Origin of the sequence: Psychrobacter sp. CCUG 69069, from assembly GCF_021023115.1 — a bacterium.
In the GTDB taxonomy this organism is placed as follows: Bacteria; Pseudomonadota; Gammaproteobacteria; order Pseudomonadales; family Moraxellaceae; genus Psychrobacter; species Psychrobacter namhaensis.
Map to the genome: position 1 here is coordinate 1 of NZ_QQAI01000002.1, position 115343 is coordinate 115343.

Here is a 115343-nt window from a genome sequence, read left to right on the forward strand (position 1 = left end):
TGTGTTTGCTCGCGCTATTGTGGGCTGGAAAGTATCTAATCGTATGAACACAGATATGGTGATGGCGGCGTTAAATCAAGCAATAGCAGATAGAAACTATCCCAAAGATGTGATTCATCACAGTGATCGAGGGGTTCAGTATTTATCCATTCGCTATACTGATAAAATGGCTACATGCGGTGTTATAGCTTCTGTCGGTACGACAGGCGATTCATACGATAATGCATTAGCTGAAACGGTCAACGGGCTTTATAAGTCTGAGGTGATTCATTATTTAAAACAGAACTGGACTGGTGTGAACGATGTTGAACTAGCAACCCTTGAATGGGTGGATTGGTTTAATAGAACACGATTGCATAGCACGATTGGATATGTGTCACCCTTTGAGTTTGAAAAGCGGTATTATGATAATTTAACCCTGTCAGGCATCGCTGCCTGACTCAAGTAAATCACTCTCCGATAAAGTCGGGGCGGTTCACTACCTTAACGTTAGGGGCTGTTGTTGTACCCATCATATAAGCACCTGACTCTGCCAAAGCATGAGCTGTTGGCGTTCCACCAGTCGCTTGTAAAGCCTGAACTTGCTTGATCAACTTCACACGCTGCTCAGCAGTTAGTTCCATTGTCGGTACTAAAACGACTCCTGTTCTACCATCTCCGTTATAGCTATAATTACCTAGACCTATCGCGTAATCATCAGGTAAAGAACCTGTGTCTTTTTCATTTGTATTATTGTCATAAACTTTATCTGCTAATAACTCGATGAGAGCGATCTGTAATCGAGTTAGTCTAGAATAACGGACTGCTTTAGAAGCTGTACACCCTTTAGGAGTGAAACTTATTGTTTCTTTAACATTATTAAGATCTAAAACTTTAACTGTCTTGCCATCGTTATCTTTGAAAACTTCTCCTGAAGGCGTCATCTTAAGCTTGCGTTCATAGACCACTGCACTAATCTTTTCTGAATTTATTGAGTTTTCAGTGCAAGTAGCACTAAAAGACGTTCCGTAATCATTTCTAATACTTCTCCTATCCATACTCCCTGAAGTATCCAGCATCATAAAGATAGATGCAGTTCCTGGCTTAGCTGCTTTATAAATTTCTAAGTCACCTATAGCTTTTCTACCAAGAGTGTTTGTAGCACTGTTTGCAGTCGTTAAACTTCCCATTATTCCTATTGCTATAGATGCTGTTAGTACTCTCATAGGCCATGACTGTTTGTTAGACCCTTTGCTATATAAACGTTTCATGACCTATTCCTTGTATGGTTCAATTAGATTTGCCAACCACATTTCAACTTAAGTTAAATCGTCATTTACACAGATTTTGCTGTCTATAAAATGATCAATAGTTTCAGCATTAGTTAGAAGGAAGCGTACAACGTAACCCACTACCTTTACCAAAGTCCACACATTGAGTACGCTGGGATTTATTTTCTACATTAGCTTTTTCATACAGTACCGTACTGGGAACACCAGCTTTTGCCATACAACCGCCAATAGTATCTTCTTTATTGCTAACGCTATCTACTTTACTGGTTTTTTCGAAGCAATCCTTTGTATCGGCATAAGCAGGCAATACAGCTGTACTATTAATATCAAACATAAACGCTTGACTAGCAATTGTGCCAGTGTCTTGACCAATAGTATAACTACCAAATGCTTCATTACTTGCACTTGGCGGTGTCAATGAGATATTTACTTGTGTCATACTGGCATTGCGTTCGCTGATATAGTCAGCAGACTTAGCAGGGTTGCAATAACCACTACTTGCTCCTAAAACAGTGCCGCCGCCAGGTACTGTAATCGTCGTTTTATTTATGTCAAAAAATTGGTTACGAGGGCGAAAGCAAAAAATATATTCGTGATTGGTGCTACTGGTGTCTAAAATAAAGTGTCCAAACGGACCACTACGCGATATCATGTCATTGTAGATAGTAGAACTACTGCTACCATTGATGCTTTGTTCAATATTCTGATTGGCATTATCTGCTGACTGCAACAGCAACGCATTGATTTGATCGCCCGTTGCTAATCGTAAGTCGGTAGTGCTTTGTCTAACAGCGATAGCACCAGCCAATATAATCAAAACTAAAAACAGTAATACCACAATCAGTACCGCGCCTTGCTGACTAGACACTGGCATTCTTGAATAATAAGATTGCTGAGTATTTGACATATTGTTCTCTTCTTATGATGTTACTGAAACGCCTGTCAAAGCCATTATACGAGCATTACGTAACAAGACGGTTGACTCATAACTGCGACGATAATATTTCTTACCTGTGCTGTCAGTCTTTAATATCTGCTCTTTACCAAAAATATTAAATTTCTCTTTATCCCCATCCGTTATTAAGGGTGTGTTACTGCGGACGATGATACCTATTTTTACAGTAGTAATAGGTGGCTTATCGGTCAACTCTAAATACGTCTTGGCTGGTAGATAAGTTAACTCATTTACACCAGTCTGAGTGCCTAATAACACATTAAACTGATCAACTGCAGGTACAATAACTTCACCATCCCCATTGAAAGCTGATGTAACAAGACCACTGGCATCGACTCGACCAGCATCACATGCTAGCGCAAGCTCCGTAGTTGTACTGCTAGATAAACGTATAAAATAACGCTCAACAACCCAGTCGCTGCTATTGGCATCAATTTTGCCACCCTTACAATCATACAACGTATTTGGAGTAATATTTTTATATTGAATGGTCAATTGATCACTGCTAATATCTTTAATATTTGACAGTCCACTCCAACCTGTACTACCAGTACTAGCAGTAAAATATTTAGCTTCAGTATTATTACTACTTCCTAGGTTGCTTTTAGTCAATACCACACCACCGTGGTTGGTTTTATCATTTATACTAACTATAGGATTACCTAAATTAGCAATACGGATATGTTCTTCTAACGCTTGCATCGCAAAAATGGTGCTATCTTGTACTTCTGAAGCGCTTTGCTGTACAGTAATCGTACGCGTGTTGATTAAATATACTTGCATTATTGCGGCTGAAATGAGCAAACCTAGTACTAATGAAATCATAAGCTCAATAAGTGTGAAGCCTGTAACAGTCGAAGGGTAGTGCATAAACTGAGGCCGCTTTTCACTGTTCTTAATCATTAATAAGCCTCCGATATCAAGCAGTGGCTACCTGTTTTATAGACTCCATTACTTGTCGTGCAAGCTTTTGCGTCACTATCACTCATAATCGGACTTGTATCGTTCCATGCAGTAATAATACACATCTGCTGCTGGATAGCGTGCGTTGATGTACCTGGACAGGTTGTAATTCCAAGTTTTATATCTTCGTCGGCTGCTATTTTTTTAACCATCAATGTATCTCTAGCAGCTAATTGATCCATGCTACAAGGTTGTTTTGGTATCTTCTTACCATCCACAGTTTCAACCTCAGTAGATAAACAGTTGGCACCCGTGGCAAGAATACTGATTGTTTTACCAGAAACGGTAACAGTTTCAATAGCTGAACTACTTATCACGGCCTGTATAGTTGGTACCGCATTCAGGGTACTCGCAGCAGCACTAGTGAAAGCTGTACCACTACCAGTCACATATGCCTCGGGATAAGCACGCATTATCTCAGCTAGATTTCGGACTATAGTCAAGGACTTTGTTCGTACTAGACTTTCATCCGTTGCACTGATCGCGCGTACTTGCAACGCACTAAAACCTAATACGGCAATGGATAATAATAACAATGCAACTAATACCTCTATTAGACCAACGCCGTGCTGATGATTAAATCTGTTCATTAGCATGATCCTCCCGTCCGAATATCTATGTTAGCAAGTTTACTGACGTTAACTTGTTTAGGTACAATCGATGTATTGGTATCACATATAGTATAAATAGCTATAGCGTCAACGCGTTTACTAGGTTCAAAAACAATACTCGTTTTAGAAGATTTGATAACGCTCTTACTATCGTAAGAGTAGCTTGCTATAGTACTTGTATCCGCCTTTACTATTTTTATTATTTTGGGTTTGCTACTATCATCATAACTCAAAGTAATATTCTGACGGCGGATAATACTTTCACTTTTGGCTTCTTTTAACGCATTAGCAAGCGTAGCAGCCGTCGACTTGACCCGTTGATCGGCCAATTGCGTACTAATATTAGGCGCGGCAATACTGACAATAATAGCCATTACAGCAATCGTTACCATTAGCTCTATGAGGGTAAACCCTGAGCTGGTCATGTGTCGCTTGGGTGGTAAGTTATTCACAGATGCGTTCACATCAGATTCCTATTTATAACGAGCTATAACGGCACTTGCTCACCTAAGACCAATATCGCTTTAAAACATAACGGTGAACAAAAATTTCTATTGTTTTTTTGCAACTTATCTTTGTCTATTCAATATTTATGATGCAATTTTTATTCCATAATATTTATAATGACATTTATATAAAATTGATATTTATTTTAGTGAGACAAACTAACTAATACGTGTCTTTTCCACACCTAGTTTTCGGTATAACCGTTAATAGGTTGTTGAAATATAAAGAAATAATATATTTTCTTTTTATAATATAGCGTCTAGACCGTACATTAGCAACAAAATAGTATTCATATAAAATCTAAATGAGTTATTAAGACTGACTACCATGTGCTAAAGCATATGCATAGATATGATAGGAATTGGGGATCGAAGGATCATCGACGGTTAATGGCTGATTTTGTGAAGGCCGTTTTTGTGAAGGATTGGTTTGATCATATATGGCTCGTCCCAGTGCCTGTAGGCTTGCACCTGTGGTCGCCACATCATCAAACAATAAAAGACGCTTAACTGGCGGCTTTTCAATCAAAGCAAAAGCATTGTCTACATTGCTCAAGCGTTCAGCGCGGGTTAACCCCTGCTGGCTAACTGTATTATCGACACGCTCTACACCTTGCCATAGCGGTATTTGCCAATGCTTGGATAACTGCGCAGCCAAGATCATAACAGGATCGAACCCACGCTTGACCAATCGCTGCTCAGTCGTTGGCATAGCGACGATTACGCTATTGCTTTGATGACAACCATGAGGACGTGGTAGTTGACGTAAGGTATGTAGCAGCAAGGGCAGCTTGATCATATCTTCATGGTGTTTGAATGATCTGATGGCTTGACGTATTGGGTAGTCGTAATAAGTAGCGGCTTGGATAGGTAGCGTAGCAGCAGCCGCAATGTCCAAATCAAACGGCTTTGGCAGCCAAGCAATACTATGATGACACTGCTCGCAAAGTAGCCCGCTATGAAAACGTTGTGCTATTCTTTGGCGACATTTAGCCATTAAGGAGTGATGGCTTGATAAAAATTTGTCATCCTTAGCGCTGTTATCGCTACTAGATCCTACCTCACCTTGAGATAAATCAGCGCGTAAAAGCTGAGCTTGCGGGGTGCTACGATAGACACGGCATAGCTGGCAGCGTATATCAACATACTCTGCCAGCCATAATCCGGTTTGATAAGGAGCTAAGCGGTGCATTATTTACTCTATGGGCTGGGACTGTAGTCGATCCATTTTAAAAAGAGTACGGTTCTACTGGGGTGACTGTTGCAAACTATCTGTCACGCTTGCGCATAGCCAGTGAGGAACATTTGTACCAATAGAACCCAGTAGAACATTGTGACTGTATGTACCACTTTTATTTTGATTGGCTATGTTAAAAACCTTTCCAGTCATTTAGTACAATACCGAAGCCAATAGAGGTGTTTTCGTAGTTATAATCCACGATGGACTCACCATAACCTTGGAATAGCTGCACATAACCGTTGATATTTTCTGTTAACGGATACACATAATCGATTTGCGCGGCGCCTTTATTGGTACTAGGATTATAGCGCAACGTACCGCTCAGGCTCTTCTGATCAGGCAAGTCGTACAAGAACTTGATATCACCGTAGCCCATATAGTCTTCAATATCTGGATTATCGTCATCACTAGCGCTCTCATTATTTACTCGCACCCACAACCGCGGTATCACCGACAGCTTGCCCCACTCTGCGCCTGCCATCAGATAAGCGCGATTCCATGAGCGGGATAACGGGTCATCTTGACCGTTAGAGTGATGAATAGCCCCCGCTCCCAACATGCGCAAGCGACCCCCAAAAGGCAAGTCGGCTGTCACAGGCTGCGTCAAAAATATCTCGGGCTGATAGTCGGTGGCACGAAATGGACGTGAGGTGTCTTCATTATAGACCTGCCAGTGCGACTCTTGCGTATAACCAAACCACAAATCAGCATTGGTATCGAACAAATCTTCAGCGACTTTACTCTTTAAAGACAACTGAAATTTTAACTCAGTATTACGTGTGTCATTAGAGGTAAAAGGCTCTACAGGCTGAGAGGGAGTATTAGGCCCTAAGTTCGGATCAAAGGTATAAAACAACGGTAATATATAAGTCGGGCGGTATGGCCGTACTGTCCACGTACCACGCTCACTGTTTTTATCAAGATCATAAGACAAACTGAGCGGCGTATACTTCTCAATGTCTGTCTGAGTAACCCCTATCTCTTCCAACGTCTGCGCTTCTTTTTGCGTCAAACCAGCCGTTTCTAAACTGTCGGTGGCAGCTGCCTCATTAGCGACTGCATCAGCCGCTGTATTATCAGCACCAACAATAGTGGTATTTTCTTCTACAAAGACAACTTGCGGATTGCCTGTGATAGTTGTTTTAAATGTTTTTGCCAGATCGACCGACTGCTTGGTCGAGGTGTAACTTGGTGTCTTGCCTTCCTCAGCGACTTTGTCGAAGCAAGCCAAGCGCGCGGCACTAATCTGAACTTGCGTACACTCAAAAAACAACTTTGCTTGTTGGCCAATAAACTCTTTACTGACTATTTTGCGCTCTTGGGCAGTGCTATTCGCACTTGTTGACGGCGCATCAGTGCCCTCGGGCAACTCATAATCTTCATACTCAAACGCCGCCTCTGGTGCGGGCAACTCATTGTAAGTTTGCGTACTATCAGCAGCCTGTACTTGTACCGTAAGACAGGTCAGCGCCATGCCAACGGCTATATTTAAATAATGCTTATTCATTTTCGGTAAGGGGGTTTTGTGTGCTTTGATAAGATCCATAGACTGACGCTGTGACGTAATATGGGAAAACATAAGTGTCCTTTATCTAACTGACATGATCGTCAGCAGAGTACATGAGATAACGAATATGACCGTCAAAACCTTATTAGGGTAGAGTCAATGAATTCGGCCATAAACAGAAGCCATTACCGTTGGTAACGCTCCTGCAGCATTGTTGCTTTATTGTAGTGAAAAGAGGGGCACTATACTAGCGTTATCGCTACTGAGTATTAGTGTAAACTAATAGAATTACTGTTAAAACAAATACTTATAAAAATACCATAAGTAGAATTTAACAAAAATAAAAAGGCCAACCCACTGTCACCACAGTATGTTGGCCTTTTTTAAATTATTAAGCACTAAGCAACAACCTTATCATTGCATTAAGTATTAGTTAAGTCTAGTCAGCGTCTGCTCGAACTCCAAGCGGCCAATTTCCCCCACTTGTTGATTGACCAATTGACCCTCTTGGTAATACAGCAAGGCTGGCGGCCCAAACAACTGATAGCGGGCTAAGATGGCTTTGGAGTCAGCACTGGTCTCTGTGATATCCAGCCTCACCAGTTGCCAATCTTGCATTTGTGCCGGACGATTGTGAAATAAGTTTTTATCCATAATTCGGCATTCAACGCACCAATCCGCTGTCAAATCCACGAGCACTTTAGGGTTGGCCGCGATAATGGTGTCTAATTCTGCAAGTGTCGTGATGGTTTCATCTGTTGTGTTACTATTGGTTGTTGCCTGACCAGTAGCCGACTGCACCATCGGTGCTGCGCTCAATGACGCGAGCGGATGCAGACTGTCGTCATTACCCAATGCCGCCCCCACTATCAAACAAGCCGCCCAAATACCGGCAATTAATCCTAGCGCTTGGGTGAGCATACGACCTTTGCCCAGCCAGCTCCACGCCCAAGTTGCTACGACCATAAACCATAGGGCCCATACCATCAGCATCACGGGTGAGATAAAGACCCGTTCAATCAATAATAACGCCACAGCAAAGAGCAATAAGGCAAAACCTTGCTTGACCCAATTCATCCACTCGCCCGCTTTTGGCATGATTTTACCTTGGGTAGCGCCAATTAGGATCAGCGGCGCTGATAAACCAAAACCAAGCATAAATAAGGCGGCAAAACCCAATAGCGGACTACCAATCGTCGACACTGCCAGTAGCGCCCCAAACAATGGCGCAGAGACACAAGGCGACACCACCAACGCTGACAAGAAACCAGCCAGTAAGCTCCCGCCTGTACTACCAAGCTTGCTATCGCCCGCTTGGCTTAACCCCTGCATTTTACTACTAATGGCTCTTGGTAAACGGACACTAAACACACCCAGCATGTATAACGCCAATAGGACAAAAACAATGGCAAAGCTAATAAGAATAATGGGATTTTGCAACCAGCCAATAATCCCTAACGACTCACCAAACACGGCAATGACAGCGCCCAAAATACCGTAAGCGGTTGCCACACCGATGGCGTAGCTAGTGGTTAAGATAACGCCGCGTTTTACCGTTGGGTTTTTCTCACGAGCGACGATATTGGCAACGATCGGCAGCATCGGTAGTACGCATGGTGTCAACGCCAAGCCCAAACCAGCTAAAAACAACAACACCAGTGCCAGCCATGGATGAGACGCCAAGCCAAACGGGTCGCTATCAACCCCATTACTAGTAGCAGCCGTATCTTCATTGGGCGCAGCACTACTCATGACCTCGCCATCTGCCCCAGAGATTGTGTTGGTAGCCGTGAGCTCATCATCTACTAACGCATAATCAATCACGTCGTCATCTGACTCTACTTGTCCTGCTTCAGCATTGGAGCTACTGCCGTCAGTGATAGTAGACGCTGTTGCTGTTGAGGTCGTTACCGCACTAGCAGACAGCTGATCATTCTCCCCCAGAGTATCGTTGTTTATGGAATCATTGGCCGCACGACTGGCGTTACCGCTTGCCGACTGCTGTGAGGTTGCAGCGATATCGACCGTGGTTTTAATCTTTTCGGGCGGATAACAAAGCCCTGCTTTGGCACAGCCTTGCCAACCAATCACCACAGCGGCATTGTCCAAGCGTTTGCCACTATTATTGGACAAAGTGGTGGTGGCGACCATATTCGCTTGGTCAAACACCGGTACTTGCCCAAAGGTTGGATCTTCTACTGAGACCGGTGACTGGCTAAAGGTAAAAGGGGCGGCAGTCACGCCAGCAGGCAAAGTCAGCTTAATTTGGTCTTTATAAACATAGTGCTTAGGGGTGATGTCAAAGTTAATGGCCAAGCGCGTACCAGACTTGGTAGGTGTACTGCTACTACTGACTTGAAACGCTTCATCAACAGGCAAAAACTTCGATGGCGCGGCACTTTGATTGTTACCAAAGAGATCGCCCAACCCTGCCGCTTGCGTGGTCATTGGCATGGCTGACACGCCCGCCAACAACGTGCTACTGGTTAAAGCAATTGCCAATAGATAAGACTGTTTAGAAGTACGTTTGACCGTTCGCGATGAGGGGGTTTCTATTGGCTGAATGGACATGAAGGGCTACCTATTTATTGCTAACATTCTTGTATGACTATCATCTGAGACGACCTGCTCGCTATCTATTTGCGTGCCACGCCGATGTTGACCGTGGTTTTGATCTTCTCTGGCGGATAGCATAAACCCGCTTTGGCGCAGCCTTGCCAACCGATCACAATCGGTGCATTCCTTGCCCCTTTACCATTTGTAGTCATCAGCGTGGTGGTTGCGACCACGCTTTTTTGCGTAAATACAGGCACTTGCCCAAAGGTGGGATCGTTAATGGAGACTGGCGACTGACTAAAAGTAAATGGGGTGGCACTCAACCCTTTTGGGAAACGTAAAGTGAGCTGGTCTTTGTAAACGTAATGACCTGGCGTGATGTCAAAAACGATCGATAAACGCGTACCCTTAGCCGTCGCTTTGGTGATGGGGCTGACTTGAAAGGCTTTATCGACTGGCAAAAACTTCGATTGCCCAGCACTGTTACTCCCAAATAACTCACCCAATCCTGCCGCCTGAGCACTCATAGACAGCCCCGTCATTACAGAAGTACTCATCACGGCAACAGCAAGCACATAAGACTTTTTAGCAGTGCGATTATTGACAGCAGCTGATTTTGCGATTGGCATTTTAATTAACATAAATAATGACCTTTAATAACCTTTAATGACGGCTTGTGATGACTGATGGTTAAGTCTCAACGCTTCTAGTAACAGTATGCGTATCAATATGGACAACATTATAATTGGGCTGTTTGATCATGTGAGCACCTATTCGGTAGGGCACACGTTTTATCTACTGATAAAAAATATCAACCAATAACACATTATTGGTTGATAGGCAGTATTCGCTAGCGATGCTTTTATCCTAAATAAGCTATGGACTAGGGCGTATCTTATTACCCATTTTTAACAACTCATCAGGCTAACGCTTATAGCTGGGCGTAAATATCGGCATCTTGCCCTTCGCCGCCTTGCTGCCCATCTGCACCCAATGAAAATAAATCATAGGGTCGCCCTTCACTGCCAGGAGAGACATATTGCATCTCATTCTCCCAGCCATCCGTTGGATACCCACCTTTAATATAACCACCGTCAGGATAGTTTTTGGCATCCGCAGGCGGCGTTGTCAGTGCTTCGAGACCTTGCGCTGTGGTCGGATAGCGCGAATTGTCCACCTTATACATATCAAGTGCATTTGACACAGTCGCAAGCGCTGTTTCCGTGGTTTTTACGCGAGCTTTATCGCTTTGTCCCACCACTTTTGGCACCACTAAGCCCGCCAGAATAGCCAAAATGACAATGACCACCATAATTTCAATGAGGGTAAAGCCTGACTGACTGGACTGGCCTATCCGTCTGTGTTGCATAAAAACTGCCTTGCCACTGCTCACGTTATTTGCCTGAGCTTTGGCATGATTAATGGCGTTTTTTGGCATCGTATTTACTTGAGTTGTATCAATCATAGTCATCGCTTTTGTCATCACGGTTATGTAAATAGTAAAAGTGGCGTTTATGTCGCATTTATAAGCGACGTATTAATAAGCATTGAAACAATTGTCACTATAAACCATGGTTTTATTTTTATCCAGCGATGCCAATAGATTGTTAGCAATGTCCATAATAAGTAGTAGCTAACGTTTGTAAATACAGAGTTTGACGAGCGCTTACTATAGCGTGACGATTGTTTTTAACATAGGAAAAAGGCTATGCAGTCAAAAATCTACTACAGTAAGCAAGTCTTAAGAAAGCTAGCGCAAGGTTTAGCAAGTTGACACACTCCCCCCACTTTCGCCAAGCTCAAGTAGGGGATTCTAAAAGCCTAAGCTCTTAGGCGACTTTCTCACGACCGTCGCAAGTTTTCTGTTTCAACGGGCGACCTTTACTGCATCCTCCCTCCGCAGACAACACGGCATGTCCTGCCGATAAAATATTACGAGCTGCATTAATATCAGCGTTGGCTTTATACCCACATTGGACGCACTCGAATTTTGCTTGAGTTTGTCTATTTTCCTTGGCGATATGCTGACAGTTAAAACAGGTTTGGCTGGTGTAGCGTGGGTTTACCTTAATCAGTAGCCCGCCGCGCCACTGCTGCTTGTACTCAAGCATATTGACCATCATACCCCAGCCTTGATCTAAAATGGATTTGTTTAACCCTGACTTGGCTTTGACCTGACGGCCTTTGTTCTCCATCGACCCACTTGCTGATGTCGACATATTGGCGACTTTTAAATCCTCACAAGCAATCATGGCGTGGTTTTTGCTGATGCTGGTGGTGAGTTTGTGCAAGTAGTCCTGTCTGACATTGGCGATATGATGGTGTAGTTTTTGAATCTTACGGTTGTGCTTTTTCCAGTTTTCACTGAATGTTACTTTTTTTGCCAACCCACGCTGTAATTTGGCCAGTTTAACCTGATTGGCTTTAAAGCTGTTCTTGGGTTTGAGGGTTTCACCGTTTGAGGTGGTGAGTAGTTTTGTGATACCCATGTCCAAGCCAATGGCGCTTTTAGAGGGGTGACGAGGATTCTGTGCCAGTTCGCGCTCACACCCAAACGACACGTACCAGTGCCCCGATTTCTTGCTAATGGTGACATTCTTGATGGTGCCGATGATGTCTTGGGATTTTCTGAATTTCACTAGACCAATGCCATTTGGTAGTTTAACGCGGTTGCCCTCAACACGGCAGTATTTAGCAAACTGAACCAGTCTGATTGAGTCACAACCATCGGATTTGCGCTTAAATTGTGGCATCAGTGGGCGTCGTTGAATCTCTGTGCCGTCAGCCAGTTTAAAGAACTTGGGCTTTTTGGGTTTCTTTTTGTTTTCTTTGAGTCTGGCGTGTACTTTTGGGTCAAAGAATCGTGACCAAGCCAAGGCAAGATCGCGTACCTTTTGTTGTAAGGTGACGGCATTAGAGCTTGTTTTTAAGAACTCAAAATCAGGGTTGTTCTTTAAGCCAATGATTTTATTAACGAGGTTGGTGGCATTGATAAACTCATTTTTAGCAAACATCTCAAACGATATTGCCAGCATGTGATTCCAAACAAAACGCGCTGAGCCGACAAGATTATTTAGAATAATCTCCTGCTCTATAGTAGGCTCAAGCCTAAATTTGTACGCTTTGTTGATTTTCATAAATGCTTTCTTTATTAATGAGTATGTACTTGATATTATGCTTATAATACTAGCATTTAAGGATATTTGTTGCAATGAGTGAGATATATAAAAATCGCCATGCCGCCTTTAACCTTCACGTTCACTTGGTTTTTATTACTAAGTACCGAAAAAAGGTTTTAGGTGAGCTGCATCATGAGTGTTTTAGTGAGTGTGTGGCTGAGGTCTGTAAAAGTTTTGATGCTGAGCTAAAGGAATGTAACGGTGAGGCGGATCACATTCACATGCTTATCCAGTATCCACCAACAGTGCAATTAAGCAAATTGGTTAATAACTTGAAGTCAGTCACAAGTAGGCGAATGAGGGGAGGTTTTATTGATTTAAGAGCAGCTTATTCCAAGCCTGTGCTTTGGTCACGTTCCTACTTTGCAAGCTCTTGTGGCGGTGCGCCATTAGATATTATTAAACAATATATTCAGAATCAGCGAGGCTAGCCAGTGATGCGAAATTCACCTCTACCCCAATGTCGGGTGGAGTCCTCTTTCGCTTTTTTGATAGGCCGTGCCGCTAGCCTGCCAAGTCATTCATATTTACAATCGGGAGCATCACTGCCATCACAATAATCATTACTACTACGCCCATCAGCACTAACATCAAAGGTTCGAGCAACGACAGCAAGGTACTGATAAAATTGGTGGCTTCCGCTTCTTGCATGGCAGCCGCGCGGCTAAGCATATTTTCAAGCTCCCCTGAGTTCTCACCACTTTTAATCATTTGTACCATCATTGGCGGAAAATAGGTCGATTTTTCAAGTTGACTGGACAAACTAGCGCCTTCAGTCACCCTATCAGCGGCGGTAATGATGGTTTGCTTAATGTGCAAATTGGTCGTCACCGCAGCACCTATATGCAAAGCTTCAATCAAGGGCACGCCTGAGCGTACCAATATGGCAAGCGTACTGGCAAAACGCGCCGCATTTAGACCTTTAGACAAGCGCGCCAATATGGGTAACTTAAGTACCATACTGTCTATGGCTAGTTTACCCGCTTTGGTCTGAGCAAAACGATAGAATAAAAACGCCGCCCCTGCTAACACCAATAGCATCAGCCACCACCACTGGGTAATGATGTTTGATAAGGTCAGGACAACTTGGGTAATCAGCGGTAGCGCTTGCTCAGACTGCTCGAAAACCTTGACGATTTTGGGCACCACAAAGCTCATCAAACCCATAATCACCCCGACTGCCATCACCATCAATACAATGGGATAAACCATCGCGCCTTGTATTTTCTTTTGTAAGGCAAAGCGGTTTTCGGTGTAATCTGCTAACTGATTGAGGATTAGATCTAAATGACCTGACTTCTCCCCTGCCGCGATAGTAGCGATATAAAGGGGCGGGAAGCTTGCGGCTTGCTGTAAAGCACGGGCGAGGCTTAGCCCCTCTAAGACGTGTGAGCGCACGGCCAGCATTAAGGACTTAATATGGGTTTTTGGGGATTGTTTAGCGACAGCTGCCAACGTTTCTTCAAGTGGAATACCCGCCGCGAGTAAGACAGATAACTGGCGTGTAAGGAGCGCCAACTCATACGCCGACGGTTTTTTATAGCGGCTTTTACTTTGACTTTGTCGATCATTAACGGCGCTGACTTCTACCGGTGTCCAGTGCTTATCACGCAGCTGCTGACGAACTTGCCGCGCAGAATCGCCTTCGAGCAAGCCTTTTTGGACACCGCCGCGATCGTCGAGCGCTTTAAAATGATAAGCGGGCATAGCAGCAGATATCCCAAGGTGATCAAAGATAGAGAGTTAAAAACCAGTGCTTAAAAAAGCGGCGTAGAATCACTACTATCAGGCATTAAACCGTTTAATAACAAAACATCGAGATGCTGCTGCTGTAGTTTTTTATCAAAATCGTTCACCTCGGCGATCAGCATTCTCTCGATACGTTTATCGCTGGCAAAGACACTCAAGCGGGCACAGATAACCGCCAGTTGATAAACACGTTTTTTGCAGTAGCTGTCCAAGCCTTGTAGTAACCTCACCATATGCGGGGTTTCAAGACTGGCGTACTCATAATCAGCAACGGTCTGTTGCCCAAGGGCCGTGACGCCATAGCTGATAGACAGGTGCGCGCAAAAATAACAACTGAATAAATAACCAACCACATGACCGATGTAATAGCCACGATCATAGGTAAAGCTGCTCACCCCAAAATGCCCTAAGACATAGCTATTGAGACTGCCTTGGTCACGAATGAGTTTGCCATGTTTTAGCTTACCAACAGTGGCAAAGCAGAGTGGGTTTCGTCCATCCTGAGTGGTTAGTTGCCACCCTGCTGGCTGCTGCGCTGGCATATGACGCACGATATCTGCGATGATATCATCGACCACATGCAACTGCTGCCAGAGGCGTTCTAGTCCATCCGTGTCCATCAGGCCGCGTTTATCGAGCTGCTGTGCAAGTTGATATTGCTGATACTCTGCAAACTGAGATTTGAGCGTTTGTACCAAATAAGTGGGACGGGTCTCGGCAGAGGCGACGTACAACAGCCGAGTACGCTCATGCTGAGCATGATAAACTGCCACACGCTGCTCGGCAATACTAGGCTCGCTATCAGTAGTCGCCACACTGTCATCAGTTGCAGCAGCAGACGGCGTGTCAGCTGCAACTTTCGACGCCCCCTCTTCATCTGCAGGATCTTCAGAAGCTAACGTAAATAGGGCCAACAACGCCGCCTTGTCCAGTGTCTCAGGCACCTTCTTTTGCTCGTTTTCTACAAGGCGAGGGCTATCTTTGGCGTTGCCTTTAGCACTATTTCCCTTGCTCTTACTTTGTTTTTTAACAGACGCAGCAGGGCCTTTTTGGCTATTGGCTTGTGCGCTTGGCTTTGCAGTCGGTTCAGTCATAACATACCATCAGCAGCAAAAATAAACATCTTCTAGGCCATACTATATGGCTAGCATACCGTGAAAAACAATGCGCTATAAATAAGCGTTTGCGCCTAGACGACTCATTATTCCATAGTACCTGAACACAAGCACATTGTCAGCTGTGCATCGCCAAATTACCGTCATCAAGATCAGTCAGCAACTCGCTATCGAAGTGCCATGTTTCCGAGTTAAAAAACAAAAAAGCGTTAAGGATACGATGGTAACCTTAACGCTTTCGACAAAAAGAGTGCCACAACCGTAAGCTAAGCGAGGTTGTCTTTTTGATACTGTTGGCGGTACGCTTTTGGTGATACGCCATAAACGCGCTTGAACGCCTGACTGAAGGTGGAGTCCGAAGCATAGCCCACCAGCTCACTGATTCGGCTGATACTGTTTTGTTGCAGGCGTAAATACCGCGCTGCCAAACGCAAGCGGTAATCAATAAGATAGGTCAATGGCGGCATACCCACCGTATCTTTAAAGCGCTGCGCAAAGCTCGAGCGCGACATTCCTGCTGTCTCAGCGAGCTTATGAATGGTCCAATGTTGGCTTGGTGCTTCGTGCATCGCGGCTAGTGCTTTGGTCAAAAACGGATCTTTCATGGCTTTTAGCCAATTTTCTGTGGCCTCGGGCAAGCTTTCAATATAAACCCGCAAGCATTCAATCATCATAATACTGGCCCAATGATTGATGACCGCTGTTTTGCCCATGCGCTCACGCTCCGCTTCTAACGTCAGCAGCTTAATCTCAACGTCAATAACCTCAAACCTACCATCATCTTCATCGTTGATTTCAGGCAGTATTGATGGCAGCACAGACAACAGAGGACGAATCATCTCTTTGTCATACTTGCACTCGATCAATATTAAAGACGAATTAGGATCACCATTACCATCAATATCCAGCGTATGCTCTTTGCATGTCGTCAGCATCTCATCGAGCGGTCTGGCGTCCTCGCCATTATGATCCAGCGCGTAGCTGACATGCCTATACGCATTGGGAATCATAATCATATCGCCAGCGTGTGCCTGTCGCAGACCATCACCAACATCAATACAAAAACTACCAGACATCACTAAGTAAAATAAAATGGTGTCTTTTCGAGTGATTGAATAAGACCAATTTCCAGCACCATTTAAACGATAATACTTGGTTTCAAACAAATAAACGTTTTGTAACAATACGCTTAGTGCGTCCATCAAACACTTCCTCAATAGGCAAAGTCAGTAGCAGCAAATTCCTTCGAAAACACACACACATCCCTATTACAGCCTTAGACTGACTGAATATATTCAATCATTATTTTGACTAACTTAAGCGTTACCTATCTTCTATTTATAGCTGATGGCTTAAGTGTCAGATAACATCCATAAACTGGTGTTACACGGTACATACTATAGAACAAAAACCCAAAAAGGCTAGCCGTAGGGCAAAAAATAAATGTCCAACACGTTCAAATGGATGGACACAAACTAGCGCGCTTTTAAGCGTTTAAGCGTTTAAGCGTTTAAGCGTTTAAGCGTTTAAGCGTTTAAGCGTTTAAGCGTTTAAGCGTTTAAGCGTTTAAGCGTTTAAGCGTTTAAGCGTTTAAGCGTTTAACTATAGTCAACAATTAATAAAATGGAGACACGATACGATGCTACGTGACTGGTACAAATTTTTCTTGCTTGCCATGGCTACGCCGACAAGGCGACAAAAACTTATCTCAGCCCCGCTGTATCTCTTTTACATTGACCTGACTATATCAAAATAAGATCATACAACTAAACAGACAGGCACAAAAAAATGCCAAAATCGGCAAGTATATTATTTAGATATAATTTTTTATAACAAATAGGATGTATAAATACTAAAGGAAGAGAATGCAGAATAAAATGGGGCGACTGATGGGACTCGAACCCACGACAACCGAGATCACAACCCGGGGCTCTACCAACTGAGCTACAACCGCCATAACTGCTGCCAAGGACTGGCAAAATATGCAGGCTAAATGGTGCGCCTGGCAGGGTTCGAACCTGCGACCACCTACTTAGAAGGCAGGTGCTCTATCCAACTGAGCTACAGGCGCTCTTAGGGGCTTTTTATATATTCAGTCTCGTTTAAAATATAAATATATCAGAAACTAAACCATTATACATAAAAAAAAGCCTGTAAGGCTCTTAAAAAATAGATGGTCGGAGTGATAGGATTCGAACCTACGACCCTCTGGTCCCAAACCAGATGCGCTACCAAACTGCGCCACACTCCGAAATTCTCTATTATCACGATAGCTTGTTAACTACTTCGTTAGTGGCGATGCCGCTAACTTGTTAATGTTCCTCGCTATCGAGGTGCACATATTAAGGGGTAAAGCCGATTCTGTCAACACCTATTTTTGATTAATTTAAAATAATTGCTAACTTATTTCAAAAAGCCCGTATTTCTTATAAAAACAACGGTGACAAAATCTCTTACCAACCTTGATACTACGTAATCACTAGCGGGGTCATTATACTACATTCACTGCTGGAAGCAAGCCACTGTTTATCGTACCGGTAAGGACGTTAAATGGCATCAGCCATAGCGGTGCATGACCTGCTTGATTGTCGGCACGCTCATTATCGTAGCCTTGTTGCTTGAGTGCCACAGGCTGCCTGTCACTGCCTTGTACCGGATAGACCAACCAGACCTGCTCTGCTTGGTAAGCCTGCGCATAACTGACCAATTGATAAGCGTCACTTGCACTGATGGCCGCCGTTTGGGATAAATGCTTCCATTTCATATCGATGACATGACTATAACTTCCTGAAGCGCTCACTTGCGAGGTTTCTTTCGTATTATCCTGACCATGGTGACAATTTTTGTCAGTAGTCACTTTATATATGAGTAAATCAGGGCGTATCGACAAACACGCCTGCCCTTCTATATCACTTAGCCAAACACGCTGCGTTTGATACAAGGGACGATAGCTTTCGCTCATTTGGGTAAACATTGATGCGATGCGCTGACTTGCCCATTGCTCAAAAGCTTGATTCATATCAATCAACAGACACAAACGCAGTTGGGGGAGGTTTTGTTTCAATGAGCGGTGTGAGTCAATGCCATTACCCGTTGCTACGTTTGACTGCTGCAATAGCCAATAAGCGAGATCGACTAATTGCTGGCCAGCTTGTAATTGCTGCGCTCGAAGCGGCTGCACCGCTAGATGACGTTTGGCTTGACCATATATCAACTCTAGCTGAGTCATTTCATGCCGAGTCAGCGTAGACACTGGCTGCCATGCTTGGAGGGTGTGACAGATACTTGACTTAGAGACTAGCGGGGTCAGCAAAACCAGAGCACTCTTAATCAAGCGATTGACCAGCATATCCTGACTTAACACGCTGCTCTCACAGACAAATTTATGCGGCTGCATGCGGTTGTGGCGCAGCTGCTCTTTGATGAGTAGGCGACCTTGTAGCGAGGCTTGGTTTTGAGTTTGCGCCTGATAGTGCTTGGTCGGCTGATAATGAACCAGCCGCTGCAAAAACTGCGCAATCAGCCAATCTGACAATGGTAGTGTGGGCAGTGCGGCTGGGGGTAGTGATGCCAGTTGATGACTGAATTGACCTAAGTTTTTTGTATGCGGCAGTTTATGACGGGTACGGCCACCGCTGTTGGTCAAGTCGGACAGCATCTGTTGCACCCATTGACGGGTTTGGCTGACGTCATTGTTTTGAGCGGTTTTATAGGATTGCTGTTGCCGCTGAGAGCGTGGATTTTCAGGACTTGCACCCAGCTTTGGTAGTATCTCAAGCGTCATGCCACTCGGCAGTAAAATGATCCCAACATAATGTCCGACCTTTAGCTGCCACTGGCCCTGCTTGCGTTTAATGGTAAACACCGAAAACTCTTGCGCCAGCAGCCAGTGAAAATCAGCGACGTGCACAAAGTCTTGCGCCGTTAAGCGTTGATGCTCAAACACAGTGATAACGTTCGCATCACGCGCGGCAACATGGCTGCTATCCGTATGACTCAAGACATTACTCTGATTTTTCTCTGGGTTATTTATCACCGCTTAGCGACCTTACTCATATAAACGTTGATAAACAAAGGGTTTGATAAACTCGCCCGTCTTAGCGATAAGATCCGTGTTAATCCTATAACTGCCTGCGGTCATAGCCTGCCCGAGAAACGCGCCATGCCCTGAGAACATTTGATTTTGGCCTGCGGTGTTATTTTGATTATCCATCTGACTGCTTGGATTATTATTTATCAGCGCTTGGCTATCGTGGATAAATTGAGCACTCATTGGCTGCGGCTCATCGTTAAAAATATACTGCAAGACTGCCACTTGTCCGCCAGCCGCTTGCGCTAATTGGGGAATGATTTGTTCAACCAGCACAGACTGCAATTGCTCAAGATTATTAACTGACCAGAAAAACGCATGGCCCAATTGCACATCCGCCCCTAGCGCTTGCATAATACGGTTGTTTAATCCTATCAATAGTTTGGCCAAATCTATCGTTGCTGCTGCGTCTGCTGCATTGCCAGTGTCTGACGCTTTGCTAAGACTGATAGTCGGCAACAACTCAGGCTGTGGCGGACAGTCGACAAAGCGAAAACGCCGACGTAATGCCATATCCAGTGGTGCTAACGAATGATCTTGGGTGTTCATGGTCGCATAAATATCGACATTAGCAGGCACACTAAAAGGCCGCCCAGAATACGCCAAATTTACTGTCATCGCGTTTGCCATACCAGCACGTTTGTCTGGCTCAATCAAACTCAACAACTCACCAAACACGCGTGAGACATTAGCGCGATTGATCTCATCAATCAGCATTGCATAACGCTGTTCAGGGTTATTGGCTGCGCGCTGACACAAGGTCAAAAATGCACCGTCTTGAACGGCGTAACTCATCTGAGACGGACTGTTATTGATGTGGCTATTATTGGTTTGCGCATGGTTGGTTTGGTCACGATTGGCATGAGTAGAGGCTGCCAGCACAGGGCGAATCCCTTCAACAAATTCTTCATAGCCATAGGCTTGATGAAAGCTAACCATACTAAAGCGCTGCTGGCTTACGCCTTGGCCAAGGCTAGCATTGTTATCACGCTGTGCCTGCTGAAACTCTACTAGCTGCTGTGATAGCTCATTCAATAGCGATATGCTCTGGGGCAATAGATACCATGCCCCACTAGGATCTTTATCAAAATAGGCTTGGCTGGCACGATTTTTATACGAAACGGTTGTTGAGCTGGCAGGGCTGTGTATTTGTAGCACAGACCATGCCGTATTGCTTAAATTACTGTCACGCGCGTTTTGCGCCGCTTTTGCGAGAAAAAACGCATGATTGACCACTTCAGGCACTTTTACCAAGTCTTGCTTGTTGGCTTGAAAGTCTAAAAATATCAAACACACGACTTCGCGCCAGCTCAAATCGTATAGCAACTGGCCCAGCAAATCTTCATCATTCGCTTTAGGCAGATAATCGGTATACTCTTGCGCAATTTGTAGCAAACGGTAGGTTTTACCCGTACCAACAACACCCGTATAGATGATATTGATCGGCTTGTGAGGAGACATATCCAGCATAGCGTTATCCAGCAGTAAACAGTCGCGTAAAAAATAAATAAATCACGCTACACTCTTATTATAGCGTGGTTCACTCCATAGCATCCAGTAAGGCCATCACCTAACCTACAGGCCATTAGACCATGCTTGGTGATCTGTCTCCATCACATCATTACGTTACTGTTATTTTATAAGCGCAGCAGTTCATGGTAATAATAGTAGGGACACGGCAGTTAATGTACCATAGGTAAAACAATGACTAGGGTAAAATAACAGCTAGGATACAGTGGGGGTGTTACTCACGCTTGGAATGATTGTTAGTGGGCAATCACTTGCCAATACCGCTTCTCAATCCTTCATCCTCATGTCATTATCACTGTAAAAACCATCCAACTTAAGGAATTTTGTATGTCAGGATTATTAAAAAAATTGCCTATCAAACTGACCAGCAAATTGCCAGCCAACGTATCTGACAATACCAGACCACCAGTTGAAAAACCGAACAGCACCCTTAAGCCCATCAGCAATCATTTTACCAAGCTTTTGTCAGTCACCAAGTACTTGCCTGCCAGTGCCCGCTCAAGTATTTTATCTAAAGCGTTTGGTAAAGTGGTGCCATACGTGGGCACGACAGGTGTCTATTATGAAACGGTCGAACCCAATCAAGTGGTGGTCAGTTTAAACAACCATAAATCCGTGCAAAACCATATCGGCACTATCCATGCCGTGGCCATTACCTTGCTTGCTGAGACCGCTACGGGCTTTATTTTGGGTTTAAACCTGCCGTCTGATCGTGTGCTACTGATTAAATCTTATTCGGTGAACTTTCATCGTCCGATTAAAAAAGGACAAGTGGCCGCCATAGCGAGCTTAACGGACGAACAGCGCTTAGACATTTTAAACACCCCAAAAGGCGAAATGGTGATTCCTTGTGTCATTCATGACCGTGAGTCTGACAGCGAGCGCGCCCCTATCGTGGTTGAGATGACGTGGGCGTGGATACCCAAATCTGAATTAGAAGCGCGTCGTCAAGGCAAAACCAGCGAAACCACAACAACAACCGAAGCGGCCACTGACCTCAGTGCTGACACTGAATCTAAGCCACACACTGAAACTGAGTCGGACCAGCAAGCAGTGGCTAAAGCTGATACAGTAGAAACCAAATAGCCAGTTGAAAGCTCGTAAGAATCCATGGGCAGTCTACTTTGAAGGCTCGTACGTGTTTGGTCAGATTGGGGTTAGAGACGGAAAATCGATCAAAAATGCCATGAAATCGGATAGACACGTACCATTAGCTAACAATAGCGTCATCAGTCAGGGCGCTTTCTTTGGTCACCCGCAGCACCTCCTCTAACGTCGTCCGCCCCTCTATGACCTTGCGTAGACCATCAGCACGAATTGAGGGTGTCTGCTGGCGGGCGTACTCTTCTAGCTCGTACTCAGCGGTATTACTGTGAATCATGCGGCGTAAGGCGTCATCAATGGGCACTACTTCGTATATCGCTGTACGTCCTTTAAAACCTGATTGATTACACTTATCACAGCCGATAGGTTTGGGCAATTGAATAGATGTTCCTGCCCCCTTCTCCTGAGCCTCAGACCCTGCTTCAATACCAATTTCGGTGAACAGTTTGGCTTGTTGGGTATCCGCTGTCTGCCAGCCATGACAGTGTGAGCAAAGCGTGCGAACCAAACGCTGCGCCACCACGCCAATGAGCGAAGACGATAACAAAAATGGCTCCACACCCATGTCTTGTAAACGAGTGACTGCACCAATGGCCGTATTGGTATGCAGCGTGGATAATACCAAATGTCCTGTCAAAGACGCTTGTACAGCAATCTCGGCCGTCTCTAAATCCCGAATCTCACCAACCATCACCACGTCTGGGTCTTGTCGCAACATCGCGCGCAAGCTCTTGGCAAAGGTCATATCCACTTTGTTATTGACCTGCGTTTGTCCAATACCATCTAGCTGAAACTCAATCGGGTCTTCCGCTGTTAAGATGTTACGGGTTTGATCGTTTAAGTCTGTCAATGCCGAATACAGCGTGGTGGTTTTGCCTGAACCTGTCGGTCCTGTCACCAAAATGATGCCATGAGGACGATGAATCAAACGCTTAAGCTCACTATAGTCATTATCAGAGAGCCCAAGGTAGGTCATATTCAGACGACCTGCTTGTTTGTCCAATAAGCGCATGACGACTCGTTCACCAAAGCTCGATGGTAACGTAGATACCCGCACATCGACCTCACGCCCTGCCAATCTTAAGCTGATACGACCATCTTGCGGCACGCGCTTTTCAGCGATATCCAATTTGGCCATGACTTTAATACGTGATACCAATAATGGCGCCAATTGGCGTTTGGGCGTGATGATTTCTTTTAACTCTCCATCGACACGAAAGCGCACCACCAGTCGCTTCTCAAAAGTTTCAATATGTATATCTGAGGCATTTAAGCGTATCGCTTCAGACAACAGCGCATTGATCAGACGGATAATCGGCGCATCGTCTTGCTGATCCATCAAATCCTCAGTTTCAGGGACACTGTCCGCCAAACTATCAAGGTCGGGATGGTCTTCAAGCCCAGCAGCAATATGCTGCGACTCTCCTGTATTACCAGCGTAAGCCGCGTTCATACGTTTTTCAAAATCATCTGAGCTGATACTTTCATAAGTCGGTATAGCGCGCACGCCTTGCTGCTGTAAAAAACGCACCGCCTCATTAATGGCCGATAACGGAGTGGCCTTGGTCAATACCAAAGTCGGTGGCAGCTCAGGATCGATAGCAAGTATGATCAAGATTTGATGGCGTTTCGCAAAACTGTACGGCAGTTGCAGCATATAGACGGCCTGATAAATAGAGATAACGTCAGAAATAAAATCATGCGAAAAGGTAGCAAACGCACTGTGCCGAGCGGGCTAACCCAAAAAGAGTGCAAGTAAGATTGCATGAGTTTGTTATAATAACATTTTGTTTTAAACGCGTATGATTTTATGTGGGCGACGTTGTAGGTCACTGTCACTATCACTGTCACTCCCATACTTTTTATCGTGTTCATAGTAAAGCGATAGTCAGTTCACTGTAAAAAACACCGTGCTGCTAGGTTAGTTTCTATCGCCTTTGTCGGCACAAGTTGTGAGCAGAATGACAGACTGTAATGTCATTGAGACTGCCAACGTAACAGATTTATAATGAATCGACTGTGTCATGCGATTCTTATTTTACTGACAGTGCGTTACTATGACTTACTGCACGCGTTTTTATACCACTTGGACTGTTTATTACTATTTGTCTTTCACCTTGCCCGCTCGCTATTAGGATTTGCCGTTATGTCAGAGAACGCTAACACTACTACTCCCCCCACTCCACTGTTGCAAGATACGTTTACCGTTGGTAGTCGCACCTTTTCCTCTCGGCTGTTGGTGGGTACAGGCAAGTATAAAGACATGACTGAAACGGGTGACGCTATTGCCGCATCCGCCGCAGAGATTGTGACGGTCGCCATTCGTCGTACCAATATTGGACAAAACAGCAATGAGCCCAATCTGCTTGATGTGATTTCTCCTGACAAATACACCATCTTGCCCAACACAGCAGGCTGCTTTGATGCAGACACCGCGATTCGGACCTGCAAGCTTGCGCGTGAGCTGTTGGGTGGGCACAATTTGGTCAAGCTTGAAGTGCTAGGTGACGAAAAAACCCTTTATCCCAATGTCACCGAAACCTTAAAAGCTGCCAAAGTATTGATTGATGATGGTTTTGAAGTCATGGTTTATACGTCAGATGATCCCATCGTCGCCCAAGAATTAGAGAGCATGGGCTGCGTGGCAATCATGCCGCTTGGCAGTTTGATTGGTTCAGGTCTGGGGCTGCTCAATCGTCACACGCTTAGCTTAATTATCGAAAACGCCAAGGTGCCCGTATTGGTTGATGCCGGCGTTGGCACAGCCTCGGATGCAGCGCTGGCCATGGAGCTTGGTTGTGATGGCGTGCTGATGAACTCAGCGATTGCCAATGCCCAAGACCCAGTCATGATGGCACACGCCATGAAGCATGGCATTTGGGCAGGCCGTGCAGCATTTTTGGCAGGTCGTATGCCTATGCGCAAGATGGCCACGGCCAGCTCACCGCAAACTGGCTACTTTTTTCAGTAGGTTTACGATGCCACGGCCCTAAATGAAGAACCCGTTATAAAATAATCAGAAAAATATGATTTTTTATCCAATGTATCGTCATAAAAGGATTTATTATGCGACTTCTCACAGCTGTCGACCAGTTGTTTCTACTTCTTGAGACGCGTAAACAACCCATGCACGTGGGAGGACTGTTTTTATTTGAGTTGCCCGAGGCGGCGGAGAGCGATTTTGTCTATCAGTTGGTCAAGCAAATGCAAGACTCTGATGTGGCGCCAAGCTTCCCTTTTAATCAGGTTCTAGAGCATTTGGTGTTTTGGAAAAAAGACAAAAACTTTGATGTCGAACACCATCTTCACCATGTCGCTCTGCCAAAACCTGCCCGTATTCGCGAGCTGTTGATGTACGTCTCAAGAGAGCATGGCCGTCTGTTAGATCGCGCCATGCCGTTATGGGAATGCCACGTGATTGAAGGGATTCAGCCAGAAAATGAAGGTGGGCCGGAACGGTTTGCGTTGTATTTTAAGATTCATCATTCTTTGGTTGATGGCATTGCTGCCATGCGCCTTGTACAAAAATCTCTATCACAGTCACCAAATGAGCCCGTCACTCTGCCCATCTGGTCATTAATGACGCGTCATCGTAATCATGTCAATGCGTTACTGCCGGCTGAAAGGTCGGTCAGACGCATCATCAAAGAGCAAGTGTCTACCATCAAACCTGTCTTTACAGAGCTGCTAGATAATTTTAAAAATTATGGCGATGATGGGTATGTCGGTACGTTTGATGCGCCCATGAGTATTTTGAATAAACGCATTTCCGCCTCCCGGCGAATAGCGGCGCAGTCTTATGATATAAAACGGTTTAACGATATCGCTGAAAGACTAAAAATCAGCAGAAACGACGTCGTACTAGCCGTTTGTGCGGGCGCCATTCGTCAGTACTTAATATCGATGGACGCCCTGCCCAGCAAACCATTAATAGCATTTGTGCCCATGTCACTGCGTACCGACAACAGTATATCGGGCAATCAGTTGTCATTTGTGCTGGCCAATCTAGGCACGCATTTAGATGATCCACTGCGTAGGCTTGAGCTGATTCATCGTAGTATGAATAATGGCAAACGCCGGTTTCGCCGGATGAATCAAGCGCAAGTCATCAACTATAGCGTGATCGCTTATGCGTGGGAAGGCATCAACTTGGCCACCGGCTTATTCCCTAAAAAGCAAGCCTTTAACCTCATCATCTCTAACGTTCCTGGGTCTGAAAAGCCCCTGTATTGGAATGGCGCACGGCTGCAATCCTTATACCCCGCCTCTATCGTGTTCAACGGTCAAGCGATGAATATAACCTTAGCCAGTTATTTGGACCGGATTGAGTTTTGTATCACTGCCTGTAGTAAAGCCCTACCCCACGTCCAAGACATGCTGATGCTCATAGAAGATGAGTTAACGTTGTTAGAAACGATGAGTAAAGAGCTTGAATTTAAAGGGATAACGGTCAAAGATAAAAATGTGCAAACCAAAAAAAAGCTGGCTCCATAATGGAACCAGCTTTTGTTATTTAATGGTCTAAATGCAACTGCTTAAAAAACATCGCCCCAAGTTGGCACCACAACCTGCATCAACGGTTTTAACAGTTTGACATTACAAGCAAAGATAGAACCTGAGGTCATAGAGTTATGAGCGCCCGTGTGATCCACCACCACACCGCGTGCTTCGGTCACGATAAGCTCACCCGCTGCGATATCCCAAGGCTTAATAGACATCTCAAAGTAGCCATCAAAACGTCCAGCCGCCACATAGCATAAATCAAGGGCCGCTGAACCCAAACGACGAACCTGACCGCCTGCCTCAGATATTTTCTGTAAGCTTTCAAAGTGCTGTTTAGCGTAAGAGATGACTTCACCATTGCGCTTGCGCTCAAGCGGATGACCTGTGGTAAATAAACCGCCATCCAGCGTTTTGCGTTCGCTCACATTGATACGGCGCTGATTGAGACGAGCACCTTTACCGCGGCTGGCAGAGAACATCTCATCACGGACGGGATCATAGATAACGCCGTGTTGCGTGACCCCTTTATGCTGTACCGCGATAGAAACACAAAACTGCGGCACACCATGTACGAAGTTTTTGGTGCCATCTAGCGGATCGATAATCCAGCACCAGTCAGCGTCTTCGCCGCGGCCTTCTTGCATACCAAACTCTTCACCCAAGTAGGAGTGATCTGGATAGCTGGCTTTTAGCGTTTCAATGGTGAGCTCTTCACTAAAACGATCAATACGGGTGACCAGTCCATCAAGTCCTTTAGATTCAATATCTAACTCGATTTTGTGGCGGTTTTGATGCGCATATAAAATCTCTTTACCAACTTTTTCAGCAGTACGCGCTGCGATGACGACCATGGGTTCCATAAATAACCTATTTGCTTGATGAATGAATATAAAAAATAGTAAGACCAAATCTGTGCCCACAACCTGCCAATCAGCCGCTGCATCACATCGTACCTACCACACACTATTGCTATGCGATTTAAAAAACGCGCCTATTAAAACGTTCTTCATAAAATAAGAATTGCATTATACTAAAATTGTTCGAGAAAAACGCAAACCATTACGTACGCCAAATCCGCCATGGTTAAACCAACCGCTGTTTTGGTGGTCATCACAAACTGCCCAAGTTGTAAAAAAGTCAGCACCTACGGCTAGCAGGCGTTCGCTCTCGTTATCGAGCTTTATTTGTTCAAACCAATGCTCGATTTGAACGAGTATTATAACGCTTAAAATATTAAAAGTATGGCTTACGACAACAGCTGCTGAAGCTGCATGACCACACCATCAATATCTAGACCACAGTCAGCCATTTGCTCTGCTTGCGAACCATGGGCGATAAATCGATCAGGGATACCAATATTACAGACAGCTGGGCGATTACGTTTAAAGGCAGTCGACTCATTGAGCAAATACTCATTCACCGCGCTACCCGCGCCGCCCATGATCATATGCTCCTCTAACGTCGCGATATGAGTGATGCCTTGCGCCAATAATGTTTCTAACAATGCCGTGTCTAAAGGCTTTACCCAGCGCATATTGACAACATGCACCTGACAACCTACCGCGTCATCATGAGTAAGACTCTCTGCCGCTTGCTGAGCCGTGGCCACCATTGTACCAAACGCCAACAATGCAAGTTTTTTGGGAGCCGCATCACTACCTAAAATGGATTCTACGGCTGCCTCACCGATTTTATAAGTGTGGGCAGGCTGCTCAATCACTGCTCCTGTACCAACACCGCGCGGATACCGGACCGCTGTGCAACCTTGATATTCATAGCAAGTATTGAGCAGATGGTAGCACTCGTTCTCATCTTTTGGCGCCGCAATCAGCATGTTGGGCACACAGCGCAAAAATGCAAAATCAAATACGCCAGCGTGGGTGGCGCCGTCTTCACCGACCAAACCTGCGCGATCAATCGCAAACATCACGTCAAGATTTTGTAGTGCCACATCGTGGATTAGTTGGTCGTACCCCCGCTGCAAAAACGTCGAATAAATCGCTACAATCGGCTTAACACCTTGCGTTGCCATGCCAGCTGCCAGCGTGACCGCATGTTGCTCAGCGATGGCCACATCAAAAAAGCGCTCTGGAAAATGACGCGCAAAGTCGGTCATCCCTGAGCCTTCTTCCATGGCAGGAGTAATCGCCAGTAGCTTCTCGTCGTGAGCTGCTTTATCGCATAAAAACTGCCCGAACACTTGTGAGTACTTTAAGGCAGGCTTGCTGCTTGACTGTGACGTTTCTTTGTTCGTACTTTGAGTGTCACACTTAATGTCTACTGGTAACTTGCTGATCGCATGATAGCCGACTGGATCTAACTCTGCGGGCGCAAAGCCTTTGCCTTTTGTGGTATAAATATGGACCAAAACAGGGCCTTTTAGACGCTTAGCAAGGGATAGTACACGCAGTAACTCAGGGATATTATGACCGTCAAATGGACCGAAATAGGTAAAGCCAATCGCTTTGAATAAATTGTCTTCTAGCTGCGGGACATCACGCATCTCTTTATGACGTTTACGGCGATCAAAAGCTTGCATATCTGGGCGATGACACAGAATAGGTTCCCCTTTATCAGAGATATCCACCTGATAACCTGATTCCCAAAGCATGGCTAAATGACGGGAGAAACCACCAATAGAACACGATATCGACATATCATTGTCATTTAAAATGACCAGCAGATCAGCATCTTGCTGCACTGCGTCATTCATGGCTTCAAATGCCATGCCGCCTGTCATCGCACCATCACCAATGATACAAGCAACGGTTTGCGCGCGACCCTGATAACGCAGCGCGAGACTCATGCCTAAACCAGCTGAGATTGAGGTCGATGAGTGGCCAACACCAAACGTATCGTAAACCGACTCTGCCCGCTCAGGAAACGCGGTCAAACCATCCTTAGAGCGGATAGTGCCTAACTGCTCGCGGCGACCTGTCAACACTTTATGCGCATACGCTTGATGTCCAACGTCCCAAACGATCTGGTCGTGCGGCGCCTCCAACAAGTAATGGAGCACAATGGTCAATTCCACCACGCCCAAGTTGGCACCAAAATGACCGCCACTTTGGCCTGCTGAATACAACAAAAAAAGCCGTAGCTCATCAGCCAACACAATCAGCTGAGCTGTTGTAAAGGTATTCAAATCCGCTGGTGCAGCAATACTATCAAGTAAAGGCGTCTGCGGACGCACGCGCGGGATCACAGTATAAGTCTGCTGTAAATTTGACAGCTGGGCAGCAGAATCAAAGGCTGACGCAGATACGGACTGAGGCTGTGGGGAATGAATTGACTGCTGCATAAACCGTACGATACCTACTATTCTGCTGACAAGACGTTGCCGGAGCGCGTAACGCTAACTAAGCCACGTCAATAATATCTACATCGTTATGGATGTAATGGATTATATAATAATTATTTAGACAACTTGTATACACATAGCTGCTATCTGCGCTGCGCCTAAAAGCAAATGTGCCGCCGTAATGGACAGCGAGGCTACAGTGCTCAGACGCTTTAATGCCAAGGGCTGATATTATGCCTTATTATCTTGCATCATTATCAGATGTTAGTGACGACATAGTAATGTAAGGACAAAGACTTGTCACTGTATCCGTCAAAATAGTATGGCATAATAGCATTTTTTTTTAATTATCGCTTCAATCATCGTGCGTCGTTTGTGAACTTTGTGTGTTTTTATCATAAAGACAATCAGCACGCTTGGTTTACGAACCGGTTATACTGACATCACCCTAACTCTAATAATATGGCTAGGATGACATGGCTGCTTTATCACAGCCATAACAGACTCTCTACCGCCACCATTATCGGCTTATGCAGGACATTAATGTCATATCAATTTATCACTAGCGCCAAATTACCGACTCGTCACGGCGAGTTTGATATTCATATCTTTGAAAACGATGCGGGTCAAGAGCATGTGATGCTGACCGTTGGTTTGTCTGTGGCTGAGCAAAATACAGATGCCGCGGCTATATCGAGCCAAAATGCGCCGCCGCTCCAAAAGGACGAGACGCTAGTGGAGCAACCAATCCCCTTGGTTCGTATTCACTCCGAGTGTCTCACTGGCGATGCGTTTAGCTCATTAAAATGCGATTGTGGGCCGCAGCTCAATACAGCGATGCAAGCGATACAAGAGACGGGCTATGGTGCTATTTTGTATTTGCGTCAAGAAGGTCGCGGTATTGGCCTGACCAATAAGATTCGCGCTTATGCCCTGCAAGATCAAGGTCATGATACCTTAGACGCCAACCTCATGTTAGGCTTGCCCGCTGATGCGCGCATTTATGATATGTGCGGGCCCATGCTCGCCCATGTTGGTGTTAAGGCGGTAAAGCTCATTACCAATAATCCTGATAAAGTGGCCTATCTGGCTGAAAATGGTATTGAGGTTGTCGAACGCGTGCCATTATTGGTTGGGGTAAACGATATGAATGCTGAGTATCTCGCAACCAAACGCGACCGTATGGGACATCTCTTGGACAAAAACATCAATACCGCCATACACCTTAATAAATAGATGAATATCTTATGAGTATTCCAAATATGGACAACAAACAAGATTTGCCAGCGGCAGATTCAGTAGCGACACCGACCAATACTGACATCACGCGTGTGCGTGAATTTTTAGTCGATTTGCAGGCGCGTATCTGCCAAGCTCTAGAAGCACAAGAGCGTGACGGTGGCGGTGATGCCAAATTTGTTCCTGATGACTGGGAACGCCCTGAAGGTGGCGGTGGCCGCTCCTGCGTGTTAGCAGATGGTAAAGTGGTGGAAAAAGCGGGCGTGATGTTCAGTCACATTCATGTCCACAACTTGCCTGCGTCAGCCACGGCGCGCCATCCCGATATCGCTGGCCGTAAAGCGCAAGCCATGGGGGTCTCACTGGTTGTCCATCCCAAAAACCCAAACGTTCCTACCAGCCATGCGAATGTGCGTTTGTTCGTAGCAGAAGCTGAGGGCGAAGACCCTATCTGGTGGTTTGGCGGTGGTTTTGATTTGACCCCGTTTTATCCGGTGCTCGAAGACTGTGTTCACTGGCATCAAGTCTGCCATGACCTTTGCGCGCCTTTTGGGGACACTGTTTATCCTGACTTTAAGCAATGGTGTGATGAGTATTTCTACCTGCGTCATCGCGATGAGCAGCGCGGTATTGGCGGCTTGTTTTATGATGATGTCAATACTGACAGTCGCGGCTGGGATTTTGAGACGTGCTTTGACTTTATGCAGGCGGTTGGTAACGGTTACCTTGACGGTATCATGCCAATTTTCGAGCAGCGTAAAGACACGCCTTATACCGAAGAGCAACGTGAATTTCAGCTGTATCGCCGTGGCCGCTATGTTGAATACAACCTTGTCTACGACCGTGGCACTTTATTTGGACTCCAAAGCAATGGCCGTATTGAGTCTATCCTCGTCAGTATGCCGCCGCTTGCCAGCTGGCACTATCGCTTTGAGCCTGCTGAAGGGACACCTGAGTTTGAATTGACTGCTTATTATCTAAAACCCCGTGATTGGTTAGCCCTATAGTTTTTTATACACCATAAAATCTATCATTTTTAGAGCATGCCCGTTTAGAGCGTACCTATTTAGAGAATGCCTTTTTAGAGAATGCTCATAAGGTCAGCCATCGTAGCTGGCCTTATTTATGTCAGCTTTTTAATCTAAAATAGAGAGATCTGAAACGATACACCTTATCGTTACCTTAAATATTACGATGATATAACAACTATACTAACTACCTTGATGTAGATAACCGTTACAATAGAATTTATTTTTAGCAAAACCCTTTAGAAGCGAGTGCGCTTCCAAATGTTTGTTAGGCAGCGTTTTTTATAATAAGACTTTACCATTAGGCCAGCGTCTGCAAACGCCCCTACTATTAGCCAAATTTAAAGGAGTAATTCATATGGCACAGATCCACACCAACAAATCATTGAAATCTATCTTCGGCATCACCTTGATGGCCGCCGCCTTAGGGATGACAGCTTGTAGCAGCCCCACCGACCCTGACGTAAAAGCCCGTCAAGACAGCATGAAAAGCTGGGGTGATGCGATGGGCGTCATGGGCGATATGGCTAAAGCACCTGATACCTTTGATGCCGAAGTGTTTCAAGAGCAAGCTGCATTCTTAGCAGAAGATGCCGCCACTCCTTGGAGTCATTTTGCCAACCAAGAAGCAGCCGGTAACGCCACTGAAGCGGTTTGGTCTAATGTCGATGGTTTCCGTGCTGAAGCAGAAAACTTCGAAAAAGTAACCGCTGAACTAAACGCCGCTGCACAAACGGCCACTAGTATTGAGGACGTCATGCCTGCCTTCAGTCAAGTTGGTGAAAGCTGCAAATCCTGTCACACAGAATTTAGAGTAAAAAATGACTAAGTAGCCTTGTTTTTACTTTATAAAAAACCGCCACGTCACTTGATATGGCGGTTTTTTAATCTTTGAGAAACGCTAAAGAACGAAAAGCCGCTTACTCTAGAAGCACTGCATGCGCTAAAGTATGATATCCCGTGACATGCGCAGCCTAGGTTTCATCCACGGCAAATAGGACATTGCGTACCACCGAGCGGGAATCTGCCGATCCGCCAAGCGAGCCTGACAGTATCCCAACGGACGCTAGAAAGGCGGCCAGCCGCATATGGGCCGCGAAAGAGGCGCCATCCTTATCAGAGGTCCAGGTACTCATCAACGGATCTGGAAACACGAACACCACCACCCCGTACATCAGCACACCAAACATCAGAAACAGACAAATCAAGGTCAGCACCAGTGCTAGGTAAGTGGCCCCAGCCGTGACCACCGAGCTCTCCGATGTATGTCCTCGCCGCGTCGAGATCAGCCGGAAGGAAAAAGTGCGGTAGAGCACAAAGGTGGCCGTCAGAAAACTGGCAAATACGAAGACTGCCAATTGGCCATAGGACACCGATGCCGCAAAATCCCAAGTCTCCCCGCCAAAGATAAGCACAATGATCACTGAGAGCGCCGTGGCAATCATGGTTGGCAGCTTGGTAGCAATGCGTGCCGGATTGGCCCGGATGGCACCGCGAAGAATACGGGGAAGGTTACCTAGGGTGTGTCGTCCAATAAAAGCGAGTTTGCTGCTCTCAGAATAGCGATCATTGGCTTCTCTCGGCAAGTTTTCAACCATTTTCTGATGTTGCGACTCGGTGAAATGCTGCATGGTGTCGAGGTCATCAGGCACCTGTACGCGGGCGAGATAGTTGGTCGAACCTTGCACGTAGTCTAGGTTCAGTAAGCGCCCGAAGCAATGTAGCATCAGGGTCGTCAGGCGCTTAGTACGGATTTCCTGTTGCGGGAGCTCGTCTTCTCCGTAGGCGATCAATCGGCGCGTGGAGATCACGGCCACATTCGTGAGCTGGGATGGCAGCGCGAGAAGATAAGACACCGACGCGGCGGCAATCTCCACGTCCGTAATGATGAGCAAAAAGGCCAGTTTGCGTTCGGTTTTCTCGTTGATGCCGATTTGTATAAAATCGAGAGCCTGATAGCCGTTCTCCTCGGCGGTCAGGCTGGGTCCTGCGAACGAAAACGACTCCACCTGAATGTCGAGCTTCTGCTGGATGATCTGATTGAATTCGACCGTAGCAGCCTTGGTCAGAGCTTCCAAGGCACCATCACTTTTTTTTCCGGCTACGTCGAGTTGCATAATGCCAAGGGCAATATTTCTTTCGGACATGGTCAAAGTGGCCTTAACGTAAGCAAACTATTCTGCTGATTTATTGACATCGACAGCGTGCTGTTCATTCAATTTTTTGACGATGGATTTTACCGAAGGATCACCAAGATCCAAAGTGCGTATAGGAAAGGGAATGTTAATGCCCGCCTCATCTAGCGCGTTTTTAATTTGTACCATCACTTCATGAATAGAAGCGACTTTGTGCGCCTGCGTGCCATCATCAATAAACCAGCGCACCATCAAATCAATAGAAGAGTCACCAAACCCTGTGGCAATCACGCTGGGGGCTTGATGCGTAGACACCGTGTCGGCTTTGCCAAGCGCTGCGAGAATCTTCGATTTCGCTGTCTCAATATCATCTTCGTAGCCAATGCCTACTGCCACTTGCAGACGGCGCTGCTTATACGCCGTGTTGACAGTCAAGGCCGAGGTGTACAAGTCGGAGTTTGGAATGACCACTTGCCTGCCATCATAGGTTCTGATGGTGGTCGCGCGAATCTTGATGTCTTCAACTGTCCCTTCGTAGTCGCCTGAAATGATCTGATCGCCAATACGAAACGGCTCTGACAACAGGAGCAAAATACCAGAGAGCAAGTTTTGAAAAATGTCTTTGAAAGCAAAACCAATGGCAACAGAACCAATGCCTAGCGCCCCAATCAGCTTGGCTGGCGTAAAACCCGGTATGGCAACCACCATCGCAATCATAAAGCCGATGAATAAGATCAGGGCACCGCCGACCCGCTGAAAGACCTTGACCAGATTTTGATGACGCACACGCGCGCCTAAAAATTTGTGCACGACTTTTTTAAATAAAAGGGACAACAGCCAAAAAATACCCAGCACAATGAGGGCTGCCACAAAATAAGGAATACGCTCGATAAAGCCACTCGCCAGATCCCGGGTGGTGTAGACCACTTGTTGATAAATGGTCATACCATCGGCTACCGTATTCGATAAGCGGCTCACATCAGGGGTGGGCATAAACGAGGTACTCCTACAGCTAGGTTAGCGCGTGTTTATAAACAAAGGGCGTGATGGCTGAACAGCTGAGTGCTGAGCAGTTCATGACTAACCCGCCATTTAGCCCATCAAATCGGCTTGTACAATCTCAATCCAATAGCCATCAACGTCTTTGATGAATGCAATATTTTTCATACTGCCATCTTCTGGACGTTTTTTAAACTCGACCTCGTTTTTGTCAAACCAAGCAACAGCCTCATCTAGGCTCGGCACACTAAAACAGATGTGACCAAAACCTTGGGGTTCTTGGTTGCCATCATGATAGCTAAAGTCCGCTTTTGTTTCGGTACCATAGTTATGCGTCAACTCCAAGATACCGCGCTGACGAAACGCAAAAATTTCCAAGTCATCACCAGCAGGCAGACTTTCCCGCTCACTCTCGGTAAGCTTGGCTAAAAAGTATAAATCAAACCCCATATCAGGGAATTTTTTTACCGCCAGCAAAGTCATGCCAAGAACACCCGTATAAAACGCCAATGATTTGGCCGGATCTTTTACCCGTAGCATGGTGTGATTAAACGTAAAGCCTGTCGTCTGAGCTGAGATGGGCTGTACGCCATCTGTGTTTACGCTGCTCGCAGGCTGAGCTATATTTGAGTCATTATTGTTATGGTTAGATGATAAGTTAGACATAATTATCCTAATGTGTTTCAGAAAATAAAGTGGTAAACAGACGCCCCGCAGTGGTAGTGACGCGACTGCCCCTCTCATCATAATAAAAATTTGTGAAAGGATTGAGAGGTTTTTGTAAGAGCGTATGCGCCATTTAAAATACGAATTAGCTGTCTAAAAACCTTACTTTTCCTGTCTCTAGATCATACTCTGCCCCAACGACGAGCAATTGACCACTATTGGTTAAGTCCTCTAACGCCCGTGAGCCATGCTTGAGCTGGCTCACTGACATGCGCACGTTGGCACGGATAGCGCGATCGACCAACTCGTCGGCATCGACGTCTTGACCATTGGCGGTCGCCAGCTCGTGCAAGTTATAAACGCTTGGGCGAATGCGGTCAACGATTGACTGCAAATTGGGAGAATAGTTTTGCTCAGGATTGATCAGTGTTTCGACGCAAGCCGTTACCGCACCGCAATGTGAATGTCCAAGCACGACCACCAGCTTGGTACCAAATGTTTCGGCGGCAAACTCAACTGAGCCAATCTGTGATGGCGCAACCACATTACCTGCCACCCGAATGACGAACAAGTCGCCCAACCCTTGGTCGAAGACAATCTCAACGGGGACCCGAGCATCTGAGCAGCCTAAAATAATGGCGAGTGGGTCTTGCTTACTGACCAATTCAGGGCGTTTTTGCATGAGCGGATCAGCATTGGTCAAGCTATCCACATATCGCTCATTGCCTTCTTTTAGCATGGCTAGGGCTTCTTGACCTGTTTTTGGGCGTTTATCATTGGGCATAGGGCATCCTTTATCATCAATAATGTTAGAGTTATAAGCTGCTTTACATCTGTTTATTCAAATACAGGTTGGCTGCACGATTTGTAAGCCACTATTCAGCGAGCCATTGTTCAGCCAGCAGACTCATTATCTTTGTCTGCCATAAAGGGATTGTATAGGAATAAAGGCGAAAAAATGATAAAAAATTTTGTTTTAATGTCGTTACACCCAGGCAATTATGACCAGCCGCACAAGTTTATAAAACGGCAAGCCATCATTAAAAATAGGTCTGTGCGCCCACAACATGCATAGGCCACCAAAAATCACAAGCTAAGACTCATAGATAAATAGACCTTAGCAACTTAATGGAGCTGGACGCATAACATTAACGAAGTTGCACTGATTTGTAGCAAGGGTTTGTTATAATACGCGGCGACCAGACTAGGTTTACATTCAGAGCTTATACCCATACCAAGCCACCTTGATGACAGTGCCCCAGATAAATAACTGTACTGAGATGTTGGATGCTGAGGAACACATACTATGACCAATTCACCTCCAACTGCGCATAGAAACTCTGTGTCGCCTGACGATGACAAGGTGCTACTGCAACTGACTGGTCTAAAAAAAACCTATGATCAAACTGAAGTACTAAAAGACATCAACCTTGATATCAAGCATGGTGAATTTTTGACCCTGCTTGGCCCATCAGGCTGCGGTAAAACCACCTTACTGCGCTTAATCGCTGGCTTTGAGCAACCAAACGCGGGCGCCATATATTTAGATGGTGTGCAGATGGCAGGCTTGCCAGCCGATAAGCGTCCGGTCAATACGGTGTTTCAGCAGTATGCCCTGTTTCCACACATGACTGTCGCGCAAAACGTCGCTTACGGGTTGAAACTCAAAAAAGTGCCTAAAGACGAGATTAACACTCGCGTGCGCGAGATGCTCGCCATGGTGCAATTAGAGCATTTGGCCAATCGTAAGCCGCAAGATTTATCGGGTGGGCAGCAGCAGCGCGTGGCGATTGCACGCGCGGTGATTAATCGTCCTAAATTGTTATTGCTTGATGAGCCGCTATCGGCACTCGATCACAAACTGCGTTTGCAAATGCAATCAGAGCTTAAACGCCTGCAACGTGAGCTGGGCATTACTTTTGTCTTTGTCACTCATGACCAAGAAGAAGCGCTCTCCATGTCAGATCGCATTGCCGTGATGAAAGACGGCACGTTTCAACAAATCGGTACGCCGATTGAAATCTATGAAACCCCTGCCAATTTGTTTACCGCTAAATTCATCGGTGAGACAAACCTCTTTAAAGCAGAGGTTCAAGGTGTCTACCCTGAGCAGCCAGACCGTGATGGCAATGTAACCAATGGTCGTATCGAGGTTGAAGTCTGTGAAGCGCAAGCACAAGATGGCCCAACGGCCTTACGTAATTTGCGTCGCCCTAATTTTGCGAACGATGTGCAAGTTGGCGATATCGTCAATTTACTCCTCCGCCCTGAAGATTTGCGGATTTATGATCCCAAAGACACGGCTCATAGTGGCCTACTAGGCCGTGTCATCGAAAGCAACTATAAAGGCAGCACCTTAGATTCGATCATTGAGCTGGCCAACGGTCATGTGATCAAAGCCTCTGAATTCTTTGATGAGGATGATCCAAGCTTTGATTATAAATTGTATGAGGCGGTTAAAGTCGCTTGGGTTGATGGCTGGGAGTGGGTATTGCCAGAAGAAGACGGGGCGATAAAAAGTAGAACGGCGCAAAAGGATGGCAGCTGATGGCACGTAATAGCTTAGGCAGTAAAAGCCCTTTTCGTACTGCCACCCTTTGGCTGATTTGGGGCTGGTTGCTGATATTTGCGCTGTTGCCCAATATTTTGGTGATCGCTGTCAGTTTTTTGACCCGTGATAGCAGTGCTTTTATTAGCTTGCCTATCAGCATCGATAGCTACGTGCGCATGCTTGACCCGCTGTATTTTGAGGTGTTTGTCCATTCGTTATGGATGGCAAGTATCACGACGGTTATTTGCTTGTTGCTTGGTTACCCTTTTGCTTGGCTAGTTTCCAAGGCAAAAGTGCGCTGGCAACCGCTGCTCATGATGCTTTTGATCCTACCATTTTGGACCAATTCTTTGGTACGGACTTATGCGCTCAAACTGCTGTTTGCCAATAATGGTTTGATCAATAAATCTTTGTTAGCGATCGGGGTAATCGATGCGCCTATAGATATTTTATATACTCAAGGGGCAGTGATTGCCGGACTCACCTATTTACTGTTTCCTTTTATGGTATTGCCGTTGTACGCGGTGTTTACGGACTTGCGTAACGACATGCTGCTGGCCTCACAAGATTTGGGCGCTTCAAAGACGCAGACCTTTTGGCATGTGGTACTACCATTAACGACGCCTGGTATCATTTCAGGCGTACTTTTAGTGTTATTGCCAGCGATGGGCATGTTCTATGTGGCCGATATTTTAGGCGGTTCACGCAATCTGTTGGTGGGTAATATTATCAAAAACCAATTTTTGGATGCGCGCGATTGGCCGTTTGGGGCCGCCGCCAGCGTGTTACTGACACTGGCGATGGCCGTATTGTTACTCGCCTACCGTGCCAGTAGTCGCCGTATTGGCAAAACTGATTTTAACGAGGTGGCCTAATGTCCAATAATCCACTGAACCATTCCTTAAGTAGCGCCCCGACCAAACCTAAACGCACTATCAAGATTGGCAGTATCGCGGCTAAAGGCTATCTTGGCCTGATTTACGCCTTGCTCTACCTGCCCATCCTTGTCTTGGTGGTCATGTCATTTAATCAGTCAAAAATCGGCTACAACTGGGGCGGTTTTAGCTTAAAGTGGTATGAGTCGCTGTTTAACAACCAAGCCATGCTCGATGCGTTTTGGCATTCGATTGTATTGGGACTGGTCGCTGCGACCGTCTCGACCTTGATTGGAACGCTTACTGCGCTTGCTCTACATCGCTATAAGTTTCGCGGCAAAGGACTATTGAACGGATTGCTCTTTGTGTTGATGATGTCACCTGAGATCGTCCTTGCCATCTCATTGTTGGCGTTATTTTTATTGATTGGTCTGCAACTAGGCTTTGTCTCGCTGCTATTGGCCCATATCACCTTTTGCCTCCCTTTTGTGGTTATCACGGTCTTTGCGCGCTTGAGTAGCCTAGATGAACATCTTTTGGAGGCCGCACGTGACTTGGGCGCCAATGAATCAACGATGGTACGTACGGTACTTATTCCCGTTATTTTGCCTGCGGTAATGGCAGGTTGGTTGCTCGCCTTTACCTTGTCGCTGGATGATGTGGTGGTTTCAACCTTTGTTACTGGTCCCAGTTATGAGATTTTGCCACTGCGTATTTACTCTATGGTCAGGGTCGGACTCAAACCCGAGGTCAACGCCATCGGTACGCTGCTGCTCGTGGCTTCCTTGGTATTGGTCATCATCTCACAGCTCCTGTTACGTCGGCGCTAACTGTCTTTTGTTTATTAACCATAAGTTATTAATCATAAGCTTTGAGTGAAAGTCAGCGATATATTTATTATAATGAATTTTTCTCACTTTAGCGGTCAGGTAATACTATGCTCGAGCTCCGCCACCTCAATACTTTAACCGCGCTACGGGCGCATGGTTCATTAGCGGCAGCGGCTGATGAACTACACGTCACGGCCTCTGCCGTCTCGCATCAGCTAAAAGAGCTGGAGAACTATTACGATATCAGCTTGGTAAATCGCCGCACCCGCCCGCTCACTTTTACGCCGGCAGGCAAAACGGTACTGGCCTTGGCAGATAGCATCATGCCGCAAGTTACCCGTACTAAATCTAATCTTAAACGCTTAGCGCATGGTCAAGCAGGCAGATTACGCCTAGCTTCTGAGTGTCACAGTTGTTTTGATTGGCTGATGCCGATACTAAACCAGTATCGCCGTGAATGGTCGGATGTGGAGCTAGACTTTGCCACCGGTTTTGAACCCGAACCGCATCATTTATTGATGGAAGGTGATATTGATTTACTGATTACTACCAGTGACTTACCGATAGAGGGGATCAGTTATCAGCCATTGTTTGAATATGAAAGCCGCTTAGTGCTGTCACCAACGCATGATTTAGCAGCGCAGGACTTTATTGCACCGAAGGACTTGTGTGATGAGACCTTGATTGCTTATCCAGTAGAAGCCAAGCGCCTTGATATTATTGCCAACTTTATGACACCAGCGCAGGTAAGCTTTGAGCGTGTGCGTACGACTGAGTTGACAGCGATGCTGATTCAGCTCGTCGCTAGTGAGCGCGGCGTGGCAGCACTGCCTGATTGGGTGGTGGCTGAATATGAGAAAAAAGGCTGGGTGGTCTCACGTCCATTAGGTAGTGGCGTGTATTGTCAGCTGTATGCAGCGACGCGCACGTCTAGTCAAGAGACGGCTTATATGCAAGGGTTTGCAAGTTTGTTAGAAGGGATTGTGAAGCCGTTGTAAGACAACATTTTTTAGCTAAGTAACGCTAAATCTTTCTTATACCATGGTTCCCTAGTGAGGACTTGAACCTTTGCCTGTAGGCTAGGAGTATCACGGTTTAAAATTTCTGAATTGGTCGCAGTGTACTTTATAGTGGACTTAGCATACATATTCTATTTTTGGTCAGTGTGCTATACAGGGCTTGTACTCAATACGTCTATCCCAGCTACTCACACTGAAATATGGCAAATTAACAATACATTTAACAAGCTGCTACTTGGAAAAATCAGTAAATGAACTTAAGTTTTCGTGATTTATCTACCCTTGGAAAGCTATACATTATTTTTTTAACCTTTATGGTTGTAGTAGGTACTATCTACATGCTTATTGTGATAAATGTAGATAGAAAATCTGACAAATATCCGGTTAATGAATCAAGTATCTATAGCAGCGAAGGTGTTTTAACACTAAGAGAAACCTATAGTAATGAGTATTGGCTAAACCTAAATAGCAATGGAAGCGACACGATTATCAATTGTTATTTGGGTGCGCGAATGCCTAATGGAAATGGCGGTTGTCGCATACCTGCTGAAAAGATAACTCTCATTCAAGGTAAGGAAGTTACTGTTCATTGGTATAAAATCCCCAAATTATATTGGTACCACAACCCTTATAAGCAACTCATAAGTATTAGCGCTGATGATGAAATTATTTATCAGATACACAAAGGTAAGAATCAACTTCTCGTAAATGTTGGTGATGCCTACATAATGCTCATGTTATTTATGGGAAATATCTTAATGTTTTTCGTCATTAGATATCTTATCAAATCCAATTTTGGTGAGTTTAAATAATTTAAACTAGAAAGTCTTTATAGCGTATACCTCAAGGGAACCCCTCAAACAGACCTAATAAGAAAAAAATAGACCACTTAAAATAGACTACTAAGTAAATAATATCTATCAAAGGCTACAAAACCAGCTTAAAAAAGTAAAAACCAAGCGCTGTCGCCAGTAATGTCAGTCCAACATGCAGCCCTATCAGCGCTAACCCTGCCAGCAGTCGTCCATCATGAATAAAACCAAATACCTCTGCGCTGAACGTGCTAAAGGTGGTCAGTCCGCCCAAAAAACCAGTAATCACAAACACGCGTACATTGTCAGACAGACCACTTCCCATACGCTCAAACCACACCAATGCCAGTCCGATCAGCAGACCGCCCAAGATGTTAGCGCCCAAGGTGCCAAGCGGTATCCAACTGTGCATAGAATTAAAACGTGATAGCCACGCGCGCACGCAGGCACCAAACGCTGCTCCTAAACCGATGGCGAACCACTGCATAAACGATCCTTACGTTAGCGAGATGTTAATGGACACATGTTCAAGCAACAAGCCATTAAACCGCCGGCAGCTCAGTCATGGGCCAACGCGGCACGCAGCTGACCGCCAAATCATCAGCCTGTCCCGCTTGCAGACGCTCATAACCGGCATAGGCAATCATCGCGCCATTATCGGTACACAAAGCAGGCGGCGCATAATGAACCGTGGCATTGATCTTGGCAAGCTCGGCTTCTAATGTTTCGCGCAAATGGGTGTTGGCACTAACGCCACCTGCAATCACCAGTCGGCTCATCTCTGCTTGCTTTAACGCTTTGACGCATTTTTTTACTAGCGTGTCGACCACGGCATGCTGAAAACTGGCGGCGATATCGGCGCGGACTTGTGGATTACTGTCGGAGCCACTCCCTGAACCTTCAGTGTCTTTAATCAGGTTATGCACGGCCGTTTTCATACCACTAAACGAAAAATCCAAGCCGCGATGTAGCATTGGACGCGGTAAGTCATAAGCGCTGGGATCACCATTTTCGGCCAATTTGGCAATATTAGGGCCACCAGGATAGGGCAAGTTCAGCATTTTGGCGGCTTTGTCAAAGCACTCACCTGCAGCGTCATCTATTGATTCCCCCAGTATTTCATACTGCCCAACCCCGCGAGCCGCGATGAGCAATGTATGGCCACCTGACACCAATAACGAGACAAAAGGGAACGCTGGTGGATTGGCGCCCATCAGCGGTGCAAGCAGATGCCCTTCCATATGATGGACACCAATCGCTGGGATACCTAAGCCATAGGCCAAGCTGCGCCCAAACAATGCCCCTGTCATCAAGGCACCAATAAGCCCAGGGCCTTTGGTGTAAGCGACCGCATCAATCTCGTCCTTACTGATATCGCATTGTGTCAAAAGCTCATTAAATAAAGGCACAAGCTTACGAATGTGGTCGCGACTGGCAAGCTCAGGCACCACGCCACCATAAAGCGCATGCAGCTCTATTTGTGAGTATAGCACTTGCCCGAGCAGCCCTTGATTGTCGCTGTCTATTTGCTCACTATCAAAAATCGCTAACCCTGTCTCATCACAAGATGTCTCTAAACCTAATACCTTCATACTGTTGCCTTTATATCGTTTTTTGCCGCGTTTTTTTGTTTTATACGTTTCAAGAAATGTCAGCAGCAGGAGCAAAATATCAGTGCGACCCTTAGTGGGCTAAATGCATTTGACTCAGCTCATCACATTTTTGAGATTGCTATCAATAAAAAACGGGCATAAAAAAACCGTCATTGTCAGTCACAATGACGGTCATTTTAGCAAATTTCAATGGCTGATATACTCTATATATACCGTATCAGCTTACTGACGCTAGCATGTAGTCAACAGCGGCTTTTACTTGCGCTTCGCTGACACCATTTACGGCTTGTGCAGGCATTTTATTAAAGCCTTTAGCCGAGTGCATGTACAGTGTCTCTTTGTCTTTGGTTAAACGAGCACTCCACGCCGCTGTGTCTCCATATTTGGGCGCATTAAGCAAACCGGCTTCGTGACAGACCTTGCAGTTTGACTCATACAGTTTAGCGCCTGCATCAGCGGCCAAGACTTCAGGCTCAGCAGTCACTTCTTGCGCAGCCTTTGCGTCAGTAGCAGTTACCTCAGCATCAGTTATCTCAGTAGATTCTGCCTCAGCAATAGGCTCAGGCGTAACCACTTCAACCTCAGCTACGGGCACCTCTTCTACCACAGCGGTGGTTTCGGCAGACTCATTGACCGCAGCAGACTCCTCCACCGCTTCGTTGTCACCACTGCAAGCACTTAGCACCAACAGGGCGCTGACACTAATGGCAGACAAAGTAAGTTTATTCACACGCTGTTGTTTATACTTCATGATCACACCTCTACTCGATATTTCATGGGGATGGCGGCTCATGACAGCACAGAACCTCATCACTCTTACCTACCACTTACAAGCGCTAACCACCGGTAACTGACGACTTATTCAGCCAGCAAGCGCTTATTGAGGCGCCGCACTACTAGTGGCTGCCGTCTCGGCACTATCAGAACCTGCACCCGCCGCACCCGCACTATCAGTAGCAGCCGTTTCTGCCATATCAGCGCCAGTCGTTTCCGCTTCAGTTGTTGCTGTTTCGGCCGTTGCCGCGCCCTCTACTGCTGCGGTATCCGCTTCAGCAGCTGGCATCGGAGCTGTTTCTGGAAAATCTATGTCTTCAGCTGGCGGCGCATTTTTGATAGCCAGTGCAGCGGCTTCATCAACGCGATCTTTTGCCAATACTTCGTGTGAGTCATGCTCGTTTTCGCCACCACAAGCGCTAACGCTCACACCCAAAGCGACGATAAATGCTGTGCTTAACGCCGTGTTTAGTACTGTTTTTCTCATTCCAACATCCTCAATAAAATGCCTATAAAACGGGTAATGTGCTTAGTATTCCATACAAATTATCATAGCATAAACTCCGCCCAAACCGTTATAGACAGTAGGGGTTTTTTATTCACACCATGCAGCGCTTTTTGGGTCACTGTGCTACCGCTTTTATTACATTACTGCCCCATAAGTTTGAAACATGCTTATCAGTAGCGCCTGATTGTCAACACGTCTATTTTATGATGTGATGAATTGATGTGACACCCTGCAACTTAATGATGAATAGGGATTAATGCGCTAAAAGCATTGACTTTGTTGATATTTTTTATTAAAATACCTGCCCTTGTGCTCCTGCGCAATATTATCCTAGTTTGAGCTGATGCCAGTAATCTTGAGATATTACGGCTAAATACTAATACACAGCCAAACTAATGCCTTTGTATCTCATCCTAATCGAGGAGTCTTCATGCCTGCAGTTAAGGTTAAAGAAAACGAACCAGTTGATATCGCTATCCGTCGTTTCAAGCGCGCTTGTGAAAAAGCTGGTGTATTATCAGACGTACGTAAGCGTGAGTTTTATGAAAAACCAACGCAAGTACGTAAGCGTAAAAAAGCAGCTGCTGTAAAGCGTTATAAGAAAAAATTACAACGCGAAACTATTCGTACCACTCGTATGTACTAATCGATAATACGATTAGTTAAGTACAAGCGCTACATTAACGCCACTGTTATCCATCGATATCAGTGGCGTTTTTTATGCTACAATTTTTATTATTATTGCTGACACATGCTTTTATGAGAGTCCGCATCAGCAGGCTTTCCCCTTAACATTGAACGAATAGCGTTTCACCCATAAAACTTAACGTACAAGGATAATAACCGTGAGCCAACTCAAACAGACTTTATCAGACAATATTAAAACTTCTATGAAAGCTCGTGAGCTTGAGCGGGTTAAAGTCTTGCGCAATGTGCAATCGGTCGTCAAACAAATTGAGATTGACCGTCAAACAGAACTTGATGATGCCCAAGTACTAGAAGTGCTACAAAAGCAGCTAAAACAGCGTCAAGAGTCGCTCACTATTTTTACAGAAAATGGCCGTGATGACTTAGCGACCAAAGAGCAGTTTGAGATTGATATCATCAATGAGTTTATGCCAAAACAAATGAGTGACGATGAAATTAGTGCATTAGTCAACGCTGAGATCGCTGAACAGGGCGCGACCTCAATGCGTGACATGGGTAGCGTGATGGGTGTGCTAAAGACCAAAACCGCTGGCCGTGCGGATCCTGCGTTAATCTCCAAACTGGTTAAAGAAGCGCTACAGGGCTAATCGTTGTTTGTGGCATCATAAATGCTGCATCGATCGCCACCCCCTTACAACCCATTGCCCGTCATAAAAAGCAACCATCTGTCAAAAAAGCAACCGCCTAAGGCTCAAAGTCTTTGGCGGTTTTTACGGCCTTGATTTCTGCATTAATATTGGCTAATAGCGGACGGGCGCTGCTGGCTTGTGCGGTATTTTGCAGTTTCTCCGTCAGTTGTTTGGCTTGGGTGAGTGAGGTAAGCGCATGATCAAAACGACCACTCCATAGCTGATCATGACTGCGATAGCGTAACGCGTTGATGGTCGCAATCTTGGCCAGCTCTGGTGATGCTGTGGTTTTGGCAAGCTTTTCATTGGCCAGTTGTAGACTCTGCCATGCGTAACGATCGCTCGGTTGCTGCTCAGTCAACGGTTTGAGCAACGCTTGTGCTTTCACAGGTTGGTTACTATTGGTGAGTGCTTCCGCCAAATAAAGGCGCAGGTCACGACGCTCAGGATACAGGCGCTGCTGGCTCTCTAAAATATCAGCGGCCTGTGCCCACTTGCCTTGTTCACTTAAAATCTGACTGTGGGTAATCGATAGCAAGGGCTCTAATCCTTGACGCCGCGCCGCTGGCCACGCTTTAATCTCAGCCAACATCTCCTCGGCGTCTTCAAAGCGCTGCTGCTCACCATACCAGTGCATCAAGGCCAGTTTGGCACCAACGCTATTTTTCGCAGCGGTCGTTAACACTGTCTCAGAGGCGTGCTGACCCGTACTTTGTACGCGCCAATAAAGCAGATCAAATAACGTCTGATAACGTTGCTGCTGGTTTAGTGATAATGAGGGATAGTGCTGCGCGCGACTTTGTGATTCACTCAATCGCTCATTACTGAGTGGATGCGACCGTACAAAGCTTGGTAAAAACCGATTCTCAACTTGATTGAGCTGGCTTTGTTGATTCATCGTGGCAAAAAACCGTGGCATGGCTCTTGGATCATAACCCGCTTGGGTCATGATTTGCATCCCTACTCGATCCGCCTCACGCTCATTGCTACGACTAAAAGCCATACTACTATTCATTGTTGCGGTTTGGCTTCCCATCATTACCGCAGCCGCCGCATCACTATCGACAGCTGACGCTGCAATCGCGGCCAGCATACCGCCTATCTGCATCAGTAACGCTTTTTTACGTTCATCTGCTCCATTCTCATAGTGATGTTGGCTGATGTGAGCGACCTCATGCGCCACGACACTGGCAAGCTCATCCATACTACTGGCGGCCAAGATCGTCCCTGTATTGAGACCAATGACGCCGCCTGGGGCTGCAAAGGCATTGATACTCGGACTGTCAATAATAACCAAGCCCATTGGTGCTTGTTGCCGTGCTTGTGCATTCAGCCGCCACGTCATGTCTTTCACGGTTTCATGAATCCAAGGGTCATGCTCCATCTTGATGCGCCCGTTGACGTTTCGGAGCGACCACTCGCCAAGCAGTTTATTTTGATACTGCTCAGCAAAGCTTAATCCCTGCCCGCGCAAATTGGGTAAACTCAATTCTTCTGGGTTTTGGGATTGCCACGAGTTATAGGCGAATGGCGCCGCTTGGCTATTGCTATTGTTACCGTCATTACTGTTAGCAGCGGTGGTCACCGCCAGCAACGTAGCGGAAGCCACCAGTTTAAGAGCGCGCACTACTGAGATAGCGCCGCCCATTCTTTTTTGCGTATAGAAGGGCGATATCACCTTCAGCGTACGCTTGGCTATCTTGTCTGTATTCAACTGCTTCATGGTCGCCCTATCAAGCATCGACTGTCTATTAGAGTGGGACAAGTGCTTATCCTATACAAGTACAAGTGAGTGATGACAACGTCTTTTTGACTATACGAGCTTATGTATATAAGGTCAATTCTAGTAAGCGTTTGACTACCAATAACCAAGTAGCCCGTCACTGTTGTGAAACATCGTTATGTGATTCTAGAGAATCGAACATGACGTTGACTATATTCAACTGCAATTGTCTACTGGCTATTTGATATAATAACCATCTACAATGATAGGTTTGGCTCGCTATAAAGTAACAGCTTACTGGCTATTTGATATAATAAGCGTCTACAACGATAGGTTTGACTCGCTATAAAGTAACAGCTTATTAGTACAAAAAACTAAATAACGAGATGTTGAAGCCGCCTACTGATAATAAAAACAATATTACCAACCAAAAATTTGATGTTTATAAGGTATATCTTATGTCTGCCGATAGTCAGTCCACCCTCACATATGCACCTTACTCGATAAATTTATCAGCGACCTTGTCTGGCGCTGAGCAACAAGCGGTAAATACCTTGTTAACCTTGTTGCCAGCGAATGATGCGGCAACTTCAATTAGCAAAACAGAAGAGCAATCTACGCTTAATATTGTGCGTTTCGTCGATGGCCGCGGACTTGCTTGTCCCATGCCGCTGTTAAAAACCAAAGTCGCGCTACGTGATGTTACCAGTGGCGAGTCGTTATACGTGGTCGCCACTGATGCCAATTCACAAGCAGATATCACGGCTTTTTGTCGTCAAAGCCAGCAAACAGACACGGCAAGCCCGCTACTACTGAGCCTTCATAGTGTCTCTAATCCACCGCCAGATGGTAGCGTATCATCACAGCGTTTCGATACAATATATCACTTCATCATTACCAAAACTGATAGCAACTAAGTATCGCTATCCTTTACAATTACAACTATAAAGATTTTATCTGACTATTTGCTTAACTATTTAACCAAGGTCAAGAATATGGCTAATACTTCTAATGATGCTGCGAAAACGAGTAAAAAAGACGATGCAGCGCCTATAAAAAATGAGGCCCGGGATGCTGCGTTAAAAGCAGCGGCACAGCGCCCTCCGTATGATTCCAGTGCGCTTGGTGATACCAGCACGCGAGACTTAGTGCCCGCGATGCCCACTCATTTATCAGCGCCAGGGGTGAATTTGGGTGCATATATCAATACCGTTCATCAAATCCCAATTTTGACGCCCGTCCAAGAACAAGAGCTGGCTCATCGCTATTATGACGAGGGTGATGTGGAAGCCGCGCGTCTGCTAGTCATGTCACATCTGCGCTTTGTGATTCATATTGCTCGCAGCTATTCAGGCTATGGTTTACCGCAAGCCGATTTGATCCAAGAAGGTAACTTGGGACTCATGAAAGCGGTAAAACGTTTTGATCCGAATAAAGGCGTCCGTTTGGTGTCTTTTGCGGTGCATTGGATTAAGGCTGAAATTCATGAGTTCGTTATTCGTAACTGGCGCATTGTCAAAGTGGCGACCACCAAAGCACATCGTAAGCTGTTCTTTAACTTGCGTAGCCTTAAAAAGACCAATAATCAGCTGACGCTAGAGGAAGCGGATGCGATTGCTAATGACTTAAATGTCACTCGCAAGCAAGTGCTAGAAATGGAATCACGCCTGACTTCCTATGATGCGTCTTTTGAAGCACAGTCTAGCGATGATGACGATGGCCGTTATGCGCCGCAACTGTTCTTAGAAGATGGGATTGATCCTGCTGAGCAATTAGAAGAAGAGGACTGGGAAGAGAATAATTCTTCAGCCTTAATAGCGGCCATGGGCACGTTAGATGATCGCTCACGTGATATTGTCGAGCAGCGCTGGCTCTCTGAGCAAAAATCTACCTTGCATGAGTTGGCAGCAGTCTACTCCATCTCAGCCGAGCGTGTACGCCAAATCGAAAAAAATGCCATGGATAAGATTCGCGATGCCATGACCATTGACAGCGTGATTTTGCCCGATGACCTTCAATAAGGGCAGCATCCTTTTCGTTGCGATGTGTCTTTAAATAACGCGAGTTTCGCTATGATAAATTGGATAGGTATTGCAGCGACCAATATGGCTATCGCTGTTGGACTAGGAGCGTTCGGTGCGCATGGCCTAAAAAGTATGGTGAGCGCCCAGCAGCTTGCATGGTGGCATACGGCAACCCTCTACTTATTTGTACATGCGCTGGGCTTGCTGCTGGTTGGTCTATTGATTCAGTTCAGATACGCCACGCAAACCACGGCATGGCTATTACAGATTGGCATTCTTATATTTGCTGGTAGTCTATATGCGATGACGCTTGGCGCACCGCGTTGGTTTGGCGCGATTACGCCTATCGGTGGTGTTTTGATGATTATGGGTTGGCTTTGGCTTGCTGTAACGGCTTTTCGCTTAGGTCATTTAGAGACCTAGATGCCAAGCAGTAGTTAGTCAAGTAGACGATAGCGGTAAGTTGGTCAAAAAGGAATGTTTAATAATTTAGGAGCGCGTTTTATGAGTACCATTAGCGTCAATGGCAAGAGTTTACAAACCACCCATCAGACGGTGCAGCTGGTCATCAATGAGCTGGGACTGAGCCAAGGCCGTTACGCTGTAGAAGTCGATGGTGAGCTGATCCCAAAAAGTGAGCTTGCCCAGTTACGTGTCGTCGAAGGTATGAATATTGAAGTGGTACAAGCGGTCGGTGGCGGCTGATGAAGCACGGTGTTTAAAACTAAGACGGCAGCGTCACGTTCGCTTCATTTACTGACGCCCTACCTTACGTGCTAAGACTCGCTTTATTGCTACTCAAGTTTATGGCTCATAAAAAAGACTTCAACGTATGATACGGTTGAAGTCTTTTTTCTTTTTATGCGTCATAGTTTAGAAGCAGTAAAATCGAATAACCTGACTAGTTATACCTTTATTATTTTGTTAGTCGATACTCATTAAATCTTACGCTCACTAAACGTCACTAGCATTATACGGCTGGCGCCACATCAGCGGTGGTGAGGTCTTCATAGCGTCCATCACGCCCTGCACCCTGAGTCTTTTTCCGCTCTTGACGGGTTTTATATTTACGCACCTGTCTATCAAGTTTGTCGGCCATGTCATTAATGGCTTTGTACATATCATCTTCGCAAGACTGAACAAACATTTCTTGACCTGAGACTCGCAAAATCGCTTCCGCTTTGTGGCATTTTTGACCGCCATCGCTCGCGCCGCTGTTGTCTAACGACAAGATCACTTTAATACTTTGTATCTGATCAAAATGACGCTCTACTTTGACAAGCTTTTCACGAACCGCTGTGTCCATAGCTTCGGTAACACTGATATGGTGACCACTGATAGAAACATTCATATTATCGTCCTTTTATTATTACGTACAGTCAACAGATGAGGTGGCATTCCTGCCTTTGTCATCCTGCCTTACCAACAACTGCCTGAGTATTTTTAATAAGAGAGGAACTTATCCTTATATAGCTGCCTTTTTATTAAGAAGTAAATGACTGAGGTAACGTTGTTGGTATGACTCTAATTTGTCATGAAAACTGAATAGTAGCAAGACAAAATATTGTAATTAAATGTAATAAATACTGTTGTTTCCTAAATGTTTCTATATAATCAAAAAATTTTATTTTTTATATTTATCCATGCCGTTTTAAAAGCTATCTGACCCTCCTAATGACTTAGGAAGTCATGTTCATTAATACTTTTGTTTGCGCTGGGTAGATGAGCCGATATTCATCGCTTCCCGATATTTGGCCACCGTCCTTCTGGCGATATCGATACCTTCTGCCAATAAACAATCCTTTATACGGCTGTCTGACAGTGGCTTTTTAGGATCTTCTTCCGCGATGAGCTGCTTAATCATGGCACTGATAGCGGTTGATGAGATATTCCCATCCGTGCTGCTCACGTGTGAAGAAAAGAAGTGCTTTAAAGAAAACAACCCTTGCGGTGTCAAAATGGTTTTGCTGGTGGTCAGACGCGAGACGGTAGATTCGTGTAACTCCACTTCTTCTGCGATAACTTTTAAGATAAGCGGTTGCATGGCAGTGGCACCGTACTGTAAGAAGTCTTGCTGATAGCGCACAATGCTGGTGGCGACTTTGAGTAGGTTTTGATTGCGTTCTTCGATACTACGAATGAACAGCCGCGCATCGGTGAGGTTTTCACGTAGGTATTGATTGTCAGGGCTGTCATCACCGCGTTTGACTAAGTTGGCATATTCTTGATTGACTCGTAGCTTTGGCAGGGTGTCAGGATTCAGACGCACATGCCAGCCTCCGCCTTGTGTATCAGAGTTGCCATCTCCATTACGGCGACGCATAGAGGTGACGAGCACATCAGGAATATCATAGCTGGCAGGCGGCTGAGTGTAGTCGGGCTGATTGCTTTGAAACAGCAGTCCTGGTGAAGGGTTTAAAGTACGCAATAGATTGAGTGCTGGGGTGATGTTCTCAGGAGCAAGCCCCGTGCGCTCAGTGAGGGCTTTGATATTGTTGCTTACCAAATGCTCGCTTGCTGATAGTAACGCTTGCGCTTCTTTTAAATGCTCGGTGTCAGCCTGTAGTTTAGCTAACTGAATCGCTAGGCATTCACTCAAATTGCGCGCCCCCACCCCCAGCGGATCGCAAGATTGAATGATACGTAACACCGCCATTATTTCGTCGTGTTCAACCCGCGTCTCCCACTGGTAAAAACTCGCCATGGTGTCAAAGCTTTGTAACAGCTCGTCGATATCGAGCCGCACAAATCCCATATCATCCATCGCGTCCATCAGATAGGTGGCGATCAGCATGTCTGTCTCTGATAGACGCTTAAAGTTTAGCTGCCAGCGCACATGGTCTTGTATAGTGGCGGAGGTGCCGCCTTGATAGCTATCAAAATCCTCGTCGCTGTTGCTGTTAGCTGACGTGGTAGCAGCAGAGGCATGGTTGCTACTCTCAAAACTGTTGTGGTCAACGTTACTGTCGTCGAAGTTGTTATCGTCAAAGTTACTGTCATCCAAACCACTGTAGTCATCGCTATCCGTCGCTTGATACTCCATCGCCCCATTATCAATACTTGCTGGCTGTAATTTGTCGAAACCATCATTAAAGGCATCACTAAAATCATCATTATACTCAGAGGCATAATCAGAAATTGACTCGGGATCGTCGGATTCTCCACTAAATGACTCCGTGCCCGCACTTTGATTCCAATCATCAAGTGTTAAAGACTCTCCTCTATCATCGGCGTCATATTCCTCTTCGTCATCCTCGATACGTTCTAGCAGAGGGTTACTATCCAACTTGAGCTGAACCTCCTGCGCCAGCTCAAGACTAGAGAGTTGCAGCAACTTAATGGCTTGCTGCATCTGCGGTGTCAGTTTCTGTGAGGTACTCAGCGTGGTCGCCAATCCGAACGACATACTCATGCGTGGTTTATTACACTCCGATGGTGGGGATAGTCTATATATGTAGCCAGTTAAACTGGTGATTTAACCTAATCAGGACATGACGATAGCATTTTTTACCGCAATTTTGCTATGATAATTTATACCCTGCCCAGATACGCTTGTTATGTTCTACTTATAAGACCTTTTAAATTTGTTTATTTCGCCATTCATCGCTGCATTACTCATAACAAAAATCTAATCACAATCGTAAGCGTGTTATAAAAAACAACGAGATAATGGTTTAGTAATGCTAGGGTTAATGACATCAGTCTTAAAACCAACAGCTGGGAAGAATACTATGAGTGACACAACAGAGAATCATCCATTTACCACAGCGGCCATTCAAATGAATAGCCAGCAAGATATAGAGAAAAACTTAACGGATATACAAGCCGCCATTATCGAGGCCCGCAAGCAAGGCGCTAAGCTTGTGGTCTTACCTGAAAACTGCTGTAGCATGGGGCAACAATTTGCCACCGCTGAGCGCTTTGATGAGCTGTCAGCGACGCTCGCAAACTATGCAAACACGTACAATATTTACGTGCTGGTAGGTTCACTACCTTGCGCCTATCGCCCTGATGGTATGATCGTTCCTAATGGTAGGTTACGACAAGTCAGTCAGCTGTTTGCGCCTGATGGCTCGCGGGTGGCGCGCTATGACAAAATTCATTTGTTTACCGCGACGGTTGCGGACAAACAAGGCAGCTATAATGAAGCGGCAACTTTTGAGCCGGGCACACAAACCGTGATGGCTCCGATTGAAGTCAATGATGCGGTTTATCAATTAGGTATGATGGTGTGCTTTGATCTGCGTTTTCCAGCATTGGCACAACGTCTGCGTCAAGCAGGGGCTGATCTATTGAGTGCGCCGTCAGCCTTTACCTATCTGACCGGTCAAGCCCACTGGTCGCTCTTACTGCGTGCGCGTGCTTTAGACAGTCAATGTATGGTGATTGGCGCGGCACAAGGCGGCGACCATGTCTACAAAGACGGTAACATCCGTCAGACATGGGGACACACAGCGATTACCGCTTATGATGGAACGATGATCAACAATTACGATTACAGCGAGCTGGATAAACCCACAGGGGCAAAAGCAGACAAGAATTATGCCTTAGTCATGGCGTCATTAGACAAACAGGCGCAAGTACAAGGCCGCCAAAAACTGCCAATCTTTGATTGTCATCGTTTGGCTTAAAATAACTTAGATAATGAGTAGCCTAAATGGTTAGTAGCTTAGATCACTAGGACAATTACCAACTTAGCTGATTGGTAACGTGGCTGAGTAACGCTTAAAGAGCGTCACTATCACTATGAGCGTGAGTCGCGCGTGGATGGGCGCGGTCATAGACCTGTGTCAATTTAGCAAAATCTACATGGGTATAAATCTGCGTGGTACTGATATCACTATGCCCAAGCATTTCTTGGACGGCGCGTAAATCACCACTGCCCGACAGCATGTGAGACGCAAAACAGTGACGCAATAAATGTGGATAAATATTTTGGGCGATGCCAGCACGGGTAGCGGCAACCTTTAAGCGTTGCTGTACGGCTCGCGTGGATAGCCGTGTGCCGAGTTTTTCACTGATAAACAACGCACTGTCCATCTGCTCCTCCCAGAGGTTACGATGCGGTAGATAGCGCGTAATCGCCTCTGCTGCCTTCGCGCCCAAGGGTATCAAGCGCGTCTTGTTGCCTTTACCAGTCACTCGCACACGCAAATCGGACAAATCTACATCTGCCATATCTAACGCTACCAGCTCGCCCACGCGCAAACCACTACTATAGAGCAACTCAAACATGGCCTTATCACGCAACCACAAGCGAGCTTGCTCTGGGGTTTCAGGAACCTCTTGATCCAGCAGTTGCGTCAATAAATCCACATCGGCAATAGACGGCAGTGGCCTAGGACTACGCTTTAACTGATAGCCGGTGGTTGGATTGATACGTGCTAGGTTTTCTTCAATCAACCATCCATAAAAGTGGCGGATGGCCGACAGCTCTTGCTGAACACTGGCGAGCGCCAACTTATCTTCATCTAAGCGCTGGCTGATGTGTTGGGCCAGCTGACGTTTGTCACAGCGCGTCCATGTCAAACGTTTACCGCGCAAAAACAGCGCCAACTGATTCAGCCCAGAAAAATAAGCCTTTAGCGTGTGTTCTGAGTGATTACGCACTGATAATGTGTTTAGCCAACGATGGACAGGCGATAGTAGTTCACGCAAGGCAGCATCTGCCTCCACAGTGGCTGCCAGCTCAGCTGATAGCCATGATTCCGTCATTGTAGACTGGCTATTTTTACGCGAGATCACCATAAGACCTATCCTGTTATTGGTCTAACAGCACACGTGCACCGTTTACACTATTGCGCCAGACTTTAGCCTTCTGCATTGGGCTTCATACCTGCTTGCGCCATCAGACCGTCGGGGCTAAATACGCCTTCATAGACAAAGGCAGTTGGACCAGTCATCATGACCGAATACCCCGGCTGCCATTTGATAATCATGCTGCCGCCATATAGCTGTGCGCGTATTTCTTCACCTTCATCCAGCCAGCCTTCCCGTATACCGACAGCCACCGCTGCACAAGCGCCTGTGCCACAGGCTTGCGTCTCTCCCACACCGCGCTCATAAACCCGCAGGCGAATATGACGCTGATTCATCACTTGCATAAAACCGACATTCACACGATCTGGAAAAGCAGGATGTGATTCGATGGCTTTGCCCAAGGTTTCGACTTCTGCATCAAGCACATCATCGACTTTGATCACGGCATGCGGGTTGCCCATGTTAGCCACATACAGTTGCACGGGCGTACCATTGACATCTAAATGATAGGCGTTTTGAATCTTAGTCGTGGCTCTGGGCGTAAACGGAATCTCATCCGGCTCAAACTTGGGCTTGCCCATATCGACCTCGACCCAACCATAACGGTCTGTGGTCAATGAAATGATGCCGCTGGCAGTTTCCACCCGCAGACGCTGCTTAAATGACAACTTACGTGCTTGCACAAAACGGGCGAAACAGCGTGCGCCATTGCCGCACTGCTCAACTTCTGTGCCATCGGTATTAAAAATGCGATAGCTAAAATCAACATCAGGACGCATCGGCGGCTCAACAACGAGCAGTTGATCAAAACCAATGCCTAAGTGACGATCGCCCAATAACTGCACCAAATCCTTGGTCAAATCTAAGCGCTGGGTCACCAAATCGATGACCATAAAATCATTGCCCAGACCATGCATCTTAGTAAATTCTATTAGCATACCCTTGATATCCTATCCTATTTTTATGTATGTCTTATATTAGCACGCTGTCAGTTACAATCATAACTATCACTGCTATCAAATACCAAGTGATGTTGACAGCTCAATCTCACTCTATACAATCAGAGTCTGGCACAAAAAAACCCACTGTTATCATCACAGTGGGTTCTCTTTAAGGGTCAAATAAAGAAGTGGTTTTGGCGATGTTACTTGTCTTGCCACAATATTTCATCGACATATAACGCTTCAATTGTTTCGCGCTTACGAATCAATTGATGACGATCACCATCCACCATGACTTCGCAGGCACGCGGACGCGAATTGTAATTGCTGCTCATGGTAAACCCATAAGCACCAGCGCCTGTAACTGCCAAAATATCATCGGTGGCTAAGGATAACAGACGATCCTTGGCCAAAAAATCACCCGTTTCACAAATCGCCCCAACGATATCCCACGCCTGCGTACCCTCAGTATCCAAGCCATTTTTTGGTAGCGTTTCAGGAATCACAGCCATGTCGGCTTGATATAGCGCAGGACGAATCAGATCGTTCATGGCCGCATCGACAATGGCAAAGTTCTTGTGGGGAGTGGGTTTTAGCACATCGACTTGAGTCAATAAGATACCAGCATTGGCCACAATACTGCGACCCGGCTCAAAGAACACCGTCAAGCCAAGCGCGCTAAGCTTCGGTAATAAAGCAGTCGCAAACTCATCGATAGACACCGGCGTCTCATCGATATAACGCACGCCCAAACCGCCGCCTAAATCGATGTGACGCAGCTCAATACCTTGCTCGCGTAGGCTATGGACCAGCTCAATGACTTTATCCAATGCCGCGACGAAGGGTTCGACCTCAGTCAACTGCGAGCCAATATGACAGTCAATCCCAACGACATCGATGTGAGATAAATCCGCTGCTTGCTGATAGACCGCCAGCGCCTCTTCATGGGTAATACCAAACTTATTGTCTTTTAGACCCGTTGAGATATACGGATGAGTCTTAGCATCGACGTTTGGATTGACGCGTAATGAGATTGGCGCAGATTTATCAAGCGTCTTTGCTACCTCGTTGATTAACGCCAACTCACTTATCGACTCGACATTAAAGCAGCCGATCCCTTGAGCAAGTGCAAACTCGATGTCGCTATACGTCTTACCCACTCCCGAAAACACCACACGTGATGCCGCGCCGCCTGCCGCCAACACGCGCATCAGCTCACCACGTGAGACGATATCAAATCCAGCGCCCGCTTGTGCTAATACACCCAGTACAGCCAAATTGGAATTGGCCTTTACCGCATAACATATCTGGTGTTTTAGACTGGCAAAGCTATCGGTGTACGCTTGATAAACCTCTAATATCGCCTGTTTTGAGTACACATAGCATGGCGTATCGTAGTGCTTAACCAGCTCTTTAACACTGACCTGCTCCATATACAACGCCTCATCACGATAATGCAATGGGGGCAAGCAAGCAGTTAAGGCTTTAGGATCGATGTATAATCCTTGTTCGGTCTGGGTGGTGACGGACTCGCCAGCTTGTGGCTCAGAATGACTCATATGAACATCTCTAATGTAATCAGGGTAGCAAGGTTGGAAATCATGTTTTAAGAAAAGCAGCAACGCGCTTTAAAAGTAAATGTTTACTCAGTATCAGTAATCGTTGGGATCACTGCTGGGTTCTGGTAACACAAAATCGGACGATTTTTGGCCATCAGTTATGGGTTGATAGTTATCATCATCGATACCAGCAAAAGCGGCGTCTTGTGGATGGCTGGTACTTTCCAGTACAGCTGAACTCTGAATGGTTTGGTTACTAGCATCTGTCAAATATAGATCGCCTTTTTGTCCGCAGCCTGACAAGCTTAGCATCAAAACACTACCCATAAGAACAGTAGAAAGAGCACGGCGACTAATATGAACGGCGTTGGCGTGCTTAGTTTTTAAAGTGCGGCGTATGGTAAGCATAAAATAGATAACCTGTAAGCTTGCAACGGTGTAAGTATAGTAATAAGTACAGTAAAAGAAAGGCAATACGTAAAAACGGCAGATGCGGCTGTTTTGAATCATAACATTATTACATAAAGCTGTGCGCATACTGGAGACGTCTGCCTAATAAATTTAGTAATTATTCAGGTTTACTATTTAAACCGATATAGGACTGCTGGGATGAATTTAGCGCCGCATCTGTCGGCGTAGGCACAGCACGCAAGGTAAATTTATACCCAGGGTACAGCGATGGCGATATTAATGTGTCAATTTCATTTTGCACTCCCCCTATTATTTTGAATTAACCACAGGTGTAGTTGTACACCGTAACCCGCGTGCAAAACGCATTAAGGTTATTTAGAAAAATTTTCTTACAATTTTTATTGGTTCTACTTTTTTGCTGTAGCGCCCGACAAACACTAGCCACAGTCGGTGTACAGTTGTATTCGACAACCCCCCTTCTCTTGCGTTAACCCTTATAGTTATCGTGGTATAGCCACAAAAATATGTTACATTATGCTCTACCTTGAGGCGGTAGTAAGGCGCTAGCATGCGACTTACAAGCACTTATCAGTAGTGCCAACGCAAAAGGGACTGAAATCAGCAATATACTTGCTCACTGTATATCAGCATGGATGTGGCTGATTTTTATGTATTTAACCGGTATTCATCGATGATGAATCACCATTCATAACATATAATCTAAGGATAGAGTATGAGCGCTAGCCCAACCACCACTTTTGATGACCAAAATACTGACACATCAACCCTGATCAATCCTACCTTAGTTCTCAACTGCGGCTCCTCCTCCATCAAATACGCGCTGATTAGCGATGATAACTCTACTCGTATCACTGGTTTGGCCGAAAACTTAGGTCTTGATACTGCTCGTATCAAACACACCACACTGAATGGTGACAAGCTTGAAATCTCGATCCCAGGTGGCCGTCACAAGTTAGCGCTACAAAAAATCCTTGAGCTATTAGAACAATATCACTTCATCGCGGTTGGTCATCGCGTGGTCCATGGTGGCCGTGAGTATTCTGAAGCTGTCCGTGTCGATGAACACGTACTGGACGAGGTAAAACGCTTAAAAATACTCGCGCCACTACACAACCCTGCCCACGCTTTGGGTATCGAAGCGGTACAGGCGATTTATCCTAATATTCCTCAAGTAGTCGTCTTTGACACAGCCTTTCACCAAACCATGCCGCCAGTTGCTTTTCGCTATCCGCTACCAAAAGCTCTGTATGAAGAGCACAAAATCCGCCGTTATGGCTTTCATGGTACGTCTCATGCCTACGTCTCAGAGCGTGCCAGTGAGATTACAGAGTCTAAAGGCCCACATGGCTGGCTCACAGCGCATCTGGGTAACGGCTGCTCGGCAACGGCCGTTTATGATGGCAAAAGCTTCGATACCAGTATGGGCCTGACCCCGCTTGAGGGACTCATGATGGGTACGCGTAGTGGTGATGTCGACCCAAGCCTACACATACACCTAAAGCGCCAGCTCGGTATGAGCTTGGAAGAGATCGATGCCATGCTCAATAATGAAAGTGGTCTATTGGGTGTCTCAGGGCTATCTAATGATTTACGTACTGTCGAACAAGCGGCCAATGAAGGACATCAAGACGCCAAGCTTGCCATCGAGATGTTCTGTTACCGCGTCGGTAAATATCTCGCCAGCTTGAGCTGTGCGCTGCCAGAATTTACTGGTATTGTCTTTACCGGTGGTATCGGTGAAAACTCAGTGACCACGCGTACGAGCATCTTAGAAGTGATGCGTCATTTTGGTATCAAAGTAAATGCGGACAAAAACGCAAGCCTGTTCGGTGGCAGTGAAGGTAGCTTCCACGCCGATGATAGCAGCATCGAGCTATGGGTGGTACCAACGGATGAAGAGTGCCGCATCGCCCAAGAAACTCGTGACGCTTTGGACTTAGTCTAAACGCGGCCGTTTTGAGTCGTTGCTTAGATCAGCGCTTCTTATAAATAGATAAGTAAGAAGCGCGACGTTTTTCTCATTTCAGCAAGGATGACTTGAGCTGTCAGAATATAATAAACCGTAGGATACACTATGCAAACCATTTTACTTGTTCCCATCAGCCGCGGCATTGGCGTCACGTCAGCCGCGCTCGGCCTGATTCGTGCTTTTGACTACAACGGTATAAAAGCGGGCTTTATGAAGCCATTTTTGCAAGACGACACTCTGGATAAGCAGCGCAGCTTAGACAGCTCAAGTGCCTTAACCATGCACGCTTTTGGTTTAAACCCGCCCGAATCCATCAGTCGTCAGCGCGTTGAGCGCATGATTGGCGATGGCAATCTTGATGACTTGATGGAAGAAGTGGTCGTCAATTATCACACGATTGGTGACGGTCATGATGTGGTCATCTGCGAAGGTCTGGTACCAACCACCGAAACCTCGTATGCCTCACAGATCAACCGTGCCATTGCCCATGCGCTAGACGCCAAAATCATTTTTGTCAGCACAGCTGACACCAGCAAGCCTGCCTATCTGGCCGACAAGCTCGATGTCCACGCTCGCGAGTTTGGCGGTATCGCCAATGCCCGTACGCTAGGCGTGATTTTGATGCGGGTGCACGATGTCCCAAATACCTTTGAGACCCAGCCGGTTGCTCCTGGTGAGGCCATCGTGAGCTTGGACGACAACTTCATGCAGGAAATCCAACGCTTGTCTCCTCACTTTGATACTGAAGCATTTCGCTTAATCGGTGTGGTGCCTTTTAGTGACTCACTGTCTGTGCCTCGCACTTGGGATATTGCCACTGAGCTTGATGCCAAATGGCTCAATGTGGGTGACGCAAAAACGCGCCGCATCAATCGTATTAGCCTAACAGCACGCTCCGTGAACCGCGTGGATGAAGTGTTCAAACGTGGCACTCTAATCGTCGTTCCTGGTGATCGTGATGACTTATTACTGGCCGCTGGGTTGGCATGCATCAATGGCATCCCGCTGGCAGGTTTGGTGTTGACAGGCGGCGTCGAGCCAAGTGCGACGGTTGCTGAGCTATGGCAATCAGCGCTCAAAACGGGCATTCCTGTGATGAGTGTCGAAAGCGACAGTTATGAGACGGTACAAAGTCTGATGCACATGAGCTCTGAGATTCCAAGTGATGATACAGAACGCGCTGAAGAAGTGGCCCGTTACGTAGCCGCACATTTAAATTTAAGCTGGATTAAAGACTACTTCAGCCGCGATTATAAGCCGCGTTTGTCTCCTTCTGCCTTCCGTCATCAATTGGTCAAAAAAGCGCAGCATGCCAAAAAACGCATCGTACTACCAGAAGGCTCTGAACCTCGTACGGTCGAAGCAGCTTGTATCTGTCAAAGCCGCGGCATCGCCAACTGTGTCCTACTTGCGAAGCGTAGCGACGTCGAGCAAGTGGCGAAAAACCGTGACTTAACGCTGCCAGACGGTCTAGAGATCATCGATCCTGATAGTCTCGATATAAGCAAATATGTCGCTGCCGTCGTCGAGCGCCGTAAAGGTAAAACCTCTGAAGATGTCGCTGCTGAATACCTCAAAGATACCGTGTATTTGGGCACCACCATGCTACAGATGGACGAAGTCGATGGCTTGGTCTCAGGTGCGATTCACACCACTGCCAACACCGTCCGTCCAGCGTTTCAGTTGATTAAAACCGCACCGCAGTACTCACTCGTGTCATCCGTTTTCTTTATGCTATTGCCAGAGCAAGTGGTCGTCTACGGTGACTGTGCCATCAACCCAGACCCGAATGCTGAAGAGTTGGCTGAGATTGCTATTCAATCAGCCCAGTCTGCCGCCGCCTTTGGTATCGATCCAAAAGTTGCGATGATTAGCTACTCTACTGGCTCGTCAGGGGCAGGCGCCGATGTCGAAAAAGTCACTCGTGCTACCCAAATCGTACGCGAGCGGGCGCCAGACCTAAAAGTCGATGGACCACTACAGTATGATGCGGCCTCAGTCATGAGCGTGGGCAAACAAAAAGCCCCTGACTCGCCTGTTGCTGGTCAAGCCAATGTCTTTATTTTCCCAGATCTCAATACCGGTAATACCACTTATAAAGCGGTACAACGTAGTGCCAATGTCATCAGTGTTGGCCCGATGTTGCAAGGTTTGAATAAGCCCGTCAATGACTTATCACGCGGAGCTTTGGTCGATGATATTGTTTATACCATCGCCCTAACCGCCATCCAAGCCTATAGCGACCAGATTTAATTGCGTTAGAATTTATGCGTCACCGTACTGCATATCACCGACTATCGTCATGATGGTCGGTTTTTTATTATAGGTTTCTCACGATTTTTGCGCGCTTTTAATGACAGGTACCCACGCACCCTCTACAATAACGCTCTTCTCTCACGCTTTTTGCTCATTTATTTATGCCAAACACTGTCCATAACCGTCATGATAAAAGTCCTACGCCCGCCATTCGTGCCTATTTAGGCGGCTCATTTGACCCTGTGCACGAGGGGCATTTACAAATGGCAATGGCCGTCTATCAACGTTTGTTGCCCATAGCTAGGCTGCAACAGCGCGACCTGCACGTGTCATTATTACCAAACTCCCGCTCCCCTTTTAAGCAAAAAAGCACCGACCCCGTCCATCGTTTGGCTATGTTAAAGCTTGCGACACTCAACACACCGCTACAGATTAATGAGCTTGAGCTGTGGCAGACGCCGCCTGTCTATACCATCGACAGCGTACGCACGCTAAGAGAACGCTATCCAAATGACAGCTTGATCTTTATCATTGGTATGGACAGCGCGCTGAGTTTAGGTCAATGGAAAGAGGGGCTTAGGCTGACTGATTATGTCAATCTCTGGATTTTTAGTCGTCCTAATGCCAGTAGCCCGTCTGATATGGATAACACCTTTTTTGCCACGGAAAAAAGTAATACGTCTCAAGATACCCTTGCCATTCAAGCCAAACTACCCATACAGTTGCAACCTCTCGTCATCGACTCACCGACTGATTTGATAACGCCCTCATCAGACATGCTTAAAGCCAGTAACCCCTTGAAAAATGCTCACCAAGGCCGCATTTATATAGATACGCGCCCGATCAAAGCAGTATCGAGTACCCAAATACGCCAGCAGCTACAGTCGTCAAAAGAGCGTCCCGATATCACTCACTCAGCCGACAGGCAAATGACCTCTGTACCGCCAACAAATGGTATCATGCGCCCTAATAAACCCAATCCATTGGCTAAATGGCTAAATCCTGCTGTTTATCACTATATTATCGCCCATCAGCTATATTCTGCTGCCCAATTCCGTTAAAATCACCTTATCTTTGTCATTTTGCCCATTTTGTCTTTATACATGACTGACGACACCTGAGCAGTTGGACAATCCAAATTAACGATTTACCCTTTTATTTTAAATATTGACGATTCAAGAGATGAAAATTTATGACCAACACCATGACTGAAGAACGCTTAACCGTGTGCTTAAACCTTGTACAAAGCGCGCTAACTGATATGAAAGCGAAGAACATCACCGTATTAAATGTAGAAGACTTGACTGACGTCACCGAACGTATCGTCATCGCTGATGGTACCTCAAAGCGCCATGTACGCGCGATGGCTGATAGTGTCGGCGCAGAAGCAAAGCAAGGCGGCTTTATGCCACTTGGCCGTGAAGGCGGCATCGACTCTGATTGGACATTGATTGATTTGGGCGCTGTGGTCGTCCATATGATGACGCCACAAGCGCGCGAGTTCTATGACTTAGAAGGCCTATGGTCATCACCTGAGCAGTTGGCTGAGCTGGTCGCCACCCCGCGCGAAAAGAAAACGGCAGGTCGTCGCAACAAAAACAAATAAGCGTATTGCGTGCAGTGCGCTTATAACACTCACTTATCATACTAAAAAGACCAGATGCTGATTCTGGTCTTTTTTTTGACTGTCTATAAATAACCCCACTTGTATACTCAATATAAATGGGCTGAAAGCGACCTATGATTGCGATAAGATAATGGCAATCATCAAATCGTATTTGCTAAAAAATGAGCAGCCATTAGGAAACGTAATGCACACCAAATCAGCCGATACCAGCGTACAAATCCAGACGGACTTTAACCAAACCCTGCCCCTGCATATTGCCAACCTCACCTGTGTGCGTGCTGGCAAAGCCATGCCATTCACCCGTGAGCAAATGAGTGCCATCGATAAAACGCCAATCAAAGCACCCGTGGCCGTCAACTTTATGGGTCTGACCACCGATGAGCAAGCGGATCGTAAGCATCATGGTGGCCCCTTAAAAGCGGTGCATCAATTACCGATCGCGACGTACGAGCAGATTAATGCAGCGTTTGGTTTAAAAGTGCGCATCGGTACACTAGGCGAGAACCTCACCACCGAAGCGGTCAATGGTTTACCAGAGATGGATGAGACGACGGTCTGTATTGGCGATGTCTATCAGTATGGGCAATTGCGTGAAGACAAAATAAGCGGTGAGGATGGCGTACAACTTCGTATCGTCCAACCGCGCCGTCCGTGTTATAAGATCAATGACCAAATCGGCCAATTCACCAAAGTGCCAAATATTGCCGCATGGGTGAGTAAGCAAGGCATTGCTGGTTGGTACTTTCAGGTCGTACGTGATGGCCTGATTCATGCAGATTTGCCCGTTTATTTGGTTAAGCGCCCTTACCCGTTTGCCACGCTTAAGACACTATGGCAACTGGCCAATAGTAAAGAAAAATTCGATGCTGATGTCATTGAGCCGTGGCTCGCGATTGAGTGTTTAGAAGACAGTTGGAAAAAAGTGTTGGCTAAGAAGACTCGGCAAGGTTGAACACAAGTCTTAAAACATTAGACATCATCTAATCGCAATACACACGTAAAATAAAGATGCGTATCCCCCACCTTTATTCATGCAGGGCATTTCATGGCAAAAAATACTGTATCGACGGCATTGGCTTGCGGGCTAACCCTCTCCTTGGTTGGTTGCGTGACAACGGCTCCGCCAGTCATAACGACCAAAAACTACAACGTCGATAGTAAAACGTATCAAGCGACTGGCAAAAGTGAGCGTATCAAAACCATCGTCCTGCACTATACCGTCTCAGACAATGAGCGCTCGATAAAGACCTTGACCACGGGCAATGTGAGTGCGCACTATCTGATATTGGACAAAGACGATAATAAAATCTATAACCTCGTGCCAGAGTCCGAGCGCGCGTGGCACGCAGGCGATGGCGGATTTTCAGGCAGAACCATATTAAACGATACCTCTATCGGCATCGAGATCGTAAATAGCGGTATCAAGCCTGAATATCGAGACGCGCTGAAAAACGGTACGCTCGATTATCGTCCTTATCATCATTATGTTGAATTTGATGAGTTGCAAATTAAGAAAGTCGCACAATTGGTGCAAGATATCGCCGCGCGCTATGATATCTCACCCAAAAACATCATCGGTCATGCGGACATGGCACCCTCGCGCAAGATCGACCCCGGTGCCAAGTTCCCTTGGAAGCGACTGTACGTCGATTATGGCATCGGCGCTTGGTATGATGAATTTGATAAACAATTCTTGCTAAATCAAGAAGCGTTTGAATCGGCAACGATACCTGAGATCAAGCAAGCGTTTCGTCAATACGGCTATCAAATCAACGACACTGATACGTGGGATGAAGCCAGCCGTGATGTCGTCTATGCGTTTCAGTTGCACTTTCGCCCGCAGCAGCCAACAGGTAACATGGATAGCGAGACCTATGCGATTTTGCAGGCGCTAAATCAGAAGTATGCTGGCAAGGATGATTTTTATTAAACGTTACAAAACAGCAGGAGATATGCCATGAGTCATTCTCAAAAAGATGAGCAAAACGATCTGCAAAAATACCTAGAAGAAAAAGATAAGCAAGCGCAGAAACAGCAACAAGAACAAGAGTCGCAACCGCTCTCTGCGTATGACGCTTGTGTGCTCAAAGAAAGCGCTAAAATTCATGAGTTGATGGCTCAGGCGCAAGGCGAGACTCTTGATAGATAAATAGATAAATAGATAAATAGCCATCTACCCGTCAACACCTTCTGTAGTCAACGCTGAATGAAACAGATGCATTATATAAATGCACTAGACTGGTATAAATTTTTCGCAGCCTCTGTCGGCGTAGGCACAGCAAGCAAGTAAAATTTATACCAGTCTATCTGTATCCCTTTTATAGCGACCTAACTATATCATTAGCATGGTGATTGGCATCCTTTTTTATCTTGTGTTCGATGCTTTAGTTGATAAGGCGTTGCTTGGGCTACTTATTGCGATGGGCTAATGATAAAATTGCCGCTTACGGGGTTATAGATTACCGGATTATAGATAGTATCACTGCTCGCACCATATCGTTGGTTTTACTAAAGACTAGAATGATGCGTGGCTTTGATCGTTTGGTGCTATCAGCAGGCCTACTATCGGCATTACTAATATTTGCATGACGTATGCAAACTCCAATAATATTAAAAAAGGAAAATTTATGTATCAAGCCTTTCAAAAACATCTACAACAAGAAATCAGCGACATCCGCGCGGCAGGATTGTATAAAAACGAGCGCGTTATCACCTCTCCGCAAGATGCGCTAATCAAGATCGCGGATGGCCGTGAGATGCTTAACTTCTGTGCCAACAATTACCTTGGATTGTCAGACCACCCTGAGATTAAAAAGGCGGCTATCGAGGCCATTGAAGACTCAGGTTATGGCATGTCATCGGTACGTTTTATTTGTGGTACGCAAGATCTGCATAAGCAATTAGAGGCGTCGATTTCTCAATTTTTTAATACCGAAGATACGATTCTGTATGCGGCTTGTTTCGATGCCAATGGCGGTGCCTTTGAGCCACTCTTGACCAGCGAAGACGCCATTATTTCTGACTCGTTAAATCATGCCTCAATCATCGATGGTGTGCGCCTGTGTAAAGCCGCGCGTTATCGCTATGCCAATGCGGATATGCAAGATTTGGAGACTCAGCTGCAAGCCGCGCAAGCACAGCGTTTTCGTTTGATTGTCACCGATGGTGTGTTTTCAATGGATGGTAACGTGGCGCCAATGGATGAGATTTATGCGTTGGCACAAAAATACGATGCCATGGTGATGATTGATGAGTCGCATTCAGCAGGCGTCGTCGGTCACACCGGTGGCGGCGTGACTGAATTGTTTGATCTACGCGGCGATATCGAGCTGATCACGGGTACTTTAGGCAAAGCATTTGGCGGTGCGATTGGCGGCTTTACGACGGGTAAAAAAGAAATCATTGAGATGCTGCGTCAACGCTCACGCCCGTATCTGTTTTCAAACTCCATTCCGCCCATGGTGGCTGCCGCTGGGGTAAAAGCGTTTGAAATGCTATCGCAAGACAATACGCTACAAGACAAACTGCATGAAAATACCGCCTATTTTGTCAAGCAAATGCAAGAAGCGGGCTTCGATATCAAGCCCACTGAATCGGCCATTTGTGCGGTGATGCTGTATGATGCCAATGTCTCACAACAAATGGCAGATGCGCTGCTTGAAGAGGGCATTTATGTGATTGGCTTTTTCTATCCTGTCGTACCCAAAAACGAGGCTCGCATTCGTGTCCAGCTCTCTGCTGCCCATACGCGTGAGCAGCTCGACCAATGTATCGCCGCCTTTATCAAAGTCGCCAAGCAAATGAAGGTGATTGATTAAGCGTCGTTCGATATTTATCTAGATTCAACAATGAAATGCAACGCAGTTAAATAAGAGAGAAGTATGAAAGCACTGGTGAAAGCCCATGACAAAAAAGGCATCTGGATGCAAGACATGCCAGAACCGACGGTCGGCATCAATGACGTTAAAATAAAAATTAAAAAAACCGCCATCTGTGGGACAGATTTGCACATTTATAAGTGGGATGAGTGGTCACAAAAAACCATCAAGACGCCAATGATTATCGGCCATGAATACGTCGGTGTCATTAGTGAAATGGGCGAAGGTGTCAAGCATCTTGAAGTGGGTGACCGAGTCACAGGCGAAGGCCATATCGCTTGCGGGCATTGCCGTAACTGCCGCCGTGGTAAGCTGCATGTGTGCGAAAACACCAAAGGCGTGGGCGTTGACCGCGATGGCGCGTTTGCCGAATATTTGGTGATACCTGCCGATAATGCCATCAAACTCGATGAGCGTATCAGCGATGAGATGGCCGCCATTATGGACCCCTTTGGCAATGCCACTCATACTGCCTTATCCTTCCCGGTACTGGGTGAAGATGTGCTGATTACGGGTGCCGGGCTGATTGGGTCAATGGCAACGGCGATCTGCCGCTTTGCAGGCGCACGTAATATTGTGGTCAGTGATATCAGCGATTATCGCCTAGAGCTTGCCAAAAAAATGGGTGCAACGATGACCATCAATCCAGCCAAGGGTGAAACCATCGAAGGCGCTATCGATGAATTAAAAATGCACGGCTTCGATATCGGGCTTGAGATGTCAGGCTCGCCTCAAGCCTTTGATTCGATGATTAGTAATATGTATAACGGCTCTAAAATTGCGCTCTTGGGCATTTTACCTAACACTACCACGGTGGATTGGAGCAAGATTATCTTTAAGGCGTTGACCCTAAAAGGTATTTATGGCCGTGAGATGTGGGAGACGTGGTATCAGATGGAGCAAATGCTGATTAGCGGTATTGATCTGTCGCCCATCATTACCCATCGCATGCACATCGATGACTTTCAAGAAGGCTTTGATATCATGGAAAGTGGGCAATGCGGTAAGGTGATTTTAAGCTGGGATTGATTTTGAGGATTCAGCATTTGAGGAGTCGTGGTTAACTTTTAAATTGTCACGACTGATAAAACGGCGCTGATTTCAGTGCCGTTTTTTTTGGGTATTAAGAAGTAATGAGAGAGAGATAAAGGATGAATAGTTAGGTGAAAATATTTTTATCCGTTAATCATGCATTTACGGTAAAATCGACCTATGTTGATAAGTAATATAAAACTAAACTACCAAGTATAAAAATTAAAAGGGACTTACCATGAGCGCAGGACTAATCAAACATCTAAAAAGAAAAACTGAAGAAGATAGCAATACAAGAATATTGATGTCGCAATGGGAGTTTGATGAAAAGCTCGTCGGTAAGTCGCTCGAAAATGTGGGGAGTTATTATCCACACTTTAGTAGTCATAACGAATCACACTCTCAGCAAATACTCGTCAATATCGAACGTCTGTTAGGTAGCAATATTGAAAAGCTAACAGCGACAGACACATGGTTAATTTTAGAAGCGGCTTATTGGCATGATATCGGTATGTTATTCAATGCTGATGAAGTTCAAGATGTCATTGAAAATGAGCATTTTAAAGACTACGTTGAAGAGCTTGCTAATAACAATGTTCAAGACTTACATGAGTTTGCCAAAGTGTGGCATAAAGAAGGTTGGGAAGCTGCCCTTGTTCATTACGACAACCCATACAAAGGCGTTGAAAAGTATCGTCAGATGGTTGCCGAATGGTATCGACGTGACCACCCCGCCAACTCTGAAAGAGTTGTTTTAAAACCATTTGAAAAACTAAATATCAGCTCTCCACGTACCGAGTTACTCCCAAACCGTATTTATCGGTATCTCGCTCAAATCTGTTTATCTCATGGCAAAAGTTTTAACTACGTCATGCAAGACTTACCTTTTCGCCAAACAGGTATGGGTACGGAAGACTGTCATCCTCGTTTTGTCGCTTGTTTACTCCGCTTAGGTGATTTATTTGATATTGATGACAACCGTTTTTGCCCTGTTATGGCAAGACAAGTCGGCAATATGCCATCGTTTAGTGAAACACATAAACATAAGCATCAAGCGATTCGTGAGTTTCAGTTAGATAATGAGACAGTAAGCGTAACGGCTATTTGTAGTACTGAGATGGCATATATTGAATGTCGCAACTGGTTTGACTGGATCAAAGAAGAGATTCAAAACCAGATGTCACAGTGGAAAAATATTGTGCCTAGTCGTGATTTTGGTTTACTCCCAACTATCAATAAACTTGATGTGGAAATGACTGACAAAAAGATTTTACTTAACAATAAACCGATGAAATTCTCACTGGATGAACGTAGTGCTATTGAGTTATTGCAAGGTAATAACCTATATAAAGATGACATGAGTATTTATCGGGAACTCATTCAGAATGCGATTGATGCCACGATGATTCGTGTTTGGTTAGAACATGGAATAGAAAAGTCTCAAGAACCTTTACCACCTAAGGCTAATCCATATGATGAAAGCACTCGCAAAATATTTGAAAAATACCCTATTGAGTTAGACTGTAGAAAAGTAGACGATAATGAGGCTTCGACGCTCTGGGAGTTTAGTATTGAAGATAATGGTGTAGGCATTTCCCGTAAAGATCTTGAATATATGCAAAAAATTGCTGGCTCAAAGAACAATAAGGAAAAGCAGAAAATTATCCGTCAGATGCCCGAGTGGATGCGTCCATCAGGTGAGTTTGGTATTGGTCTTCATAGTGCATTTTTACTAATGAAAGACTTACCAACAGAGCAGCAGAAAATTACTATCTTTACAAAAAGTCGAATGACTCATGAAAGTTTCAAAATCGAGTTAAATTCTCCCTTATCTGGAAAATCGGGTTACTGTTTCATTGAAGAAGTTGATAATTTAAAAAAGTATGGAACCAAATTAGTCATTCAGGAAGTTATAAGTAGCGAAATAAAACTAGATACTTATAACAATGAAATTGATTTAAAAAAAATAATTGGTAATTTATCTCACTCTAAACCTGTTTCATACCTTGCGCTATATAGGTTGTTGGAAATATCAAATACAATAACCAACCCTATCATCTCATTCAATTTGTCTGAACGACTTAGCATATTAAATTTAGAAAAATATTCATTTTTATCTAATCAAATTAAAACTGATGGGTTTTACTGGGACGATAAGAACAATTTAGGTCTGAAAATAATTTTTCAAGATGCAATAGGTTTTATGAATAGAGACTCTAGTTACAGTAATAAACTTATATCAAAAAGCGAACTCAATTTATTTTACAGAGGTCAATGTATTGAGCATAAGCAACTAGATATTTATGATTTAAACCTATTTAATGATATAAACAAGCTTAATAATTTCGGCTTAGTTGTCGATATATATAGTTCGAAATCCTCGTATTTTTTAAATTTAAATAGAGACGAACTAAAGAATGAAAATGTAATTATTAGTTATATAGAAAAATCTATACAATCTTTTTTCAACTCGGAAGATAATATTGAACTACTATTGAGAATGCTTGATTTTGATGAGGTCAAAAAATCTACCTTACTTTTCCTAATAGGGTCTAAGTATAGAGAGTCAGACTTATGGAAGAGTTTTAAACCTCATTTAAATTATAGTTTTACTGAAATCTTAGATTCTGATGCTTTTACATTAGACTTTGCGAATGAAAAATTTTGGGATGAAGCAGTACAGATGTGTACAAATGTTTATATAAACACTCTTGAAGGTTATCTTCTTGAAAAACTTCTCGACAATAAGTTTCTTAGAGACATTTTTATTAGCAAAGGATTTCAGCCTTATTTATTTGATTTTGGAGACAATGAAAGTAGTTCATTAGATTTTTTTAGTTATTCAGATATAGTTTTTTCTAAAAAAGATATGTCTAATAAATTCTTCAACAAAGTAAATTGGAACGATTTAAATCCATCAAATTATAAATACACAACACTAGAAGACTTCATATTTGACTCTTATAAATGGACTGATGAATCTATTTTTTCTGATGAATTCAACGGCTCTCTTTTTCATTCTATTAGTAATATAGACCTAAGAATTTTAAACAACTCAACGGTGAGCAACCTTCTTGCTCAATATAGAGGTAATACCGAAAACAATTTTATTCTTACTCCATATGTTTTTTATGAAGATATCATATTAGAGTTAAAAAATGAAACACTATATAAAATATATGAACCTTTTATAAACATCTCTAAAAACTCTTTCGAAAATTTATGGGATGATATTAAAGAGCAAATTATTGAGATATCTAAGAAAGACCACCCAGATTGGTATGAAGCCTATTTGCGCGGAAAAGATTTTAAAAAAATCGCTTTAAATCCTCTAGATAAGGTTTACAAACCAACGTCATAACTCAATAAGACTAATGAGTTATAGATAATACTCTTTACTTTACAAACACCCAAACACAAAAAAGGTGAGCTTTACGCCCACCTTTTTTTCTGCATAAAACAATACTCTAAACCAACTCAGTCGATCTTAACGCAACCAAGCACGCGCATTACGGAACATACGCATCCACGCGCCGTCCTCATCCCATTCTTCTGGTTTCCAGCTGTGGTTATGGGCGCTCAAGTTACGCTCAGGGTGCGGCATCATGATAGTGACGCGACCATCGGTGCTACATAGACCTGTGACACCGCCGAGTGAACCGTTTGGATTGAGCGGATACGTCTCAGTTGGATGACCGTGGCTATCGACATAACGCATGGCAAGCTGACCATGTTTTGCCATACCGTCGATCTCGTTATTGTCTAGCGTGGCATAGCCTTCACCATGAGCAGTGGCAATCGGTAAAATGCTGTCTTGCATGCCTTTGAACAGGATTGACTTGGTACGTTCGATTTTTACGTTGACCGTACGCGCTTCAAATCGTGCTGATTTATTAGCGACAAAACGTGGGAAGTTTTCCGCGCCTGGGATCAGATCTTTTAGCTGTGCCATCATCTGACAGCCGTTACAGACACCGAGGCTAAAGGTGTCCGGACGGGCAAAGAAGCGCACGAACTGCATGCGTAGCTCGTCATGGAACAAGATAGAGTTCGCCCAGCCAGAGCCTGCGCCCAGTACGTCACCATAACTAAAGCCACCACAAGCGACCAGACCGTCGAAGTCACGTAGATTGATGCGACCATTTAATAAGTCGCTCATGTGTACGTCGACCGCTTCGAATCCCGCTCGCGTAAAGCCTGCTGCCATCTCCGTTTGACCATTGACGCCTTGCTCACGCAAGATTGCGACTCTTGGCTTATTTTCACGGCTAGCTAAATACGGCTCTTCCACTTTTTGGTTAAGATCGTAGTTTGGTGCAGCGATAAGCCCTTGATGGCTGGCATCACTGATTAAATCATACTCTTGCTGTACGCAGGCTGGATTATCACGGCGGCGCGCGATCTGATAGCTGACCTGAGTCCATGCTTGCTGTAATTCACTACGGCTAAAGCGTAAGGTGTCATCACCCATATACGTTGGCGTTTGGATGAGTAAGCTGTCTTCTTCCGAGCTTTGACCGACGAGGCTTAGCATGTCACTGACATTAAATTCTTCTGCCAACTGCATAAGCGCTGCGACGTTCTCTGGTAATACTTGGATGACCGCACCCAGCTCTTCGCTGAACAGCTGACCGAGTAAGTTGTCATCGGTCAATGCCAGCTTGATGCCTTGGCGGCTGGTGAATTGCATCTCAGCGATGGTGGCAAGCAGGCCACCGTCACCGATATCGTGATAGGCGCTGATGACGCCTTGTGCGTTACCCGCTTGGATAAAGTTAAAGAAGTCGATCAAATCACTTGGCTGCGCTAGATCTGGGCAGTCATTACCGAGTTGGCTTAACGTCTGCGCAAGGATGGAGCCGCCCAGACGCAGTTTGCCTTTGGACAAGTCAATACGGTAAAACGCGCTGTCACCATTGATCAGCTCAGGCGTTAGGGTTTTTGCCACATCAACGACAGGGGCAAACGCGGTCACCACCAAGCTCATTGGCGACACGACTGATTTGTCTTGGTTTTGATTATCAGCGTCTTCGTCACTCCAGTTGGCACGCATCGATAGCGAGTCTTTCCCAACTGGGATCGCAATACCGAGGGCTGGACATAACTCTTCACCGACAGCATGTACGGCATCGAATAGTGCTGCGTCTTCTGCATCATCACCGCACGCCGCCATCCAGTTTGCTGACATGGTGATGTCAGACAACTGAGCGATACGCGCACCCGCGATATTGGTAATCGCTTCGCCCACTGCCAGACGTGCAGAGGCTTTTGGACTGATCAAGGCAACAGGCGTACGCTCACCGATACTCATCGCCTCACCGCTCATTGGCTGACCGTCAATCGCCATCAAGCCAGATGCGGTCACCGCACAGTCTGACACAGGCACTTGATAGCGACCCACGTACTGATCGCGCACGACCATACCTGTGATCGAGCGGTCGCCAATGCTGATCAAGAATGATTTGCTCGCCACCGTTGGATGACGCAATACATCAGTAATTGATTCGGCTAAATTAATGTCGTCAAGCTCTAATGCTGGCAACGTGCTATCAGTACGCTCAAAGCTACGCTGCATTTTTGGCGTACCACCGAGCAGTACTTGCATCGGCATATCGACGGGCTGCTCAGGGAGCAATTCATCATTGACAACCAGCTGGCGAATATCCGTTGCCTCGCCTAAGATGGCATACGGGCAGCGCTCACGGGCACAGATAGCATCAAACTGATCTTTGCTTTCTGGGCGAATCGCCAGCACATAACGCTCTTGCGCTTCGTTTGACCAGATGGCCATTGGCGACATGCCCGCTTCTAATGATGGAATCTTACGTAAGTTCAGATGCGCGCCCATTTCATGGTCATTGACCAGCTCTGGCATGGCATTCGATAGACCACCTGCTCCTACGTCATGTAGTGAGACAATTGGGTTGCCGTCTTTACTGTTATTACTGGCATCGACATCATTACCAGCTAACGCCCAGCAGCGATCGATAACTTCTTGGCAGCGACGCTCCATCTCAGCGTTGTCACGCTGCACTGAGGCAAAGTCCAAGCCTTCATCAAGCTCACCACTATCGACAGAAGACGCCGCACCGCCGCCCAAACCAATCTGCATCGCGGGGCCACCAAGGACGATGAGCAGATCGCCTTTTTGGATGGCATTTTTTTCAATGAGGTTGCGTTTGATATTGCCGTAGCCACCTGCCAGCATGATGGGCTTGTGATAGCCGCGCATCTCGCTGCCATCTTTTGCCGCAGAGGTATCCAGCTGGAAGCTACGGAAGTAACCGCATAGGTTTGGACGACCAAACTCGTTTGAGAAATTGGCGCTACCGAGTGGCGCTTCGGTCATAATCTCAAGACTGGTGGCCATACGATCAGGCGTACCATAATCCTGCGTGCTCAGTTGACCGGACTGCTCCCACTTCTCGGCCAGCTCTGGAATGTGCAAATGTGAGACGTGAAAGCCTGTCAGACCCGCTTTTGGCTTACCGCCGCGACCCGTTGCGCCTTCATCACGTATCTCACCGCCAGCACCTGTCGCCGCCCCTGAGTAAGGAGCAATCGCGGTTGGGTGATTATGCGTCTCGACTTTCATCAAGATATCGATATTTTCTTGATGGAAGTTATACGGATGAATCGAGCTGGCATCCACCCCGTCCGTCGGGATAGGATAAAAACGCATACCATCAGAGCCAGCCATCACAGCGGCGTTGTCTTTATAAGCCGACAAGATGCCTTGCGGATTCGACTGGTAAGTGTTTTTGATCATCTGAAACAGAGACTTTGGCGCCGCCGTACCATCGATTGTCCACTGGGCATTGAATATCTTATGACGGCAATGCTCTGAGTTGGCCTGTGCAAACATCATCAGCTCAACGTCCGTTGGGTTACGACCCAATTCATTGACGTACGCATTCATCAGATAGTCGATGTCTTCAACTGATAGCGCAAAGCCAAATGCCGTGTTGGCTGACTCTAGCGCCGTACGACCTTGGCCGATGACATCGATATGATGGAGCGATGCTGGCGGCTCGTCATCAAACAGTTTATTCACGTCATTTAAGTCATAGACCAAGCTTTGGGTCATACGATCAAACAATAATTGCTCAGCAGCAGTAGGCAGTTTTTTGTCAACCACACTATCGGCCGCTGTATTATCAAGCGTCAGCGTATAAACAATGACGCGCTCAACGCGATTGATCTTAATTTCACAGTTATTAAAAATATCGGTCGCTTTACTCGCCCATGGCGAAATCGTACCAAAACGCGGACTCACGATGACTTGTCGTTGGTTGTCTTGCGGCGCTGCAAGCTCAATACGGTCACGAATCCCAAACAAGTTCAACGCTTTTTTATGCTCATCACCAGAGAGCGTGCGTGATAGCACATACACCTGCTGCGTATGGATTTGGCTAACATTTAACTCGGTTTTTTGCTGAAATTGACTGATGAGTTGCTGCGTCTGAAAATCGGTAAGTAACGGTTGTCCGGCGATGGTCATCATAAAGGCATAATCCGTAAGATCAAGGCATCACTGCCATGCTAAGTAAATGGTCTGCGTATTATAACAAGAAGCCATATAAGAAGCAGGTCTAAACCAAGATAAATTGTTGAAAGGATCGTCGTCTCGCCGCTATTTGATCCAAACAAAACACCTCAGTACGCCTGCTTCATCTGACGCTTGTTTTCATCCATTTACACCAAAGCAGTTTGGTCTATAAAAGCGTTTTACTGCTATAAGTTCTTTTAACTTGTGGCGTCGTTGCAGGCAGAGACATAGAAAACTTCAACCATCCATCCTCACTTCTTTATTCAGGTACGTCGCCTGTAACCATGAAGGCTTTTAAAACTTCGGATTAAGGGGATGGCGTCACAATTTTTACTTAACCCTTATATTCCTTACAAACACTCACATCGCATTACTGGGCGCCTATATAAATAGCCCGCTACAAATCGGTATTCTAGAAGCCAGTTGCCGATGAGCTGTTTGTTTTTACTCTTTAAGTTTTTAACTTTGTTTTTAAATTTTAAGCCATTAGCACTTTTTTCTGAACAAAAATTATTTTTCTAAAGTATTCAGATTTAATGAACACCATCCAATCATTATAAAAAAGGAAGTTCCTATGAGTAGACAAGACCATATCGATAAAGTCCAAGAGTTGGTAAAAGACGTTAAGTTTGCCATGATGACCACTCGCACACACGAAGATCATTTACATGCTTGCCCGATGACGACGAGTGAGACCAGTCTTGGGGCAAAAGAGATTTGGTTCATCGGGGATAAAACGACTGAAACCGTCAAAGACATTAAGCAAAATCCGCAAGTGAACTTGGCGTATGTCAGTCAAGATGCCAAAGACTATGTCTCAATCAACGGTAAAGCAGAGCTGGTCGATGACCAAGACAAGCTTGATGAGCTATGGTCGCCAGTTTACAACGCTTTTTATGAGCAAGGTAAAGAAGACCCAAATGTCCAACTGATTAAAGTGGTGCCACACGGGGCAGAATACTGGCTCAGTGGCAGCTCGGTTGCCAATATGTTTAAAATGACCACGGCTGCGGTTATGGAAGGCAAAAAAGCGACCAACTTGGGTGAAAACAACTCAGTCACTCTTTAATCAGCTAAATAACTAAGTTGTAAATAAGTTAAGTAAGTTAGATAGCACTATTTTTTAGTCTAACGAAGTGAGATCTCATAAAAAACGCCAGTGGCTCATGCGACTGGCGTTTTCTCTTTTTCTCATATGATACTTTTTATTCTGCTCTCTTAACACTACGTCCCATCACCTTAGGGCTAGCCACTCTGCTTTAGATACGGCCATGCTGCTTTTAAGTAAATCAGCATTGACCACAAGGTGAGAATAACGGCTGCAACCATCAACACATAGCCAATCGTTTCAAGCGATTGCCAGTTGAGTAACAGTACGGTGATCGCTATCATTTGAAACGTCGTTTTAAGCTTGCCAACATAAGAGACGGCGACACTGGTACTTTTGCCCAACTCCGCCATCCATTCACGTAGCGCTGACACAGCAATCTCACGTGAAATAATCACAATGGCGGCTATCGCCATGATGATATTGGGATGCCATTGTACTAAGACAATCAGCGCTACCGCCACCATCAGCTTATCAGCGACCGGATCTAAGAAGCGGCCAAAGGCAGACACCACGTTTAGCTTACGGGCAAAATAGCCATCAAGCCAATCGGTAATGGCCGCAATGATAAAAACACCCGTCAATAGCAAATGGCGCAATAAGCTATCACTAAACTCACTCATGCCTACTCGAGCAATGACATTGTCTGAGATGGCAGGCATGCCAATCCCCATGGCAGGTGGCCAATAGGCAATCGCTACAAACAGCGGAATCATTAAGATACGTGCAATCGTGAGGTTATTAGGCAAATTAAAAATGCTTTTTTCACTTTGCCCTGGTAACGGTTTTTGCTCTGGCGTGTGCAGATGTGTACTCTCGGTCATGGCAAACCCAGTTTATAGTGGACGTAAGAATGTTGCTAGCTTAGCATTTTTCACAGATGCCGTCATGCCATCTCTGCATCTTCCTCAACACTAGCAATCTTGTGCAGCTTGTGTGGTTGCCGGATTTTTTCTTTAAAGCAGCCTTAACCGTTATTCTGTTTTAACCGCCATTTTCATCACTGATATCTATGACCCCCAGATGACCTCAATACAGTTGTACACTAGAACTTGTAAGCAGATGTAAGAATTTCTTGAATTCTGAGCGTTTGCCACTATCTTTACGGTAAGAATAATAAATTTTTATCTACTTACTTGTGGTTTTATCACCTGTTAAGTTTTCCTCAGTCCACAGTTCCTCCTCTGTGGGCTTTTTTTTGACTAAATTATGACTGTCAATCCTTAAGATTTTTTGTCCTCATTTCCCGTCTCCTGCAGTTTGTCGTCTTTCTTAAACGGTTCTGAAAATTGCAGGATTAAGAAGCCAACAACCGAGAGTATAATAGCAATCTCGTAACGATTGTATGCCACAGAAATACCGATAGCGCCCGTATTCCATAAACTGGCTGCCGTCGCTGTGCCCTTTGAGCCCTGTTCATTTTTAAAAATAGCCCCACCACCGATAAAGCCCATGCCCGTGATGATGGCATACATAATTCTCGCTTCACCTGCAGATTCATAAATATCCATACCCACCAGCATAAAGGCACACGAGGCGATGGTGACTAATGGAAATGTTCTGAGTCCTGCCCCATTGTCTTTCATCTCACGGTTCAGAGCGATCGGTAAGGACAGGATAAAGGCAACGCCCAGTTGAAAAAAGTGATAGCCCATCAGCTCTAAATCTATATCGAACCCAAACATGGTTTACCTCCCTTCCTTGACAGGCAGCATTGTCATTGTAGAAACCATGGCTTCTACCGTTTTTTGTGCCATCTGGTAGCCGCTTTCAATGTTGCCTTGCCCGCACCAATCACCACTCACGACCCAGTGATGCTCCTGATCCAGCAAAATACCTAGTACTTCATCATTGTCTCGGCTGTCAGTCTCCAACATCGTTGCCGCATAACGCCAGCGATGACAATCAATTTGAGTGGGCGCACTGTCAGCACTCCAATTTAGTGCTTGCTGTGCGGCTTGTAGTAGGTGCGCTTTTACCGCTTCAATATCATCATCGACATGCGCTTCTGACCAGTCATTACGGGCGTGAATAGTCATACTCGGTAGTAATTTATTATGCGCAGGCTTTTGGTGTTCGATAAATATTCTGTCTAGGGGCGAGTCACTCACGTAAGCCACATCCCAATTGGGCGTCTGATGGCTGATAGTCTGAGGCAATGGTTGCTCGTGATCCCAGCCTAACATTAAGGTATAGCACGCCAACATTTTCGGTTTAGAGATTTTTGTTTGCAGTACAAAGCCACTATTTGCCATAAGCTCGGCAGCCTGTCCGTTAGGTACCGTACAAATGACCCAATCAAACCAGCCGAGACTGGCGCCACTGTCATCAAACAGTTCGGTTTTTTTATTCACACGGTCGTGGGCATCTTGATTCAATGGTGCAACACGCGTCTGAAATTTTATGGTGGTATGCACCAATTCATCGGCTAATACTCGTCCCCAACTGGTCATTTTGGGCGTGCTGATATAGCGAGCTTGCGTGGTATTCCATTGCTCTTTATTTTGGATGTCAGGTGATTGAGTCTCGTCATTGAGGGGCGTTACGCTGACCACTTGCGCACACCACGGCTGTAGCAACCCAGTCTCTAACCAAGGCGCAATGAATTGCTGAAAACCAGCCGTCTTGGCAGTAAAAAACTGCGCGCCAAATGCCCACTGCCAATTTTGCGGACTACTAGTAGCTGTCTGGCTCTTGGTACGATAACGCGTCGCCAACCGCCCAACACTGCGTGACTTCTCAAAAATGGTAATTTGCGGAATGCGCGAGGTGGCTGGACTATCTTTTGCCTTGTGGTTTGCCGTAGGGTTTTGAGGTTGGTCTTGCTTAAACGCCCGCTCTAGTAAGGTGGCAGTAAATAGCCCCGTCAAACCCCCACCGATGATAGCGATTTTTGGTGAGGTGGTATCAGCAGGACGCGATGCATAATTGGACATAATGACAGTGGGCCTTATAAAGCATTGAGTAAAGTTGAATGTATAGTCAATTTCCTATAAGTCGGATATGGTGTCAGATTCGATTAGTCTACTATTTGTAGTACCTTCACTCGTCTTTCTTGTGGCCAACTTATATTGAAACGACTATGTATAAAAGTAGGTTTGCTTTACATAATATTGAACCTTGAAACCGCTGGTATAGCAATATCATCTACGTAAAAAAGCCATGCTATCGCTAGTAACATGGCTTTTTTAAGATTAACCGTGAGTCTTTAAGGCCAGCCTTTAATAGTCTTTAGCGACAGTCTTTAATAATAGCCTTTGATGAGGTATAACCAAACTGTCAGCGACTTAGCCTACTCTCCACGCTCAGCCTTAACCACCTCGACCAGTTTATTAATCACCGAGCTATCAGCCAAAGTAGATAAGTCGCCCAGCCCCACATATTGTCCCGCCGCCAGATTGCGTAGGATACGGCGCATGATTTTCCCCGAGCGCGTTTTTGGGAGCGCATTGACAATGTGAATCGTGTCTAGATTGGCAATCGGACCAATCTCAGCACGCACGTGTCGATTCAGCTCAGCCCTTAGTGACTCCGTCTCGTTTTCACCAGACTTTAGGATAATAAAAGCACAAATACCCGTACCACGAATCTCATGTGGCATACCGACAATAGCGGCCTCAGCCGTAGCAGGATGAGCGACCACGGCACTTTCTATTTCTGCGGTACCCAGACGATGGCCTGAGACATTGAGCACATCATCCACCCGCCCCGTAATCCAGTAATGGCCATCTTCATCACGCTGGGCGCCATCACCTGTAAAATAAAAGCCTGGATACTCACTAAAGTAAGTCTGTAAAAAGCGCTCATGGTCATTGTAAATCGTCCGCATCTGTCCCGGCCAGCTACTATTAATCGCCAAGTTACCTTCAGCAGCGCCTTCTAATACCGTACCGTCGCGATCAATGATTTCTGGTTTGATACCATATAGTGGGTTCATCGCCGCGCCCGGTTTGAGAGCGACCGCCCCTGGAATCGGTGCCATTAGGATACCGCCAGTTTCGGTCTGCCACCACGTATCGACGACAGGACAATGGCCATCGCCGACGACGTTATAATACCAGTCCCAAGCCTCTGGATTAATCGGCTCACCGACTGACCCAAGTAAGCGTAGGCTTGAGCGATCCGACTCACGAACAAACGCATCGCCCTCTTTCATCATCGCTCGAATCGCCGTCGGTGCCGTATATAAAATCGTGATATTGTGCTTATCGATAATATGACCAACACGTGCCCACGTCGGATACTCTGGCACTCCCTCGAACATCACGGTCGTCGTGCCATTGGCAAGCGGCGCGTAGGTTGAGTAAGTATGGCCTGTGATCCAGCCTACATCTGCTGTACACCAGTAGACGTCATCGTCTTTGACATCAAAGACATCTCGGAAGCTTGAGAGGGCATAAGTGATATAGCCACCAGTTGTATGCACCACGCCTTTAGGTTTGCCTGTAGAACCCGAGGTGTATAATAAAAACAGCGGGTCTTCAGCATTCATGACTTCAGGCTCGCAATGTACGGATTCCCCATCCACCAAACTGTGATACCAAACATCACGGCGCCCACTCATGGGGACAGAGTTACCCGTACGATGGACGACAATGACGTTGGTAACACTGTCCGTACCATCCATATCTAATGCCCGATCGACATTGGCTTTGAGCGGCGTACGCTTGTTACCCCGTATGCCTTCATCAGCAGTGATGACGATTTTTGAGCGGCTGTCTATCAGGCGATTGCCCAAGCTCTCAGCAGAAAACCCCCCAAAAACCACGGAATGCACCGCGCCAATACGAGCACATGCCAGCATCGCAACCATCGCCTCCGGTATCATCGGCATATATAGCGTCACACGGTCGCCTTTTTTGACGCCAAGCTTGCGCATTGAGTTCCCTAAGCGGCAAACCGCTTCATGCAGCTCTTTAAAAGAGATAATTTTATGAAGTGAGGGATGATCCCCTTCCCAAATAATGGCGGGCTTGTAGGGATTTTTTTTGACATGTCGATCAAGACAGTTGGTAGAGATGTTTAACTCACCATCTTCAAACCATTTGATGCGAAAATCGTCTAAATCATAGTTCACATCGCGGATCTTGGTGGGTTTTTTTATCCAATCAATCAGCTCGGCACGTTTTGCCCAAAAGGCTGCATTGGATTCAGGCGATTCGATCGACTGCTGATACTCTGTGGCGTATTGTTCAGCTGGCGTATTGGCAGCAGCGAGGAACTCGGCGGCAATAGGAAATGATTTCTGTGTCATAGTGCTCATCCTTTTTAATTATTACAAACTGTACTCACAACCGTCGATAACGACTGTCTGTACTGGTAATAAGAGTCATCTTCCATAACGTGTAACACCTATCAGTAGTGTGACAAATAAGCAGGATGGTTGCAAGACATCAACCGCCAATCATAACAATTTCACTGCACAGGTGTACACTTGGTAACGCGCGGCCACTTATGATCGTAGAACGAGGTTAAACACCTCCTTTACTTCAGCCTCAATATCGTGGCTACCAAGACTGAGTTGGGATAACATTTGAATCTGGCAAATTTAACCCTTGTAACCTGATATGAAATATGGACAATAGCTACACAAACGTTATCGCTTAAAACGATCAACCCAATCTGACTTTTTAATATAAGCAATGGTTAACATACGCCATTGGCTTTATTCTTACCTTTTTATACCTGTCATTTTACGAGACCACAATGAGTAATCATCACAACACCCCACCCCCCACTCACTATGATGTCATTATCATCGGCGCGGGCGCGTCTGGGTTATACTGTGCGCTCACGGCCGGTCGGCGTGGGCGGCGCGTACTGGTGTTAGACCATGCCAATAAAGCCGGTAAAAAAATTCTCATGTCAGGTGGTGGCCGTTGTAATTTTACCAACTACTTTGTTGAGCCTGAGCACTTTATCGGCACCAACCCTCATTTCTGCAAATCTGCGCTCAGTCGTTATCCCAGTTGGGAGTTTATTGCTATGGTTGAGGGGCATAAGATCCCTTATCACGAGCGTGAACACGGACAACTGTTTTGTGATGATTCTGCACAAGATATTTTGACCATGCTGCTTGATGAATGCCGCGCAGTCGGCGTACAAGTACGGCTCAACACCAAAATTGACAGCGTCAACACTGTCGAGCCGGATAACAACACCCGCTTCCAGTTAGCCACCAGTAAGGCACTCAATAAAAAAGACATGGCGAGTGGGGCTAAACCCTCTCAAGTCAGCTATAGCTGTGAGTCGTTAGTCGTCGCTACAGGCGGGCTGTCTATCCCCACCATGGGGGCAAGCGGTTTGGGTTATGAGCTGGCACAACAGTTTGGCCACACGCTGATAGCCACTGACGCAAGCTTAGTACCCTTTACCTTTACCGATAAAACAGGCGAGCTGATTCGATCGCTAGCGGGTATTAGTCTGCCCGTGATTGCCAGTAACGAGCGCATCTCTTTTAAATTGCCAGTGTTATTTACCCACCGCGGACTCTCCGGCCCTGCCATGCTACAGCTGTCAAACTACTGGCATACGGGCGAAACCATCAGCATCAATTTACTACCAGAGACCGATGTGACCGCGCTGCTGCTTGCGCACAAAAAATCGCACCCAAGACAACTGATTCGTACGGTACTGACCGAAAATACGAACAGCGCGCTACCCAAAAAACTACTGGCAGCACTGCAAACGCAACTATGGGACGATATAAAAGACACGGAACTTGCCAATATTAAAGATGAGCGGCTGCTTGAGCTGGGCACCACTCTCAACGGCTGGCAACTAAAACCTTCTGGTACAGAGGGCTATCGCACAGCGGAAGTGACGCGCGGCGGTGTCAAAACCGATGAGGTATCCTCTAAAACCATGCAAAGCAAATTGCAAGAGGGATTGTACTTTGTCGGCGAGGTGCTTGACGTTACAGGCTGGCTTGGCGGTTATAATTTTCAATGGGCGTGGGCAAGTGGTTTTGTCAGTGGTGAAGTCGTCTAACGCTAAAGCATGCATTGGACATTGTAGAAAAAATAGAACATAAGTCGATTTTACTGTAGAATTACTAAATATTGTTGAGTTGTTGATATTTGTTTTACTTAGACTGATGAGATGAGCAATGCGTCCAATTAAAAATATACATGGTGACAAAGCGCCACACTGGGTAGGGGATGGTTTTTTTGTAAAAACCCTTATCAATCATATTGAGGATAACCCAAATTTTAATTATAGTCACACTGATCCATTTTTGTTGTTCGATTATGGCACGCCGACCACCTTTGCACCCAACCCTCATTATCAGTCGCAGCCGCACGGCATCGGGCAGCATCCACACAAAGGGTTTGAGACCGTCACTATTGCCTATTCAGGCGAAATCAGTCACGCAGACTCAACGGGTGGCCGCGGTGATATTTTAGAAGGTGATGTACAGTGGATGACCGCAGGGCGCGGTATCTTGCATGAGGAGTTTCATTCAGAGGCGTTCGGTCAGCGCGGTGGCGTTTTTAGTATGGTGCAAATGTGGGTAAATCTGCCAAGCGCCCATAAGCTTACCGCGCCAAAGTATCAATCCATCAAGCGCGCCGAGATGCCTATCATCGAGCTGATAGACAGTAGTGACGCTGACCATCAAGCGCCGATTGGTCAGGCTGCTATCATCGCTGGCGACTGGCACGGCGTCACAGGGGCAGCCAGTACGTTTACGCCCATTAATGTGTGGGATATCGAGCTGCATACCGCTGGAGCGACGACCCTGCACGTCCCCAGCACCCATAATACGCTCTTATTAGTGCAAGAAGGCGAATTGCTGGTCAATGGCACACGAGTAAATGCAGGCCGTTTGATTCAATTTGCAGCGCCCTCTCAAAGCCGCCTAGACGCTCAAAACAAGCAAGCCTCTGACGCATCCTGCCCTGCTACCGATACGATTGAATTACATTACCCCCGCACCGCCGCTGATGGGCAAACGCTAGCGCCTGTCAAGCTACTGCTGCTCAGCGGCGAGCCTATTGGTGAACCAGTGGCCGGTCATGGCCCTTTTGTCATGAATACCCAAGAAGAGCTGCGCCAAACGTTTCGTGATTATCAAACAGGGAAGTTTGCAAACGAAGAAGTTTGATAAGTAATCAATGTCTCTGTAAGTGTCTCTACATAAGAAAAGCCCCCTAACTATGATAGTTAGGGGGCTTTTTACTTGTATGCTCAGGATGTTACACATTAGCCCTGAATAGTGGCTGATAAGCGATTACGCCTGATCCAAAAATGGATAGTCGGTATAGCCTTCAGTACCGCCACCATAAAATGACTCTGGATGCTGCTCATTAAGCGGCGCCCCTGTACGAATACGCTCAGCCAAATCAGGGTTGGCAATATAGTCACGACCAAAAGCAACCGCATCAATATAGCCTGCCTTGATGTTTTGTTCCGCTTTTTCGGCCGTATAGCCGCCCGCCGCGATAATCAATTGACCAAAAGCATCACGGGCGCGCTGACGGAACGCATCGCTATAAGGCGTGCCTCCTGCCCAATCAGGCTCTGACAAATGCAGATACATGATACCGCGTTTATTGATCTGCTCGATCATCCAGATATTTTCGTCTTCATTATAGCCCGCTTCTACATTATTAAACGTACCAAGCGGTGAAATACGAATACCGACATGATCAGCGTCCCAAGCAGCCACACAAGCATCGATGACATCCAGCGTTAAGCGCGCGCGGTTCTCACGGCTGCCACCATACTCATCATCACGCTGGTTGGTTTGCTCAACCCAAAACTGATGCAAGAGATAGCCATGAGCCCCATGAATCTCTACCCCATCAAAACCGGCTTCTTTGGCATTTTTGGTGGCTTGAGCAAAATCAGCAATCACTTGCTTGATCTCATCAAGCGTCGCCGGGCGTGGCGGCGTCGCCTCAACACGAATGGCCTGATTGTCGCTATCGCGTAGCGAGGTGCGCACACCAACATTCACATCAGAGGCAGAAATTGGCGCTTGGCCATCAGGCTGTACGCTTTCGTGCGCCACCAGACCGGTGTGCCATAGCTGTACAACGATCTTGCCGCCTTTGGCATGGACATTATCAACGATGGTTTTCCACGCAGTGACTTGGTCTTGAGTGTGAATACCAGGCGCGCCTGCATAGCCTTTTGCCTGAAAAGAAACCTGCGTCGCCTCAGTAATAACCAGTCCGGCCCCAGCGCGTTGTGAGTAATATTCACCAGCAAGGGCGGTCGGTACATCACCAGGCTCGATCGAGCGTAGACGGGTCAGGGGTGCCATGATGATGCGGTTTTTTAGGGCTTGGGTGCCCATTTTGACGGGTTCAAATAAGTTATCGTGTGCCATAAAAAAGCCTTGTTTGTTGTTATAAAACGCTAGCAATAGGTTGATTGATCTTTTGGAAATAGCGGTCAGTTTTGTGGCCCTGATTGAATCAATCCGCTATTAATAAGCCGTGATCTTTATAGGGATAAACGTTATTATTCCAAGTCAAATTTACAAACAAAAACACTGACTTAAGCACATCCTTGGTATTTAAGTAGCGATTAATTATCACCCCTTATAAGGCTATTAAGCTAATAAAATCAATCCGGTTTCATGCTAATGGCATTTTTTGGCACCCAGTGGCGATTACGACGTTTTTCGATGCGTTAGGCTGAGTGAGATGAGACCAAACTTACATACGTCCTATGAGGTCAGCATCTTTTTAATCGAGATTTCTAAAGACAGATAGGTGCCAAACAGTATCACCACCGAGCCAATAATCGCTGGCGTGTCCAAGGCCTCGCCAAGCAACAAGTAACCCAAAATAATCGCAAAAATAGGAATGACCAGCGTGATACTGGTCGCCCGCATCGGACCAATACTTTTAATCAGCTGGTTCATAAAGATCAGAGCGATGGCTGTCGAAAACACACCGATACAAATCACAGACACCCAAGCCGTTAGACTGATGCTTTTGCCATAAGGGAACTCATACAATGCAATGGGTAGCATGATAACACTGGCAATAATGAGCGAGCCTGCGGTAATCGCCACTGGCGTGACATTGTCCAAGTAATTTCTGGTGATGTTTGCGCCCACGGCATAACCCACGCAAGCCAGCAGTGCGTAGCCCATCGGCAATAACCCAGATCCTGAAGTCCCACTCTGCTCGCCAAATAAGCTCTCACTCATCAAAATGACCACACCAACAATCCCAATAACCAAGCCAAGAATTTGCTTCTTTGAGAGTCTGTCTTTAAAAAACGTGCTGGCGATAAAGCCACTCATCATCGGTACAGAGGCATTGAGCACCGCCAATACCCCAGCATTGACGGAGCGTGCCGCAAAGGCAAACAGCATGAAAGGGATTGCCGCTGAAAACAGACCGACCAGTGTCAATACTTTCCAATTATCACGAATGCCCTGCCTGTTTTTCTTCTTTAGTAACACAAAAACCAACATGGTCAGCCCAGCCAATACCACCCGCAGGCTGGCAAAGGCTAAGGAGCCAAACTCAGGCACGCCAATACGATAAAAAATAAAAGACAGCGACCACATAAAGGACAGCGTTAAAAAAATCATGAGGTCACGGTTGGTCATGGGTACATCCTATCAAGCGTTGGACGGCATTTGTTTATAAAAAATGCTCAGTCATAAAAGTGGCATGGGCTAAAAAAACCACGATGATAACTTTTTAAACGCTCAATGGGTATGGTATTTTCTGTATTTATCGTAGGTTTTTTGGCTATAAATCAACCTTGTCCAAAATAAAGTCAATGTCCTTATCACCGCGGCCCGATAAATTGACCAAAATGGTCTCATCTGCCGACATATCTTTGGCAGTTTTCATGGCGTAGGCGATGGCATGCGCCGACTCTAGAGCCGGAATAATACCCTCAAGTCGTGACAGCGCCATAAACGCCTCCAAGCACTCACTGTCTGTCGCCGACTCGTAAGTGGCCAACTGTAAATCTTTTAAATGCGAGTGCTGCGGACCAACGCCGGGGTAATCCAGACCCGAGGCGATTGAGTGCACAGGGGCAGGCTCACCTTTTTCATCCAGCAAGACGTAACATTTAAAACCGTGGATTTCCCCTTTCACACCCAGCGACATAGTGGCAGCATGATTGGGCGTCTCTAAACCCTCGCCCGCTGGCTCAACGCCTATTTTTTCAACGCTGTCATCCGCCAAAAACCCGCTAAACATCCCAATGGCGTTCGAGCCACCACCCACACAAGCCACGACTTTATTAGGCAGCTTGCCCGTGGTCGCCAAAAACTGTGCACGCGCTTCGTGCCCGACCACAGACTGAAAATAGCTGACCATCTCAGGATATGGCGCAGGTCCCAATGCTGAGCCAATCGCAAACATACTGGTATCCAGCTCGTTTAGGTACGTCTCAAAGGCACTATCGACCGCTTCTTTTAATGTCCCTGCGCCGCGTGAGACAGGCACGATATTGGCACCCAAAATTTTCATACGGCTCACGTTTGGGTGTTCTTTTCTAATATCGACAACACCCATGTGTATCTCACACGCCATGCCCATTAAGGCCGCTGCCGTTGCCAATGCGACGCCATGTTGCCCCGCACCCGTTTCGGCAATGACCTTGGTTTTGCCTAATTTCTTGGCTAATAGCACTTCACCCAAGCAGTGATTGATTTTGTGCGCGCCAGTGTGGTTTAGGTCTTCCCGCTTAAAATAAATCTGCGCCCCGCCGCAGTGCTCACTCAAACGCTGGGCATGATAAATCGGACTAGGCCGGCCGACGTAAGTCTCACGCAAACGCTTCATCTCGGCGATAAAGTCATCCTCTTTGATAATCTCACGAAAACCTGTCTCGATTTCGGCCATAGCTTTGGCAAGCTCAGGATGGCCGATTTTGCCACCAAACTCGCCATATAAACCGTCGTTACTTGGTAGGATTGATTGATGTAACCCATAGCTATTGGCTGTATTGTGCTTCGTCATAGTTAAGCCTTATTATTTTAAAATGAGAATTGGTATTGGCATTTTTGCCGTATTGTTTAGCATGTTTGATGATAAAAATATTTTGATGTATTTACGTTCTAGTACATTGAAACAAGATAGTAAGGGAAATTTCTTATTTGGTCAAGTTAAGGAATAAATCTAACAGAGTGGAACGGCTGATGCATTTGGAAGCATCAAAGGGCACAAAAATATATACGTGCAAGATGGTTCGTTAATCTCCGGTAGCGCTGGCGTCAATCCGTATGTGTTTATAACGGGACTTGCCGAGCGAAATATGGCGGGTATTTTAAGGGAGGATTTTGGTTAGGGTACTGGGGTTTTCTAAAATCAGAAGTATGAAAAACGCTCTTTAGGAGCGTTTTTTGTCTAACTAATTCTTATAGCGATAAACTATTAGGCGTTTGTCAATCTTACCTGTGCCAAGCAAAGAATTACGTGCATAACTCTATCTGCCGTTGAAGGATTAAATGCGCCTGATGGACTTATTCCGTGACATATATTATTTCGTATATTCCAACCTCTCTGTTCTGTGAGTAATATCCTAAAATAAAATGATAAATCAATACCGAAGCATTCTTGGACTTTCTCATCTCTAAGTAAGTCATCAAAGGTTCTTAACTGCAACCCACCTTGCCTATTTCTTTTTGAAGTTGCCCCTCCTGTTAATTCGACTAACGACCGAATAGCAGCTTCTGTTTGAGGTACTAATATATGTATTGCTGAAATATAATCTTGATCCAGATACGCTTGTAAACCAGCATGGATAAGATCTTTTTTTGTTTCTTCAAATATGGGTGACGCTAATACAAAGTCAGTCAAATCTTGCACTTTTATATTATAAACTTCTAACGCCTTTTTTAATGAATGCCTAAGAAAAAAGGCGTTAGTATTTAAATTACTAGAAAGTTGGTGAATCACGTGCCCCTCTAAGTCGTCTTCAACGCTGCCAATAGTTGCGATAGGTCTGCCTTTGTGATCTTGAAGTGTCTTAGTGAACAAGTATGTCAGCGGATAATTTTTTGCTAGCTCTAAAACCTGTTCCTCTACTTGATCTTTCTTTGGAATAAAATGTGCTGCAATTCTTACAAGTGTATTTTCTAGACCACCATTTATCATTGAGTCGAGATAAGCATCTAACTGTTCTTTTGGTATTTCTATACTGTGAGAGAAGGACTGCATACTATCTACAACTTTTGGACCTATCTCGGTTATCTTTCTCGTTACTCGCTCTACGTCACTTTTCATATTGAAGCTAACATATATATTATGCACATGTTGCAACCATGAAGAAGCTTGTATAGGTGCCACATTATCGCACGCATCCTCGAAACTTTTACCAACTACCTTTATTACTCGAGTTGCTTCTTCTTTGTTTCCTTTAACCCTATAATAATCTGCTAAACGGACGCCTGCTGACTCACACCCCCATGGAGAGCTATCTTTAGAAAGTCGCATTAATCGCTGCTCAAGACCTTCTATCAATTTTTCTCTTTGATCCTCAGATAAATACTTGCTCTTACCTAAAACAAAAAGATCGAAGCAAAACCCCCAAAGTCCCGCTTTACTATCCTCTGCTATACGATCTTCTAGGTTAATAGCACTCTCAATACATCTATTTATTAGACTGGTATTATTTAAGCCAGACGCAACCTTATATGCTCTAGTAATTTTTTTAATAGTTTCAGTTGGGTGCTTGCTAAGATCTTTGTCTGTTATTTCAAGAAGCGCGTTTACATAGTTGACAGCAACGGTATGATCAGGTTTTTTACCAATGGCAGCATTGGAAAGGTCCCATATGAGGCCACAATATCGAGCTTTTAATATAGGGTTAACAGTACTTTGTGATCTACTTATCCAGTGCTCTACAATCTCTTCAGTAACCGACAAAATGCTAGGACTCTCATAAACTTCGCCATCATCACCAACCCAAACCATCATAGGACCAAAGTAGGTGCCCCAACCACTCTGTTTATGTTGATAGTCCTCGCAAAATCCAAATGCAATTCTCTCTGCAATAGATTCTGATCTTAGATCTTCCTGTGTAACTTCATTAATCTTAGTTGCAATAGAAGACTCGGTAATCTTTTCATCTGACTGATCCAACTCACTGATTAATTGGGCTAGCTCAATATTCATCGTCATTCTCCGTTAAAACCATTCAAGACTTTACTCAGCGAAATAATTTTTTATTTACTTAAGTTTAGTCCTGATAATAGCATAGGAATAAGTGAAGCTTTAAAATATCAATGGTCGACTTAGGGAGTGGTTTAGCCCTGATAGTAGCGGTATCCTAACGCTGATGATGGCGATGCGGACTATGGCTGGGGGCGGTATCGGGACAACAGGAACGCCATCAGACAAACCAGTCCGCACGCCATCGACAAGTTAGATACAAGCAGATAGCAGGATTAGCTCCAACAACTAACCATTCCTCCAAAAAACTACAAATTACCTTCTCCAAAATCTAATCAAAATCCCCCGCTCTACCCCGATATTCAAACCCTAAAAGCATCCTCCCTACCACACAGCCATTGAATTCCAAACTTGCATCGGCAACAATACCAGTATCTATTTATAATACTCAATCTAGAAGAACCATTCGAGAAAAAGGACACACAAATGAACCTGCGCATCTTAAAATCAAGCGTTACCAACCCTTGGTTTAACCTCGCCACCGAGGATTGGATCTTTCAAGCACTTGACGCAAATTCACACACTCTATTTTTATGGCGCAACAGTGAAACCGTGGTCATTGGACGCTCGCAAAACCCATGGGTGGAATGTAAAATTGATAAGATGGAAGCAGATGACATCTTTTTGGCGCGGCGGCAGAGCGGCGGTGGCGCGGTGTTTCATGATTTGGGCAATACTAACTTTACCTTTTTATCACCTAAGGACAGCTACGACCAAGACGCGAACTTTACCATCATCATCAATGCGCTAAAGAAGTTAGGCATAGAGGCGGATTTATCTGGGCGTAACGACATGCAGGTCGGTGATAAGAAAATATCAGGCAGCGCTTTTAAACATGCAGCAGATCGCAGCTTTCACCACGGGACATTACTGGTCAATGCCAACATGCAAAAGCTGGGCGATTATCTCAATCCACATCCGCTAAAACTCAAAGCCAAAGGCATCAAATCTGTACGCGCGCGTGTCGCTAACCTGAAAGAGTTTAACGAAGACATCAATCACGAGAGGTTATCCGATGCCATCATCGAAGCGTTTTGTGAATATTATGGTGACACTGCGCCAGTAGAAGAACTCGATGAAGCCAGCCTCGCCAAGCAGCCGGCGCTCAATAAATACTATCAGCAAATGGCAGACTGGGAGTGGCGCTTTGGCAAAACCCCTGAGTTTAGCCATCACATCGAGACGCGCTTTGATTGGGGCATTATCGATTTGCACCTTGATGTGAAGCAGGCAGTGATTAGCGATGTGGTTATTTTCTCTGATGCGTTAAACGTTGAATTGATTGATCTGCTCAAAGAGACATTAACGGGTGCTAAATACAATAAGAAAGAGATCAAAGACAAACTTGACGGATTAGCAACAGCGCGACCTGAGTTGGCAGCGCAGGTGGAAGATGTTGAGAAATGGTTGGTTGGGGAGATGGAAGGTTAGAGTTACTGAGTTTGCCTGTCAGATAAGCAATCTCATCCTTCTTCTAATCCAACCAATATTTTTTTGACTTCAGTGACATACTGCCCCAAATCTGGCTCTAAATGAAAGCCCTCTACTGGAGTGGGTAAGCCTTTTTGCTTGCCCAGTCGGACAATAATAGCGTTCTCCTCCGGTAGCACTAGAACCCGTTGTCCCAAATGGCCAAGCATGGCATAGAACGGAACTGGGCTGTCCATATCCGTCCATACCGAGTGGCCGTATGTCTGAGCCTGCCCAGCTGCAAAGGCCGCTGCATTAGGAGTAATCATAAAGTCAACGTGCTCTTTGCTGAGTAGTTGCTCACCTTGCCACTCGCCACCATTCAATAATAACTGCCCAAATTTGGCAAAATCTAAAGCACGGGCATTTAGACAGCAGTATACTTTTTCAATACTCTCTGAGCCGTCAAGCGACCAGTAAGCGTCGCCTTTCATGCCTAAGGGTTGCCAAAACTTCTCTTCTAAGTAACTAGAGAGAGTATAACCGTGAGGTTCTAACGCACGCGACAAAGCAATGCCAAGCATTTGCGTATCACCTGATGAATATTCAAACTGACCACCGCATTCTTCAACAAAATCTCGATTGACCATCTGCTTAACTAAATCATGACCATAATAAGATTCAGCCGTCGGATTAATAGGAAAATAGTAGTCCTCGGTCCAATCATAGCCTGAAGTCATCGCGGATAAATCCGCTAGGGTACAATGCTGCGCGTACTGATTGTCTGTGTATTCAGGCAACCATTTGGTAATCGGCTCATCGACGCTAGCAATATAGCCATCCTCTACCGCTTTTAAATACAGCATGGTCGTCACTGTTTTTGCCATCGAAAAGCTATTGGTATGCGAATCACTGCCGTAGCCTTGCCAGTAATTCTCGTACAGTAGCTTGCCGTCTTTGATAATGGCAAAGGCCACGGTCTCATCGGTATCTAAGGCGTTTTGTAAGGTAGGCGTGAGTTTGACTTGCTCAAAATTAGCGTCTCTATCCCAAGCAATATTGTCTTTTGCACGGATAGTACGATTATCAAAATCCTTATAATCGTCTATATTGGCAGTGCTTTCACCTTTAAGATAAGTGAGTTGTAAGCCGCGAAAGATATAAGCATTGCCGCTCACCACTAAACCCAGACTAATAAGAATGAGTAGGGCTAAAATAGGTAAAACGATCCATTTAAAGAGTGTTTTTAACACTATCATTGCTAAGTCCTTTTAATAAGCATTCGTTATTTAATCAAATTACCCGCAAAATCTAAAAGATGCAAAGCATCATTCCAATCCATGATATAGATTTTGTCTCTAACCATCTCCGCCCCACTTTTACCCTCTTTTTTGACAAAGATAGTAGAACCTGAGTAGCATCCTAGTACATTGCCTTCAGAGTCAATTTTCGATCATTCCAATTCTCTAAACACCCTTCACATCACGTTACTCATGAATATATCGCTGATTATAATTATGGTTAATATTACCAGTCATACTGTCAAAGCTGATGTTTGAGATCGACGCAAGGGTTTTTAGCATACTGATAGTAATTTCAAGTGCGGTAATCCATAGCCACAGCCCGACTAGACACACAGATATAAAAAACGGCAGGAAATTGCTCCCCTACCGTCTGATTTTCTTAACTTCAAACTTCAAGTTAACCCTTAAATCTGAGCGGCAACTTCTGCCCCATCACGAATCGCGCGTTTGGCGTCCAGCTCAGCGGCAAGCTTTGCCCCGCCGATCAGATGGTACTGCGCGTCTGGTGCATCACCGACGTTTGGCATCAGCTCAACCACTGACTCTTGACCTGCGCAGACCACGACACTATCGACACGTAGCAGCTGGGTTTGACCTTGATTATTGGTGATCCAAATCCCTTCGTTGGTGATTTTGTTGTACTGGGCGCCTGATACTTGGATGACACCGTGCGATTTGACATGGGCGCGATGTACCCAGCCTGTGGTTTTATTGAGGCCACTACCCAAGCGACCTTTGGTACGCTGCATGAGATAGACTTGGCGGATCGGTTGTATGGCTTCAGGCTTCGTCAGACCTCCATCGGTTTGATAGTCAGTGTCCTCAGTCACGCCCCATTCTTCACGCCATTCGCTAACCGACTGGGCTTTTGGCCGGTAGTTTGGATCTTTTAACAGCTCAGGACCTAATTCATCAAGTGGCTGGCCGTGGCGCGCCGTGAGATATTCACTGACATCAAAACCAATACCACCAGCACCAATGACGGCCACGGTATCGCCGACAGATTTTTCACCAGAGAGCAGCTCTGCATAGCTCATTACTTGTGGCAAATCAGCCCCTTCAAGCTTACCGATTAAGCTTCTAGGTACGACGCCAGTAGCGACGATGACATGATGGAATTTGGCTTTCTCTAACATGGTTTTATCGACTTTGGTATTGAGTTTAATCTCAACGCCTAAGTGCTCAAGCTCATTGATATAGTAGCGAATCGTCTCAAAAAATTCTTCTTTACCAGGGATAACTTTGGCATAGTTAAATTGCCCGCCCAAGATATCTTTGGCTTCAAACAGCGTCACATCATGACCGCGCAGCGCTGCCACGTGCGCCGCCGACATGCCAGCGACACCGCCACCGATGACCGCCACCTTTTTCGGTTTCTTGGCTTTTTTATAGACCAATTCAGTCTCATAGCACGCTTGCGGATTGACCAGACAGGTCGAGCGCTTATGCTCAAAAGTATGATCAAGACAGGCTTGATTACAGGCGATACAAGTATTGATGCGATCGGCTTGACCGTTTTTGGCTTTATTGACCCAATGCGCATCAGCCAAGAACGGACGCGCCATTTGAATCATATCCGCCTGACCACTGGCGACGATATCTTCTGCTGTGTCTGGCATATTGATACGGTTGGCCGCCATCATAGGAATATTGATGTGCTTTTTAATTTCAGCGGTAAAGTCAACAAAGGCGGCACGCGGCACGCTCGTCACAATGGTCGGTACGCGCGCTTCATGCCAGCCGATACCTGTGTTCATGATGGTCACGCCCGCCGTCTCCAAGGCTTTGGCAACGGTGATCACTTCGTCCATGACATTGCCGTCTTTGACCAAATCAATCACTGATAAGCGAAACAGGATAATAAAATCCTCTCCCACTGCTTCGCGCACCGCTTTCACCACATCGACAGCAAACTTCATACGACCCTGAATATCGCCACCATATTGATCAGTCCGTTTATTCACGTGACGCGATAAGAACTGATTGAGCAAGTAGCCCTCAGAGCCCATGATTTCGACACCGTCGTAACCTGCTTGCTTGGCCAAACGTGCTGAACGCGCGTAATCCTTAACGGTTTGTTCAATATTTTTAATGCTCATCTTACGCGGTTTAAAAGGCGAGATTGGAGACTTTACCGGACTGGCTGACACCACAAATGGATGATAGCCGTAACGACCACTGTGCAAGATTTGCATGATGATTTTGCTGTCATATTTATGGGCCGCTCGGGTGACACGCTGATGATTGATCACATCAGCTTTTGTATTCATGGTGCCACCAGCAGGGAGCAACCAGCCTTCGCGATTGGGTGAGATACCGCCAGTAATCATCATGGCCACGCCACCTTTGGCACGCTCTGCAAAATAGGCGGCCAATTTACCGTAATTATAAAAACGGTCTTCAAGGCCTGTATGCATAGAACCCATGACCAAACGGTTTTTTAACGTGGTAAAGCCCAAATCTAACGGCTCAAACAAATGCGGATAGTGTTCGTTGGTGCTAGCGGTATCAATCATATTGGCTTGGCTGGCTGGCATATCATTTTCCTTATGAATGGGTTGTGAGACTCGGGTGTGCTCATGTTTAGTCTATTTAGATAATTATCGATTGAGTTGGGGATACGCCCTAAACAGGCTATAGGATTTAGCGTTCCTGTCATCGTAACACAACGCTATTATTAACAGCTACGCAGACAAGCGACTGATGAGTGAGCACTATGTTTGTCAAGCGACTTGCTCAGGTTAGCGGATATCAGCAAGCACTAAAAAACATACTCGCTTTTCATATGGCTTTGTCTATAATGGACGGGCAAATATTTATCGTGAACCCCCTATTAGATTGCGACAAAACAGATCAGCAAACTGTCGTCTCAACCCTGTCGTGTCAGTGGCTTAAAAGCCGTGACAGACAGCGAATCTGCCTTTTATAGCAAGTTGATAGCGTGTTCACCGAATTATAAACGCAAGATAAAGGACTATCCCATGACAGATTTTCACACAGGTCTCGGCAAAAACGCTGCCAATCATCAACCGCTCACCCCGATCGATTTTATCATCCGCAGCGCGCAGGTGTATCCTGATAAAACTGCCATCGTCTATGACGACCTAGCGCACAATAATCTGACACAAACATGGCAACAGACCTACGATCGTTGTCGGCAATTGGCAGATGGTCTGCGTAAATTAGGGATTGATAAAAACGACACCGTGGCAGTCATGATGCCGAACACACCCGCGATGGTCGAATGCGCCTTTGGGGTGCCCATGTCAGGCGGCGTGTTATGTACTCTAAACACACGCCTCGATATCAACGCGCTAAGCTTTTGCTTACAGCACTCAGAAGCTAAGGTGTTAATACTAGACAGCGAGTTTGCTGAGCACGCTGAAATGATCGCTGAAGCATTTCCAAAACTAATTGTCATTCATGCGACAGATGCCGCAGTTGATGTTGAGCGCTTTGGACAAATGAGCTACGAAGAATTGGTTGCCAGCTCTGACAGCTTGGACAATTGGGAAAAACCATCGGACGAGTGGGATGCCATTGCTCTGAACTATACTTCTGGCACCACAGGTAAACCCAAAGGCGTGGTCTACCATCATCGCGGGGCGACACTCAACGCCGTATCCAATATCCTTGACTGGGATATGCCAAAACACCCCATGTACTTATGGACGCTGCCCCTATTTCATTGCAACGGCTGGTGTTTCCCGTGGACAATCGCTGAACGGGCGGGCGTCAACGTCTGCTTGCGTAAAATTGACGCTGATTTGATTTTACAGCTAATTGCCAAGCACAAAGTGACCCATTATTGCTCAGCGCCAGTGGTACACAATATGATTGCGGGCGGTAAGCCTGAATATAAAGCAGCGATTAACCATAAAGTGCGGGGCTGGGTCGCTGGTGCACCGCCTTCTGAAACTATGCTTGCTGCCATGGAAGCGATGGGATTTCACATCTCTCACGTCTACGGTCTCACCGAAGTATATGGACCTGTCACCGTCTGCGCTGAGCAAGAAGCATGGGATGCGCTCGATGTCACCGCTCGCGCGCAAAAAAAATCACGTCAAGGTATGAATTCTCATCTCATGACAGGGTTTGAAGTGTTTAAGCAAGGCACCACTGAACCTGTGTCTGCTGATGGTGAAGAGATGGGCGAGTTGGCACTGCGTGGCAATATGGTGATGAAAGGCTACCTAAAAAGCCGTAAAGCAACCGAAGAGGCCTTCGCTGATGGTTGGTTCCGGACGGGGGATTTGGGGGTTAAATACCCTGATGGCTACATCAAAATTATGGACAGACTGAAAGACATCATCATCTCAGGCGGTGAGAACATCTCTAGTATTGAGGTCGAAAACGTCTTATACAAAATGCCTGAGATCCAAAGCTGTGCCGTTGTCGCCGCACCGCATGACAAATGGGGCGAAGTACCAGTGGCCTTTATCGAAATCCATGACGGTAGCACCTTACAGCGCGATCACGTGATGGAGCACTGCAAGCAGCATTTAGCAGGATTTAAAGTGCCTAAATACATTATTTTTGCGGAAATACCCAAAACCAGCACCGGTAAAGTGCAAAAGTTTGAGCTGCGCCAAGCGGCCAAATCATTGGCACACGAAACCCCAAAAGTGACGGCCAGCGCTAAGTAAACTTTTATTATTAAGCGTTAATAACACTGAATGATCACTCAACAAAACGGTCAGACTAATAGCGTTAGGCTGACCTTTTTTATGTATGCTGCAATGATTCAGTCCACTATTTATTAGCCAAGTCTAGGCTCAAGCCACTGATAGACCAGCATGCCGACTATCATCGCTGGAATAAAAACATAAGCCTGCCATTGTCCCGTCCCTAGTAGCACGATACCAGGTCCTGGACAAATACCGACCAACCCCCAGCCGATACCAAACAGCATCGCGCCGATAAGAAGCTTTTTATTGATCGTTGTCTTCGTTGGCATCTCAATCAACGTGCCAATCCAGCTGGTCTGTTGACGCTGAGCCACCTGCACACCCACGATCGCTACCACAAGACCGCCGCCCATCACCAGCGCAAGAGAAATGTCCCACGCCCCAAAAACGTCCAAAAAACCTTGTACTTTAACAGGGTCAGTCATACCCGATATCAGCAGTCCAAAACCGAATAGTAACCCTGCCAGTAACCCAATTATATTTTTTAGCATTGCTCTGTCTCGCTATTATCTTGTATGACGCTATTATCTTGTATGGATAGTGCTAAATACTGTCGCCTACGCGGCTGTTAAATTAAGCTTAAGACATGGCGACCAAGGTAGACGGTCACGATACCAAAGAACATAAAGGTCACTGTCGCTGCCATCGAGCGTGGCGACAAGCGCGCATTCCCGCAGATACCGTGCCCACTGGTACAGCCTGAGCCTAAACGCGTCCCAAAGCCGACCAGTAATCCTGCGCCAATGAGCAAGGGCAAGGAGGTAGTCACCTCTATAGCAGGGAGCGGACTTATCAGACCATATAACAACGGCGACACAACCAAACCCAGTATAAATAGGATCTGCCACGCCTCTACGCGCTTGGGCTTTAGCAAACTTGAAAAAATACCACTGATACCGGCAATACGGCCAATACCCAGCAGCAGTATGACCGTCGCTACGCCCAGCAATAAGCCACCTACCAAAGATATTGGCGTAAATGCTTGCCAGTCTATTTGTACACTCATCATAGTTACCTAAACCAATTTTTATTAAAAGTGGAGTAAAATCATTTTATATAAATACATTATATTATAAAATATAATAAAAAGGTAAAAAAATACTGACCCCAGCGTGACGCTAAGGATCAGTATTGGTATTTAGGCGTTTATCACCCTAACAAACTAATAAGTGACTTAAGTTATTTAGCCAACACTTTTTCGAGTGCGGATTCAAAACGTTGTACCGCCCCGTCTACATCCGTCAGTTTATCTAGGCCAAACAAACCCAAACGGAACGTCTTAAAGTTGTCAGGCTCGCCCACTTTTAAGGGGACACCAGCAGCGATTTGCATTCCTGCTTCAGCAAAAGCACCGCCTTTATGCATATCATCGCGATCAGTATAAGCGACGACCACACCGGGCGCTTCAAAGCCTTCAGCCGCAACGCTCTTAACCCCTTTATTTGCCAATACCTTGCGGATACGATTCCCCAACTGCCACTGTGCATCACACAGTTTATCAAAACCAATTTCTTTGGCCTCATTGACCGTATCGCGGAATTGACGCAAGCTATCGGTGGGCATGGTGGCGTGGTAAGCGTGACCGCCATTTTCATAGGCTCGCATGATGTTCAACCACTGCTTTAAATCTAGGCTAAAGCTATCAGACTCTGTGCTGTCTACTTTTTTAACGGCTGCATCACTGAGCATCACTAGACCGGCGCATGGGGTGCTGCTCCAGCCTTTTTGCGGGGCACTAATAAGGACATCAATGCCCAAATCTTTCATATCCAACCACACGCAACCGGATGCGATACAGTCAATGACCAATAAGCCGCCGACGCTGTGGGCCGCATCACTCAACGCTTTGATATAATCTGCTGATAAAATAATGCCAGATGACGTTTCAACGTGCGGCGCAAAAACAATGGCTGGCTTCTCAGCTTTAATCTTTGCAACGGCTTCATCGATATCCACGGGGGCAAATGGTTTTGGCGACTCGCTTTCGTCAGTGCGATTAGCCGTTAGAACAGTTGATGATTTGGCGATTTTGCCTTTTTCTAAAATTTGCGTCCAGCGATAGCTAAACCAACCGTTACGAATAATCAGGCAGTCTTCATCATTGGCCAATTGACGCGCAACCGCTTCCATCCCATAAGTACCAGACCCTGGTACGATCACCACTGCGTCAGCGTTATACACTGACTTTAGATCGTTAGACAGATCCTTCATGACTTGTTGAAAGACCTTGGACATGTGGTTGAGGGCGCGGTCAGTATAGACCACTGAATACTCTAATAAGCCGTTTGGATCAATATCTTGACGTAATGCGGTCATTGGACGCTCCTAGTTTATTGTTAGATACTTGTATGATTTTTAAATTTTGGCGACAGAAAAATCCATATACTGCCTTCTCTACCATCGCCTTAAGCAATCTCATCCCATACTATTAGCCAATGTGACCACCCCTGTTTTCGAGAGATCACATAGCCCTTAGGTAGCCTAATCGCTAGATACCACAACAGGGGATATGAACTGGATACTAATATTGGTAAGTCTTGACACACTCCCACCACTTTCGCTGCGCTCAAATGGGGGATTCTAAAAGCGTTAGCCTTTAGGCGACTTTCTCACGACCGTCGCAAGTTTTCTGTTTCATCGGGTGACCTTGACTGCATCCTCCCTCCGCAGACAAAACGGCATGTCCTGCCGATAAAATATTTTTAGCTGCATTAATATCAGCGTTGGCTTTATGACCACATTTGACGCACTCGAATTTTGCTTGAGTTTGTCTATTTTCCTTGGCGATATGCTGACAGTTAAAACAGGTTTGGCTGGTGTAGCGTGGGTTTACTTTGATCAGTAATCCACCGCGCCATTGCTGCTTGTACTCAAGCATATTGACCATCATACCCCAGCCTTGATCTAAAATGGATTTGTTTAACCCTGACTTGGCTTTGACCTGACGGCCTTTGTTCTCCATCGACCCACTTGCTGATGTCGACATATTGGCGACTTTTAAATCCTCACAAGCAATCATGGCGTGGTTTTTGCTGATGCTGGTGGTGAGTTTGTGCAAGTAGTCCTGTCTGACATTGGCGATATGATGGTGTAGTTTTTGAATCTTACGGTTGTGCTTTTTCCAGTTTTCACTGAATGTTACTTTTTTTGCCAACCCTCGTTGCAGCTTGGCCAGTTTAACCTGATTGGCTTTAAAGCTGTTTTTGGGCTTGATGTATGTACCGTTTGAGGTGGTGAGTAGTTTTGTGATCCCCATGTCCAAGCCAATGGCGGTTTTCGAGGGGTGAGCCGGCTTTTCGGCCAGTTCGCGCTCAGTGCCAAACGATACGTACCAGTGACCTGACTTCTTGCTAATGGTGACATTCTTGATGACACCGATGATGTCTTGAGACTTTCTAAATTTCACTAGACCAATGCCATTCGGGAGTTTGATGCGATTGCCCTCAACACGGCAGTATTTATCAAACTGAACCAAGCGAATGGAGTCACAGCCATCTGCTTTGCGCTTAAATTGTGGCATCAATGGGCGAAGTTGAATCTCTGTGCCATCAGCCAGTTTAAAGAACTTGGGCTTTTTGGGTTTCTTTTTATTCTCTTTGAGTCTGGCATGTACTTTTGGGTCAAAGAATCGTGACCAAGCCGAGGCAAGATCGCGTACCTTTTGTTGTAAGGTGACGGCATTAGAGCTAGATTTCAGAAAGGCAAAATCAGGATTTTTCTTTAAGCCAACAATTTTATTAACGAGATTGGTGGCATTGATAAACTCATTTTTAGCAAACATCTCAAACGATATTGCCAGCATTTGATTCCAAACAAAACGCGCAGAGCCGACAAGATTATTTAGAATAACCGCCTGCTCTGCAGTAGGCTCAAGCCTAAATTTATACGCTTTGTTGATTTTCATAAATGCTTTCTTTGTTAATGAGTGTGTGTTTGATAACATGCTTATAATACTAGAATTTAAGGGTGTTTATTTCAATGAGTAGGTTGTGTAATACCTGAGTCAAAAAACCAACCAGTGATGCGAAATTCACCTCCACCCTAATGTCGGGTGGAGTCCTCTTTCGCTTTTTTGATAGACGAGAGTAGGACGCAGGATTGACGATATAGTACGTTATCCTAGCGCTATTGCCCTTGGTTATTGTATTTTATGAACTGTAGTGTGATCGTACAAAACATGTGCGCCATTACAAGCGCTACATGGAGGTAGGCTAATAATAACGATCACTAACCACTGATGAGATGAATAAGTATTAGGCTAGAATAAATGTGCTAAGGCTTTTTCAAACTAGCCGATAGCGTATAACAAAAGTTTATCATCGCTTACTATATTCATAACAGTTTGATACTAGCATTGATATTGCAGGTTGACAACGATACGTTTGCGCCTTGATGGCGTTTGCGGCGTGTAGGATTTTTGGCAGTTGAATGGTGGCTATCTATCGGTGGCTACGATGCGCCTCTTGTAATCCGGATACCACAAAGTCTAACAACTCACTGTCGCCTTCGCGGGCAGCCTTACGCATCAGCTTCGATGGCGCGTGTGTCAGGGTTTGGGTCAGGCGCCGTGACAGCTCAGTGATAATGTCCTCAGGGCTAGCATTATTTTGCTGTAGCTTGGCCATGGAATCTTGCAGCAGTTTGTCCACTTGTTCATGGGTGTGCGCCCGATACTGCTGTATATCTTTGCCCACTTGTCGCACTTGAAAGCGACGATCCATCTCAACGACCAATTGACTCACGAGCAGTTCGGCATCGACTGCCGCTTGCCTGCGCTGCTCGATATTGCCCGCAATCACGTGTTGTAGATCATCGACAGAGTACAGATAAACATCGTCGATACGGCTAATGGTCGAGTCAATATCGCGCGGTACGGCTAAGTCAATCATCAGCATTGGCTGATAACGACGACGCTTGAGCGCCTGCAACGTCATGGTTTTATCAATTAATAAATCCATACTGCCACTACAGCTGCTGACAATATCGGCTTCTGCCAGCACTTGTGGCAGGGCTTGTAGGGTTTTGACTTCCACGCGGCGATTGGGATGACGCAGCTCAGCCGCTAGCGCTTCTGCCCGTTCAGGGTTACGGTTACAAATAATAACCCGCCCTACCCCAAGCCCAGCGATGTGTGTTGCAACCAAACGATTCATCTCACCTGCTGCCACGACGAGCAAAGTGCGATTGGGCAAATCGTCAAATATTTGCGTGACTAGCTTGGCCGCCGCAAAACTGAGCGACACAGCCTGTGCCCCAACTTTAGTCTCATTGCGCACCCGCTTAGCCGCCGCAAACACTTGATCGACGATCCAGCCAAGCTGATTACTCAAGGCGTGTTGGTCTTGCGCGAGGTGCACTGAGCGTTTGATCTGGCCAAGTATCTGCGGCTCACCCAATATCATAGAGTCAAGACCTGCCGCGACTCTAAGCCAGTGCGTCAATGCATGGGTATCACGATGCACGTAGAGGTGCGGGTCAATCTCCGTGAGAGATAATTGCTTAAAATTAGCCAGCCAAGTTTTAATTTTGATGATATGAGCGCTGATGGCAGCAGAGGAAAGATGGGCGCTGCTGCTAAACGTACTATTAGAAATGGTCGGTGCGGCAGTTTCAGCCACTTGTGACTCTGAAGATGATACGCCTGGATTTTGCACCGTTAAGGTATGCGGGACAAGCGCATAAATCTCAGTACGATTACAGGTAGAAACAATCACACTACCATCAGTAAAGGCCTCTAATTGTTTAAGAGCGACATTTACATCGTCACCCACAAGCGCCAAGCGCTCTCGTAGAGCGACTGGTGCAGTTTTGTGATTGACCCCAATGACCACTAATCTCATTATTGATAGACCATAAACATGACGCTCACCTGCCAACCCCACTATCTTACTATTGTAAAAAGACACTCTGGGCGACAACGCTGAAAGGAAGACCCTAAAAACCGCTCATTATATCATTATTGCCAGCTTTAATTAACATTCACCCAGCTATGAGAGCTATTTGCTTGTATCTGGGCACAGATGTAACAAAACAACTACTTATGTGATTGATAAAACCAATAGTCGAATTTTAGCGAGCGTCCCCCAAAGATACATAAACTATTCGCTTACTTCACATTAACTTGCTATATTTTCAACGTATTCATGCCAGCACTTATACCTAAGTAAAAGCGCAAATACGATCAATCATCAGCAAATGTGCTCGCCACAAACAAGACAGTAGTATTGCTATTGCCAATCTTGCAGTAACACGGGCACTATTGTTTATCGTGTCAATCTACTCATATAATGTTTGTCATGGCGACTCTTTACCAACGTTTAACATGAAATGATTAAAATAAAATTGCTTTATCTATATGGCTTTGCAAGTATCGGTGAGCAATGAGCGAATACGGCTATCTATGATTTTTTTTGGATCATTGTTTCAATCACAGCGTCGATCACAACGTGCGCATGACGATCAGTCGCGTCTTCGTGATTTATTACACCTCGTTATTGAACGGCTGTGCCAACGTTATAAGCTAACCTTGTCGTTGGCTATTTGTCTGTGCCTATCAGCGCCAGCCACTGCCAGCCACCCCGATGATGCTCTAAAAGCAAATATTCCCATAGTGTCCATTACCCGCCAAAACGATGATGTGACTAGCAATAGTGCGGCAGTGAACGCACCTGTTTATAAAAACGTCCAACCAGTAGAGACGACCACTCATACGAACGGCTTAGCATCGGTAGGCCTATGGCAGCCTGAGTTTAGTGAGCCAAGCTTATATGCCCTATTAGATGCAGAGTTTGCAGCCGATCGTGGTGATAAACGGCGCGCGCTTACTATCTACAAGCAGCAGTCTTTCAAAGAAGATGCGACAGCAGTGTTTGAAAGAGCGCTGAGCCTGTCTTTACGCACAGAAAGAGTTGAAGACTCATTACAGTTTGCGAAATCATGGCAAGACCAATACCCAGATCACGTGCCTGCTTGGTTTTATGTGGCGCATTTGGCCCTACGCGCTCACGATTATCTCCTAGCAGGTGAAACACTAAACCGTATCTTGCGTTATGATCCGCGCGCAGATTTAAGTGAAATTCTTATTGGTATTTATCCCAATAATGATGAGGACAAGCGCGAGTTGCTCGCCGCTCTACAGCCACTCGATAGTGAACAAAACGCCTCCTTATCGGTACTAAAAGCAGGCTTGCTTTACCAGTTTAATGAGCCTGAGATTGCCATTGTCCACATCAACCGAGCCTTAGCACGACAGCCGGACTATGTGCCTTTTATTACCTTAAAAGCGGACATTTTGCGTAAAATTGTCACGGCAGAAACCGTGATCAATTACGTGAGCCAAGCGCGTCTGCGTAATCCTGATAGCAAAAGCTTGTACCTCTATGAGATTCGCTATTTATTGGACTTAAAACAAAGCCAAGAGGCATGGCAGCTATTAATTGAAGCCCATAACCGCTTCAGTGATGACGCTGAGATTACCTTGCTAGCCGCCTTGGTGAGTTTGGATAATGAAAAATACGCGAGTGCCGACCAGCTACTGAACGTACTAGCCAAATCTCCCGCTTATCTTGACCAAGCCTACTATTATCTTGGTATCAGTGCCGAACGCCAGCAGCGTTTTGAGCAAGCCAAATACTATCTTAATGGGGTGATGCAAGAAGACTTGGTGCTAGAAGCGCGTAGAAAAGTAGTGGCATTTGAGTTGCTCAACGACAATGTTGATGCCGCCATAGCTACCCTAGAAAAACTGCGCAAAGACTTTCCCGTATTCGCTCCTGATACGTTTGTGCTACAAGCCGATATTTTATGGCAGCAAAATGATGCCGCAGAAGCGCTGCGTTTATTAACGCGAGCGGCTCGTAAATACCCTGATAATGAAGCCTTACTGTTTGCTCGCGCCCAGTTACTTGATGACCAAAGTGACTACATCGTTAAACGGACTCTGCTCAATCACTTACAAGCCCTCGATCCTAGTAATTTGTCTTATCAGCTGAGCTACGCCCAGTTATTGCTGGCCAATGAACGCAACTCTGAGCAGGGCCTAGCGCTGGCCCAAGCCATTATCCAAATTCACTACGATGACCCACGCTATGACAATGAGCTGCACCTACAGGCGCTCAACGTGCTAGCAAGTAACGCCTTAGCCAATAAAAACTACCAACAGGTCATCGACTATCTACAGACCCCTTATGATGTGTTGCCCACCCTGCGCTCAGGGACTTTACTCCTACGCGCTTATCAAGGTTTAGGGAACAACGAAAGAGTCGAGACGCTACTGGCAGATTTACAGCAGCGCTTTTCATTTGGACAGCACAATATTAATGACCGCATCCAGTTATATTAAAAGCCTCTTTTACGCTAATCACTCATTTTTACTCGACTGTCTACTGGACAAAGCCCTTAGACGTTACGACTACAAGGCACTTATAAGACACTAACAGCCGCGCATCACTGAGTAACAAATACCCTTTATCCTGATATCTTTATTAATTTGTCCATTTTCTATTTTCGAGAAAACATTATGTCAGCCTCAACCAATTCTTATAAGCCTAATAAATTAGCCCTATTCACAGCCATGACGGCGGCGCTGGTCATCACCTCTGGCTGTCAGTCATTAAAAACCGCCAGCACCACCAATCAGCCAACCACCACCGTCCAAGGCCAAAATGCAGTGCAACCACAAAAGCTTGAAAGCTTTAATATCACGGGTAAGATAGGCGTCACAGTGCCTGCAAAGGACAACACAGGCGCTCAAGGTGGTAGTGCGTTTTATGCGTGGGGCCAAGAGAATGATCGATTTGCGATTGAATTGATCGGCGCGCTAGGCATTGGCAAAACCAATATCGAATACAACGGTCAAACCGCCACGTTAGTCAGTGAAAAAACGGGAACGTTGACAGCCGATGATCCTGAGACTTTACTTATGAAAGCCACTGGCTGGCAAGCACCTATCTCGCAAATGCCCTATTGGATATCTGGACGTCCAGCCCCGTCAGACAGCGCCCCACAACTGGATGCCCGAAACCGTTTGGTCAGCTCGGTCAATGGCGATTGGCGTGCCAGTTTTACCTATAATGGTGCTGATAAACTGCCTAATAAAATCACTGCAGTTCAGCCCCAAGGCAATAAAGTTGTCATGACCATAAACCATTAAACCCCTATAGATTTATCGTCAACCTCTGCTTTTTAAGACAGCTTTTTATGACTGAGAACCTAGCCGTGCAAGCCTCTACCATCACCCGCTTATCACCCGCAAAAATCAATTTATTTTTGCACATCACTGATAAAAGGGTGGATGGCTATCACGACCTGCAGACCGTTTTTCGCCTGCTCGATTGGGGCGATTATCTGCATTTTTTAATCAAGTTTGATGCAGCCCTGCCGGCTTCAGAGAGTCGACTAGACATCGATGAGCTTTGTCAGCAGCTACTGATATTGGCTGGTGCCGAGTCCATAACGACTTGCATCAGGGATAATCTTATCTTTAAAGCGGCGCGTGCATTGCTGTTCGCTGCCGTACAGTTCAACAGGCTACCGAAGCAGCTACCGCCCGTTCACATTACTTTAGATAAGCATTTACCAATGGGTGCCGGACTAGGCGGAGGCTCTTCCAATGCCGCAACCACTTTATTAGCGTTAAATGAGATTTGGCAGCTTGACTTTACTGGCGATGAACTGATAAAAATCGGTGCAACGGTGGGTGCGGATGTACCCATATTTATTTTTGGTCAAGACGCCATCGCTATGGGTATTGGCGAGGAGCTAACAGCGATTGTTTTGCCTGACCAACATTATTTAGTGTTAACGCCAAACGCACATGTGAATACGGCCAAGCTTTTTGCCCATCCCAAACTACAGCGAAATATCGCGCCGTTATCAGTTGCCACCATTCAAAATCAGTACAATGATTATGTCCAAAATCTCACCGCGCCTTATCAGAATGTTTTTACACCAGTCGTCACAAGCCTTGCCCCTGCAGTCGATGAGGCGCTACAGTATTTACACCGTTTAGAGCCGCAAGCATTAGGGACAGCCCGTATGACTGGCTCTGGAAGCGCGGTGTTTTTGCCGCTGGACGCGAGTGTGGTTAGCGACACGGCACTTGTGGCAAGGTGGATTTCAGAAGCACCTTGTGCCGGCTACGTGGTAGGGAATTTGCCGCAGTATTGACAGCGGTTAAACCATCAGTCATCTAAATGACGACAGTGGTAGGATTAACAGGCTTAATTTGCTAGAATAGCGCCAGCATTCACCTATTACGAATAAAAGCCAGAAAAAGGCGCAAATGACTTGCAAAATCTAAATATTTATTTATAATAGGTCGCCAATATAGGGGTATAGCCAAGTTGGTAAGGCATCAGGTTTTGATCCTGACATCCGTTGGTTCGAGTCCAGCTACCCCTGCCATTTTTAAGTTCGAAAGCGTTTGATGTGCATTTTAGGTGGTTGTCACAATAGCCACTTATCTTATGATCATTGACAACGCCATCCCAGTTTCGGTATAGTTCGCAATGGACACCGCTAGGGAAAGTTATGTTTAAGACGGTTTATCCGTTTTTTAGATAACAACCAGGTCGTAACGCCACGCTAAGAGTGACTATTACTACAAGTTACTCGTAGATATCGGACGTTCACAGCCTAGACATTACAGGGGTATAGCCAAGTTGGTAAGGCATCAGGTTTTGATCCTGACATCCGTTGGTTCGAGTCCAGCTACCCCTGCCATTTTTTACTGTAATAGTATACTTCAGCCCTTTTCACCACTCTTTTCTTAATTTGAGCAGTTTGTCACTGCTTAGCGGTCGCTGCTTGAGTCAATCAATAGGACTTCTGTCATGCCTTATTTGGCGATTTTTACGGGTAATGCCCACCCTGAATTAGCAAAAACCGTAGCCGATCATCTTCACATACCTCTTGGTAAAGCTGACATCACGCGTTTTTCTGATGGCGAAATTGCCGTGGAAATCAAAGAACACGTACGCGGTAAAGACGTGTTTATCATGCAGCCTACTTGTGCACCGACCAACGATAATTTGATGGAAATCATGATGATGGCGGACGCCTTGCGTCGCTCTAGTGCTGGCCGTATCACTGCCGTTATGCCGTACTTTGGTTATGCCCGTCAAGACCGTCGTCCGCGCTCAGCTCGTGTGCCTATCTCAGCCAAAGTCGTCGCTGACATGCTGAACATCGTCAGTATCGATCGCGTCATGACCGTTGATTTGCATTCAGACCAGATTCAGGGTTTCTTTGATATCCCTGTAGATAACATCTACGGCACGCCTGTGCTATTAAACGATCTACAAAAACAAGATTATGACAACATCATGGTGGTTTCACCTGATGTTGGCGGTGTGGTGCGTGCGCGTGCCATGGCCAAGCAATTAGGCGATACGGATATGGCAATTATTGATAAGCGCCGTGCCCGTGCCAATGAGTCACAAGTCATGCACATCATCGGTGACGTTCGTGACCGTGATTGCGTGATCGTTGATGACATGGTCGATACGGCAGGTACGCTGTGTAAAGCCGCCGAAGCGCTGAAAGAAAACGGTGCGCGCCGCGTCTTAGCTTACATTACCCATCCTGTGTTATCGGGTAATGCGCTACAAAACATCAGTGAGTCGGCATTGGATGAAGTCGTTGTGACCGATACGATTCCGTTATCTGCTGCTGCCAAAGCTTGTAGCAAAATTCGCCAAGTAAGCATTGCCCCGATGCTGGCTGAAAGCTTGCGCCGTATCAACAACGAAGAATCTATTAGCGCCATGTTTGACGTTTAAGCATTCACTGTATCTTTTGCTAGCGATGTTCGTTTTAACAGTCAAGCAATAGTCAAAAAACAGCGTCAAGTGACCCCACTTGGCGCTGTTTTTTGCCTCCGCCTTTTGCGTAGGTCTTTATTATTATTATAAAAACACGTATAATGCGCGCCTGTGCCGACCTTTTTCTTGATTTAATCGGGTTGGCATTATCAAAAGTGCTGATCATGCTTTTAATAACGACGGTCATGCAATGACTATCATAAAATCGTTATCAGGAGTAAATGGCTATATTTAGGTATTGTGCGTTTTATCAGCAACCATAAATCTTAGCTATCATCACGTATTAGTGGATTGGTCGCAAATCCACTTTTTTATGACCAGACACTTCATCATTCTTTTTATAGGATTATATCCATGAGCATTAATCATTTTGAACTAAACGCCGTTGATCGTTCTGCTGAACAACAAGGTAAAGGTGCGAGCCGCCGCCTACGTAAGCAGAACCTAGTTCCTGCTATCATCTATGGTGGTAACGCAGAACCAACAGCGATCTCTATCAAGCTTAACGAATTGGTAAAATCACTTGAATTCGAAGCGTTTTTCTCGCACATCTTGACCATCAATGTAGACGGCGAAGAGCATCAAGCAGTTATCAAAGACTTGCAACGTCACCCTGCTAAAGGCTTCCCAATGCATGCTGATTTTCAGCGCGTTGTAAAAGGTCAAAAAATCCACATGAATGTTCCTGTGCATTTCACTGGTCGTGAAGATGCGCCTGGTACTGCTGCTGCTGGTGTACTATCTACCCTAGTATCTGATATCGAAGTCATCTGCATGCCATCACAGTTACCTGAATATCTAGAAGTAGATGTATCTGGTATGGAAATCGGTGATTTGTTCCGTCTATCAGACATCAAACTTCCTGAAGGCGTTGTGATTCATGAGCTTGAGCTAGAAGACGGCCATGACCGCACGATCGTTAACATGCAGCCACCAACGGTTGAAGAAGTTGATGAAGATGCTGACGACGTTGATGCCGATGAAGTACCAGCGACTGAGCAAGCTGACAAAGCTGAAGAGAAGAAAGACGACGAGTAATATACCACTTCTATGTAGCGCTTTGTTTTATGCTGCGTAGTAACAGATTCGTTTAGTCAGCAAAACAGCAGGTGATTAAAATCTCCTGCTGTTTTTGTAAGTAAGGTTTGAAAACACACTGTCTGTTGCCGTTTTCAGCCTTACGCATTACTTATCAAATTCAAGCAGGGTGTTTTTATGGCCATAAAACTTATTGTCGGTCTTGGCAATCCTGGTCAGCAGTATATGTTTACGCGTCATAATGCTGGATTTTGGTTTGTCCATCATTTGGCGCAGCAGTTTAATATTACGCTCTCCCCTGACAAAAAATTCCATGGGGTAACAGGACGTGGGCAAATTCATGGGTCTGATGTGCGTTTGTTGATGCCGCTTACCTTTATGAATAAATCCGGTCAATCAGTGGTGCCGATGGTTAATTTTTACGGCATTGATAATGATGAGTTGTTGATCGCTCATGATGAGCTCGATATTCCAGCTGGCAGTATTAAACTTAAAACGGATGGTGGCCACGGTGGTCATAATGGGCTACATGATATCACCCCGCACATTGGCAATGATTTTCATCGTCTCCGTATTGGTATCGGCCACCCAGGTCATAAGTCTAAAGTTAGTGGACACGTTCTTTCGAAAGCGTCTCCAGATGAGCAGATCGCTATTGATAGCGCTTTAACCGCTGCTTTTGAGGCGCTACCACTACTGTTAGATGGTGACGTTGAAAAAGCACGCTCACAAATTAATGGTTTTAAGTTGCCTGAATAATGGAATGGCTCTATTATAATGGCCTTTTATTTTGGTAATTTTATCCCCATTAACCTTTTGATTTAGTTACTTAATATCAGTTACGCTAAGGAAGCAACTTATGCTACTTAATATGCTTAAATGCAAATTACACCGAGCGCGCGTTACCCATGCCGAGCTTCATTATGAGGGTTCATGCGGTATCGATGGCGATTTATTAGATCTTGCGGGTCTACGCGAAAATGAGTCTATCGATATCTATAATGTGACCAATGGCAAGCGCTTTCGTACCTATGCTATTCGTGCAGAAGCAGGCTCTGGTATTATCTCGTTAAATGGTGCGGCGGCGCATATGGCAGATTTGGGCGACATCGTCATTATCTGTGCTTATGCTCATTTTGATGAAGTGGAAGCGTCAACGTATCAGCCAAAATTGGTCTACTGTAACGAAGACAATACCGTTAAAGACACAGCAAATATTATCCCTGTACAAGTTGCTTAGCATGACAAGATAACGAGGTTTTTGGGTAAAGCAAGGGTGAATAGCAAACTAAGCCGTTGAATTAATTGTTATTATTACCAAAAACCTCCATGCTAAGATGAAAGCTGAATCTTCATTTCGATTCAGCTTTTTTTTTGCCATTTTTATTGATTAAACTCACATTTTCATCATACACAAGGAATCATACTGATGTGGTTGGCAGTGATTGCAATACTGATTGGACTGGCAGTTTTAGTTTGGAGTGCCGATGTTTTTATTGATGGGGCGACCGCACTGGCAAAGAAGTTTAGTGTCCCTAGCTTCTTAATCGGTGTTTTGATATTAGGAATAGGAACGTCCGCACCCGAGATGGTGGTATCCGTGTTGGCAGCCTTAGAAGGCAGCCCTGAGTTGGCGCTGGGCAACGCCTATGGCTCTAATATTATCAACATTGCCTTAGTACTGGGGGCAACCGTCCTAATCAGCCCTATTATCATCCGTAAGGCCATCATAAAGCGGGATTTACCTCTTCTATTACTGGTTACCGCTATAGCCGCCTGGCAGCTGCGTGACGGATTATTAAGCCTAACTGATGGCATCATACTGTTAGTGTTGTTAGCTATCGTATTAGGCATGCAGATCGTGCTCAGCTTACGTGAAGGTTATCATGAGCATGAGGATGAGGTGGTGGTCGCGACTGACCCAGATGAAGTAGAACTAAGCATCGCACGCGGTCTTGGTAGTTTGTTTCTTGGTATGTCAATGCTGGTCATAAGCTCGCGCGCTATCGTTTGGGGCGCTGTGGAGCTAGCCACGCTTTGGGGTCTCAGCGAGCTGATTATCGGGTTGACGATTGTCGCTGTGGGTACATCACTGCCTGAACTGGTATCAAGCTTGTCAGCGGCGCGCAAAGGCGAGCATGATATGGCGCTTGGCAACATTATTGGCTCGAACATCTTTAACACATTGGGCGTTGTTGGTCTCGCCGCACTAATAACACCAATCACGGTCAATCCAATTATCTTGTCTCGTGATGTACTCGCGATGGGTCTCATCACTTTGTTACTCGTTGCGCTGTGCGGCTTTGCTTTCTTAACAAAGCGACAGTTTGGTCGTACTTCTGGCGCCACACTGCTGCTCTTTTTTGTGGGTTACACAGGGTGGCTCATTCAAACTGCTATTATGTAAATTTTAGACCTTATAGCATGCATTGCTACACCGTTCACTGTCATAACTTGACACGCTTTACTTATTAACCGAGTTACTTGTCTTTTTT

At 45.7% G+C, this 115343-nt stretch carries 94 protein-coding genes and 5 tRNA genes (1 of these 99 running past the window's edge); 45 read left to right on the forward strand and 54 right to left on the reverse strand.

All coding sequences use genetic code 11. The annotated features are described in order from the left end of the window. A partial coding sequence (locus DVY93_RS01900) for a DDE-type integrase/transposase/recombinase (RefSeq protein WP_230708683.1) occupies positions 1 to 439 on the forward strand: 439 nt, incomplete at its 5' end. A gap of 10 nt (positions 440 to 449) precedes the next feature. Here DVY93_RS01900 and DVY93_RS01905 read toward each other — a convergent pair. From DVY93_RS01905 to DVY93_RS01955, 11 genes are all read right to left on the reverse strand, one after another. Then, complete coding sequence (locus DVY93_RS01905) at positions 450 to 1250, reverse strand: hypothetical protein (RefSeq protein ID WP_230708684.1); 801 nt, start codon at positions 1248 to 1250, stop codon at positions 450 to 452. A gap of 109 nt (positions 1251 to 1359) precedes the next feature. Beyond that, on the reverse strand, positions 1360 to 2178 hold the full coding sequence (locus DVY93_RS01910) for a pilus assembly protein PilX (RefSeq protein ID WP_230708686.1): 819 nt from the start codon (positions 2176 to 2178) through the stop codon (positions 1360 to 1362). 12 nt (positions 2179 to 2190) lie between these two features. After that, positions 2191 to 3129, reverse strand: coding sequence for a PilW family protein (locus DVY93_RS01915; RefSeq protein ID WP_230708688.1), 939 nt, complete (start codon positions 3127 to 3129; stop codon positions 2191 to 2193). Further along, positions 3129 to 3779, reverse strand: coding sequence for a type IV pilus modification protein PilV (gene pilV / locus DVY93_RS01920; protein ID WP_230708691.1), 651 nt, complete (start codon positions 3777 to 3779; stop codon positions 3129 to 3131). The genes DVY93_RS01915 and pilV overlap by 1 nt, the downstream gene beginning before the upstream one ends. After that, complete coding sequence (locus DVY93_RS01925; RefSeq protein WP_230708693.1) at positions 3779 to 4225, reverse strand: pilus assembly FimT family protein; 447 nt, start codon at positions 4223 to 4225, stop codon at positions 3779 to 3781. Before DVY93_RS01925 ends, pilV begins: the two co-directional genes overlap by 1 nt. A gap of 394 nt (positions 4226 to 4619) precedes the next feature. After that, positions 4620 to 5498 carry a ComF family protein gene (locus DVY93_RS01930; RefSeq protein WP_230708695.1) on the reverse strand — a complete coding sequence of 293 codons (879 nt, stop codon included), beginning with the start codon at positions 5496 to 5498 and terminating at the stop codon, positions 4620 to 4622. Positions 5499 to 5676: 178 nt separating this feature from the next. Further along, positions 5677 to 7125: a phospholipase A gene (locus DVY93_RS01935; protein WP_198335190.1), complete on the reverse strand. Its 1449-nt coding sequence runs from the start codon at positions 7123 to 7125 to the stop codon at positions 5677 to 5679. 357 nt (positions 7126 to 7482) lie between these two features. Continuing rightward, positions 7483 to 9624, reverse strand: coding sequence for a protein-disulfide reductase DsbD (gene dsbD / locus DVY93_RS01940; RefSeq protein WP_230708697.1), 2142 nt, complete (start codon positions 9622 to 9624; stop codon positions 7483 to 7485). 65 nt (positions 9625 to 9689) lie between these two features. After that, positions 9690 to 10250, reverse strand: a complete 561-nt coding sequence (locus tag DVY93_RS01945) for a protein-disulfide reductase DsbD domain-containing protein (protein WP_230708698.1) — start codon at positions 10248 to 10250, stop codon at positions 9690 to 9692. Positions 10251 to 10540: 290 nt separating this feature from the next. Then, complete coding sequence (gspG, locus tag DVY93_RS01950) at positions 10541 to 10978, reverse strand: type II secretion system major pseudopilin GspG (RefSeq protein WP_193005389.1); 438 nt, start codon at positions 10976 to 10978, stop codon at positions 10541 to 10543. A 460-nt stretch (positions 10979 to 11438) separates the two neighbouring features. Continuing rightward, on the reverse strand, positions 11439 to 12746 hold the full coding sequence (locus tag DVY93_RS01955; RefSeq protein ID WP_230708699.1) for an RNA-guided endonuclease InsQ/TnpB family protein: 1308 nt from the start codon (positions 12744 to 12746) through the stop codon (positions 11439 to 11441). Positions 12747 to 12820: 74 nt separating this feature from the next. Here DVY93_RS01955 and tnpA point away from each other — a divergent pair, with 74 nt between their 5' ends. Continuing rightward, positions 12821 to 13219 (forward strand): IS200/IS605 family transposase, encoded by a 399-nt coding sequence (gene tnpA / locus DVY93_RS01960; protein ID WP_230708700.1) that lies wholly within the window; start codon positions 12821 to 12823, stop codon positions 13217 to 13219. 73 nt (positions 13220 to 13292) lie between these two features. Here the strand turns inward: tnpA and gspF are convergent, their stop codons facing one another. From gspF to DVY93_RS02000, 8 genes are all read right to left on the reverse strand, one after another. Then, positions 13293 to 14495 (reverse strand): type II secretion system inner membrane protein GspF, encoded by a 1203-nt coding sequence (gene gspF / locus DVY93_RS01965; protein ID WP_198334934.1) that lies wholly within the window; start codon positions 14493 to 14495, stop codon positions 13293 to 13295. A 50-nt stretch (positions 14496 to 14545) separates the two neighbouring features. After that, entirely contained in the window at positions 14546 to 15631 is a 1086-nt protein-coding gene (locus DVY93_RS01970) for a hypothetical protein (protein WP_230708701.1), read from the reverse strand. A 287-nt stretch (positions 15632 to 15918) separates the two neighbouring features. Next, positions 15919 to 16854 carry a helix-turn-helix transcriptional regulator gene (locus DVY93_RS01975; RefSeq protein WP_193006343.1) on the reverse strand — a complete coding sequence of 312 codons (936 nt, stop codon included), beginning with the start codon at positions 16852 to 16854 and terminating at the stop codon, positions 15919 to 15921. 676 nt (positions 16855 to 17530) lie between these two features. Further along, positions 17531 to 17606: transfer RNA gene (locus tag DVY93_RS01980), tRNA-His, on the reverse strand. A 40-nt stretch (positions 17607 to 17646) separates the two neighbouring features. Beyond that, positions 17647 to 17723: transfer RNA gene (locus tag DVY93_RS01985), tRNA-Arg, on the reverse strand. 103 nt (positions 17724 to 17826) lie between these two features. Continuing rightward, positions 17827 to 17903, reverse strand: a tRNA-Pro gene (locus DVY93_RS01990). 240 nt (positions 17904 to 18143) lie between these two features. Beyond that, positions 18144 to 19688, reverse strand: a complete 1545-nt coding sequence (locus tag DVY93_RS01995) for an McrC family protein (protein WP_230708702.1) — start codon at positions 19686 to 19688, stop codon at positions 18144 to 18146. A gap of 12 nt (positions 19689 to 19700) precedes the next feature. Then, positions 19701 to 21203 (reverse strand): McrB family protein, encoded by a 1503-nt coding sequence (locus tag DVY93_RS02000; RefSeq protein WP_193006342.1) that lies wholly within the window; start codon positions 21201 to 21203, stop codon positions 19701 to 19703. A gap of 396 nt (positions 21204 to 21599) precedes the next feature. On the opposite strand from DVY93_RS02000, the gene DVY93_RS02005 reads away from it, so the two are divergent. Further along, complete coding sequence (locus DVY93_RS02005) at positions 21600 to 22358, forward strand: DUF4442 domain-containing protein (RefSeq protein WP_230708704.1); 759 nt, start codon at positions 21600 to 21602, stop codon at positions 22356 to 22358. A gap of 124 nt (positions 22359 to 22482) precedes the next feature. Here the strand turns inward: DVY93_RS02005 and gspE are convergent, their stop codons facing one another. Further along, entirely contained in the window at positions 22483 to 24033 is a 1551-nt protein-coding gene (gene gspE, locus DVY93_RS02010; RefSeq protein ID WP_230708706.1) for a type II secretion system ATPase GspE, read from the reverse strand. A gap of 489 nt (positions 24034 to 24522) precedes the next feature. Between gspE and DVY93_RS02015 the strand changes: the two genes are divergently transcribed. Both DVY93_RS02015 and DVY93_RS02020 read left to right on the forward strand, forming a co-directional pair. Beyond that, complete coding sequence (locus DVY93_RS02015) at positions 24523 to 25347, forward strand: thiazole synthase (protein WP_230708708.1); 825 nt, start codon at positions 24523 to 24525, stop codon at positions 25345 to 25347. A 95-nt stretch (positions 25348 to 25442) separates the two neighbouring features. Then, on the forward strand, positions 25443 to 26870 hold the full coding sequence (locus DVY93_RS02020) for a WS/DGAT/MGAT family O-acyltransferase (protein WP_230708709.1): 1428 nt from the start codon (positions 25443 to 25445) through the stop codon (positions 26868 to 26870). Positions 26871 to 26911: 41 nt separating this feature from the next. Here DVY93_RS02020 and DVY93_RS02025 read toward each other — a convergent pair whose 3' ends face one another. Together DVY93_RS02025 and dxs are read right to left on the reverse strand one after the other, a co-directional pair. Beyond that, positions 26912 to 27739 (reverse strand): inositol monophosphatase family protein, encoded by an 828-nt coding sequence (locus DVY93_RS02025; RefSeq protein ID WP_193006337.1) that lies wholly within the window; start codon positions 27737 to 27739, stop codon positions 26912 to 26914. Between the two features lie 386 nt (positions 27740 to 28125). After that, positions 28126 to 30180, reverse strand: coding sequence for a 1-deoxy-D-xylulose-5-phosphate synthase (gene dxs / locus DVY93_RS02030; protein ID WP_230708710.1), 2055 nt, complete (start codon positions 30178 to 30180; stop codon positions 28126 to 28128). 543 nt (positions 30181 to 30723) lie between these two features. On the opposite strand from dxs, the gene ribA reads away from it, so the two are divergent. From ribA to DVY93_RS02045, 3 genes are all read left to right on the forward strand, one after another. Further along, positions 30724 to 31416: a GTP cyclohydrolase II gene (gene ribA, locus DVY93_RS02035; RefSeq protein ID WP_230708711.1), complete on the forward strand. Its 693-nt coding sequence runs from the start codon at positions 30724 to 30726 to the stop codon at positions 31414 to 31416. An 11-nt stretch (positions 31417 to 31427) separates the two neighbouring features. Further along, complete coding sequence (gene hemF, locus DVY93_RS02040) at positions 31428 to 32426, forward strand: oxygen-dependent coproporphyrinogen oxidase (RefSeq protein WP_198334926.1); 999 nt, start codon at positions 31428 to 31430, stop codon at positions 32424 to 32426. Positions 32427 to 32805: 379 nt separating this feature from the next. Then, positions 32806 to 33276, forward strand: a complete 471-nt coding sequence (locus DVY93_RS02045; RefSeq protein ID WP_193006333.1) for a c-type cytochrome — start codon at positions 32806 to 32808, stop codon at positions 33274 to 33276. A 145-nt stretch (positions 33277 to 33421) separates the two neighbouring features. On the opposite strand, the gene DVY93_RS02050 is transcribed toward DVY93_RS02045, so the two are convergent. The 4 genes from DVY93_RS02050 to DVY93_RS02065 form a co-directional block, all read right to left on the reverse strand. Beyond that, the gene (locus DVY93_RS02050; RefSeq protein WP_230708713.1) at positions 33422 to 34594 is read right to left on the reverse strand and encodes a hypothetical protein; all 1173 of its coding nucleotides are present in this window, start codon (positions 34592 to 34594) and stop codon (positions 33422 to 33424) included. 27 nt (positions 34595 to 34621) lie between these two features. Continuing rightward, the gene (locus tag DVY93_RS02055) at positions 34622 to 35575 is read right to left on the reverse strand and encodes a mechanosensitive ion channel family protein (protein ID WP_230708715.1); all 954 of its coding nucleotides are present in this window, start codon (positions 35573 to 35575) and stop codon (positions 34622 to 34624) included. A gap of 99 nt (positions 35576 to 35674) precedes the next feature. Beyond that, positions 35675 to 36247 (reverse strand): lactoylglutathione lyase, encoded by a 573-nt coding sequence (gene gloA / locus DVY93_RS02060; RefSeq protein ID WP_193006330.1) that lies wholly within the window; start codon positions 36245 to 36247, stop codon positions 35675 to 35677. Positions 36248 to 36392: 145 nt separating this feature from the next. After that, on the reverse strand, positions 36393 to 37031 hold the full coding sequence (locus tag DVY93_RS02065; protein WP_193006329.1) for a carbonic anhydrase: 639 nt from the start codon (positions 37029 to 37031) through the stop codon (positions 36393 to 36395). Between the two features lie 522 nt (positions 37032 to 37553). On the opposite strand from DVY93_RS02065, the gene potA reads away from it, so the two are divergent. The 5 genes from potA to DVY93_RS02090 all read left to right on the forward strand — a co-directional run bounded on the left by potA (position 37554) and on the right by DVY93_RS02090 (position 42334). Continuing rightward, positions 37554 to 38795, forward strand: coding sequence for a spermidine/putrescine ABC transporter ATP-binding protein PotA (gene potA / locus DVY93_RS02070; RefSeq protein WP_230708717.1), 1242 nt, complete (start codon positions 37554 to 37556; stop codon positions 38793 to 38795). Further along, entirely contained in the window at positions 38795 to 39673 is an 879-nt protein-coding gene (potB, locus tag DVY93_RS02075; RefSeq protein WP_230708719.1) for a spermidine/putrescine ABC transporter permease PotB, read from the forward strand. Before potA ends, potB begins: the two co-directional genes overlap by 1 nt. Continuing rightward, the gene (gene potC / locus DVY93_RS02080; protein WP_230708721.1) at positions 39673 to 40503 is read left to right on the forward strand and encodes a spermidine/putrescine ABC transporter permease PotC; all 831 of its coding nucleotides are present in this window, start codon (positions 39673 to 39675) and stop codon (positions 40501 to 40503) included. The genes potB and potC overlap by 1 nt, the downstream gene beginning before the upstream one ends. Positions 40504 to 40610: 107 nt before the next feature. Continuing rightward, positions 40611 to 41501 (forward strand): LysR family transcriptional regulator, encoded by an 891-nt coding sequence (locus DVY93_RS02085; protein ID WP_193006326.1) that lies wholly within the window; start codon positions 40611 to 40613, stop codon positions 41499 to 41501. 272 nt (positions 41502 to 41773) lie between these two features. Beyond that, positions 41774 to 42334 (forward strand): hypothetical protein, encoded by a 561-nt coding sequence (locus DVY93_RS02090; RefSeq protein ID WP_230708723.1) that lies wholly within the window; start codon positions 41774 to 41776, stop codon positions 42332 to 42334. A 115-nt stretch (positions 42335 to 42449) separates the two neighbouring features. Here the strand turns inward: DVY93_RS02090 and DVY93_RS02095 are convergent, their stop codons facing one another. The 4 genes from DVY93_RS02095 to DVY93_RS02110 form a co-directional block, all read right to left on the reverse strand. After that, positions 42450 to 42821 carry a CrcB family protein gene (locus DVY93_RS02095; RefSeq protein WP_230708725.1) on the reverse strand — a complete coding sequence of 124 codons (372 nt, stop codon included), beginning with the start codon at positions 42819 to 42821 and terminating at the stop codon, positions 42450 to 42452. Positions 42822 to 42876: 55 nt separating this feature from the next. Beyond that, the gene (tsaD, locus tag DVY93_RS02100; protein WP_230708727.1) at positions 42877 to 43926 is read right to left on the reverse strand and encodes a tRNA (adenosine(37)-N6)-threonylcarbamoyltransferase complex transferase subunit TsaD; all 1050 of its coding nucleotides are present in this window, start codon (positions 43924 to 43926) and stop codon (positions 42877 to 42879) included. A gap of 238 nt (positions 43927 to 44164) precedes the next feature. Beyond that, positions 44165 to 44698: a c-type cytochrome gene (locus DVY93_RS02105; protein WP_230708729.1), complete on the reverse strand. Its 534-nt coding sequence runs from the start codon at positions 44696 to 44698 to the stop codon at positions 44165 to 44167. Positions 44699 to 44824: 126 nt separating this feature from the next. Next, on the reverse strand, positions 44825 to 45208 hold the full coding sequence (locus tag DVY93_RS02110) for a hypothetical protein (RefSeq protein ID WP_230708731.1): 384 nt from the start codon (positions 45206 to 45208) through the stop codon (positions 44825 to 44827). Between the two features lie 451 nt (positions 45209 to 45659). On the opposite strand from DVY93_RS02110, the gene rpsU reads away from it, so the two are divergent. Then, positions 45660 to 45875, forward strand: coding sequence for a 30S ribosomal protein S21 (gene rpsU / locus DVY93_RS02115; protein ID WP_010195908.1), 216 nt, complete (start codon positions 45660 to 45662; stop codon positions 45873 to 45875). A 199-nt stretch (positions 45876 to 46074) separates the two neighbouring features. Next, a complete protein-coding gene (locus DVY93_RS02120; protein WP_193006317.1) occupies positions 46075 to 46524 on the forward strand; it encodes a GatB/YqeY domain-containing protein in 450 nt (149 codons plus the stop codon). A 97-nt stretch (positions 46525 to 46621) separates the two neighbouring features. On the opposite strand, the gene DVY93_RS02125 is transcribed toward DVY93_RS02120, so the two are convergent. After that, complete coding sequence (locus DVY93_RS02125; RefSeq protein ID WP_230708733.1) at positions 46622 to 48331, reverse strand: M48 family metalloprotease; 1710 nt, start codon at positions 48329 to 48331, stop codon at positions 46622 to 46624. A 416-nt stretch (positions 48332 to 48747) separates the two neighbouring features. On the opposite strand from DVY93_RS02125, the gene DVY93_RS02130 reads away from it, so the two are divergent. The 4 genes from DVY93_RS02130 to thiS all read left to right on the forward strand — a co-directional run bounded on the left by DVY93_RS02130 (position 48748) and on the right by thiS (position 51018). Continuing rightward, the gene (locus DVY93_RS02130; RefSeq protein WP_230708734.1) at positions 48748 to 49206 is read left to right on the forward strand and encodes a sulfurtransferase TusA family protein; all 459 of its coding nucleotides are present in this window, start codon (positions 48748 to 48750) and stop codon (positions 49204 to 49206) included. Between the two features lie 240 nt (positions 49207 to 49446). After that, positions 49447 to 50310 (forward strand): RNA polymerase sigma factor RpoH, encoded by an 864-nt coding sequence (gene rpoH, locus DVY93_RS02135; protein ID WP_198334935.1) that lies wholly within the window; start codon positions 49447 to 49449, stop codon positions 50308 to 50310. A gap of 51 nt (positions 50311 to 50361) precedes the next feature. Then, entirely contained in the window at positions 50362 to 50736 is a 375-nt protein-coding gene (locus tag DVY93_RS02140) for a DUF423 domain-containing protein (RefSeq protein ID WP_193006314.1), read from the forward strand. Between the two features lie 81 nt (positions 50737 to 50817). Continuing rightward, positions 50818 to 51018 carry a sulfur carrier protein ThiS gene (gene thiS, locus DVY93_RS02145; RefSeq protein WP_193006313.1) on the forward strand — a complete coding sequence of 67 codons (201 nt, stop codon included), beginning with the start codon at positions 50818 to 50820 and terminating at the stop codon, positions 51016 to 51018. Between the two features lie 265 nt (positions 51019 to 51283). Here thiS and hpf read toward each other — a convergent pair whose 3' ends face one another. Both hpf and DVY93_RS02155 read right to left on the reverse strand, forming a co-directional pair. Next, entirely contained in the window at positions 51284 to 51664 is a 381-nt protein-coding gene (gene hpf, locus DVY93_RS02150) for a ribosome hibernation-promoting factor, HPF/YfiA family (RefSeq protein WP_193006312.1), read from the reverse strand. Positions 51665 to 52009: 345 nt separating this feature from the next. Next, positions 52010 to 53725 carry an RNA polymerase factor sigma-54 gene (locus DVY93_RS02155; RefSeq protein ID WP_230708736.1) on the reverse strand — a complete coding sequence of 572 codons (1716 nt, stop codon included), beginning with the start codon at positions 53723 to 53725 and terminating at the stop codon, positions 52010 to 52012. Between the two features lie 319 nt (positions 53726 to 54044). Between DVY93_RS02155 and DVY93_RS02160 the strand changes: the two genes are divergently transcribed. Then, the gene (locus DVY93_RS02160; RefSeq protein WP_230708738.1) at positions 54045 to 54944 is read left to right on the forward strand and encodes a nitrilase-related carbon-nitrogen hydrolase; all 900 of its coding nucleotides are present in this window, start codon (positions 54045 to 54047) and stop codon (positions 54942 to 54944) included. 94 nt (positions 54945 to 55038) lie between these two features. On the opposite strand, the gene DVY93_RS02165 is transcribed toward DVY93_RS02160, so the two are convergent. The 4 genes from DVY93_RS02165 to lptM all read right to left on the reverse strand — a co-directional run bounded on the left by DVY93_RS02165 (position 55039) and on the right by lptM (position 59083). Continuing rightward, positions 55039 to 56061: a tyrosine recombinase XerC gene (locus DVY93_RS02165; RefSeq protein WP_230708740.1), complete on the reverse strand. Its 1023-nt coding sequence runs from the start codon at positions 56059 to 56061 to the stop codon at positions 55039 to 55041. 62 nt (positions 56062 to 56123) lie between these two features. Further along, positions 56124 to 57011: a diaminopimelate epimerase gene (gene dapF, locus DVY93_RS02170; RefSeq protein ID WP_193006308.1), complete on the reverse strand. Its 888-nt coding sequence runs from the start codon at positions 57009 to 57011 to the stop codon at positions 56124 to 56126. A gap of 206 nt (positions 57012 to 57217) precedes the next feature. Then, entirely contained in the window at positions 57218 to 58573 is a 1356-nt protein-coding gene (gene lysA, locus DVY93_RS02175; RefSeq protein ID WP_193006307.1) for a diaminopimelate decarboxylase, read from the reverse strand. A gap of 93 nt (positions 58574 to 58666) precedes the next feature. Beyond that, positions 58667 to 59083: an LPS translocon maturation chaperone LptM gene (gene lptM, locus DVY93_RS02180; protein ID WP_230708742.1), complete on the reverse strand. Its 417-nt coding sequence runs from the start codon at positions 59081 to 59083 to the stop codon at positions 58667 to 58669. A gap of 634 nt (positions 59084 to 59717) precedes the next feature. Here lptM and DVY93_RS02185 point away from each other — a divergent pair. The 10 genes from DVY93_RS02185 (at position 59718) to DVY93_RS02230 (ending at position 73128) form a co-directional block, all read left to right on the forward strand. Further along, on the forward strand, positions 59718 to 60950 hold the full coding sequence (locus DVY93_RS02185) for an acetate/propionate family kinase (RefSeq protein ID WP_230708744.1): 1233 nt from the start codon (positions 59718 to 59720) through the stop codon (positions 60948 to 60950). 129 nt (positions 60951 to 61079) lie between these two features. Continuing rightward, positions 61080 to 63227 (forward strand): phosphate acetyltransferase, encoded by a 2148-nt coding sequence (gene pta, locus DVY93_RS02190; protein ID WP_230708746.1) that lies wholly within the window; start codon positions 61080 to 61082, stop codon positions 63225 to 63227. A 164-nt stretch (positions 63228 to 63391) separates the two neighbouring features. Continuing rightward, on the forward strand, positions 63392 to 64291 hold the full coding sequence (locus tag DVY93_RS02195; protein ID WP_193006303.1) for a nicotinate-nicotinamide nucleotide adenylyltransferase: 900 nt from the start codon (positions 63392 to 63394) through the stop codon (positions 64289 to 64291). Between the two features lie 131 nt (positions 64292 to 64422). Continuing rightward, positions 64423 to 64836: a ribosome silencing factor gene (gene rsfS / locus DVY93_RS02200; RefSeq protein WP_193006302.1), complete on the forward strand. Its 414-nt coding sequence runs from the start codon at positions 64423 to 64425 to the stop codon at positions 64834 to 64836. A gap of 205 nt (positions 64837 to 65041) precedes the next feature. Beyond that, positions 65042 to 65809 (forward strand): MOSC domain-containing protein, encoded by a 768-nt coding sequence (locus tag DVY93_RS02205; protein ID WP_230708748.1) that lies wholly within the window; start codon positions 65042 to 65044, stop codon positions 65807 to 65809. 93 nt (positions 65810 to 65902) lie between these two features. Beyond that, on the forward strand, positions 65903 to 66787 hold the full coding sequence (locus DVY93_RS02210) for an N-acetylmuramoyl-L-alanine amidase (RefSeq protein ID WP_230708749.1): 885 nt from the start codon (positions 65903 to 65905) through the stop codon (positions 66785 to 66787). Positions 66788 to 66814: 27 nt separating this feature from the next. Further along, positions 66815 to 67006: a hypothetical protein gene (locus DVY93_RS02215; protein ID WP_198334896.1), complete on the forward strand. Its 192-nt coding sequence runs from the start codon at positions 66815 to 66817 to the stop codon at positions 67004 to 67006. Between the two features lie 478 nt (positions 67007 to 67484). After that, a complete protein-coding gene (kbl, locus tag DVY93_RS02220; protein WP_230708751.1) occupies positions 67485 to 68675 on the forward strand; it encodes a glycine C-acetyltransferase in 1191 nt (396 codons plus the stop codon). Positions 68676 to 68738: 63 nt separating this feature from the next. Next, the gene (gene tdh / locus DVY93_RS02225; protein WP_230708753.1) at positions 68739 to 69764 is read left to right on the forward strand and encodes an L-threonine 3-dehydrogenase; all 1026 of its coding nucleotides are present in this window, start codon (positions 68739 to 68741) and stop codon (positions 69762 to 69764) included. Positions 69765 to 70005: 241 nt separating this feature from the next. Continuing rightward, a complete protein-coding gene (locus DVY93_RS02230; RefSeq protein WP_230708755.1) occupies positions 70006 to 73128 on the forward strand; it encodes an HD domain-containing protein in 3123 nt (1040 codons plus the stop codon). Positions 73129 to 73254: 126 nt separating this feature from the next. On the opposite strand, the gene purL is transcribed toward DVY93_RS02230, so the two are convergent. Then, positions 73255 to 77271 (reverse strand): phosphoribosylformylglycinamidine synthase, encoded by a 4017-nt coding sequence (gene purL / locus DVY93_RS02235; protein ID WP_230708757.1) that lies wholly within the window; start codon positions 77269 to 77271, stop codon positions 73255 to 73257. A 619-nt stretch (positions 77272 to 77890) separates the two neighbouring features. On the opposite strand from purL, the gene DVY93_RS02240 reads away from it, so the two are divergent. Beyond that, positions 77891 to 78385 (forward strand): pyridoxamine 5'-phosphate oxidase family protein, encoded by a 495-nt coding sequence (locus tag DVY93_RS02240; RefSeq protein ID WP_193006294.1) that lies wholly within the window; start codon positions 77891 to 77893, stop codon positions 78383 to 78385. A 176-nt stretch (positions 78386 to 78561) separates the two neighbouring features. On the opposite strand, the gene pgsA is transcribed toward DVY93_RS02240, so the two are convergent. The 4 genes from pgsA to acs all read right to left on the reverse strand — a co-directional run bounded on the left by pgsA (position 78562) and on the right by acs (position 83678). Continuing rightward, on the reverse strand, positions 78562 to 79248 hold the full coding sequence (gene pgsA, locus DVY93_RS02245) for a CDP-diacylglycerol--glycerol-3-phosphate 3-phosphatidyltransferase (RefSeq protein ID WP_193006293.1): 687 nt from the start codon (positions 79246 to 79248) through the stop codon (positions 78562 to 78564). Positions 79249 to 79647: 399 nt separating this feature from the next. Beyond that, entirely contained in the window at positions 79648 to 80109 is a 462-nt protein-coding gene (locus DVY93_RS02250) for an MgtC/SapB family protein (protein WP_198334891.1), read from the reverse strand. 3 nt (positions 80110 to 80112) lie between these two features. Continuing rightward, positions 80113 to 81360, reverse strand: a complete 1248-nt coding sequence (locus tag DVY93_RS02255; RefSeq protein ID WP_230708759.1) for an NAD(P)/FAD-dependent oxidoreductase — start codon at positions 81358 to 81360, stop codon at positions 80113 to 80115. Positions 81361 to 81716: 356 nt separating this feature from the next. Further along, positions 81717 to 83678, reverse strand: a complete 1962-nt coding sequence (acs, locus tag DVY93_RS02260) for an acetate--CoA ligase (protein ID WP_230708764.1) — start codon at positions 83676 to 83678, stop codon at positions 81717 to 81719. A gap of 452 nt (positions 83679 to 84130) precedes the next feature. Between acs and DVY93_RS02265 the strand changes: the two genes are divergently transcribed. Further along, on the forward strand, positions 84131 to 85414 hold the full coding sequence (locus DVY93_RS02265; protein ID WP_230708766.1) for an NAD(P)/FAD-dependent oxidoreductase: 1284 nt from the start codon (positions 84131 to 84133) through the stop codon (positions 85412 to 85414). A 118-nt stretch (positions 85415 to 85532) separates the two neighbouring features. Next, positions 85533 to 86531, forward strand: a complete 999-nt coding sequence (locus DVY93_RS02270) for a pirin family protein (RefSeq protein WP_230708768.1) — start codon at positions 85533 to 85535, stop codon at positions 86529 to 86531. Between the two features lie 126 nt (positions 86532 to 86657). Here the strand turns inward: DVY93_RS02270 and DVY93_RS02275 are convergent, their stop codons facing one another. The 4 genes from DVY93_RS02275 to DVY93_RS02295 form a co-directional block, all read right to left on the reverse strand. Beyond that, positions 86658 to 87761, reverse strand: a complete 1104-nt coding sequence (locus DVY93_RS02275) for an alkene reductase (RefSeq protein ID WP_230708770.1) — start codon at positions 87759 to 87761, stop codon at positions 86658 to 86660. A 342-nt stretch (positions 87762 to 88103) separates the two neighbouring features. Then, the gene (locus DVY93_RS02280; protein ID WP_230708772.1) at positions 88104 to 89000 is read right to left on the reverse strand and encodes a DMT family transporter; all 897 of its coding nucleotides are present in this window, start codon (positions 88998 to 89000) and stop codon (positions 88104 to 88106) included. Between the two features lie 145 nt (positions 89001 to 89145). After that, entirely contained in the window at positions 89146 to 90372 is a 1227-nt protein-coding gene (gene trpB, locus DVY93_RS02285; RefSeq protein ID WP_198335237.1) for a tryptophan synthase subunit beta, read from the reverse strand. A 414-nt stretch (positions 90373 to 90786) separates the two neighbouring features. Continuing rightward, positions 90787 to 92529: a DUF4209 domain-containing protein gene (locus DVY93_RS02295; RefSeq protein WP_193006284.1), complete on the reverse strand. Its 1743-nt coding sequence runs from the start codon at positions 92527 to 92529 to the stop codon at positions 90787 to 90789. Positions 92530 to 93012: 483 nt separating this feature from the next. On the opposite strand from DVY93_RS02295, the gene DVY93_RS02300 reads away from it, so the two are divergent. Then, positions 93013 to 94017, forward strand: coding sequence for a lipoate--protein ligase (locus DVY93_RS02300; protein ID WP_230708776.1), 1005 nt, complete (start codon positions 93013 to 93015; stop codon positions 94015 to 94017). A 32-nt stretch (positions 94018 to 94049) separates the two neighbouring features. Here DVY93_RS02300 and DVY93_RS02305 read toward each other — a convergent pair whose 3' ends face one another. Both DVY93_RS02305 and DVY93_RS02310 read right to left on the reverse strand, forming a co-directional pair. After that, positions 94050 to 95255 carry a serine hydrolase domain-containing protein gene (locus DVY93_RS02305; protein WP_230708778.1) on the reverse strand — a complete coding sequence of 402 codons (1206 nt, stop codon included), beginning with the start codon at positions 95253 to 95255 and terminating at the stop codon, positions 94050 to 94052. Between the two features lie 449 nt (positions 95256 to 95704). After that, entirely contained in the window at positions 95705 to 97837 is a 2133-nt protein-coding gene (locus DVY93_RS02310; protein WP_230708779.1) for an NADPH-dependent 2,4-dienoyl-CoA reductase, read from the reverse strand. A gap of 444 nt (positions 97838 to 98281) precedes the next feature. Between DVY93_RS02310 and DVY93_RS02315 the strand changes: the two genes are divergently transcribed. Then, entirely contained in the window at positions 98282 to 99946 is a 1665-nt protein-coding gene (locus DVY93_RS02315) for an AMP-binding protein (protein ID WP_230708781.1), read from the forward strand. Between the two features lie 113 nt (positions 99947 to 100059). On the opposite strand, the gene DVY93_RS02320 is transcribed toward DVY93_RS02315, so the two are convergent. From DVY93_RS02320 to hemA, 5 genes are all read right to left on the reverse strand, one after another. After that, positions 100060 to 100479, reverse strand: coding sequence for a DUF6691 family protein (locus tag DVY93_RS02320; RefSeq protein WP_230708783.1), 420 nt, complete (start codon positions 100477 to 100479; stop codon positions 100060 to 100062). Positions 100480 to 100556: 77 nt separating this feature from the next. Further along, positions 100557 to 100994 carry a YeeE/YedE family protein gene (locus DVY93_RS02325; protein WP_230708785.1) on the reverse strand — a complete coding sequence of 146 codons (438 nt, stop codon included), beginning with the start codon at positions 100992 to 100994 and terminating at the stop codon, positions 100557 to 100559. A 173-nt stretch (positions 100995 to 101167) separates the two neighbouring features. Then, entirely contained in the window at positions 101168 to 102304 is a 1137-nt protein-coding gene (locus DVY93_RS02330; protein ID WP_193005938.1) for an aminotransferase class V-fold PLP-dependent enzyme, read from the reverse strand. A gap of 280 nt (positions 102305 to 102584) precedes the next feature. Further along, complete coding sequence (locus DVY93_RS02335; protein WP_230708787.1) at positions 102585 to 103892, reverse strand: RNA-guided endonuclease InsQ/TnpB family protein; 1308 nt, start codon at positions 103890 to 103892, stop codon at positions 102585 to 102587. A gap of 535 nt (positions 103893 to 104427) precedes the next feature. Then, positions 104428 to 105828 (reverse strand): glutamyl-tRNA reductase, encoded by a 1401-nt coding sequence (gene hemA / locus DVY93_RS02340; protein WP_230708788.1) that lies wholly within the window; start codon positions 105826 to 105828, stop codon positions 104428 to 104430. A 560-nt stretch (positions 105829 to 106388) separates the two neighbouring features. Here hemA and DVY93_RS02345 point away from each other — a divergent pair. The 10 genes from DVY93_RS02345 to DVY93_RS02390 all read left to right on the forward strand — a co-directional run bounded on the left by DVY93_RS02345 (position 106389) and on the right by DVY93_RS02390 (position 115255). Further along, positions 106389 to 108329, forward strand: coding sequence for a tetratricopeptide repeat protein (locus tag DVY93_RS02345; protein WP_230708790.1), 1941 nt, complete (start codon positions 106389 to 106391; stop codon positions 108327 to 108329). Positions 108330 to 108506: 177 nt separating this feature from the next. Next, positions 108507 to 109139 carry a lipoprotein insertase outer membrane protein LolB gene (gene lolB, locus DVY93_RS02350; protein WP_230708792.1) on the forward strand — a complete coding sequence of 211 codons (633 nt, stop codon included), beginning with the start codon at positions 108507 to 108509 and terminating at the stop codon, positions 109137 to 109139. Between the two features lie 47 nt (positions 109140 to 109186). Next, a complete protein-coding gene (gene ispE / locus DVY93_RS02355) occupies positions 109187 to 110155 on the forward strand; it encodes a 4-(cytidine 5'-diphospho)-2-C-methyl-D-erythritol kinase (protein WP_230708794.1) in 969 nt (322 codons plus the stop codon). Between the two features lie 161 nt (positions 110156 to 110316). Continuing rightward, positions 110317 to 110392 (forward strand) — tRNA-Gln (locus DVY93_RS02360). Between the two features lie 242 nt (positions 110393 to 110634). After that, positions 110635 to 110710, forward strand: a tRNA-Gln gene (locus tag DVY93_RS02365). A 110-nt stretch (positions 110711 to 110820) separates the two neighbouring features. Then, positions 110821 to 111768, forward strand: coding sequence for a ribose-phosphate pyrophosphokinase (locus DVY93_RS02370; protein ID WP_193005928.1), 948 nt, complete (start codon positions 110821 to 110823; stop codon positions 111766 to 111768). A 396-nt stretch (positions 111769 to 112164) separates the two neighbouring features. Next, positions 112165 to 112848, forward strand: coding sequence for a 50S ribosomal protein L25/general stress protein Ctc (locus DVY93_RS02375; protein WP_193005926.1), 684 nt, complete (start codon positions 112165 to 112167; stop codon positions 112846 to 112848). Positions 112849 to 113025: 177 nt separating this feature from the next. Continuing rightward, entirely contained in the window at positions 113026 to 113607 is a 582-nt protein-coding gene (pth, locus tag DVY93_RS02380; RefSeq protein ID WP_230708796.1) for an aminoacyl-tRNA hydrolase, read from the forward strand. A 100-nt stretch (positions 113608 to 113707) separates the two neighbouring features. Further along, a complete protein-coding gene (gene panD / locus DVY93_RS02385; protein ID WP_010196068.1) occupies positions 113708 to 114088 on the forward strand; it encodes an aspartate 1-decarboxylase in 381 nt (126 codons plus the stop codon). A gap of 189 nt (positions 114089 to 114277) precedes the next feature. Then, complete coding sequence (locus tag DVY93_RS02390) at positions 114278 to 115255, forward strand: calcium/sodium antiporter (protein WP_193005922.1); 978 nt, start codon at positions 114278 to 114280, stop codon at positions 115253 to 115255. A gap of 73 nt (positions 115256 to 115328) precedes the next feature. Here the strand turns inward: DVY93_RS02390 and DVY93_RS02395 are convergent, their stop codons facing one another. Next, positions 115329 to 115343 carry the 3' portion of an RDD family protein gene (locus tag DVY93_RS02395; RefSeq protein WP_193005920.1) on the reverse strand. 645 nt of this gene lie beyond the right edge of the window, so only the last 15 of its 660 coding nucleotides appear in the window; its start codon lies off the right edge, out of view — the gene reads right to left on this strand; the stop codon is at positions 115329 to 115331.

Bases quoted from the DNA above. Each gene is read 5' to 3' on its own strand.
- DVY93_RS02300 (WP_230708776.1), top strand. From the start codon at position 93,013: ATGAACCTGCGCATCTTAAAATCAAGCGTTACCAACCCTTGGTTTAAC.
- DVY93_RS02265 (WP_230708766.1), top strand. From the start codon at position 84,131: ATGAGTAATCATCACAACACCCCACCCCCCACTCACTATGATGTCATT.
- pta (WP_230708746.1), top strand. From the start codon at position 61,080: ATGCAAACCATTTTACTTGTTCCCATCAGCCGCGGCATTGGCGTCACG.
- DVY93_RS02005 (WP_230708704.1), top strand. From the start codon at position 21,600: ATGTCAGGATTATTAAAAAAATTGCCTATCAAACTGACCAGCAAATTG.
- DVY93_RS02205 (WP_230708748.1), top strand. From the start codon at position 65,042: ATGCACACCAAATCAGCCGATACCAGCGTACAAATCCAGACGGACTTT.
- lptM (WP_230708742.1), bottom strand. From the start codon at position 59,083: ATGATTCAAAACAGCCGCATCTGCCGTTTTTACGTATTGCCTTTCTTT.
- DVY93_RS02255 (WP_230708759.1), bottom strand. From the start codon at position 81,360: ATGTCCAATTATGCATCGCGTCCTGCTGATACCACCTCACCAAAAATC.
- DVY93_RS01935 (WP_198335190.1), bottom strand. From the start codon at position 7,125: ATGTTTTCCCATATTACGTCACAGCGTCAGTCTATGGATCTTATCAAA.
- kbl (WP_230708751.1), top strand. From the start codon at position 67,485: ATGTATCAAGCCTTTCAAAAACATCTACAACAAGAAATCAGCGACATC.
- DVY93_RS02325 (WP_230708785.1), bottom strand. From the start codon at position 100,994: ATGAGTGTACAAATAGACTGGCAAGCATTTACGCCAATATCTTTGGTA.
- DVY93_RS02335 (WP_230708787.1), bottom strand. From the start codon at position 103,892: ATGAAAATCAACAAAGCGTATAAATTTAGGCTTGAGCCTACTGCAGAG.
- rpoH (WP_198334935.1), top strand. From the start codon at position 49,447: ATGCCCACTCATTTATCAGCGCCAGGGGTGAATTTGGGTGCATATATC.
- gloA (WP_193006330.1), bottom strand. From the start codon at position 36,247: ATGTCTAACTTATCATCTAACCATAACAATAATGACTCAAATATAGCT.
- trpB (WP_198335237.1), bottom strand. From the start codon at position 90,372: ATGACGAAGCACAATACAGCCAATAGCTATGGGTTACATCAATCAATC.
- DVY93_RS02110 (WP_230708731.1), bottom strand. From the start codon at position 45,208: ATGAGAAAAACAGTACTAAACACGGCGTTAAGCACAGCATTTATCGTC.
- DVY93_RS02305 (WP_230708778.1), bottom strand. From the start codon at position 95,255: ATGATAGTGTTAAAAACACTCTTTAAATGGATCGTTTTACCTATTTTA.
- DVY93_RS02280 (WP_230708772.1), bottom strand. From the start codon at position 89,000: ATGACCAACCGTGACCTCATGATTTTTTTAACGCTGTCCTTTATGTGG.
- potC (WP_230708721.1), top strand. From the start codon at position 39,673: ATGTCCAATAATCCACTGAACCATTCCTTAAGTAGCGCCCCGACCAAA.
- pth (WP_230708796.1), top strand. From the start codon at position 113,026: ATGGCCATAAAACTTATTGTCGGTCTTGGCAATCCTGGTCAGCAGTAT.
- tsaD (WP_230708727.1), bottom strand. From the start codon at position 43,926: ATGAAGGTATTAGGTTTAGAGACATCTTGTGATGAGACAGGGTTAGCG.
- DVY93_RS02320 (WP_230708783.1), bottom strand. From the start codon at position 100,479: ATGCTAAAAAATATAATTGGGTTACTGGCAGGGTTACTATTCGGTTTT.
- DVY93_RS02065 (WP_193006329.1), bottom strand. From the start codon at position 37,031: ATGCCCAATGATAAACGCCCAAAAACAGGTCAAGAAGCCCTAGCCATG.
- dapF (WP_193006308.1), bottom strand. From the start codon at position 57,011: ATGCTAATAGAATTTACTAAGATGCATGGTCTGGGCAATGATTTTATG.
- DVY93_RS02025 (WP_193006337.1), bottom strand. From the start codon at position 27,739: ATGGAACCCATGGTCGTCATCGCAGCGCGTACTGCTGAAAAAGTTGGT.
- DVY93_RS01945 (WP_230708698.1), bottom strand. From the start codon at position 10,250: ATGTTAATTAAAATGCCAATCGCAAAATCAGCTGCTGTCAATAATCGC.
- DVY93_RS02230 (WP_230708755.1), top strand. From the start codon at position 70,006: ATGAGCGCAGGACTAATCAAACATCTAAAAAGAAAAACTGAAGAAGAT.
- DVY93_RS01925 (WP_230708693.1), bottom strand. From the start codon at position 4,225: ATGACCAGCTCAGGGTTTACCCTCATAGAGCTAATGGTAACGATTGCT.
- tdh (WP_230708753.1), top strand. From the start codon at position 68,739: ATGAAAGCACTGGTGAAAGCCCATGACAAAAAAGGCATCTGGATGCAA.
- DVY93_RS02370 (WP_193005928.1), top strand. From the start codon at position 110,821: ATGCCTTATTTGGCGATTTTTACGGGTAATGCCCACCCTGAATTAGCA.
- rsfS (WP_193006302.1), top strand. From the start codon at position 64,423: ATGACCAACACCATGACTGAAGAACGCTTAACCGTGTGCTTAAACCTT.
- rpsU (WP_010195908.1), top strand. From the start codon at position 45,660: ATGCCTGCAGTTAAGGTTAAAGAAAACGAACCAGTTGATATCGCTATC.
- DVY93_RS02050 (WP_230708713.1), bottom strand. From the start codon at position 34,594: ATGTCCGAAAGAAATATTGCCCTTGGCATTATGCAACTCGACGTAGCC.
- DVY93_RS02250 (WP_198334891.1), bottom strand. From the start codon at position 80,109: ATGTTTGGGTTCGATATAGATTTAGAGCTGATGGGCTATCACTTTTTT.
- pgsA (WP_193006293.1), bottom strand. From the start codon at position 79,248: ATGACCGAGAGTACACATCTGCACACGCCAGAGCAAAAACCGTTACCA.
- DVY93_RS02165 (WP_230708740.1), bottom strand. From the start codon at position 56,061: ATGGTGATCTCGCGTAAAAATAGCCAGTCTACAATGACGGAATCATGG.
- DVY93_RS02090 (WP_230708723.1), top strand. From the start codon at position 41,774: ATGAACTTAAGTTTTCGTGATTTATCTACCCTTGGAAAGCTATACATT.
- gspF (WP_198334934.1), bottom strand. From the start codon at position 14,495: ATGCCCGCTTATCATTTTAAAGCGCTCGACGATCGCGGCGGTGTCCAA.
- dxs (WP_230708710.1), bottom strand. From the start codon at position 30,180: ATGCAGCAGTCAATTCATTCCCCACAGCCTCAGTCCGTATCTGCGTCA.
- DVY93_RS02310 (WP_230708779.1), bottom strand. From the start codon at position 97,837: ATGCCAGCCAGCCAAGCCAATATGATTGATACCGCTAGCACCAACGAA.
- hemA (WP_230708788.1), bottom strand. From the start codon at position 105,828: ATGAGATTAGTGGTCATTGGGGTCAATCACAAAACTGCACCAGTCGCT.
- pilV (WP_230708691.1), bottom strand. From the start codon at position 3,779: ATGAACAGATTTAATCATCAGCACGGCGTTGGTCTAATAGAGGTATTA.
- DVY93_RS01930 (WP_230708695.1), bottom strand. From the start codon at position 5,498: ATGCACCGCTTAGCTCCTTATCAAACCGGATTATGGCTGGCAGAGTAT.
- DVY93_RS02095 (WP_230708725.1), bottom strand. From the start codon at position 42,821: ATGCAGTGGTTCGCCATCGGTTTAGGAGCAGCGTTTGGTGCCTGCGTG.
- acs (WP_230708764.1), bottom strand. From the start codon at position 83,678: ATGACACAGAAATCATTTCCTATTGCCGCCGAGTTCCTCGCTGCTGCC.
- tnpA (WP_230708700.1), top strand. From the start codon at position 12,821: ATGAGTGAGATATATAAAAATCGCCATGCCGCCTTTAACCTTCACGTT.
- DVY93_RS02055 (WP_230708715.1), bottom strand. From the start codon at position 35,575: ATGCCCACCCCTGATGTGAGCCGCTTATCGAATACGGTAGCCGATGGT.
- hemF (WP_198334926.1), top strand. From the start codon at position 31,428: ATGAGTATTCCAAATATGGACAACAAACAAGATTTGCCAGCGGCAGAT.
- DVY93_RS02085 (WP_193006326.1), top strand. From the start codon at position 40,611: ATGCTCGAGCTCCGCCACCTCAATACTTTAACCGCGCTACGGGCGCAT.
- DVY93_RS01975 (WP_193006343.1), bottom strand. From the start codon at position 16,854: ATGGACGCACTAAGCGTATTGTTACAAAACGTTTATTTGTTTGAAACC.
- DVY93_RS01910 (WP_230708686.1), bottom strand. From the start codon at position 2,178: ATGTCAAATACTCAGCAATCTTATTATTCAAGAATGCCAGTGTCTAGT.
- DVY93_RS02295 (WP_193006284.1), bottom strand. From the start codon at position 92,529: ATGAATATTGAGCTAGCCCAATTAATCAGTGAGTTGGATCAGTCAGAT.
- DVY93_RS02270 (WP_230708768.1), top strand. From the start codon at position 85,533: ATGCGTCCAATTAAAAATATACATGGTGACAAAGCGCCACACTGGGTA.
- DVY93_RS02315 (WP_230708781.1), top strand. From the start codon at position 98,282: ATGACAGATTTTCACACAGGTCTCGGCAAAAACGCTGCCAATCATCAA.
- gspG (WP_193005389.1), bottom strand. From the start codon at position 10,978: ATGCAACACAGACGGATAGGCCAGTCCAGTCAGTCAGGCTTTACCCTC.
- DVY93_RS02160 (WP_230708738.1), top strand. From the start codon at position 54,045: ATGAGTGACACAACAGAGAATCATCCATTTACCACAGCGGCCATTCAA.
- DVY93_RS02345 (WP_230708790.1), top strand. From the start codon at position 106,389: ATGATTTTTTTTGGATCATTGTTTCAATCACAGCGTCGATCACAACGT.
- DVY93_RS01915 (WP_230708688.1), bottom strand. From the start codon at position 3,129: ATGATTAAGAACAGTGAAAAGCGGCCTCAGTTTATGCACTACCCTTCG.
- DVY93_RS02105 (WP_230708729.1), bottom strand. From the start codon at position 44,698: ATGAAGTATAAACAACAGCGTGTGAATAAACTTACTTTGTCTGCCATT.
- potA (WP_230708717.1), top strand. From the start codon at position 37,554: ATGACCAATTCACCTCCAACTGCGCATAGAAACTCTGTGTCGCCTGAC.
- dsbD (WP_230708697.1), bottom strand. From the start codon at position 9,624: ATGTCCATTCAGCCAATAGAAACCCCCTCATCGCGAACGGTCAAACGT.
- DVY93_RS02155 (WP_230708736.1), bottom strand. From the start codon at position 53,725: ATGAGTATGTCGTTCGGATTGGCGACCACGCTGAGTACCTCACAGAAA.
- DVY93_RS02140 (WP_193006314.1), top strand. From the start codon at position 50,362: ATGATAAATTGGATAGGTATTGCAGCGACCAATATGGCTATCGCTGTT.
- gspE (WP_230708706.1), bottom strand. From the start codon at position 24,033: ATGCTGCAACTGCCGTACAGTTTTGCGAAACGCCATCAAATCTTGATC.
- DVY93_RS02130 (WP_230708734.1), top strand. From the start codon at position 48,748: ATGTCTGCCGATAGTCAGTCCACCCTCACATATGCACCTTACTCGATA.
- DVY93_RS02185 (WP_230708744.1), top strand. From the start codon at position 59,718: ATGAGCGCTAGCCCAACCACCACTTTTGATGACCAAAATACTGACACA.
- DVY93_RS02375 (WP_193005926.1), top strand. From the start codon at position 112,165: ATGAGCATTAATCATTTTGAACTAAACGCCGTTGATCGTTCTGCTGAA.
- DVY93_RS02240 (WP_193006294.1), top strand. From the start codon at position 77,891: ATGAGTAGACAAGACCATATCGATAAAGTCCAAGAGTTGGTAAAAGAC.
- DVY93_RS02020 (WP_230708709.1), top strand. From the start codon at position 25,443: ATGCGACTTCTCACAGCTGTCGACCAGTTGTTTCTACTTCTTGAGACG.
- DVY93_RS01905 (WP_230708684.1), bottom strand. From the start codon at position 1,250: ATGAAACGTTTATATAGCAAAGGGTCTAACAAACAGTCATGGCCTATG.
- potB (WP_230708719.1), top strand. From the start codon at position 38,795: ATGGCACGTAATAGCTTAGGCAGTAAAAGCCCTTTTCGTACTGCCACC.
- purL (WP_230708757.1), bottom strand. From the start codon at position 77,271: ATGATGACCATCGCCGGACAACCGTTACTTACCGATTTTCAGACGCAG.
- DVY93_RS02195 (WP_193006303.1), top strand. From the start codon at position 63,392: ATGCCAAACACTGTCCATAACCGTCATGATAAAAGTCCTACGCCCGCC.
- DVY93_RS02390 (WP_193005922.1), top strand. From the start codon at position 114,278: ATGTGGTTGGCAGTGATTGCAATACTGATTGGACTGGCAGTTTTAGTT.
- DVY93_RS02210 (WP_230708749.1), top strand. From the start codon at position 65,903: ATGGCAAAAAATACTGTATCGACGGCATTGGCTTGCGGGCTAACCCTC.
- lysA (WP_193006307.1), bottom strand. From the start codon at position 58,573: ATGAGTCATTCTGAGCCACAAGCTGGCGAGTCCGTCACCACCCAGACC.
- thiS (WP_193006313.1), top strand. From the start codon at position 50,818: ATGAGTACCATTAGCGTCAATGGCAAGAGTTTACAAACCACCCATCAG.
- DVY93_RS01970 (WP_230708701.1), bottom strand. From the start codon at position 15,631: ATGACTGAACCGACTGCAAAGCCAAGCGCACAAGCCAATAGCCAAAAA.
- DVY93_RS01955 (WP_230708699.1), bottom strand. From the start codon at position 12,746: ATGAAAATCAACAAAGCGTACAAATTTAGGCTTGAGCCTACTATAGAG.
- DVY93_RS02015 (WP_230708708.1), top strand. From the start codon at position 24,523: ATGTCAGAGAACGCTAACACTACTACTCCCCCCACTCCACTGTTGCAA.
- DVY93_RS02215 (WP_198334896.1), top strand. From the start codon at position 66,815: ATGAGTCATTCTCAAAAAGATGAGCAAAACGATCTGCAAAAATACCTA.
- DVY93_RS02045 (WP_193006333.1), top strand. From the start codon at position 32,806: ATGGCACAGATCCACACCAACAAATCATTGAAATCTATCTTCGGCATC.
- lolB (WP_230708792.1), top strand. From the start codon at position 108,507: ATGTCAGCCTCAACCAATTCTTATAAGCCTAATAAATTAGCCCTATTC.
- panD (WP_010196068.1), top strand. From the start codon at position 113,708: ATGCTACTTAATATGCTTAAATGCAAATTACACCGAGCGCGCGTTACC.
- ispE (WP_230708794.1), top strand. From the start codon at position 109,187: ATGACTGAGAACCTAGCCGTGCAAGCCTCTACCATCACCCGCTTATCA.
- hpf (WP_193006312.1), bottom strand. From the start codon at position 51,664: ATGAATGTTTCTATCAGTGGTCACCATATCAGTGTTACCGAAGCTATG.
- DVY93_RS02330 (WP_193005938.1), bottom strand. From the start codon at position 102,304: ATGACCGCATTACGTCAAGATATTGATCCAAACGGCTTATTAGAGTAT.
- ribA (WP_230708711.1), top strand. From the start codon at position 30,724: ATGTCATATCAATTTATCACTAGCGCCAAATTACCGACTCGTCACGGC.
- DVY93_RS02275 (WP_230708770.1), bottom strand. From the start codon at position 87,761: ATGGCACACGATAACTTATTTGAACCCGTCAAAATGGGCACCCAAGCC.
- DVY93_RS02000 (WP_193006342.1), bottom strand. From the start codon at position 21,203: ATGTCTCCTCACAAGCCGATCAATATCATCTATACGGGTGTTGTTGGT.